Origin of the sequence: Lentzea sp. NPDC051213 (assembly GCF_044455585.1) — a bacterium.
Taxonomy (GTDB): Bacteria; Actinomycetota; Actinomycetes; order Mycobacteriales; family Pseudonocardiaceae; genus Lentzea.
On sequence record NZ_JBITEX010000005.1, the window covers coordinates 1 to 115343 of the forward strand.

The 115343-nt window shown below is 68.4% G+C and carries 104 protein-coding genes, 3 tRNA genes and 3 pseudogenes; 44 read left to right on the forward strand and 66 right to left on the reverse strand.

The window, feature by feature from the left end; genetic code table 11:
• Nucleotides 1-245: 245 nt before the first annotated feature.
• A complete protein-coding gene (locus tag ACIA8G_RS22290; RefSeq protein WP_396420570.1) occupies nucleotides 246-1427 on the reverse strand; it encodes an amino acid deaminase/aldolase in 1182 nt (393 codons plus the stop codon).
• A 72-nt stretch (nucleotides 1428-1499) separates the two neighbouring features.
• Here ACIA8G_RS22290 and ACIA8G_RS22295 point away from each other — a divergent pair, with 72 nt between their 5' ends.
• Complete coding sequence (locus tag ACIA8G_RS22295; protein ID WP_396420571.1) at nucleotides 1500-2792, forward strand: D-arabinono-1,4-lactone oxidase; 1293 nt, start codon at nucleotides 1500-1502, stop codon at nucleotides 2790-2792.
• On the opposite strand, the gene ACIA8G_RS22300 is transcribed toward ACIA8G_RS22295, so the two are convergent.
• The 4 genes from ACIA8G_RS22300 to ACIA8G_RS22315 form a co-directional block, all read right to left on the reverse strand.
• Nucleotides 2789-3445, reverse strand: coding sequence for an NAD(P)H-binding protein (locus tag ACIA8G_RS22300; RefSeq protein ID WP_396420572.1), 657 nt, complete (start codon nucleotides 3443-3445; stop codon nucleotides 2789-2791). The genes ACIA8G_RS22295 and ACIA8G_RS22300 overlap by 4 nt on opposite strands.
• A gap of 14 nt (nucleotides 3446-3459) precedes the next feature.
• A complete protein-coding gene (locus ACIA8G_RS22305; RefSeq protein ID WP_396420573.1) occupies nucleotides 3460-4077 on the reverse strand; it encodes a hypothetical protein in 618 nt (205 codons plus the stop codon).
• 315 nt (nucleotides 4078-4392) lie between these two features.
• Entirely contained in the window at nucleotides 4393-5205 is an 813-nt protein-coding gene (locus ACIA8G_RS22310) for an NADP-dependent oxidoreductase (RefSeq protein WP_396420574.1), read from the reverse strand.
• A gap of 89 nt (nucleotides 5206-5294) precedes the next feature.
• Nucleotides 5295-5377, reverse strand: a tRNA-Leu gene (locus ACIA8G_RS22315).
• Nucleotides 5378-5493: 116 nt separating this feature from the next.
• Here ACIA8G_RS22315 and ACIA8G_RS22320 point away from each other — a divergent pair.
• The 7 genes from ACIA8G_RS22320 to pknB are packed head-to-tail and all read left to right on the forward strand — an operon-like array spanning nucleotide 5494 to nucleotide 15123.
• Entirely contained in the window at nucleotides 5494-6762 is a 1269-nt protein-coding gene (locus tag ACIA8G_RS22320) for a DUF3662 and FHA domain-containing protein (RefSeq protein WP_396420575.1), read from the forward strand.
• Nucleotides 6763-6812: 50 nt separating this feature from the next.
• Nucleotides 6813-7274, forward strand: a complete 462-nt coding sequence (locus ACIA8G_RS22325; RefSeq protein ID WP_030465595.1) for an FHA domain-containing protein — start codon at nucleotides 6813-6815, stop codon at nucleotides 7272-7274.
• Complete coding sequence (locus tag ACIA8G_RS22330) at nucleotides 7271-8665, forward strand: PP2C family protein-serine/threonine phosphatase (protein ID WP_396420576.1); 1395 nt, start codon at nucleotides 7271-7273, stop codon at nucleotides 8663-8665. The genes ACIA8G_RS22325 and ACIA8G_RS22330 overlap by 4 nt, the downstream gene beginning before the upstream one ends.
• Before the next feature lie 3 nt (nucleotides 8666-8668).
• Entirely contained in the window at nucleotides 8669-10141 is a 1473-nt protein-coding gene (locus tag ACIA8G_RS22335; RefSeq protein WP_396420577.1) for an FtsW/RodA/SpoVE family cell cycle protein, read from the forward strand.
• A complete protein-coding gene (locus tag ACIA8G_RS22340; protein WP_396420578.1) occupies nucleotides 10138-11613 on the forward strand; it encodes a peptidoglycan D,D-transpeptidase FtsI family protein in 1476 nt (491 codons plus the stop codon). Before ACIA8G_RS22335 ends, ACIA8G_RS22340 begins: the two co-directional genes overlap by 4 nt.
• On the forward strand, nucleotides 11613-13067 hold the full coding sequence (locus tag ACIA8G_RS22345) for a serine/threonine-protein kinase (RefSeq protein ID WP_396420579.1): 1455 nt from the start codon (nucleotides 11613-11615) through the stop codon (nucleotides 13065-13067). The genes ACIA8G_RS22340 and ACIA8G_RS22345 overlap by 1 nt, the downstream gene beginning before the upstream one ends.
• Nucleotides 13068-13122: 55 nt before the next feature.
• The gene (gene pknB, locus ACIA8G_RS22350; RefSeq protein WP_396420580.1) at nucleotides 13123-15123 is read left to right on the forward strand and encodes a Stk1 family PASTA domain-containing Ser/Thr kinase; all 2001 of its coding nucleotides are present in this window, start codon (nucleotides 13123-13125) and stop codon (nucleotides 15121-15123) included.
• Between the two features lie 50 nt (nucleotides 15124-15173).
• On the opposite strand, the gene ACIA8G_RS22355 is transcribed toward pknB, so the two are convergent.
• Nucleotides 15174-15815, reverse strand: a complete 642-nt coding sequence (locus ACIA8G_RS22355) for an aminodeoxychorismate/anthranilate synthase component II (RefSeq protein WP_396420581.1) — start codon at nucleotides 15813-15815, stop codon at nucleotides 15174-15176.
• A 77-nt stretch (nucleotides 15816-15892) separates the two neighbouring features.
• On the opposite strand from ACIA8G_RS22355, the gene ACIA8G_RS22360 reads away from it, so the two are divergent.
• Nucleotides 15893-17239, forward strand: a complete 1347-nt coding sequence (locus tag ACIA8G_RS22360; protein ID WP_396420582.1) for an FAD-dependent oxidoreductase — start codon at nucleotides 15893-15895, stop codon at nucleotides 17237-17239.
• A gap of 504 nt (nucleotides 17240-17743) precedes the next feature.
• Here the strand turns inward: ACIA8G_RS22360 and ACIA8G_RS22365 are convergent.
• Both ACIA8G_RS22365 and ACIA8G_RS22370 read right to left on the reverse strand, forming a co-directional pair.
• Nucleotides 17744-17899: a hypothetical protein gene (locus tag ACIA8G_RS22365; protein ID WP_189157537.1), complete on the reverse strand. Its 156-nt coding sequence runs from the start codon at nucleotides 17897-17899 to the stop codon at nucleotides 17744-17746.
• Nucleotides 17899-18888 carry a class E sortase gene (locus tag ACIA8G_RS22370; RefSeq protein ID WP_396420583.1) on the reverse strand — a complete coding sequence of 330 codons (990 nt, stop codon included), beginning with the start codon at nucleotides 18886-18888 and terminating at the stop codon, nucleotides 17899-17901. Before ACIA8G_RS22370 ends, ACIA8G_RS22365 begins: the two co-directional genes overlap by 1 nt.
• A 464-nt stretch (nucleotides 18889-19352) precedes the next feature.
• Between ACIA8G_RS22370 and crgA the strand changes: the two genes are divergently transcribed.
• Together crgA and ACIA8G_RS22380 are read left to right on the forward strand one after the other, a co-directional pair.
• Nucleotides 19353-19619 (forward strand): cell division protein CrgA, encoded by a 267-nt coding sequence (gene crgA, locus ACIA8G_RS22375; RefSeq protein WP_030465604.1) that lies wholly within the window; start codon nucleotides 19353-19355, stop codon nucleotides 19617-19619.
• Nucleotides 19620-19863: 244 nt separating this feature from the next.
• Nucleotides 19864-20259: a PH domain-containing protein gene (locus ACIA8G_RS22380; protein ID WP_396420584.1), complete on the forward strand. Its 396-nt coding sequence runs from the start codon at nucleotides 19864-19866 to the stop codon at nucleotides 20257-20259.
• Here ACIA8G_RS22380 and ACIA8G_RS22385 read toward each other — a convergent pair whose 3' ends face one another.
• Nucleotides 20260-21183, reverse strand: a complete 924-nt coding sequence (locus ACIA8G_RS22385) for a rhomboid family intramembrane serine protease (protein WP_396420585.1) — start codon at nucleotides 21181-21183, stop codon at nucleotides 20260-20262.
• A complete protein-coding gene (locus ACIA8G_RS22390) occupies nucleotides 21180-21728 on the reverse strand; it encodes a peptidylprolyl isomerase (protein WP_396420586.1) in 549 nt (182 codons plus the stop codon). The genes ACIA8G_RS22385 and ACIA8G_RS22390 overlap by 4 nt, the downstream gene beginning before the upstream one ends.
• Nucleotides 21729-21822: 94 nt before the next feature.
• Between ACIA8G_RS22390 and ACIA8G_RS22395 the strand changes: the two genes are divergently transcribed.
• Nucleotides 21823-22389 carry a hypothetical protein gene (locus tag ACIA8G_RS22395; protein WP_396420587.1) on the forward strand — a complete coding sequence of 189 codons (567 nt, stop codon included), beginning with the start codon at nucleotides 21823-21825 and terminating at the stop codon, nucleotides 22387-22389.
• On the opposite strand, the gene ACIA8G_RS22400 is transcribed toward ACIA8G_RS22395, so the two are convergent.
• Nucleotides 22390-22923, reverse strand: a complete 534-nt coding sequence (locus ACIA8G_RS22400) for a DUF2020 domain-containing protein (RefSeq protein ID WP_396420588.1) — start codon at nucleotides 22921-22923, stop codon at nucleotides 22390-22392. It lies immediately after the preceding gene.
• A gap of 108 nt (nucleotides 22924-23031) precedes the next feature.
• On the opposite strand from ACIA8G_RS22400, the gene ACIA8G_RS22405 reads away from it, so the two are divergent.
• On the forward strand, nucleotides 23032-23424 hold the full coding sequence (locus tag ACIA8G_RS22405; protein WP_396420589.1) for a DoxX family protein: 393 nt from the start codon (nucleotides 23032-23034) through the stop codon (nucleotides 23422-23424).
• A 222-nt stretch (nucleotides 23425-23646) separates the two neighbouring features.
• On the opposite strand, the gene ACIA8G_RS22410 is transcribed toward ACIA8G_RS22405, so the two are convergent.
• The 11 genes and pseudogenes from ACIA8G_RS22410 to dnaA form a co-directional block, all read right to left on the reverse strand.
• Nucleotides 23647-23719, reverse strand: a tRNA-Ala gene (locus ACIA8G_RS22410).
• A gap of 35 nt (nucleotides 23720-23754) precedes the next feature.
• A pseudogene (locus ACIA8G_RS22415) lies at nucleotides 23755-23874 on the reverse strand (DLW-39 family protein); the annotation flags it as partial.
• Between the two features lie 191 nt (nucleotides 23875-24065).
• Nucleotides 24066-24139, reverse strand: a tRNA-Ile gene (locus ACIA8G_RS22420).
• 73 nt (nucleotides 24140-24212) lie between these two features.
• Entirely contained in the window at nucleotides 24213-24905 is a 693-nt protein-coding gene (locus tag ACIA8G_RS22425; RefSeq protein WP_396421249.1) for a DUF3566 domain-containing protein, read from the reverse strand.
• A 370-nt stretch (nucleotides 24906-25275) separates the two neighbouring features.
• Nucleotides 25276-27825 (reverse strand): DNA gyrase subunit A, encoded by a 2550-nt coding sequence (gene gyrA / locus ACIA8G_RS22430; RefSeq protein WP_396420590.1) that lies wholly within the window; start codon nucleotides 27823-27825, stop codon nucleotides 25276-25278.
• Nucleotides 27826-27874: 49 nt separating this feature from the next.
• Nucleotides 27875-29845: a DNA topoisomerase (ATP-hydrolyzing) subunit B gene (gene gyrB, locus ACIA8G_RS22435; RefSeq protein WP_396420591.1), complete on the reverse strand. Its 1971-nt coding sequence runs from the start codon at nucleotides 29843-29845 to the stop codon at nucleotides 27875-27877.
• 228 nt (nucleotides 29846-30073) lie between these two features.
• Complete coding sequence (locus ACIA8G_RS22440) at nucleotides 30074-30607, reverse strand: DciA family protein (protein WP_396420592.1); 534 nt, start codon at nucleotides 30605-30607, stop codon at nucleotides 30074-30076.
• Nucleotides 30608-30725: 118 nt separating this feature from the next.
• On the reverse strand, nucleotides 30726-31832 hold the full coding sequence (gene recF / locus ACIA8G_RS22445) for a DNA replication/repair protein RecF (RefSeq protein ID WP_396420593.1): 1107 nt from the start codon (nucleotides 31830-31832) through the stop codon (nucleotides 30726-30728).
• 5 nt (nucleotides 31833-31837) lie between these two features.
• A complete protein-coding gene (gene gnd, locus ACIA8G_RS22450) occupies nucleotides 31838-32719 on the reverse strand; it encodes a phosphogluconate dehydrogenase (NAD(+)-dependent, decarboxylating) (RefSeq protein WP_396420594.1) in 882 nt (293 codons plus the stop codon).
• Nucleotides 32720-32761: 42 nt separating this feature from the next.
• Nucleotides 32762-33886 (reverse strand): DNA polymerase III subunit beta, encoded by a 1125-nt coding sequence (dnaN, locus tag ACIA8G_RS22455; protein ID WP_396420595.1) that lies wholly within the window; start codon nucleotides 33884-33886, stop codon nucleotides 32762-32764.
• A gap of 687 nt (nucleotides 33887-34573) precedes the next feature.
• Nucleotides 34574-36121, reverse strand: coding sequence for a chromosomal replication initiator protein DnaA (gene dnaA / locus ACIA8G_RS22460; RefSeq protein WP_396421250.1), 1548 nt, complete (start codon nucleotides 36119-36121; stop codon nucleotides 34574-34576).
• Nucleotides 36122-36472: 351 nt separating this feature from the next.
• Between dnaA and rpmH the strand changes: the two genes are divergently transcribed.
• The 5 genes from rpmH (at nucleotide 36473) to ACIA8G_RS22485 (ending at nucleotide 38838) form a co-directional block, all read left to right on the forward strand.
• Nucleotides 36473-36616, forward strand: a complete 144-nt coding sequence (gene rpmH, locus ACIA8G_RS22465; RefSeq protein ID WP_030465619.1) for a 50S ribosomal protein L34 — start codon at nucleotides 36473-36475, stop codon at nucleotides 36614-36616.
• A 75-nt stretch (nucleotides 36617-36691) separates the two neighbouring features.
• A complete protein-coding gene (rnpA, locus tag ACIA8G_RS22470; RefSeq protein WP_396421251.1) occupies nucleotides 36692-36985 on the forward strand; it encodes a ribonuclease P protein component in 294 nt (97 codons plus the stop codon).
• On the forward strand, nucleotides 36982-37239 hold the full coding sequence (yidD, locus tag ACIA8G_RS22475; protein WP_030465621.1) for a membrane protein insertion efficiency factor YidD: 258 nt from the start codon (nucleotides 36982-36984) through the stop codon (nucleotides 37237-37239). Before rnpA ends, yidD begins: the two co-directional genes overlap by 4 nt.
• Nucleotides 37240-37244: 5 nt before the next feature.
• Complete coding sequence (yidC, locus tag ACIA8G_RS22480; protein ID WP_396420596.1) at nucleotides 37245-38264, forward strand: membrane protein insertase YidC; 1020 nt, start codon at nucleotides 37245-37247, stop codon at nucleotides 38262-38264.
• A 25-nt stretch (nucleotides 38265-38289) separates the two neighbouring features.
• Nucleotides 38290-38838 carry a protein jag gene (locus tag ACIA8G_RS22485; RefSeq protein ID WP_396420597.1) on the forward strand — a complete coding sequence of 183 codons (549 nt, stop codon included), beginning with the start codon at nucleotides 38290-38292 and terminating at the stop codon, nucleotides 38836-38838.
• Nucleotides 38839-38956: 118 nt separating this feature from the next.
• Here the strand turns inward: ACIA8G_RS22485 and ACIA8G_RS22490 are convergent, their stop codons facing one another.
• Entirely contained in the window at nucleotides 38957-39391 is a 435-nt protein-coding gene (locus tag ACIA8G_RS22490) for a hypothetical protein (protein ID WP_396420598.1), read from the reverse strand.
• Nucleotides 39392-39601: 210 nt separating this feature from the next.
• Here ACIA8G_RS22490 and rsmG point away from each other — a divergent pair, with 210 nt between their 5' ends.
• The 3 genes from rsmG to ACIA8G_RS22505 all read left to right on the forward strand — a co-directional run bounded on the left by rsmG (nucleotide 39602) and on the right by ACIA8G_RS22505 (nucleotide 42188).
• Nucleotides 39602-40249, forward strand: a complete 648-nt coding sequence (gene rsmG, locus ACIA8G_RS22495) for a 16S rRNA (guanine(527)-N(7))-methyltransferase RsmG (protein WP_396420599.1) — start codon at nucleotides 39602-39604, stop codon at nucleotides 40247-40249.
• Nucleotides 40250-40353: 104 nt separating this feature from the next.
• Complete coding sequence (locus ACIA8G_RS22500; RefSeq protein ID WP_396421252.1) at nucleotides 40354-41229, forward strand: ParA family protein; 876 nt, start codon at nucleotides 40354-40356, stop codon at nucleotides 41227-41229.
• Nucleotides 41226-42188 carry a ParB/RepB/Spo0J family partition protein gene (locus ACIA8G_RS22505; protein WP_396420600.1) on the forward strand — a complete coding sequence of 321 codons (963 nt, stop codon included), beginning with the start codon at nucleotides 41226-41228 and terminating at the stop codon, nucleotides 42186-42188. The genes ACIA8G_RS22500 and ACIA8G_RS22505 overlap by 4 nt, the downstream gene beginning before the upstream one ends.
• A gap of 91 nt (nucleotides 42189-42279) precedes the next feature.
• Here ACIA8G_RS22505 and ACIA8G_RS22510 read toward each other — a convergent pair whose 3' ends face one another.
• Nucleotides 42280-43224, reverse strand: a complete 945-nt coding sequence (locus tag ACIA8G_RS22510) for a D-alanine--D-alanine ligase (RefSeq protein ID WP_396420601.1) — start codon at nucleotides 43222-43224, stop codon at nucleotides 42280-42282.
• A gap of 15 nt (nucleotides 43225-43239) precedes the next feature.
• Nucleotides 43240-44556, reverse strand: a complete 1317-nt coding sequence (locus tag ACIA8G_RS22515) for a PLP-dependent aminotransferase family protein (protein ID WP_396420602.1) — start codon at nucleotides 44554-44556, stop codon at nucleotides 43240-43242.
• 134 nt (nucleotides 44557-44690) lie between these two features.
• Here ACIA8G_RS22515 and ACIA8G_RS22520 point away from each other — a divergent pair, with 134 nt between their 5' ends.
• The gene (locus tag ACIA8G_RS22520) at nucleotides 44691-45323 is read left to right on the forward strand and encodes a GNAT family N-acetyltransferase (protein ID WP_396420603.1); all 633 of its coding nucleotides are present in this window, start codon (nucleotides 44691-44693) and stop codon (nucleotides 45321-45323) included.
• A 50-nt stretch (nucleotides 45324-45373) separates the two neighbouring features.
• Here the strand turns inward: ACIA8G_RS22520 and ACIA8G_RS22525 are convergent, their stop codons facing one another.
• From ACIA8G_RS22525 to ACIA8G_RS22565, 9 genes are all read right to left on the reverse strand, one after another.
• Complete coding sequence (locus ACIA8G_RS22525) at nucleotides 45374-46513, reverse strand: N-acetylmuramoyl-L-alanine amidase (RefSeq protein WP_396420604.1); 1140 nt, start codon at nucleotides 46511-46513, stop codon at nucleotides 45374-45376.
• A gap of 194 nt (nucleotides 46514-46707) precedes the next feature.
• Nucleotides 46708-47037 carry a thioredoxin gene (trxA, locus tag ACIA8G_RS22530; RefSeq protein ID WP_396420605.1) on the reverse strand — a complete coding sequence of 110 codons (330 nt, stop codon included), beginning with the start codon at nucleotides 47035-47037 and terminating at the stop codon, nucleotides 46708-46710.
• A 25-nt stretch (nucleotides 47038-47062) separates the two neighbouring features.
• Entirely contained in the window at nucleotides 47063-48043 is a 981-nt protein-coding gene (gene trxB, locus ACIA8G_RS22535) for a thioredoxin-disulfide reductase (RefSeq protein WP_396420606.1), read from the reverse strand.
• Nucleotides 48044-48120: 77 nt separating this feature from the next.
• Entirely contained in the window at nucleotides 48121-48861 is a 741-nt protein-coding gene (locus ACIA8G_RS22540; RefSeq protein WP_396420607.1) for a hypothetical protein, read from the reverse strand.
• On the reverse strand, nucleotides 48858-49475 hold the full coding sequence (sigM, locus tag ACIA8G_RS22545) for an RNA polymerase sigma factor SigM (RefSeq protein ID WP_030465635.1): 618 nt from the start codon (nucleotides 49473-49475) through the stop codon (nucleotides 48858-48860). The genes ACIA8G_RS22540 and sigM overlap by 4 nt, the downstream gene beginning before the upstream one ends.
• Nucleotides 49476-49518: 43 nt before the next feature.
• On the reverse strand, nucleotides 49519-51036 hold the full coding sequence (locus tag ACIA8G_RS22550; RefSeq protein WP_396420608.1) for a protein kinase family protein: 1518 nt from the start codon (nucleotides 51034-51036) through the stop codon (nucleotides 49519-49521).
• Between the two features lie 36 nt (nucleotides 51037-51072).
• Entirely contained in the window at nucleotides 51073-52722 is a 1650-nt protein-coding gene (gene murJ / locus ACIA8G_RS22555; protein WP_396420609.1) for a murein biosynthesis integral membrane protein MurJ, read from the reverse strand.
• Nucleotides 52719-55019 carry a DUF6049 family protein gene (locus ACIA8G_RS22560; RefSeq protein ID WP_396420610.1) on the reverse strand — a complete coding sequence of 767 codons (2301 nt, stop codon included), beginning with the start codon at nucleotides 55017-55019 and terminating at the stop codon, nucleotides 52719-52721. The genes murJ and ACIA8G_RS22560 overlap by 4 nt, the downstream gene beginning before the upstream one ends.
• Nucleotides 55016-55531: an NUDIX hydrolase gene (locus ACIA8G_RS22565; protein WP_396420611.1), complete on the reverse strand. Its 516-nt coding sequence runs from the start codon at nucleotides 55529-55531 to the stop codon at nucleotides 55016-55018. Before ACIA8G_RS22565 ends, ACIA8G_RS22560 begins: the two co-directional genes overlap by 4 nt.
• 42 nt (nucleotides 55532-55573) lie before the next feature.
• Between ACIA8G_RS22565 and ACIA8G_RS22570 the strand changes: the two genes are divergently transcribed.
• Nucleotides 55574-57010, forward strand: coding sequence for a CCA tRNA nucleotidyltransferase (locus ACIA8G_RS22570; protein ID WP_396420612.1), 1437 nt, complete (start codon nucleotides 55574-55576; stop codon nucleotides 57008-57010).
• 96 nt (nucleotides 57011-57106) lie between these two features.
• Nucleotides 57107-57361, forward strand: a complete 255-nt coding sequence (locus ACIA8G_RS22575) for a LuxR C-terminal-related transcriptional regulator (RefSeq protein ID WP_396420613.1) — start codon at nucleotides 57107-57109, stop codon at nucleotides 57359-57361.
• Here ACIA8G_RS22575 and ACIA8G_RS22580 read toward each other — a convergent pair.
• The gene (locus tag ACIA8G_RS22580) at nucleotides 57290-58630 is read right to left on the reverse strand and encodes an MFS transporter (protein ID WP_396420614.1); all 1341 of its coding nucleotides are present in this window, start codon (nucleotides 58628-58630) and stop codon (nucleotides 57290-57292) included. The genes ACIA8G_RS22575 and ACIA8G_RS22580 overlap by 72 nt on opposite strands.
• A 237-nt stretch (nucleotides 58631-58867) precedes the next feature.
• Between ACIA8G_RS22580 and ACIA8G_RS22585 the strand changes: the two genes are divergently transcribed.
• Nucleotides 58868-59440, forward strand: a complete 573-nt coding sequence (locus ACIA8G_RS22585; RefSeq protein WP_396420615.1) for a YqgE/AlgH family protein — start codon at nucleotides 58868-58870, stop codon at nucleotides 59438-59440.
• A 29-nt stretch (nucleotides 59441-59469) separates the two neighbouring features.
• Here the strand turns inward: ACIA8G_RS22585 and ACIA8G_RS22590 are convergent, their stop codons facing one another.
• Entirely contained in the window at nucleotides 59470-59874 is a 405-nt protein-coding gene (locus ACIA8G_RS22590; RefSeq protein ID WP_396420616.1) for an SdpI family protein, read from the reverse strand.
• Between the two features lie 65 nt (nucleotides 59875-59939).
• Here ACIA8G_RS22590 and ACIA8G_RS22595 point away from each other — a divergent pair, with 65 nt between their 5' ends.
• Together ACIA8G_RS22595 and leuS are read left to right on the forward strand one after the other, a co-directional pair.
• A complete protein-coding gene (locus ACIA8G_RS22595) occupies nucleotides 59940-60905 on the forward strand; it encodes an esterase-like activity of phytase family protein (RefSeq protein ID WP_396420617.1) in 966 nt (321 codons plus the stop codon).
• Nucleotides 60906-61058: 153 nt separating this feature from the next.
• Entirely contained in the window at nucleotides 61059-63836 is a 2778-nt protein-coding gene (gene leuS, locus ACIA8G_RS22600; RefSeq protein ID WP_396420618.1) for a leucine--tRNA ligase, read from the forward strand.
• Between the two features lie 168 nt (nucleotides 63837-64004).
• On the opposite strand, the gene ACIA8G_RS22605 is transcribed toward leuS, so the two are convergent.
• A complete protein-coding gene (locus ACIA8G_RS22605; protein WP_396420619.1) occupies nucleotides 64005-64712 on the reverse strand; it encodes a TetR/AcrR family transcriptional regulator in 708 nt (235 codons plus the stop codon).
• Nucleotides 64713-64857: 145 nt separating this feature from the next.
• Here ACIA8G_RS22605 and ACIA8G_RS22610 point away from each other — a divergent pair, with 145 nt between their 5' ends.
• The gene (locus tag ACIA8G_RS22610) at nucleotides 64858-66981 is read left to right on the forward strand and encodes an MMPL family transporter (RefSeq protein ID WP_396420620.1); all 2124 of its coding nucleotides are present in this window, start codon (nucleotides 64858-64860) and stop codon (nucleotides 66979-66981) included.
• Here the strand turns inward: ACIA8G_RS22610 and ACIA8G_RS22615 are convergent.
• Both ACIA8G_RS22615 and ACIA8G_RS22620 read right to left on the reverse strand, forming a co-directional pair.
• Nucleotides 66912-68000 (reverse strand): YncE family protein, encoded by a 1089-nt coding sequence (locus tag ACIA8G_RS22615; protein WP_396420621.1) that lies wholly within the window; start codon nucleotides 67998-68000, stop codon nucleotides 66912-66914. The genes ACIA8G_RS22610 and ACIA8G_RS22615 overlap by 70 nt on opposite strands.
• 123 nt (nucleotides 68001-68123) lie before the next feature.
• Nucleotides 68124-70118 (reverse strand): DUF2339 domain-containing protein, encoded by a 1995-nt coding sequence (locus ACIA8G_RS22620; protein WP_396420622.1) that lies wholly within the window; start codon nucleotides 70116-70118, stop codon nucleotides 68124-68126.
• Nucleotides 70119-70220: 102 nt separating this feature from the next.
• Here ACIA8G_RS22620 and ACIA8G_RS22625 point away from each other — a divergent pair, with 102 nt between their 5' ends.
• Genes ACIA8G_RS22625 through ACIA8G_RS22645 form a run of 5 tightly spaced genes read left to right on the forward strand, consistent with a single transcriptional unit; the run spans nucleotide 70221 to nucleotide 75318 of the window.
• Entirely contained in the window at nucleotides 70221-71186 is a 966-nt protein-coding gene (locus ACIA8G_RS22625; protein WP_396421253.1) for a LacI family DNA-binding transcriptional regulator, read from the forward strand.
• On the forward strand, nucleotides 71183-72592 hold the full coding sequence (locus tag ACIA8G_RS22630) for a sugar ABC transporter ATP-binding protein (RefSeq protein ID WP_396420623.1): 1410 nt from the start codon (nucleotides 71183-71185) through the stop codon (nucleotides 72590-72592). Before ACIA8G_RS22625 ends, ACIA8G_RS22630 begins: the two co-directional genes overlap by 4 nt.
• Complete coding sequence (locus ACIA8G_RS22635) at nucleotides 72589-73494, forward strand: ABC transporter permease (protein WP_396420624.1); 906 nt, start codon at nucleotides 72589-72591, stop codon at nucleotides 73492-73494. The genes ACIA8G_RS22630 and ACIA8G_RS22635 overlap by 4 nt, the downstream gene beginning before the upstream one ends.
• 31 nt (nucleotides 73495-73525) lie before the next feature.
• Nucleotides 73526-74443, forward strand: a complete 918-nt coding sequence (locus ACIA8G_RS22640; RefSeq protein ID WP_396420625.1) for a substrate-binding domain-containing protein — start codon at nucleotides 73526-73528, stop codon at nucleotides 74441-74443.
• Nucleotides 74440-75318, forward strand: a complete 879-nt coding sequence (locus ACIA8G_RS22645) for a ribokinase (protein WP_396420626.1) — start codon at nucleotides 74440-74442, stop codon at nucleotides 75316-75318. The genes ACIA8G_RS22640 and ACIA8G_RS22645 overlap by 4 nt, the downstream gene beginning before the upstream one ends.
• On the opposite strand, the gene ACIA8G_RS22650 is transcribed toward ACIA8G_RS22645, so the two are convergent.
• Complete coding sequence (locus ACIA8G_RS22650; protein WP_396420627.1) at nucleotides 75296-75973, reverse strand: hypothetical protein; 678 nt, start codon at nucleotides 75971-75973, stop codon at nucleotides 75296-75298. The two genes, ACIA8G_RS22645 and ACIA8G_RS22650, sit on opposite strands and share 23 nt — an antisense overlap.
• A complete protein-coding gene (locus ACIA8G_RS22655) occupies nucleotides 75970-77184 on the reverse strand; it encodes a nitrous oxide reductase family maturation protein NosD (protein ID WP_396420628.1) in 1215 nt (404 codons plus the stop codon). The genes ACIA8G_RS22650 and ACIA8G_RS22655 overlap by 4 nt, the downstream gene beginning before the upstream one ends.
• 47 nt (nucleotides 77185-77231) lie before the next feature.
• Here ACIA8G_RS22655 and ACIA8G_RS22660 point away from each other — a divergent pair, with 47 nt between their 5' ends.
• Together ACIA8G_RS22660 and ptsP are read left to right on the forward strand one after the other, a co-directional pair.
• The gene (locus tag ACIA8G_RS22660; protein ID WP_396420629.1) at nucleotides 77232-78077 is read left to right on the forward strand and encodes a Dyp-type peroxidase; all 846 of its coding nucleotides are present in this window, start codon (nucleotides 77232-77234) and stop codon (nucleotides 78075-78077) included.
• 48 nt (nucleotides 78078-78125) lie between these two features.
• A complete protein-coding gene (gene ptsP / locus ACIA8G_RS22665; RefSeq protein WP_396420630.1) occupies nucleotides 78126-79757 on the forward strand; it encodes a phosphoenolpyruvate--protein phosphotransferase in 1632 nt (543 codons plus the stop codon).
• On the opposite strand, the gene ACIA8G_RS22670 is transcribed toward ptsP, so the two are convergent.
• The 10 genes and pseudogenes from ACIA8G_RS22670 to macS form a co-directional block, all read right to left on the reverse strand.
• Nucleotides 79754-80596, reverse strand: coding sequence for a LysR family transcriptional regulator (locus ACIA8G_RS22670; RefSeq protein WP_396420631.1), 843 nt, complete (start codon nucleotides 80594-80596; stop codon nucleotides 79754-79756). The genes ptsP and ACIA8G_RS22670 overlap by 4 nt on opposite strands.
• Entirely contained in the window at nucleotides 80593-81591 is a 999-nt protein-coding gene (locus tag ACIA8G_RS22675; RefSeq protein WP_396420632.1) for a hypothetical protein, read from the reverse strand. Before ACIA8G_RS22675 ends, ACIA8G_RS22670 begins: the two co-directional genes overlap by 4 nt.
• A 2-nt stretch (nucleotides 81592-81593) precedes the next feature.
• Nucleotides 81594-82049 carry an RNA polymerase sigma factor gene (locus ACIA8G_RS22680; RefSeq protein WP_396420633.1) on the reverse strand — a complete coding sequence of 152 codons (456 nt, stop codon included), beginning with the start codon at nucleotides 82047-82049 and terminating at the stop codon, nucleotides 81594-81596.
• A 76-nt stretch (nucleotides 82050-82125) separates the two neighbouring features.
• Entirely contained in the window at nucleotides 82126-82701 is a 576-nt protein-coding gene (locus ACIA8G_RS22685; RefSeq protein ID WP_396420634.1) for a hypothetical protein, read from the reverse strand.
• A gap of 57 nt (nucleotides 82702-82758) precedes the next feature.
• Nucleotides 82759-83937: a glycine C-acetyltransferase gene (locus tag ACIA8G_RS22690; protein WP_396420635.1), complete on the reverse strand. Its 1179-nt coding sequence runs from the start codon at nucleotides 83935-83937 to the stop codon at nucleotides 82759-82761.
• Nucleotides 83937-84968: an L-threonine 3-dehydrogenase gene (gene tdh, locus ACIA8G_RS22695; RefSeq protein WP_396420636.1), complete on the reverse strand. Its 1032-nt coding sequence runs from the start codon at nucleotides 84966-84968 to the stop codon at nucleotides 83937-83939. Before tdh ends, ACIA8G_RS22690 begins: the two co-directional genes overlap by 1 nt.
• A 36-nt stretch (nucleotides 84969-85004) precedes the next feature.
• Nucleotides 85005-86457 (reverse strand): annotated as a pseudogene (locus ACIA8G_RS22700) (SDR family oxidoreductase).
• A 113-nt stretch (nucleotides 86458-86570) separates the two neighbouring features.
• The gene (locus ACIA8G_RS22705; RefSeq protein WP_396420637.1) at nucleotides 86571-87101 is read right to left on the reverse strand and encodes a DUF1707 domain-containing protein; all 531 of its coding nucleotides are present in this window, start codon (nucleotides 87099-87101) and stop codon (nucleotides 86571-86573) included.
• Between the two features lie 20 nt (nucleotides 87102-87121).
• Nucleotides 87122-87769, reverse strand: coding sequence for a response regulator (locus ACIA8G_RS22710; protein ID WP_396421254.1), 648 nt, complete (start codon nucleotides 87767-87769; stop codon nucleotides 87122-87124).
• Nucleotides 87770-87780: 11 nt separating this feature from the next.
• On the reverse strand, nucleotides 87781-88941 hold the full coding sequence (gene macS, locus ACIA8G_RS22715; protein ID WP_396420639.1) for a MacS family sensor histidine kinase: 1161 nt from the start codon (nucleotides 88939-88941) through the stop codon (nucleotides 87781-87783).
• A gap of 121 nt (nucleotides 88942-89062) precedes the next feature.
• Here macS and ACIA8G_RS22720 point away from each other — a divergent pair, with 121 nt between their 5' ends.
• Nucleotides 89063-90259: a diguanylate cyclase gene (locus ACIA8G_RS22720; RefSeq protein WP_396420640.1), complete on the forward strand. Its 1197-nt coding sequence runs from the start codon at nucleotides 89063-89065 to the stop codon at nucleotides 90257-90259.
• Here ACIA8G_RS22720 and ACIA8G_RS22725 read toward each other — a convergent pair.
• Complete coding sequence (locus ACIA8G_RS22725; RefSeq protein ID WP_396420641.1) at nucleotides 90256-91407, reverse strand: AI-2E family transporter; 1152 nt, start codon at nucleotides 91405-91407, stop codon at nucleotides 90256-90258. The genes ACIA8G_RS22720 and ACIA8G_RS22725 overlap by 4 nt on opposite strands.
• Before the next feature lie 78 nt (nucleotides 91408-91485).
• On the opposite strand from ACIA8G_RS22725, the gene ACIA8G_RS22730 reads away from it, so the two are divergent.
• The 3 genes from ACIA8G_RS22730 to ACIA8G_RS22740 all read left to right on the forward strand — a co-directional run bounded on the left by ACIA8G_RS22730 (nucleotide 91486) and on the right by ACIA8G_RS22740 (nucleotide 97860).
• A complete protein-coding gene (locus tag ACIA8G_RS22730) occupies nucleotides 91486-93663 on the forward strand; it encodes a hypothetical protein (RefSeq protein WP_396420643.1) in 2178 nt (725 codons plus the stop codon).
• 217 nt (nucleotides 93664-93880) lie between these two features.
• Nucleotides 93881-94636: a hypothetical protein gene (locus ACIA8G_RS22735; RefSeq protein ID WP_396420644.1), complete on the forward strand. Its 756-nt coding sequence runs from the start codon at nucleotides 93881-93883 to the stop codon at nucleotides 94634-94636.
• A 188-nt stretch (nucleotides 94637-94824) separates the two neighbouring features.
• A complete protein-coding gene (locus ACIA8G_RS22740) occupies nucleotides 94825-97860 on the forward strand; it encodes a chaplin family protein (protein WP_396420645.1) in 3036 nt (1011 codons plus the stop codon).
• Between the two features lie 72 nt (nucleotides 97861-97932).
• Here the strand turns inward: ACIA8G_RS22740 and ACIA8G_RS22745 are convergent, their stop codons facing one another.
• From ACIA8G_RS22745 to ACIA8G_RS22770, 6 genes and pseudogenes are all read right to left on the reverse strand, one after another.
• Entirely contained in the window at nucleotides 97933-98298 is a 366-nt protein-coding gene (locus ACIA8G_RS22745; RefSeq protein WP_396420646.1) for a hypothetical protein, read from the reverse strand.
• Between the two features lie 9 nt (nucleotides 98299-98307).
• Nucleotides 98308-98897 (reverse strand): annotated as a pseudogene (locus ACIA8G_RS22750) (DUF998 domain-containing protein).
• Entirely contained in the window at nucleotides 98894-99346 is a 453-nt protein-coding gene (locus ACIA8G_RS22755) for a Clp protease N-terminal domain-containing protein (protein WP_396420647.1), read from the reverse strand. Before ACIA8G_RS22755 ends, ACIA8G_RS22750 begins: the two are co-directional and overlap by 4 nt.
• Nucleotides 99343-99555, reverse strand: a complete 213-nt coding sequence (locus tag ACIA8G_RS22760) for a hypothetical protein (RefSeq protein ID WP_396421255.1) — start codon at nucleotides 99553-99555, stop codon at nucleotides 99343-99345. The genes ACIA8G_RS22755 and ACIA8G_RS22760 overlap by 4 nt, the downstream gene beginning before the upstream one ends.
• 39 nt (nucleotides 99556-99594) lie before the next feature.
• Nucleotides 99595-100311, reverse strand: coding sequence for an MBL fold metallo-hydrolase (locus tag ACIA8G_RS22765; protein WP_396420648.1), 717 nt, complete (start codon nucleotides 100309-100311; stop codon nucleotides 99595-99597).
• A gap of 10 nt (nucleotides 100312-100321) precedes the next feature.
• Nucleotides 100322-101170: an SDR family oxidoreductase gene (locus ACIA8G_RS22770; protein ID WP_396420649.1), complete on the reverse strand. Its 849-nt coding sequence runs from the start codon at nucleotides 101168-101170 to the stop codon at nucleotides 100322-100324.
• 120 nt (nucleotides 101171-101290) lie between these two features.
• On the opposite strand from ACIA8G_RS22770, the gene ACIA8G_RS22775 reads away from it, so the two are divergent.
• Together ACIA8G_RS22775 and ACIA8G_RS22780 are read left to right on the forward strand one after the other, a co-directional pair.
• Complete coding sequence (locus tag ACIA8G_RS22775; protein WP_396420650.1) at nucleotides 101291-101887, forward strand: TetR/AcrR family transcriptional regulator; 597 nt, start codon at nucleotides 101291-101293, stop codon at nucleotides 101885-101887.
• Between the two features lie 157 nt (nucleotides 101888-102044).
• The gene (locus ACIA8G_RS22780; RefSeq protein WP_396420651.1) at nucleotides 102045-102419 is read left to right on the forward strand and encodes a hypothetical protein; all 375 of its coding nucleotides are present in this window, start codon (nucleotides 102045-102047) and stop codon (nucleotides 102417-102419) included.
• Nucleotides 102420-102583: 164 nt separating this feature from the next.
• Here ACIA8G_RS22780 and dnaB read toward each other — a convergent pair whose 3' ends face one another.
• The 6 genes from dnaB to ACIA8G_RS22810 form a co-directional block, all read right to left on the reverse strand.
• Nucleotides 102584-104611 (reverse strand): replicative DNA helicase, encoded by a 2028-nt coding sequence (gene dnaB, locus ACIA8G_RS22785; protein ID WP_396420652.1) that lies wholly within the window; start codon nucleotides 104609-104611, stop codon nucleotides 102584-102586.
• 537 nt (nucleotides 104612-105148) lie between these two features.
• Complete coding sequence (gene rplI / locus ACIA8G_RS22790; RefSeq protein WP_396420653.1) at nucleotides 105149-105601, reverse strand: 50S ribosomal protein L9; 453 nt, start codon at nucleotides 105599-105601, stop codon at nucleotides 105149-105151.
• A 19-nt stretch (nucleotides 105602-105620) separates the two neighbouring features.
• The gene (gene rpsR / locus ACIA8G_RS22795; RefSeq protein WP_030480165.1) at nucleotides 105621-105860 is read right to left on the reverse strand and encodes a 30S ribosomal protein S18; all 240 of its coding nucleotides are present in this window, start codon (nucleotides 105858-105860) and stop codon (nucleotides 105621-105623) included.
• A 58-nt stretch (nucleotides 105861-105918) separates the two neighbouring features.
• Nucleotides 105919-106428 carry a single-stranded DNA-binding protein gene (locus ACIA8G_RS22800; protein WP_089918350.1) on the reverse strand — a complete coding sequence of 170 codons (510 nt, stop codon included), beginning with the start codon at nucleotides 106426-106428 and terminating at the stop codon, nucleotides 105919-105921.
• Nucleotides 106429-106457: 29 nt separating this feature from the next.
• Nucleotides 106458-106766, reverse strand: a complete 309-nt coding sequence (gene rpsF / locus ACIA8G_RS22805) for a 30S ribosomal protein S6 (protein ID WP_396420654.1) — start codon at nucleotides 106764-106766, stop codon at nucleotides 106458-106460.
• Nucleotides 106767-106867: 101 nt separating this feature from the next.
• Entirely contained in the window at nucleotides 106868-107794 is a 927-nt protein-coding gene (locus tag ACIA8G_RS22810; protein WP_396420655.1) for a hypothetical protein, read from the reverse strand.
• Nucleotides 107795-107925: 131 nt separating this feature from the next.
• Between ACIA8G_RS22810 and ACIA8G_RS22815 the strand changes: the two genes are divergently transcribed.
• The 3 genes from ACIA8G_RS22815 to ACIA8G_RS22825 are packed head-to-tail and all read left to right on the forward strand — an operon-like array spanning nucleotide 107926 to nucleotide 111123.
• Nucleotides 107926-108696 carry a deoxyribonuclease IV gene (locus tag ACIA8G_RS22815; RefSeq protein WP_396420656.1) on the forward strand — a complete coding sequence of 257 codons (771 nt, stop codon included), beginning with the start codon at nucleotides 107926-107928 and terminating at the stop codon, nucleotides 108694-108696.
• Nucleotides 108697-108719: 23 nt separating this feature from the next.
• Nucleotides 108720-110096 (forward strand): glycosyltransferase family 87 protein, encoded by a 1377-nt coding sequence (locus tag ACIA8G_RS22820; RefSeq protein ID WP_396420657.1) that lies wholly within the window; start codon nucleotides 108720-108722, stop codon nucleotides 110094-110096.
• A gap of 19 nt (nucleotides 110097-110115) precedes the next feature.
• Nucleotides 110116-111123: a GDSL-type esterase/lipase family protein gene (locus ACIA8G_RS22825; protein WP_396420658.1), complete on the forward strand. Its 1008-nt coding sequence runs from the start codon at nucleotides 110116-110118 to the stop codon at nucleotides 111121-111123.
• Here the strand turns inward: ACIA8G_RS22825 and ACIA8G_RS22830 are convergent.
• Complete coding sequence (locus ACIA8G_RS22830) at nucleotides 111035-112627, reverse strand: glycosyltransferase family 87 protein (protein ID WP_396420659.1); 1593 nt, start codon at nucleotides 112625-112627, stop codon at nucleotides 111035-111037. The two genes, ACIA8G_RS22825 and ACIA8G_RS22830, sit on opposite strands and share 89 nt — an antisense overlap.
• Nucleotides 112628-112749: 122 nt before the next feature.
• Nucleotides 112750-115074, reverse strand: coding sequence for a transglycosylase domain-containing protein (locus tag ACIA8G_RS22835; protein WP_396420660.1), 2325 nt, complete (start codon nucleotides 115072-115074; stop codon nucleotides 112750-112752).
• Nucleotides 115075-115343: the final 269 nt, after the last annotated feature.

Sequence of the window (115343 nt, forward strand, 5' to 3'; positions counted from 1 at the left end):
CCTAGACAAGAAGAATGATCAACCAAGGGCTTCACTCATGATCAACTAGGGTGCTCACTCCGCGGCCATCGGTTAAAACTCAAGCTAGTGGCGTGGCTCAGAAGGTTGCCGGGGAATTCGCGGTCAGACGGGTGCATCGTGGTGCCGCCCCCACGTCCTCATACTGGACGTATGGGGGCGTGGGGGCGGTGCCGCGAGGCGCCCTGCTGAGCGTGAATTACCCGCCAACCTTCTGAGTCACGCCACTAACCGAAGTTGCGGCGCTCACCGCGGTAGGTCGGCACCGTGCGTTCGATGCGGTCACCGTGCACGAGATGGACCTCGTCGAACCGCTCGAACAGCTCGCCCGCCTTGGCGTGCCGCAGCCACACGCGGTCGCCGATCTTCAGGTGTTCCGCCGCCTTGCCGGTGACCGGCGTCTGCACCTCGCCGGCGCCTTCGAGGCCGAGCGTCTTCAGCCCCTCCGGCAGGTACGGCGACGGCTGGCGGTCGGGCGTCGGCGTGCCGGACGCGATGTAGCCGCCGGCGAAGAGGGTCGCCGTGCGCTTGGTCGGCTTGCGGACCACGGACAGCGCGAAGAGCGCCGCCGGTTCCGGCTGGAACGACTGGTAGCCGTCGAAGAGCGTCGGCCCGAACAAGCCAGAGCCCGCCGCGAGCTCGGTGACCGACGGGTCCGACCGCGTCAGCTCCAGGCTGCCGGTGCCGCCACCGTTCACGAACTCCAGGTCAGCGACCTGCCGGACCGCGTTGACGACGGCGGTCCTGCGTTCGACCAGCTCCGGTCCGGACTTGCCCTGGATGGCCCGGATGGCCAGTGCGCGCAGCGGCTGACCAGGTGGGTTGTCGCCCAGGCCGGCGATCTGGCCCTCGTACGCCATGACGGCGACGAGCTTGAAGCCGCGTCGCTGGTTGATCTTGCCGGCGAGCACCCTGGCCTGAAGAGGCGTGTGGATCGGCGAACGGCGCGGGCCGATGTGGATGCCGGGCAGCGGCTTCCACGACACGTCGAGCTCCAGGCAGACCCTGATGTCGCTGTGCGGGCCGATCGCCGCGTCCACGAAGTCGAGGTGCTCGGTCGAGTCGACCATGATCGTGACGCGCTGACGTGCGGTTTCGTTCGCGGCGAGCTTCTGCAGCGAGGCACGGTCTGCGGTCGGGTAGGCGACCAGCAGGTCCTCGCTCACGTTCTGCTCGGACAACCACAGCGCCTCAGCCAGCGAGTAACACATCACTCCGGCGAAGCCGGGCCGGTCGAGGGCCCGGCTCACCAGGTCACGCACACGGATCGACTTGCTCGCGACCCGGATCGGATGACCGGCAGCGCGGCGGGCGAGGTCCGCCGCGTTGTGGTCGAAGGCATCCAGGTCGACGATCGCGAACGGAGGATCCAAATCCTTCGTCGCGGCGTCGAGGCGTGTTCTGCGCATGCTCTGACCGTACGTCCTGAACCCTTGAAACGTGAAGAGCTTTCACCTACGTTGCTCGCAGGTCACACTCTCGTGGAGGTTCGCGTGTGGACGAACTGGGCTCGCACTGCGTCATGTGTGCCGACGCGTGTCGTCCACCCGGCGAGCACGGATGAGATCGCCGCGGCGGTCCTGTCCGGCGGCCGCGTCCGTGCGCGGGGCAGCGGTCACTCGTTCAACGACATCGCGGTCGCGCCCGAGGTGGCGCTCGACCTCGACCGCTGGACGGGGATCGTGCGCGCGGACGCGGAAACCGGGCTGGTCACGGTCCGTTCCGGCACACCGCTCTCCGCGCTGAACGCCGATCTGCACCGGCTCGGGCTGGCGATGCCGAACCTCGGTGACATCGATGCGCAGACCGTCGCCGGCGCGGTGTCGACGTCGACTCACGGCACGGGCGCGAAGCTCGGCGTGCTGGCCACGTCCATCGCGGCGCTGGAACTGGTGCTGGCCGACGGGTCTGTCGTCTCGTGCTCACGCTCGGAGCGACCGGACCTGTTCAACGCCGCCCGCGTCGGGCTCGGTGCGCTGGGCATCATCAGCACGATCACGCTGCAGTGCGTGCCGTCGTTCGTGCTTCGTGCCTCGGAGTCCCCTGGCCGGCTGGACGCGGTGCTGGAGCGGTTCGACGACCTGTGCGCGGTCGAGGACCACGTCGAGTTCCACTGGTTCACGCACTCCGACCGGGTGATCCTCAAGCGCAACAACCGGATTCCGGAGCCTGCCGAGCCGCTCTCGCGCCTGCGCCAGGTCTGGGAGTACGAGGTCATGGAGAACGCCGCGTTCGGCGCGGTGTGCAAGGTGGCCAAGACGTTCCCGCGCTACACCAGGAAGCTCAACGAGATCTGCGGCTCGCTGATCTCCGAGCGGTCGTACTCGGACTACTCGCACAACGTCTTCGTGACGCCCCGGCGCGTGCGGTTCGTGGAGACGGAGTTCTCGATCCCGCGCGAGACGTTGATGGACGTGATCGGCGAACTGCGAGCGGTCGCGAACAAGCTGGGCGACCGGGACGCGTTGATCGTGCCGTGCGAGGTGCGGATCGCGCAGGCCGACGACATCTGGCTGTCCACGGCCAGCGGCCGCGACACCGCGTACATCTCGATGCACCAAGCACTCGGCATGCCGTACAAGGCTTTCTTCGACGCCTACGCGAGCATCGCCGCGTCCGTCGGCGGGCGTCCGCACTGGGGCAAGATGCACGACCTGACGGCGACCGAGCTCCGCCCGCTGTACCCGCACTTCGACGACTTCCTGCGGGTGCGGGACGAGGTCGATCCAGGCAGGACGTTCAGCAACGCCTACCTGGACCGGGTGCTCGGTTAGAGAACGGCTTTGACCGCCTCGGCGACCGGCGTCTCGCCGTTCGTCAGCTCCAGCGTCTTGCCGATCGTCGCCGGGGCGTTCAACAGCTCGGCCAGAACCGCGGCCACGTCCGCGCGCGTCACCGACGCCCGCGGCAACTGAGGCTCGGCCAAGGTCACCAGGCCGGTCGGCGCATCGTTCACCAACGGCCCCGGACGCAGGATCGTCCAGTCCAGGTCGCGCGGCTTCAGGTCTTCCTCGGCCAGCCGCTTGGCCTTGAGGTAGATCGCGAACTCCGGATCGACGGAAGGCGAGTCGGCGACCTCGATGCCCACCGTGGAGACCTGGAGGAACCGCCGCACCCCCGCCGCGGCAGCGGCCGAAGCGAACAGGGCGGCGGCCCCGTAGTCCACGGTGTCCTTGCGGGCGACCCCTGAGGCGGCCCCGGCGCCGGCCGCGAAGACCGCGGCATCAGCGCCGTTCAAATACGCGGCGACCGAGTCGACTGTCTCCGACTCCAGGTCGCACAACACCGGAACGGCTCCGGCTTCTCGCACATCGGTGAAGTGGTCGGGATTGCGAACCAACGCTGTTGCCGCGTCTCCACGGGTGGTCAGCAGCTGCTCGAGAAGCAGCGCGATCTGCCCGTGTCCGCCGGCGATGACTACTCGCATCCCCCGACCGTAGATCAGGAAGCGGTGGCGAGCACCTGCTCGTAGACCAGCTCGTTGACCCAGCGGGTGATGGCGGTGTCCTCGGCGGGCACGGTCTCCTGGCGGCCGGTGACGTCCACCGACAGGTCCTTCTCGTCGTCGGCGAGCAGAACGGAGACGCCGTAGCGACGCACGCGCGGCAGGCAGTTCGTCAGGTAGTCGTTGGTGAACGCGACCGAGTCCGGGAGGACGACCGCGGCGTTGCCGTAGCGGGCGAAGGGGACGGCGGACGCGAGGGCGGTGCGCCAGTGGCGGGCCACGGCCAGGACGCCGACGATGCGGACGGCGGCCGGCGGGACGCGGCCTTCCATCTCCGGCCACACCCAGGTGGAAACAGTGGTCTTGTCGGCCTCAGGGCCCGCACCCACGCACACGCGCTCGGCGTGAGCATCGGCCATGAGCTCGGCCACGACGACGACCTTGCGGCCCATCAGAACCATCTCGGGGAGAACCACGCCGTGCCAGCCGAGGCGGATCGCCGCAGCGGCTGCCAACTCCTCGACGGACGCGGGCAGTTCCGGGACCGGGACCGCGGTCGTCGACAGTCCGTTTGAGCTGTCGAGTGCCGCGATCCTTGCTGGGGTGCTGCTCACGCCAGTGCCTCCTCGTCACCCGCGGCGGGAGATCCGCCGCGTTTCGACTCGTGCTCTGGATAAGAATTAGCAGCAAGCGCGCGGCCCGCCCCCAGGTCGCCGCACCCCCTGCGATCGACGGCGCAGACCGGTCGGTGACCGGTCGAAGAGCGGCCCCTGGAGTTCGGTCCAACGGTGCTGCCGTCTGGGTGACATTAATCCGGATGGACGCACCATAAAGGCTGCTCAGAGTGGGTCCGTCAGGCGTGAGGGCAAAATGCCGGTCAGCGACGCCGGTCACCGTCCGTCGACCGTTCACCGCGCCAGAACGACCACCTACATGATGATCACGGTTTTCCCAGGCCCGTGACCTGCGAAAACGTCGGCCGCAGCGCGCAACGGGACGCGCCGGGAGATCGGGACCTCCAGGTCTCCTGCCTGCACCATCGACGCGAGCCGCACAAGTGTTTCCCGCGACCCCGTCATGCCGAAGTTCTGCGCCGAATCGCTGGAGACGTAGTTGGTGTTGAAGGCCAACGGCGCGAAGCGCGCGTTCGCCTCGAACGACGAACGGTCGGCGCTCACGAGGTCGATGAGCGCGTCGGCCTCGACGAGGGAGTCGCCCCGGCCGATCGGGATGACCCGTTTGCCCGCCGCACGGGCGATCTGGACGGCGAACGAGCCCACCCCGCCGTTCGGCCCGACGATCAGCACGGATTCCGCGTCACCGAGCGACTCGACCAACTGCAGCGCCGTCATGCCGGCGGTCGGCAATGCGGCGGCAACGGCGGGATCGAGGTCTTCCGGCAACGGCGCCAACGCGTTCCCGGCCGGAACTGTGACGAACTCGGCGTATGTGCCGATGCCGACAGGACGGTGGAAGAAGGTGCCGAAAATCCTCTCTCCGGAACCGACGACCTCACCGGCCCCGTCAGTTCCCGGAACCAACGGGAACACGTGCTCTGCGGAACCCCGGAGCATCCCGCCGACGACTTTGCGGTCGAACGGGTTCACGCTCGCCGCGAACAACCGGACCTTGAGCTCGTTCGGGCCCGGTTCAGGCTCGGGAAGCTCGACGAGTTCGAGCTCCGCACCGAAATCCGCCGCCGCTATCGCCCACATGCCGACCCCCGAACGAGTGACAGACATCACCTGTTGGATCAAGGAATCCGATACTGCCGATCAACGAAAGAACCCCCCTCACGATTCCGCGAGGGGGGTTCTTTCCGTCTGTTCTATGGGCAAGGGGGGAGTTGAACCCCCACGTCCTTTCGGACACACGGACCTGAACCGTGCGCGTCTGCCATTCCGCCACTTGCCCCTGGAGACGTTTGGAACACTAGCACGCGATCAGAACGGGTTCCTAATCGCCCATGTAGGGCTGGTCGTACCCGGATACGATCGGTACAGGAGCCCGTCCGAGCGGAAGGAGTTGACGTGGGCCTGCAACGCTTCGAGCGCAAGCTGGAAGGTCTGGTCGGCAACACCTTCGCGCGCGTGTTCGGCGGCAACGTTGTGCCCCAAGAGGTGGCAACCGCGCTGCAACGGGAGGGTGACAGCAACATCCGCGAACTCGCGGGTGGCAGACTGCTAGCCCCCAACCACTACACCGTGTTGCTCGGAGCCCAGGACCACGAGCGTCTTGCGGGCGATGAGCAGGATGAACTACGCATCACCCAGCTTCTCGCAGAGGGCCTGCGAGAGCATCTGGCCGAGTCCGGATGGGATACCTATGGTGACGTCGTAGTCTCCCTGGAGCGCTCCGAGGCGCTGCACACCGGACAGTTCCGAACCAGCTCGTCCGTCGACCCCGACGTGAAAGCGGCCAGCCGACGGTCAGCACCACCTCGCACCGCAGGAGACCGATCCATGAGCCAGCCACCCGGCTACGGACAAGGACAGGGCCAGCCCGGCCAGGACCCTTATGGTCAGCAGGGCGGCTACGACCAGGGGTACGGCCAGCAACAGGGCTACGGCCAACAGGGCTACGACCAGCAGCAGCAAGGCGCTGCGGGCGCGGCCGGCTACGACCAGGGTTACGGCCAGCAGGGCTACGGCCAGCAGGGCTACGACCAGGGTTACGGCCAGCAGCAAGGCGGCGGCTACGACCAGGGTTACGCCGGCGGCCAGCAGCAGCAGGGCTACGACCAGGGCTATGGCGGTGGCCAGGCGCAGCCTGGTTACGACCAGGGCTACGGCGGCGGCCAGCAGCAGGGCTACGGCCAGCAGGGCTACGACCAGGGTTACGGCCAGCAGCAAGGCGGCGGCTACGACCAGGGTTACGGCGCCGGCCAACAGCAGGCCGGCTATGACCAGGGTTACGGCCAGCAGCAGGGTTACGGCCAGCAAGGCGGCTACGACCAGGGCTACAACCAGGGCGGATACGCCCCGCCGGCCACTCAGGGCGCCAACCGCCAGCTCAACGCGACATTGCATCTCGACGACGGTTCCAACCGCACGTACAACCTCAAGCAGGGTGGAAACGTCGTAGGTCGTGGGCAGGAAGCTGACTTCCGCCTCCCGGACACCGGAGTCTCCAGGCGCCACCTGGAAATTTCGTGGGACGGGCAGAATGCGATGCTCGCTGATCTCGGTTCGACGAACGGAACCACGGTGAACGGCACGCCAGTGCAGACTTGGCAGCTCGCGGAGGGCGACGTCGTCCGCATCGGCCACTCGTCACTGGTCTTCCGCACCGCGGGCTGAGGTCGATACGGGCGTCGGTAAGCAACTCAAGGCAGGAGCGGTTACAACCGGTGCCAGAGCTGGTGATGCAGCTGACCAGAGCGGGCTTTCTCGTGCTCCTCTGGCTGTTCGTGCTGGCCGCCCTACGTGTGGTCCGCTCTGATCTTTATGCTGCCTCGGGACTTCGGGCGTCAGGACTGCCCGGATTCCGGAGGTCTGAGAAGTCGGCGAGGGGAAGCAAGGCGCCGCGTCAGCTCGTGGTCACCCACGGGGCGCTGACCGGCACCCGCATCTCGCTCGACGGCAGGCCGATCCTGATCGGCCGTGCTGACGACTCCACTCTCGTCCTGGACGACGACTTCGCGTCGACCAGGCACGCGAGGCTGTCCATGCGCGGCACCGACTGGTACGTGGAAGACCTCGGCTCCACGAACGGCACCTACCTAGACCGAGCCAAGGTCACCGCACCCCTGCGCGTACCTCTCGGCACCCCGATCCGCATTGGCAAAACGGTGATCGAGCTGCGCTCATGACCTTGGTTCTTCGATACGCGGCCCGCAGCGACAGGGGCCTGGTTCGTGCCAACAACCAGGACTCCGTGTACGCGGGCCCCCGCCTGCTCGCAGTAGCCGACGGCATGGGTGGCCACGCCGCCGGTGAAGTCGCGAGCAAGGTGGTCATCGCCTCGCTGGCCCACGTCGACGACGACGAGCCCGGCGACGACCTCCTCGGCAAGCTCCGCGACGCGGTCGCGAGTGGCAACGGCGCCATCTCCGAGCTCGTGACGAGCGACCCGGACCTGGAAGGCATGGGCACCACGCTCACGGCCATCCTGTTCGCGGGCAACCGGCTCGGACTCGTGCACATCGGCGACTCCCGCGCGTACCTGTTGCGCGAGGGCATGTTCGCGCAGATCACGCACGACGACACGTTCGTCCAGTCGTTGATCGACGAGGGGCGGATCACGCCGGACGAGGCCGCGACGCACCCGCAGCGCTCACTGCTGCTGCGTGCACTCACCGGCCACGACTTCGAGCCCAGCCTCACGGTGCGCGAGGCGCGGTCCGGCGACCGGTTCCTGCTCTGCTCGGACGGTCTGTCCGGTGTCGTCACCCAGGAGACCCTGGACGAGGCGATCCGGATCCCGGACCCGCAGGCCTGCGCGGACCGCATGATCGAGCTCGCGCTCAAGGGCGGCGGCCCCGACAACGTCACGGTGATCGTGGCGGACGTCGAGGACGTCGACTTCGGCGACGACTACCCGATCGTCGGTGGCGCGGCAGGTGACGGCAGCGAGGACCACACGCCTCCGCCGGACTCCGCGGCCTCGCGGGCGAGCGCGATCACGCAGCAGCGCCCGCCGATGCCGCAGCGCGTCGAAGCACCGCCGCCACCGCCGATGGACCCCAAGCGCAAGAAGCGGACCGCCATCAAGGCGTTCCTGATCATCTTCCTGCTGGTCCTGCTCACCGGTGCGCTGGCGGTCGGCGGCAAGCTGTGGCTCAACACCCAGTTCTACGTCGGCTCCACCGAGGACGGCCAGGTCGCGATCTTCCGCGGTCTCAACGGCACCGTGCTCGGTTTCAAGCTGTCGTCGAAGATCGAGGACTCGTGCCCGCCCGGTTCGACGGGCTGCACCCCGATCTCGCTGAAGGACCTGCAGGAAGCCGGTCGCAAGACCATCACCGCGGGCATCAGGAGCGACAACGGCCTGGACGGCGCGCGCGCCGCGGTCAGGTTGCTGCGCACGGAGCACATGCTGCCGTTGTGCAAGGACACCTCGTCGACGTCGAGCACCTCCACGACGCCGACGCCGCCCGCGAACGGTTCGGCGACCACGCCGCCGCCGGACAGCGGCACCAACGAGCCTTCGCTCACCCCCTCCCAGCAAAAGCCGGGTGTGGAATGCCGGGAGGGTCCGTAGTTGATGGGCTCGCCCGTTCCCGTCGGGGAAGGCTCACCAGTCGCGTCCGTGGCGACCAGCACGTCGCCGGGACTGCGGCCGCCGACGCGGCGCGGCACCGAGCTGGTGATGCTGTCGTTCGCCGCGGGTCTCGTGACGCTGGCACTGATCCTGGTCGAACTGAACCAGGAACGGTCGCTCAGCCTGAGGATTCTCTACCTCGGTCTCGCGTACCTCGGCCTGTTCGCCTGTGCCCACCTCGCCGTGCGCAGGTGGGCGCCCTACGCCGACCCGGCGATCCTGCCGTGCGTCGCGCTGCTCAACGGCCTCGGCCTGGTGGTGATCCACCGGATCGACCTCGCCATGGAAGGCGTGCCCTTCGACGACGGTTCCACGTGGGACCCGGTCGCGTTCAAGCAGGTCATCTGGACCGGCATCGGGTTGGTGCTGTTCGCGGCCACGCTGAAGTTCCTCTCTGACCACCGCACGCTCGCGCGGTTCGGCTACACGTTCGGCCTCGTCGGACTGGTCGCGCTGATGCTGCCCGGTGTGCTGCCGGGCTTCATCGCACCGGAGATCAACGGCGCGAAGATCTGGCTGCGCATCGGCCCGCTGTCCATTCAGCCAGGTGAGTTCGCGAAGGTCCTGCTGATGGTCTTCTTCGCGGCGTTCCTCGTGTCGAAGCGCGACCTCTTCACCGTCGCCGGCCGCCGGTTCCTCGGCATGGACCTGCCGCGCGCGCGTGACCTCGGCCCGCTGTTCGCGGCCTGGGGTGTCACGGTCGCGGTCATGGTGCTGCAGAAGGACCTCGGCTCCTCGCTGCTGTTCTTCGGCATCGTGCTGGTGCTGCTCTACGTCGCCACCGAACGCGCGGCGTGGGTCGTGCTCGGTCTCGGCCTGTTCTCCGGTGGCGCGATCGTCGCGTGGAAGCTCTTCAACCACGTCCAGCAGCGCGTCGCGAACTGGCAGGACCCGGTCAGCCGCTACGACGTCCCCGGTGGCGGTTACCAGATCTCGCAGTCGCTGTTCGCTCTCGCGACCGGCGGCATCGGTGGCGCGGGCCTCGGCGCCGGCCGCCCGGAGATGATCCCCGAGCGGAACACCGACTTCATCGCCGCCGTGATCGGCGAGGAGCTCGGGTTCGTCGGCCTCGCCGCGGTGCTGCTGATCTACATGGTCATCGCGCTGCGCGGCCTGCGCGGCGCCATCTCGGTGCGCGACAGCTTCGGCAAGCTGCTCGGCGGCGGTCTGGCGTTCGCGCTCTGCTTCCAGGTGTTCATCATCGTCGGCGGTGTCACGAACCTGATCCCGATGACGGGTATCACCGCGCCGTTCCTGTCCTACGGCGGTTCGTCGCTGCTCGCGAACTACATCCTGATCGCGTTGCTACTGCGAATTTCTGCCGCGGCGAGGGCCCCGCAGAGGACTCCCAAGCCGAAACCGCAACAACCGGCTATCGCCGACCAGCACACTGTGATGGTGGAGCGTCCCAAATGAACACACCGCTCCGCCGCGTCGGCATGGCCATGATGGTGATGATCGTCCTGCTCCTGGGCAACGCGACCTGGGTCCAGGTGATCAACGCCGATGAGTGGCGCAAGAACCCGTACAACCGCCGCGTGCTGCTCGACGAGTACGCCCGCAAGCGCGGTCTGATCACGATCGCCGACGGCACCGTGATCGCGGACGTCAAGGAGACGGAGGACCGTCTCCGGTACCTGCGCGTCTACAACAACGGTCCGGCCTTCGCCCAGGTGACCGGGTACCTGTCGGTCACCTACGGCACGTCGGGCATGGAGCGCGCGGAGAACGACCTGCTGAACGGCTCTGACGACCGGCTGTTCGCGCGCCGCGTCTCCGCGCTGATCACCGGTCGCGACCCGGTCGGCGGCAACGTGCAGCTCACGCTCGACGCGAAGGTGCAGCAGGTCGCGTTCGACCAGCTGACCGCGAAGGGCTTCACCGGCTCGGTCGTCGCGATGAAGCCGGACACCGGCGAGATCCTCGCGATGGTGAGCACGCCGTCCTACGACCCGAACCGCCTCGCGAGCCACGACCCGGAGGAGCAGCAGGCGGCGTGGAAGGAACTCACCGCCAAGGACAACGGCAACCCGCTGATCAACCGCGCGACGCAGGGCCTCTACCCGCCCGGCTCGACGTACAAGGTGGTCGTCGCGGCCGCGGCGCTCGCCGACGGCAAGAACAAGGACGCGCAGTACACGGCCAAGGGCACGATCAACCTGCCCGGCACGTCGAACGCGCCTTTCCCGAACTTCAACGGCCAGCCCTGCGGCCCCGGTGAGACGGTGTCGATGGAGACCGCCCTCGCCAAGTCGTGCAACACCGCGTTCGGCGAGATGGCGGCGCAGGTCGGCAAGTCCAAGCTGACGGCGCAGTCGGACAAGTTCGGCTTCAACGACAACGACCTCAAGGTGCCGCTGGCGGTCGAGACGTCGTCTCTCGGCGCGATCCAGGACGAGGCCGCGCTCTACCAGAGCGGCATCGGCCAGCGCGACGTGCGCGTGACGCCGCTGCAGAACGCGATGGTCGCGGCGACGATCGCCAACGGCGGCAAGCGGATGCAGCCGTACCTGGTGTCGAAGGTGCTGGGTCCTGACCTCAAGTCGATCGACGAGACCGACCCCGACCAGCTCGACACCGCCATGACCACGGCGAACGCGAACGTGCTGCGCGACATGATGATCCAGTCGGAGATCAACACCGGCGGCGAGGGTCGTCTGTCGAACGTCCAGGTGGCGTCGAAGACCGGTACCGCCGAGCACGGCGAGAACGTCGCGCAGAACAAGCCGCACGCCTGGTACATCGCCTTCGCGCCGGCGCAGAAGCCGGAGATCGCGATCGCCGTGATCGTGGAGGACGGTGGCGACCGCGGTCTGGGCGCGACCGGCGGCAAGGTCGCCGCCCCGATCGGGCGCGCCGTGATGAACGCGTATCTGGCGGGTCGCTGATGCTGACCACGGGCCAGCTCCTCGCCGACCGCTACCGCCTCACCAGGCGGATCGCGGTCGGTGGCATGGGCGAGGTCTGGGAAGGCGCCGACCAGAGGCTCGACCGCCGGGTGGCCGTGAAGGTGCTCAAGGCGGAGCTCTCCGGCGATCCCGAGTTCCTGCACCGCTTCCGCGTCGAGGCGCGGATGACCGCGTCGCTCAACCACCCCGGCATCGCGTCGGTGCACGACTACGGCGAGACCGCGTCCGTCGCCGACGGACCGGAGGACACCGCGTACCTCGTGATGGAACTCGTCGAGGGCGAACCGCTGGCAACGATCATCTCGCGGGGCAGGCTGACCGCCGAGGTGACGATGGATCTGCTGGAGCAGACCGGCAACGCCCTGCAGGCGGCCCACGAACGCGGGCTCGTGCACCGGGATGTGAAGCCGGGCAACATCATGGTCACGCCGTCGGGCAAGGTGAAGATCACCGACTTCGGCATCGCGAAGGCCGTGGACGCGGCACCCGTGACGCGGTCCGGCATGGTCATGGGGACCGCGCACTACATCGCTCCCGAGCAGGCGCTCGGCGGCGAGGCCGAACCGGCGAGCGACGTTTACTCGTTGGCAGTGTGTGGCTACGAATGCCTGGCCGGGCACCGCCCGTTCCTGTCGGACAACGCCGTGACCGTCGCGATGATGCACATTCGCGACATCGCGCCGCCGTTGCCGCCGGACGTGCCACCGGGCGCGCGGGCGTTGATCGAGGCGACGCTGGTCAAGGATCCGCGGCAGCGCTACCGGACCGGTGGCGAGTTCGCCGCCGCGGTGGGCGCGGTGCGGATCGGCCAGCCACTGCCGACGCCGTCCGGGTTCACGATGCCGCAGGTACCGCCCCAGGTGCCGCTGCCTCCGCCGCCTCCGCAGGTCTCACAACCACTGCCGATTCCACCGCCGATGGCGCACCACCCGACTGGACCGGGGCGTCCCGGCACCCATCCGGCGATGCCACCGGCAATGCCACCGCCGCACCAGACCGGCACCTTCGCGCCCATGCCTGCACCACCCGGGAGAAACCGGCATGTGGTCTGGGTTATGGTCGCTCTCCTGGTGGCCGTGCTGTTGGTGCTCGGCGTGGTCGTCCTGTGGAAGTTGACCGTGAAGCCGAACGAGGGCAACGGGCAAGGTGGCCAGCAGACCACCTCCAGCTCGGCGAACCCGAACGGACAGGCGAAGCCCGACTCCGCCGACCGGATACCGGGTAATCCGCCGAAGCAACTCGACGAGGACGACTACATCGGTCGGTCCGGCGACGAGGTCAGGGCAGAGCTGACCGACCACGGCTTGGAGCCCAGGGTGCAAAGCCCGCAGGGAACCTCGCCTGGCGACCTGAAGAAGTGCCGGGTCACCGCCATCACGCCAACGGGCGTGGTTGCGGCTGGCTCGCAGGTGAAGGTGACGTGCGCGCCATGAGCAAGACCAGAACCGAGTTGGGAACACTGTCGACGAGGAGCGGGACGAAGCACCGATGAGCACTCCGCGACTGCTCTCCAACCGCTACGAACTGGGTGAGACCCTCGGATACGGCGGTATGTCCGAGGTCCACAAGGGGCGGGACGTCCGCCTCGGCAGAGACGTGGCGATCAAGGTGCTGCGCGCCGACCTGGCCCGCGACGCTCAGTTCCAGGAACGCTTCCGCCGCGAGGCGCAGAACTCCGCTGCTCTGAACCACCCGGCGATCGTCGCCGTCTACGACACCGGCGAGACGCAGACCGAGTACGGCCCGCTGCCGTACATCGTGATGGAGTTCGTCGACGGGCGAACGCTGCGCGACATCGTGAAGACGCAGGGCCCGCTGTCGGGCAAGCGCGCGATGGAGGTCATGGCCGACGTCTCGGCCGCACTCGACTTCAGCCACCGGCACGGCATCGTCCACCGCGACGTGAAGCCGGCGAACGTGATGATCACGAAGTCCGGCGCCGTGAAGGTGATGGACTTCGGCATCGCGCGTGCCGTGCACGACGGGCAGGCCGCGGTCACCCAGACCGCCGCGGTGATCGGCACCGCCCAGTACCTGTCACCGGAGCAGGCGCGCGGCGAGTCCGTCGACGGCCGTTCCGACGTCTACGCGGCCGGCTGCGTGCTGTTCGAGCTGCTGACCGGCGAGCCGCCGTTCACCGGTGACTCCCCCGTCGCGGTCGCGTACCAGCACGTGCGGGAAGACCCGAAGTCCCCGTCGGCGCTGAACCCGAAGGTCTCGCCGCAGCTCGACGCGATCGTGCTGAAGGCCATGGCGAAGGGCCCGGCCAACCGCTACCAGTCCGCCGCGGAGATGCGCGCGGACCTGGTGCGCGTGCTCTCGGGTCAGCGTCCGTCCGCGCCGGCCGTGATGACGGCCGAGGACCGGACCGCCGTGATGAACGAGCAGTCGCGCGCCCCGCGCACGCAGGTGATGTCCGGTGGGGGCCGGCACCGCCCGGCGGCGTTGAAGTCGGAGCCGGAGGACGACTACGACCCGGCCGCCGAGGAGGAAGAGGAGCGGCGCGCCAAGCGCAAGAAGGCCATCATGATCACGCTGGTGGTCATCCTGTGCATCGCCGTGCTCGGCCTCGCCGCGTGGATCACCAAGAACGTGATGAACACGGGCTCCGAGGGGTCCGAGAAGGCCACCGTGCCGTCGATCGTCGGCCTGGACCCGTTGAGCGCCAAGGAAAGGGTGACGAAGGCCGGCCTGACCCCCGTTCAGGAGCTGCTCGCCTGCGAGCCTGGCGCGAACGGCCAGGCCGCGCCGTGCACGTCCGACCAGATCTCCAAGGTCGTCAGGACGGACCCGCCGGACGGCAGCCAGGTCGCGAAGGGGTCGAACGTCACCATCTTCGTCGGCTCGCCTCCCGGTGAAGCCACCGTGCCGGACCTGAAGGGCAAGACCCCGCAGGAGGCACAGGCGCTCCTGGACAAGGATCCGAACGGCTTCAAGCTGCAGCAGAGCCCCGAGGGCATCGAGGTCGACGACACCAAGCTGGAGAACAAGGTCGCGGCGCAGAACCCCGAGGTCGGCCTGAAGCTGAAGAAGGGTGGCACGATCACCATCCAGCTCGGCAAGGCACCGGACAAGCAGAACGTGCCGAACGTGGTCAACAGCGACCTGAACGACGCCCGCCAGACGCTGGAGGGCTCCGGCTTCAAGGTCAACGTCGAGCAGGTCGACAGCGCGAAGCCGCAGAACCAGGTCATCTCGCAGACGCCGACCGGCAACACCAAGGCGGCCAAGGACACGACGGTCACGCTGCGGGTCTCGAAGGGCAACCAGATCGAGATGCCCGACCTGACCGGCCTGTCCGACAAGGACGCCGAGGCCAAGCTCAAGGCGGCGGGCTGGAACGGCAACTTCAACATCCAGGAGCAGGCGGTCGGCAACCCGTCTCAGGACAAGAAGGTGCTCTCGCAGCAGCCGACGAAGGGCACGGCGATCACGAAGGGTTCGACGGTCACGGTGACGGTCGGCAAGTTCGGGATCGGCACGACCTGACGCACTGAGGTTTCTGGGGCGGCTTCCCGTTGGGGAGCCGCCCCTTTTCGTTACTGGCGGGCCGCTGCGGCGAGCGTGCGCATGCCGTTCTCGAGCTGCGCGACCGTGGCCTCCGGCACCTCGTACCCGCAGACCTTCAACCAGTTGGCGAGCATGCGGTGGCCGCCGTCGGTCAGCACCGACTCGGGGTGGAACTGCACACCCTCGACCGGAAGTTCCTTGTGCCGCATGGCCATCACGATGCCGGTCTCGGTCTTGCCGGTGACCTCGAACTCAGCGGGGACCGTCTCGGGCAGCACCGTCAGCGAGTGGTACCTCGTCGCGATGAACGGCTTCGGCACGCCGGCGAGCACGCCCTGGCCCTCGTGGAAGACGATGCTCGTCTTGCCGTGCAACAGTTCGGGCGCGCGGTCGACCGTGCCGCCCCACACCACGCCGATCGCCTGGTGGCCGAGGCACACGCCGAAGACCGGCTTACCTGTGTCGGCACACTGCTTGATGACGTCGATGCTCGAGCCGGCCCGTTCCGGTGTACCCGGCCCAGGGCTGACGAGGACGCCGTCGACCTTGGCGATCTCATCGAGGTCCACCTCGTCGTTGCGCCGCACGACGCACTCCGCGCCCAACTGGGCGAGGTACTGGACCAGGTTGTAAACGAAGCTGTCGTAGTTGTCGACCACGAGCACGCGCATGCACAGAGCCTAGTCGGTCGCGTCGAGTGAGTTAGCTCTCGTCCAAGTTGAGGTTAGGCTACCCTAAAATAGGTGTCATGAGTCGCACCTTGCGCGTCGCGGTCGTCGGCGCTGGACCGGCCGGCGTCTACGCCGCCGACATCCTGACCAAGTCCGACGTCGACGTGCAGATCGACCTCTTCGAGAAGCTGCCAGCGCCCTACGGCCTGGTGCGCTACGGCGTCGCGCCCGACCACCCGCGCATCAAGGGCATCGTGGTCGCGTTGCAGAAGGTGCTGGACAAGCCGTCCGTCCGCTTCTTCGGCAACGTCGAGTACGGCGTCGACATCAAGCTCGACGACCTGCGTTCCTTCTACGACGCCGTGATCTTCTCGACCGGTGCCTCGACCGACCGCCCGCTCGACCTCCCCGGTATCGACCTGCCCGGCAGCTACGGCGCCGCGGACTTCGTGTCGTGGTTCGACGGCCACCCCGACGTGCCGCGCACCTGGCCCCTGACCGCAACGTCGGTCGCCGTCCTGGGCGTCGGCAACGTGGCACTCGACGTAGCCCGCATCCTGGCCAAGACCGCCGACGAGCTGCTGGTCACCGAGATCCCCGGCAACGTCTACGCCGGCCTGGCCGCGTCCCCGGTCACCGACGTGCACATCTTCGGCCGCCGCGGCCCGGCCCAGGCGAAGTTCACCCCGCTGGAACTGCGCGAACTCGACCACTCGCCGAACGTCGAGGTGATCGTCCACGCCGAGGGCATCGAGTTCGACGAGGCCTCGATGGCCGCGATCAGGACCAACAAGCAGGTCGAGATGATCGTGAAGACCCTCCAGGAGTGGGCGATCCGCGACGTCGGCTCCCGCCCGCGCCGCCTGCACCTGCACTTCCTGGAGGCACCAGTAGAGGTGCTCGGAGACGCCTGCGTGACGGGCCTGCGCACCGAAACCCAGGAACTGACCGGCGACGGCAACGTCCGCGGCACGGGCGTGTTCACCGACTGGGACGTCCAAGCCGTGTACCGCGCCGTCGGCTACCTCTCGACCCACCTGGCCGACATCCCGTTCGACCACGTCTCAGGCACGATCCCGCACCTCGCCGGCCGCGTGCTGGATCTCGACGAGGTGCCCATGCCCGGCGTCTACACCACCGGCTGGATCAAGCGCGGCCCGATCGGCCTCATCGGCCACACCAAGGGCGACGCGCTGGAGACCATCAACAGCCTGCTGGAAGACGCCGCTTCACTTCCCGCCGCGGCGGCGCCCTCGCCTGCCGCGATCGTGGAGTTCCTGGAGCAGCGCAACGTGCCGTTCGTGACCAACGAGGGCTGGCGACGGCTCGACGAGCACGAGATCGCGCTGGGTGCCGTGCAGGGGCGCGACCGGGTGAAGGTCGTGCCGCGTGAGGAGATGACCTCGATCTCGAACGGTCGCTGACGCTGCCGTTCTCCCCATGGGGCCGCCACCGCGGTGGGCGCGGTGGCGGCTTCAGCTACTTCCGCTCACTGCGGTGCGGGCTCCGCTGTTTCGCTCGCTGTGGCCGGTCGCCGTAGCCGATGGCCGGTCGCCGTAGCCGATGGCCGGTCGCCGTAGCCGATGGCCGGTCGCCGTAGCCGATGGCCGGTCGCCGTAGCCGGTGGCGGTCGCCGTAGCCCGTCGCCGATGGCCGGTCGTCGTCCTGAGTGGCCGATGACCCGGCGGCTGTCGACCGCCGAGATCGTGCCCGCTCCCCCCGCGCGCTTCCTCATGCGCAACGAGAACGGCGGCCTTCGGGTTCCCGCGGCTCCCGGAATCCTGTGGACAACTCGGTCGCCCACAGCTTGACCCTACCGCACCCAACCCGCTGAACTGCACAAACAGCGGTTCCAAGGTCGGCGAGCGCTCGCGAGCATCACCCGTCCAGGTGACCAATATCAGACGATCATCGAGCCGAGCTGAGGCTCACTGCGTGGTGACGTTGTTGAACGGCAGCTTCGGCTCCGCCCACGGGAACACGACGAACATCAGCAGCGCCACGATGCCGACGACGAGCACGACCGCCTCGACGACCCGCAGGTACAGCGGGCCCGGCAGGTGCCGCCAGATCCAGCTGTACATCAGCCCTCCGACATCTCTGGCGGCACGAAGCCGTCGGCCACTGGGTAGCTCTTGGTCTCGATGGCGTGCACGATCAGCCGCTGCTTGTCGGAGAAACGCGGGTGGCACGTCGTGAGGGTGAGCAGGCGGGCCTGCTGCTCGGGCGGCACCGTTGCGTTCACCTGGTGTGGGATCGGGGCGATGACCTCGCCCTGGGTGGGCACCACGATCTCCTGGCCGACGGTCTTCGCGTAGGCGTCGCCGAGGGTCGTGGACAGCGGGGCGACGCCCTTGCAGGCAGCTTCCTTCGACTTCGGGTTCGTGGCCCAGCCGGCGACCTCGCCGGTCGTCGGCAGCATGCGGTAGACGAACCACTGGGTCTGCGTCTGCACGACGATCGCGTTGCAGGACTGGAGCAGGTCGAGGTCGTTGAACGGAGCGCCCTTGCCCACGCGGTGGCCCGCGATGGCGAAGTTGCCGGCCTCGCCTGGCTGCGCGGTGTCCTTGTAGTGGCCGGGGCCGATCTCGAGGTGCTTGTCGGTCGTGCCCTCGACCACGGAGAACTTCCAGTCGGTGCCGAAGACCGGGATGTACATCTTCGCGAAGGCCTTGCCCTCGATGAGGTTCAGCTTCGACTGGCGGTTCGGGTCGGCCGGGGGCGGCGTCACCACGTTCGAGCTCCACTCGGAGTCGAGCGCGGCGGTGGCGTCCTTCTGCTTTCCCGCGGAGAGCAGGTCGGTCACGTAGACCTCGTAGACGACGAACAGCAGCACGACGAGGCCCATCGTGATGAGGGCCTCGCCTACGCCGCGAACGGTCTTGCGCGCGAGGCTGTCCGGCGGCGGGGCGGCTGCGGCCGGTTCCTCGTCGTCGTAGTACTCGTCATCGTCGTAGTAGTCGTCTTCGTAGTCGTCCTCGATGCGCGGGATCACCTCGGTGGGTGGATCGACCGGGCGGGGACGGGGCGGGCGCGGCGGCATTCCCCTCGGTGGCGCGCCCTGGAGCGGCATGCCTCCAGGAGGGGTGCCTTGCAGGGGCATTCCACCGGGCGGCGTGCCCTGGAGCGGCATACCTCCCGGCGGCGTGCCGTGCACGGGCACACCGCGCGCCGGAGTGCCCTGAGGTGGACCTTGAGGCGGGCCCTGGGGCGGGCCTGGGCGGCGCGGCGGGGCTCCGGGCGGAGGCAGGCTTCCGGAGAAAGCGCTGGTGAAGTGCGTCGCGTCGGGTGGCGGCACCGGACGTGGAGGGGGTGTGGACCGCACGTGCTGCAGGTCGTCACGACGGGGTGCAGGACGCCGTGGAGGCGGCTGCTGCGGTCCCGAGTTCACCTGAGAACCTCCGCGCGGACTGTGAACTGAAAACAACTGCGTTCTGCCAGGTGGTTCGCTGACCACCTTCGCTACGTTAACGTGTTCCCCGAGTAGTGCACGTAAACTTGCGTCACTCAGGGATATCCACGTCAGGCGAGGACAGCATGCCCAAGTCCAAGGTCCGGAAGAAGGCGGTCTACACCGCACCCACTGACCGCCGCACGCCGGTCAAGGTCAAGGCAGCGGGACCGTCTCACCCGGTCTACGTCGTTGTCATGCTCGGCTTCATGCTGCTGGGCCTCGCGTGGCTGGTCGTCAACTACATCGCGGCCGAGAAGATCCCGTTCATGCTCGAACTGGGGGCATGGAACTTCGCGATCGGGTTCGCGCTGATGATCATCGGCCTGCTGATGACGATGCGCTGGCGCTAGTCACGCTCGCAGCCTCGGCTGCTCACTGTTCGTCGAGGTCGGCCCGGACGTCACACGTCCGGGCCGACCTTTGTTATCACCACGTTCACCTGGTTCATCCCAGCGTCACCGAAGCACACGGCTGTAAGTCATCCCCATTGGGGACAAGTCCTGTGGACAACTTTGCGCGAAATTGCACAAGCGCCGGTTTCGCCTCATGCAGAGCCGTTCGGTTGTCCACATTTCATGCGGGACACTCGACGGTGTGACTCGCACCTGGTCCACGCCCGCCCCGCTCGTCGCGGTCGCGTGGGTACTCGCCGCCCTGCTCGCCGCCGCGACCTTCCTCGCCGACGACAACGCCGGCCGACTCCTCATCGGACTGGCAACGCTGCTGGTCAGCTACCTCGCGGCGTTCGCATCGCTCGCCAGGCCGCGGCTCACCGCGGACACCGACGGGCTCGCCGTGCGCGGGTTCGCCAACACCACGCGCCTGCCGTGGCACGAGGTGAAGATCAAGCTGCAGACCACCCGGCGGCTCGGGAGGGAACAGCAGACATTGGAACTCGACGCCGACGACCGTCTCGTGGTGCTCACGAAACTGGACCTCGGCGCCGACCCGGAAGAAGTCGCCGGAGTACTCCACGCCCTGCGCCCGTAATTAGTTCGAGCTACAGGTCCTGACGATCTCGGCGATGGTCTCGGCCGCCGTGTCGAGTTCGGTGGCGCGCAACCAGAGCATGCCGCCGATCAACACGGCCGCGGCCACGACCGCGGCGAGTTGGTAGAGGTTGCGGTTCTTCTGCGGCGCTCTGACCATCGCGAGCGTCAGCAGACCGCCGATGAGGAAACCGCCGAGGTGCCCGAGCAGCGAGGCGTTCGTGAAGAGGTTCGACACCAGGTTGATCGCGACGACCACGACGATCGTCGAGATGTCCCTCTTCTTGCGCTTCCACACGATGAGCAACGCGCCCATCACGCCGAACACCGCACCGGACGCGCCGGCGAGCTGCTGGCAGACCGTCCCGAAGTAGAACGCCGCCGCGCTGCCGCCGAGCAGCGACAGGAAGTACACGGCGGAGAAGCGCAGCCGGCCCAGCTCTGGCTCCATCTGGGTGCCCACGACGTAGAGCACGGCCATGTTGAGCGCCAGGTGCAGCAGGCCGAAGTGCATGAAGCCCGACGTGAGGACCCGCCACCACTCACCCTGAGCGGTGAGCTCCGGAATCATCGACGTCGCCGCGAACAGGTCTGACCGGTCGTTGTTGAACGGGCTGCCCGACTGGAAGACCGTCACGACGTACGCCAGCACGTTGAGCACGATCAGCACCGGTGTGATGATCACGCGGCCGTCCGACTGCTCGGCACCGACCAGCGTGCGCGGGCTGCGGACCGAGCGGCGACCTTCGTTGACGCAGTCGACGCACTGCTTGCCGACCGCGGCGTCGCGCAGACAGTCCGGGCACGCCGGACGGTCGCACCTGGTGCAGCGCAGCCGGGTGGGCCGATCGGAATGACGTGCGCAAACCGGGGTTTCCGGCTCCGCTCCGATCGGCCCGTCCGGTGGCACGAGTGCGTCGCTCACGCTCGTTCGATCGTGATCCGCTCGATCTTGATGTCGTTGACCGGACGGTCACCCGCGCCGGTCGTGGTGTTGCCGATCGCGTCGACGACGTCGCGCGACTCCTGGTCCGAGACCTCACCGAAGATCGTGTGCTTGAAGTTCAGCCACGTCGTCGGAGCCACGGTGACGAAGAACTGCGAGCCGTTGGTGTTGGGCCCGGCGTTCGCCATCGCGAGCAGGTAGGGGCGGTTGAACTGCAGTTCCGGGTGGAACTCGTCCGCGAAGCGGTAGCCGGGGCCACCGCGGCCGGTACCGGTCGGGTCACCGGTCTGGAGCATGAAGCCCGCGATGACGCGGTGGAACAGGGTGCCGTCGTAGAACGGACCGGAGCCCGTACCACCGGCGTTCGCCTCGGTGTAGTTCTTGGTGCCCTCGGCGAGCCCGACGAAGTTCGCCACCGTCTTGGGGGCGTGGTCGGGGAACAGGTTGATGCGGATGTCGCCCTGCGTGGTGTGCAGGGTCGCCGTCACCTTGGTCCCGACGAAGGATTCGTTGCTGTCAGCCACCACCCCATCGTGCCATCCACGGGCAGTGATGTTCAGAAAGGGGCACGATGGGTACCTGTAGGACATCACCGGACGACAACGTGTGGAGCACAGGATGGACGAGGTGGACGTCATGACCCGTGCCGGCGAGAACGTTGGCAAGGCTGTCGGCACCGGTCTGAAGGCCGCGCGTCAGGGTGTCGTTCGCGCTGGTCACGCCGCTGAGGTGAAGCTCGCGGAACGTGGCATCACGGCTGACCAGGTTCGCGGCGTGCTCGTCGAGCGGGCCGACACGCTCATGGGCAAGGCAGAGGACTGGGAGAAGCAGACGCGCCGCTCCCGCAAGCGCCTCGCCAAGAAGAGCGCGCAGACGCGCGCCGACCTCATGCGCAAGGCCGAAGAAGTTCGCAAGGAAGTGAAGAAGGCCGCCAAGCACGCGCGCAAGGACGCCAAGTCGCGCGCGAAGGAGATCCGCAAGGCAGCTGCGGGCCTCGGTGCCGACGCACCGAAGCACCGCAAGTGGCCGTGGGTCGTCGGTCTCCTGGTGGCGGGCGCGGTAGCCGGCTACATCGCGCTGACGCGCAGGCCGGAGGAGGTCCACCTGCACGACGAGGAGCAGGCCCCGATGCCGGAGCCCGTCCTCAACGGGCAGGTACCCGTCCAGAAGGAGCCGATCAAGTAGTCAGAGCTTGAGGCCCTTGATCGCCTCTTCGGCGATGCGACGGGCCTTGATCGACTGCTTCTGGTTGGTCGTCACCACCACAGCGGCGTCGCTCTTCGCCACGGCGTAGACGACGCCGTTGTCGTTGCTCACATACCCTCCGGACCACCCGGTGGGCGAGTTCGCGGGCTGTGAACCGTCCGGCGCCGCCTCGTTCACGATCAGCTTGGCCACCCGCTCCTCGCCCGCGTACACACGCACGGTCAACTGGATCTCAGTCGCGTTGGCGTAGAAGAAGCACGCAGGGTGGGGCTCGTCCGTTGACAGTTTCACTTTGGGAACGCGCTGCCCGTTGGCCTCCGCGACGAAGCCGGTCGCCAGATACGGGCAGGTGCCGTCCTTCGCGGGCTGGGGCGCGGGCGGCACTGTCGCAGCGACGCTGGTCGTGGAGGTGACCTGCTGGGGCTGGGTCGTGGGAACCGGCACGTTCTGGGCGAGATCGGTGCCGCACGCGGCGAGGACGCCGAGCAGGGGCAGCAACAGTGCTCGTTTCATAGGGGCAACAGTCAACCAGATACCAAAAGCGCCTCAAGCGGCACACTCTAAATTGGTCCATACCTTTTGTGCCCTGCCCCTGCCCCCGCGCCTTGGAAGGACCCCACCATGGAGTTCCTGGAGCAACGACGAGAGCACGCCCTTGCGCTCTTCCGCATCGTCATCGGACTGTTCTTCGTGATCCACGGCGTCCAGAAGATCTCCAAGGGAGCCGATCTGCTGTCGTGGCCGGGCGGCCCGATGAGCCTCATCGAGCTGATCGGTGGTGGCCTCATCCTGATCGGCCTGTGGACACGGTGGGCAGCGTTGCTCAGCTCCGGCGCCATGGCCTACGCCTACTTCGTGGTGCACCAGCCCAAGGGCCTGCTCCCGATCCAGAACGGCGGCGAGCTGGCGGCGGTCTACTCCTGGGCCTTCCTGCTGCTCGCCTTCACAGGCGCCGGCGCCTGGAGCATCGACAAACTCCGCAAGTCCTCAAAGAAGTCGCTAGCCACTGCATGAGTAGCAGCAACGCACTGAAGCCTGATGCCCTGTTCGCTGCGGCGCGAACAGGGCATCAGCAATAGGCAACGTCTGAGATATGGCCTGCCGACGCCGAAGGCGAGGCGGCCGGGGGTCCGGGGGCGCAGCCCCCGGCGTGGGGTCTGGGGGCTCGGCCCCCAGAAAACACAACGAGACGAGCAGGTTCGCGCTTTCCGCGAACACAGCTCGCCTCTCGTCGAGTGGAGACGAGGGGAATCGAACCCCTAACCCCCGCCTTGCAAAGGCGGTGCTCTGCCAATTGAGCTACGTCCCCAAGATCCTGGGGGCGGCAGGCCGCCCTTGGGATCAGTCGGTGGGAGCGGTGGCCTCGCGCCACAGGTCCGCGTCGGCCTTGGCCGAACGGCTGCGCTTGACGAAGAACAGGACCGCACCGGCGACTACGACGAGTGCGATGATCTTCTTAGCCACTTCGAATCCCTCCCAAGACCGTAAACCAGCTACCCCAACACGCTACAGGATGCGGAGCCTGCGCGACCGATGTGATGGGGGTCCGGGGGCTCGCCCCCGGCAGGGGGTCTGGGGGCTTGGCCCCCAGAAGAAAGACGATGATTCGAGATAGGTCGATGCTTTCCATCGACGTGGATAGCCCTCGAATCGAGTGGGCCTAGGAGGACTTGAACCTCCGACCTCTTCATTATCAGTGAAGCGCTCTAACCGCCTGAGCTATAGGCCCTCGATCAATATCGCCCCTCAGGGCGACGAGGAAGACCTTACAGGATCGTCCTCGTCGCTCCCAAATCCGGGGGTCACTCTCGCTCGGAGAGCGTCAACTCCAAGCCACCAGCCAGATCTGCCGACACGTTGTAGACGAACGCACCCACCGTGGCGAGTGCCGTGAACAGCACGATGTTGACCGCGCCGATGATCGCCGAGACGCCGAACACGCGGCCCGCACTGATCAACGGTTCGCCCGGCTCGTTGGCCTGGAGCAGGTCGTTCGCGGTGCTGTTGATCTTGTCCCAGACGCCCATTCCGTGCAGCACGCCGTAGAGCACGCCGACGGCCACGAGCCAGACGAAGAACAGCGCTACGCCGAGCACCAGGGCGAGCTTCAGCACCGACCACGGGTCGACGCGCTTCACCTGAAGTGACGCGCGGCGGGGGCCTCGGCCGGGGCGGCGGGCCGACGGGGTGGCCGCGGCGGGACGGGCGGTGCCGTTGCCGAGGTTCACCGACGTGCGGCTGCTGCCCAGGCCCACCGGCACGGCCGAGCCCGTGACCACGGGCTTCTGCACCTTGACGGTGTCCGGGTCGGTCGACGGGAAGGCGGGGGCCGGCTCGCTGGACGGGACGGGCGGCGCGGCCGGGGCCACGTACGCCTGGGTCGAGTCCTGCTGGGCGGCCTCCGTGTCGTTCGTCACGCGCTGCCAGGGCGGCGGTGCGGACACGACGACCGGCTCCTCGGCCGCGACCGGTGCAGCCGGAGCGGGCGTGCCGATCGAGACCGTCTTCTCGTCTGCCGGAGCAGCCGGAGCCTCCGCCGCTGCCGGAGCAGCGGCGGCGGGAGCAGGAGCGGGAGCCGGAGTGGCGGCCGGAGCCGGGGTGGCTCCGGCAGCCGGAGCAGCCGGAGCCGGGGTGGCAGGGGCCTCAGCAGCGGCGGGGGTGGCGGCTTCGGCCGCCTTCTCCGCCGTCACGGGCTTCGTCACGTCCCCACCCGAGGAACCGGAGGCCGCCGGCGCGGCCGCATCTGCCTTCTCCGCCTTCTGCGGAGTCGGCTTGGTGATCACCGCGGTCTTGTCCGCGTCCCGACCTTCGCGGTTCTCGGGTGGAGTCACGAGCTGTCCTTAGCCTCTCGCTAGCAAAAACCGACTACTCGGCCGAGTCGGTGGGGGCTGCTGCCTGGTCGGCGTCGGCGGCAGAGCCCTCCGCGGCAGACGTCTCACCGTTAACGACGTCGCTGGGCTCGTCCGCGTTGCGTGCGACGGCGATCAAAGTGGTGCCTTCGCCGAGGTTCATCAGTCGCACGCCCTTCGTCTGCCGTCCAGCCTTGCGCACCTGCTCGGCACTGGTCCGGATGACCCCGCCGCTCGAGGTGATGGCGTAGAGCTCGTCGTCGACGTCGACGATGAGCGCGCCCACCAGCCTGCCACGTCGGCGGTCGTGCTGAATGGTCAGCACGCCCTTGCCGCCGCGACCCTGGACCGGGTAGTCCTCGATCGGCGTGCGCTTCGAATACCCACCGTCGGTCGCGACCAAAACGAACAGGCCTTCTTGCACGACTCCGACCGAGAGCAGCTCGTCGTCGGTGTTGAAGCGCATGCCCTGCACGCCTGACGTGGCGCGACCCATCGGGCGCAGCACCTCGTCGGTCGCGTGGAAGCGGATCGACTGTCCGTCGCGCGAGACCATCAGCAGGTCGTCGTCTGCCGAGCAGAGCACGGCGCCGACCAGCTCGTCGTCATCGCGCAAGTTGATGCCGATAAGACCACCCGATCGGTTGGAATCGAAGTCGGAGAGCTTCGACTTCTTGACCAGGCCCTTGCGGGTGGCGAGCACCAGGTACGGCGCGACCTCGTAGTTCTTGATCTGGATGACCTGCGCGATCTCCTCCTCCGGCTGGAACGCGAGGAGGTTCGCGACGTGCTGGCCGCGGGCGTTGCGGTTCGCCTCGGGCAGCTCGTACGCCTTCGTGCGGTACACGCGGCCCTTGTTCGTGAAGAACAGGATCCAGTCGTGCGTCGAGCACACGAAGAAGTGCGCGACGATGTCGTCCTGCTTGAGCTGCGCGCCCTGCACGCCCTTGCCGCCGCGCTTCTGCGCCCGGTAGAGGTCGGTCTTGGTGCGCTTCGCGTAGCCGGTGCGGGTGATCGTGACGACCACGTCCTCGACCGCGATCAGGTCCTCCATGGACACGTCGCCGTCGAACGGGATGATCTGCGTCCGGCGGTCGTCGCCGTACTTGTCCACGATGGCCGTGAGCTCGTCGCGCACGATCGTGCGCTGCCGCTCCGGCTTCTCCAGGATGTCCTTGAGGTCGGCGATCTCGATCTCGATCTCGGCCAACTGGTCGATGATCTTCTGACGCTCGAGGGCGGCGAGGCGGCGGAGCTGCATCTCCAGGATCGCGTTCGCCTGGATCTCGTCGACGTCGAGGAGCTCCATCAGGCCCGTGCGCGCGATGTCCGGGGTCTGCGACCGGCGGATCAACGCGATCACCTCGTCGAGATGGTCGAGCGCCTTCACCAGACCGCGCAGGATGTGCGCGCGCTCTTCTGCCTTGCGCAGGCGGAACCTGGTCCGCCGGACGATGACGTCGACCTGGTGCTTCACGTAGTGGCGGATCATCTGGTCGATCCGCAGCGTGCGCGGCACGCCGTCGACCAGCGCCAGCATGTTCACGCCGAACGAGTACTGCAGCTGGGTGTGCTTGTAGAGGTTGTTCAGCACGACCTTCGCCACCGCGTCGCGCTTGAGCGTGATCACGATGCGCATGCCGCGCCGGCTGTTCGACTCGTCGGCGATGTTCGCGATGCCGGTGAGCTTCGCGTCGCGGACCAGCGCGGCGATGTTCTCGACCAGGTTGTCCGGGTTCACCTGGTACGGCAGTTCGGTGACGACCAGGATCGTGCGGCCCTTGGCGTCCTCGTCCACCTCGACGACGGCGCGCATCTTCACCGAGCCGCGGCCGGTGCGGTACGCGTCCTGGATGCCCGAGTTGCCGAGGATCTGGCCGTAGGTCGGGAAGTCCGGGCCCTTGATCCGCTCGATCATGGCCTCGAGGGTGTCCTCGTCGGAGGCCTCCCAGTTGTCCAGCGCCCACACCACACCCGACGCGACCTCGCGCAGGTTGTGCGGCGGGATGTTCGTCGCCATGCCGACCGCGATGCCGGCGCTGCCGTTGATCAGCAGGTTCGGGATGCGGGACGGGAGGACCTTCGGCTCTTCGATCCGGCCGTCGTAGTTCGGCCGGAAGTCGACGGTCTCTTCCTCGATGTCCGCCAGCATGTGCATGGCCAGCGGCGTGAGCCGGCACTCGGTGTACCGCATGGCGGCGGCCGGGTCGTTGCCCTGCGAGCCGAAGTTGCCCTGCCCGTCGATCAGCGGGTAGCGCAACGCCCACGGCTGGGCGAGCCGCACGAGCGCGTCGTAGATCGACGAGTCACCGTGCGGGTGGTAGTTGCCCATCACGTCGCCGACGACGCGGGCGCACTTGTTGTAGCCGCGGTCCGGCCGGAAACCGGAGTCGTACATCGAGTACAGGACTCGGATGTGCACCGGCTTGAGTCCGTCGCGCACGTCCGGCAGCGCTCGACCGACGATGACGCTCATGGCGTAGTCGATGTAGGAGCGCTGCATCTCCTGCTGGATGTCGACCGGCTCGGTGCGGTCGTGCTCCGGCGGAAGGGTCGTCTCAGTCACGGTTCTTCTTTCCTCTTCGCCAGCCGTGGATGTCTATGAAGGGACGGACTCACACGTCCAGGAAGCGCACGTCCTTGGCGTTGCGCGTGATGAACGAACGGCGTGCTTCGACGTCCTCGCCCATGAGCACGCTGAACAGCTCGTCGGCGGTGGCCGCGTCGTCCACGGTGACCTGACGGAGCACCCGGTTCGCCGGGTCCATCGTGGTCTCCCACAGCTCGTCGGCGTTCATCTCGCCGAGACCCTTGTAGCGCTGGATGTTGTCGTCGCGGCCGAGCTTCTTGCCCGCCGCGAGACCTTCCTTGATCAGGCCGTCCTTCTCGCGCTCGGAGTAGGCGTACTCCGGCTCGATGCGCTGCCACTTGATCTTGTAGAGCGGCGGCTGCGAGAGGTACACGTGGCCGTGCTCGATGAGCGGCTGCATGAAGCGGAACAGCAGCGTCAGCAGCAGCGTGGTGATGTGCTGGCCGTCGACGTCGGCGTCGGCCATCAGGATCACCTTGTGGTAGCGGAGCTTCGAGAGGTCGAACTCCTCGTGGATACCGGTGCCCAGAGCGGTGATCATGCTCTGGACCTCGTTGTTCTTCAGCACGCGGTCGATGCGCGCCTTCTCCACGTTGATGATCTTGCCGCGGATCGGCAGGATCGCCTGGTACATGGAGTCCCGGCCTTCTTTAGCCGAGCCACCCGCGGAGTCACCCTCTACGACGTAGAGCTCGCACTCCTCCGGGTTGGTGGAGCGGCAGTCCTTCAGCTTGCCCGGCAGGCCGCCGATGTCCAGAGCACCCTTGCGGCGCACCAGCTCGCGGGCCTTGCGGGCGGCGATGCGCGCCTGCGCCGACGACACCGCCTTGGTGACGATCGTCTTCGTCTCGTTCGGGTGGCGCTCGAACCAGTCGGCCAGGTGCTCGTTCGCCGACTTCTGCACGAACGACTTCGCCTCGCTGTTGCCCAGCTTGGTCTTCGTCTGGCCCTCGAACTGGGGCTCCTTCAGCTTCACCGAGATGATCGCCGCGAGGCCCTCGCGGATGTCGTCACCGGTGAGGTTGGTGTCCTTCTCCTTGAGCAGCTTCTTGTCGCGCGCGTACTCGTTGATGACACGCGTCAACGCGGCGCGGAAGCCCTCCTCGTGGGTGCCGCCCTCGTGCGTGTTGATCGTGTTCGCGAACGTGTACACCGACGCCGTGTAGCCCGTGTTCCACTGCATCGCGACCTCGACCTCGAGGTCCTCGCCCTTCGCCTCGAACGCGATCACCTTCTGGTGCACCGCTTCGCGCGTGTGGTTGATGTGGCGGACGAAGTCCTCCAGACCACCGGGGTAGTGGAAGACCCGCTCCTTCACCGCGGCCGTGTGGCCCTCGGCGTCGGCGACCTCGTCCTCCTCCGAGACGCGCTCGTCGCGCAGGATGATCGTGATCCCCTTGTTGAGGAACGCCATCTCCTGCAGGCGGCGCGAGATCGTCTCGACGTTGTACGTCGTGGTCTCGAAGATCTCCGGGTCGGCCCAGAACGTGGTGGTGGTGCCGGTCTCGTCCGTCGCCTCGCCCTGGCGCAGCTCGTGCGCGGGCTTGGAGGCCTCGTAGCGCTGGGTCCAGACGTGACCCTGACGCCTGATCTCCAGGTCGACGGCGGTGGACAGCGCGTTCACCACGGAGATGCCGACGCCGTGCAGACCGCCGGACACCGCGTAGGAGTCGCTGTCGAACTTGCCACCCGCGTGCAGCTTGGTCATGACGACCTCGACGGTCGGCACGTTCTCGACCGGGTGCATGTCGATCGGGATGCCACGACCGTCGTCGATCACCCGGACTCCGCCGTTGGCCAGCAGCGTGACGTCGACCTTCGTCGCGTAACCCGCCATCGCCTCGTCGACCGAGTTGTCCACAACCTCCTGGACCAGGTGGTGCAGACCGCGCTCGCCGGTCGAGCCGATGTACATGCCCGGCCTCTTGCGCACTGCCTCCAAGCCTTCGAGGACAGTGATCGAGGACGCGCCGTACTCATTCTTCTTTGCTGACACGGTGCTGGAGTCTCCTCGCTGATGCGGGCAGGGCCCGCACGTGGGTGGGTGACGCTCCCTGTGATTCTACCGGTGCACCCCGACAGAACGGGGCCAAGGACACCTTTGAATCGGTCACAGGCGCCCTCAAGAGGCAACGGATGGGTGCGGACCGCTGAAACGGGGGTTCAAATCCGCAGGTGAACGCTCATTGCGCCGTGTAACGGCCGCTGAGCCCTTGACAGACCCTCACCCGTAGGTGTCACGCGGACCGCGCCCCGGAGCGTGCCTGGGGCCGTGTCGCCAGCTGGGAGCGTCGGGACCCTTGATCTTGAGCCGTTTCACCACGCCGTGACCGACGCCCGCGGCGATTCGCTTGATCAGGTCGCGCTGCAGAAGGCGCAGCTGAGTGGCCCACGCCGTCGATGTCGCCTGGACCGTCAGTTCCCCGTCACTGAGAGCGATGGGTTTCGCGTGCTCGGCGACGTCCTCACCTACTAATTTTGCCCAACGACCGAAGACCTGGCCACCCTGAAGTTGCTCGACCCAGCCGCGGTCGGCGGCGATGCGGGAGGCGATCCTGCCGAGCGGCTGCGGGTCGCGGTCGTCCGGTCCCGGACCGGACCAGCGGCGGCGCCGGCGGTTGACCGGACGGCCCTTCGACTTGCTCCCCGGCACGCGTCCGCGGGCCTTCGCGCTCGCCTTGGCGGCCTCCAGCGCGGCCCGCGCCAGGTCAGAACCCTTCAGTGGCTCACCCTCAGGTGTGAATGAACCTGTGGACAAGTCCGGATTTGTGACGGAGTTATCCACACCATCCACAGAGTTGTCCCCAGATGTGTGGGCGGACACACCCGATCGAGCTACATGTTGGGGATCTGAACCCCCAGAGTCAGGCTCCGAGTCAGACACGCCGCACCTCCCCGCCATGTACCTCGAACCGCGCACCGGTCAGCTCGTCCGGGACGTCCTCCGCCACCGCCGCGGTGATCAGCACCTGCTCGGCGGCGGCCGCGACCTTGGCCAGCTGCTGCCGCCGGCCGCGGTCGAGTTCCGCGAACACATCGTCCAGCACGAGCACCGGTTCGATGCCGTCGACACGCATCAGTTCGTACCCGCCGAGTCGCAGGGCGAGCGCGAACGACCATGACTCTCCGTGACTGGCGTAGCCCTTCGCGGGCAGCTCTCCCAGTGTGAGTTCCAGGTCGTCACGGTGCGGGCCCACGAGGCACACCCCGCGTTCGATCTCCTGCCGCCTCACCCGGTCGAGCTCGGCGAGCAACAGATCCTCGATGCTCTCCCTGTCCTCCGGAAGTTCGCCGACGCTCGAGCGGTACGAGATGAGCGCCGGACGTGACTCCGGAGCGACCTCCGCGTACGCCGAGGTCACGTGATCCGCCATGTCGCGGATCAGCTTCAACCGCGCGGCCAGGAGCTCCGCGCCGTGCTTCGCGAGGTGCCCGTCCCAGACGTCGAGCGTCGACAGGTCCGCCGATCTGCTGTGCTTCACCGTCTTCAACAACGCGCTGCGCTGCTTGAGGACACGGTCGTAGTCACTGCGCACGCCGGCGAACCGCGGCGCGCGCAACACCAGCATCTCGTCGAGGAACCGCCGCCGGTCGCTCGGATCGCCTCGCACAAGAGAGAGGTCTTCCGGTGCGAACAACACGGTGCGCAGGATCCCGAGCACATCACGCGGACGCGGCACCGGACCGCGGTTGATCCGCGCCCGGTTCGACTTGCCGGCCGTGATCTCGATTTCCACGAGCAGCTCGCGGTCGTCGTTGACCACGGCCGTCCGCACCACGGCGCGCTGGGCGCCGTGCCGGATCAGCGGTGCATCGCTGGCGACGCGGTGCGAACCCAGCGTCGCCACGTACCCGATCGCCTCGACCAGGTTCGTCTTGCCCTGGCCGTTGCGGCCGACGAGCACAGAGGCACCGGGCTCGAGCTCCAGGTCGGCGAGCTCCCACGAGCGGAAGTCGCAGACCTGGAGGTGTCTGACGTGCACCTACCTCATGCCTTCTGGACCGAGTGGCCGCCGAACTGGTTGCGCAGTGCGGCCACCGCGCGCATGGCGGGCGAGTCGTCCTGCCGCGACTGGAACCTGGCGAAGAGCGCAGCGGAGATCACCGGGAGCGGCACCGCGTTGTTGATGCCCTCCTCGACGGTCCACCGGCCCTCGCCCGAGTCCTCGACGTAGCCGCGCAGGTCGTCGAGTTCGGGGTCCGACTCCAGCGCGCGCACCAGCAGGTCGAGAAGCCACGACCGCACAACGGTTCCGCGCTGCCAGGCCGAGATCACCGCGGGCACGTTGTCCACGACGTCGGTCTTGTCGAGCAGCTCGAAGCCCTCTGCGTACGCCTGCATCAGGCCGTACTCGATGCCGTTGTGCACCATCTTCGAGTAGTGGCCGGCGCCGACCTTGCCCGCGTGCGCGAAGCCTTCCTCGCGCGGACCCTCCGGACGCAGCGCGTCGAAGATCGGCATCGCCTGCTCGACGTGCGCGATGTCGCCGCCCACCATCAGCGCGTAGCCGTTGTCGAGACCCCACACACCACCGGACACACCGCAGTCGAGGTAGCCGATCTCCTTGCCCGCCAACAGATCCGCGTGCACGCGGTCGTCGGTGAACTTGGAGTTGCCGCCGTCGATCACCAGGTCGCCGGGCTGCAGCAGCTCGGACAGCTCGGTCACCGTGTTACGGGTGATCTCGCCTGCGGGCACCATGACCCACACCACGCGCGGCGCTTCGAGCTTGGACACCATGTCCGCCAACGACTCCGAGTCGCTGACCGCCGGGTTGCGGTCGTAGCCGATCACCTCGTGACCGGCCCGCCGCACCCTCTCGCGCATGTTGAAACCCATCTTGCCGAGGCCGACGAGTCCGAGCTGCACGGTGTTCTCCCCTAAACGTTTCTCGTTACCCGGTAAGGGTGTTTAGCCGGGCAGGCGCACGGGCATCAGGAGGTACAGGTACCCGGGCGCCACGTTCCCATCCTCGTCCACCGGCTTGAGCAACGCCGGGCGGCTCGGGGTCGTGAACGAAAGGTGCACTTTCTGGGTGCGCACCGCGCCGAGACCGTCGAGCAGGTACCCGGGGTTGAACGCGATCGTCACCGGGTCGCCGGTGTAGGAGACCGGGAGCTCTTCCTCGGCCGAACCCTCGTCGTCGCCACCGGCGGACAGGCGCAGACCGCCGTCGACGAACTCGAGGCGCACCTGCGTGCCGCGCTCGGCGACCAGCGACACGCGCTTGATCGCCTGGTTCAGCGCGTCGACGTCGATGATCGCCGCGGCCGAGTGCTCGCTGGGCAGCAACTGGCGGTACTTCGGGAAGTCCGCGTCGAGCAACCGGGTCGTGGTCCGCTTGCCGGAACCGGACAGGCCGAGCAGACCGTCGTTCGCCGCGAGGGACATCTCGACCTTGCCGCCGGACGAGCCGAGCGTCTTGGCCGCGTCGCCGAGCGTGCGGGCCGGGACGAGGACGGCGACCTCGCCCAGGGAAGCGTCCGGCTCCCACGGGAATTCGCGCATCGCGAGCCGGAACCGGTCGGTGGCCACGAGGGTCACCTTGCCCTCGCCGATCTCCACGCGGACACCGGTCAGCATCGGGAGCGTGTCGTCCTTGCCGGCCGCGACGGCGACCTGGCCGACCGCCTCGCCGAAGACCTCGCCGGGAAGCTCGCCGATCAACTGCGGCATCGACGGCAGCGCGGGGTAGTCCTCGACCGGCATCGTCGGGAGGCTGAACCTGGCACTACCACAGGTGATCATCATGCGCGCGCCGTCGACCGCGATCTCGACCGGGTGGTTCGGCAACGCCTTGGTGATGTCGGCCAGCAGACGGCCGGAGACGAGGGCTCGGCCGCCGTCGGCGATCGTGGCCGGGACGCCGACCTGAGCGGAGACCTCGTAGTCGAAGCCCGACACCGTCAGCGAGTCGTCGGACTCCGCGTCGAGCAGCACGCCGCCCAGCACGGGAACCGGCGGACGGGACGGAAGGCTGCGAGCGACCCAGGCGACGGCGTCGGCCAGGCCGTCGCGTTCGACGCGGATCTTCATGAGGCGTCCTTTCCTCGACAGTCGACAAGCCCAACCACGACAACGTGCCAGTGGGGGTTAGGGAGCCTCGACCCTCGGCTGACCCGAGGTGCGGAGCAACCACGTTAGAGCGTCCTGGCCCTTCCCGTCACTTCGGGGTTCGGGCACCGATCCCCGGGAGCTGTCCACGCTGTTTTGCTTTTGAGTTCTTCCAAGAAGAGATCAAACAGCAGTAACAGTAGGGGCTGTGGATTGTGTGGACTGGTGTTGAACACGCAGGTCAGGACACCATCTTCCATGTGGACTAAGGGGGGATGGCACCCGGGGACAGATCGGCGCACCCGGGGACAGCCGGTTGTGCACACCTCGCGATCCACAGATCGTCCACAGTTGTCCCCGGGTGCGTCCCCGGGTGCGGGGCAGTTGTACCCGGGTGTTCAACAGGCTTCTGTGGCCAGATCGTGGCCCGGGTCTCAAACTTTTCTGGTTGTCCCCACCCCTTCGGGTGCGGACCGCAATCAGAAGGCGCCTCCCACGGCCGAGCACCCCTCAGCTCACCCGGGTTTCCTGGCCACACGCGGGGCCCTCTCGTCCTCTCCAAGCGCACGCGGGGAGCCCGCGTGCCTTCCCGCGTGCGCGGAGATGTGGCGTGCGCAAGCAAAGGGGCCCTCCGCGTCGGAGGACCCCTTCGTTCATACCCGGGTTGGATCAGGGAGCGTGGCGGGCGCGCTGCTTGATCCGCGACGTCAGTTCCTGCACCTGGTCGTAGATCCGCCGGCGCTCGGCCATCTCCTTGCGGATCTTCTTGTCCGCGTGCATGACCGTCGTGTGGTCGCGGCCGCCGAACGTCTGGCCGATCTTCGGCAGCGACAGGTCGGTCAGCTCGCGGCACAGGTACATGGAGATCTGCCGCGCCTGCGCGAGCGCCTTCGTCTTACCCGGGCCGCACAGGTCGTCGATCGTCACGCCGAAGAACTCGGCGGTGACCGCCATGATCGTCGGCGCGGTGATCTCCGGCGCGTGCGAGTCCGGGATCAGGTCGCGCAGCACGATCTCGGCGAGCTGGACGTCGACCGGCTGGCGGTTGAGCGACGCGAACGCCGTGACGCGGATGAGCGCGCCTTCCAGTTCGCGGATGTTCCGCTCGATGCGGGCGGCGATGAACTCCAGCACCTCGGCCGGGGCCGCGAGCCGGTCCTGCGCCGCCTTCTTGCGGAGGATCGCGATGCGGGTCTCCAGCTCTGGCGGCTGGATGTCCGTGATCAGGCCCCACTCGAACCGCGTGCGCAGGCGGTCTTCGAGCGTCTCCAGCCGCTTGGGCGGCCGGTCGCTCGACACCACGATCTGCTTGTTCGTGTTGTGGAGCGTGTTGAACGTGTGGAAGAACTCCTCCTGCGTACCTTCCTTGCCCTCCAGGAACTGGATGTCGTCGACGAGAAGAACGTCGATGTCCCGGTAGCGGCGCTGGAAGGCGACCTTGCGGTCGTCACGCAGCGAGTTGATGAAGTCGTTGGTGAACTCCTCGGTCGACACGTACCGCACGCGCATGCCGGGGAACAGGCGCTGGGCGTAGTGCCCGACGGCGTGCAGCAGGTGTGTCTTGCCGAGGCCGCTCTCACCCCAGATGAAGAGCGGGTTGTACGCCCGGGCGGGAGCTTCCGCCACCGCGACGGCGGCGGCGTGCGCGAACCGGTTCGAGGCGCCGATGACGAACGTGTCGAAGTTGTACTTCTCGTTCAGCCGGGTCTGCGACGGCGACGGGTTGGCCGGCCGCGTGAACGGCATGCTCCCGTTGGGCGTCGCGCCCGCGGCCGTGTTGAACGTCGGCCAGATCTCGGTGACGGTGGCGAGCGCGTCGCCGGCTTCGTCGACCTCTTCCGAGTCCGAGCCTTCTGCCGCCGGGTCGGCTCCGGCGATCTCTTCGGTGAGTACGGGCGGCTCGCCGTTCGGGATGCCAGGCACCGGGATCGGCGTCGTGGGCGGGCTCGCCGGCTCCGGCGAGTCGACCTTCACCGCGAGGGAGACCGTGCGGCCGAGCCGGCGGGACAGCGCGGCGGTGATCGGGTCGCGCAGTGCGCGTTCGATCGCTTCTTTGGCGAAGTCGCTAGGCGCCGCGAGGAGCGCGGTCCCGTCCAGCAGACCGATCGGACGGGTGACCCTCATCCACGCGCGCTGCTGAGGAGACAGGTGGCTCGCGGCCAGTTCCTGCACCACCTCGGCCCACACGAGACCAAGATCAACCTGCTGGTTCGACACTTCCGCGATCCCCTCCCCTCCACCGGAGCCCATGACTCCACACGTGGACACGGAGAATAGAGGCATCCACAGAGTTATCCACAACTGTGCACTAAACGGTGCGTTGTGTTGCCGGTTACGGTGGCGGCTCCCACGCCAGCTCCGGCATGCGCGAGGGAAGAACGGTAACAAGGCCCGACACGCCTCACAAGACGTGGCATCGGCCACCCCGATTTGGTCGGCGCACCCGGGGGTGCGTACCCTCAGAGGAGTCTCCCGCTTGCGACGGGCGCCTTTGTCGCGCCTACGTCCACTGCTCGTTGGGGACGCCAACCAGGCTTTGTACGCAGTGAAGCACCGGGAGAACCAGCCGTGAGCAAGGGTAAGCGCACCTTCCAGCCCAACAACCGCCGCCGCGCGAAGACGCACGGCTTCCGGCTGCGCATGCGGACCCGCGCCGGCCGCGCCATTCTGGCCGCGCGCCGCAGCAAGGGCCGTGCCACTCTGTCCGCCTGATAAGCGGCTGGTAAGCGCAGCGTCGTCGTGCTTCCCACGGCCTCCCGGCTCACCCGCAGCCAGGACTTCGGCCTGGTGGTTCGCCGAGGCCGCCGCGCAGGACGGCCCCGGTTGGTCGTCCACGCCTTGACGCCTGACGTGCCCACCTTGGATTCGTCCAAGGTGGGCTTCGTCGTGAGCAAGACCGTTGGCAACTCGGTGGTCCGTCACCGGGTCGCCCGTCGTCTGCGGCACATCGCCGGTTCGCACCTGTCGTCCATGCCACCGGGAACTCTCGTGGTGGTCCGGGCGTTGGCTCCAGCAGCCGGGGCGTCGAGCTCCGAGCTCGACGCCGACTTCTCCTCTGCCCTGCGCAAGGTGCTGCGATGACCACGTTGCCCGCCAAGGTCGCGCTGCTGCCGGTGCACTTCTACCGGCGCTTCATCTCCCCGCTGCTGCCGCCCACCTGCCGGTTCTACCCGAGCTGCAGCGCGTACGCGGTGGAAGCCCTGACCGTCCACGGTGCGTTGCGCGGAACCTGGCTGACGATCCGCCGGTTGCTGCGCTGCGGACCCTGGCACCCTGGAGGCCTGGACCCCGTTCCGCCGAGGCGGCAGGTCCCCGACGTATCCACCGAGGAGTAGCTCCCGTGCTCAACTTCATCTACTACCCGGTGTCCTTCATCTTGTGGTGTTGGCACTGGGTGTTCGGCAAGGTCTTCGGTGAGTCGAGCGGCTTCGCCTGGGCGCTGGCCGTGATCTTCCTGGTCTTCACGCTTCGCGCCATCCTCTTCAAGCCGTTCGTCGGCCAGGTGCGCTCCATGCGAAAGATGCAGGAGTTCGCGCCGGAGATGCAGAAGATCAAGAAGAAGTACCCGAACGACAAGCAGCGCCAGGCGCAGGAGATGCAGAAGCTGCAGTCCGAGCACGGCGTCAACCCGCTCGGCGGCTGCCTGCCGATGCTGGTGCAGATCCCGGTGTTCATCGGTCTGTTCCACGTGCTGCGCTCGTTCAAGCCCGGCTGGGGCGAGGTCTACTTCTTCGACAAGGCGGGCGTCGACTCGTTCGTCAACGCCAAGCTCTTCGGCACGAACCTCTCGACGTTCATCACGATGCCGTCCGACCAGCTCGCGCAATACGGCACCGAGCGTCTGAACGTCATCCTGCTGTCCGTGCCGCTGATGATCGTGGCGTCCATCGCGACCCACTTCACGGCCCGCCACTCGGTCGCCCGCCAGAACCAGTCGGCGCTGGACAACCCGCAGACGGCGATCATGAACAAGCTGACGCTGTACATCTTCCCGATCGGCGTCCTCGTCGGTGGCTTCTTCTTCCCCGTCGCGATCCTGCTGTACTGGCTGTCCAACAACGCGTGGACGCTCGGCCAGCAGCACATCGTCTACAAGAGGATCGACGCGGAGGAAGAGGTCAAGAAGACCGCCGCCGTGGAGACCCGCCAGGCCCTCGCCCCGAAGCCGGGCGCGAAGCCGGTGAACCCGAAGAAGCCCGCGCCGGGTGCGAAGCCCGCCAACGGCGCCAAGCGTCAGCCGACCGCAGGGCCGGGCGGCCCCGGTTCGGACGCCACCAACGGCACGCCGAACACCGAGATTCCCGGCCTGGCACCAGGCCGATCCACCAGCAAGAAACCGGGCAGCAAAAAGCGCCGCTGAGCCGTTGCCCCGGAGAGGAGACATCGTGTCTGAGACCTTGCAGGCGACCGACGTCGAGGCGTCGTCGCCGGACGAGGCCGAGGCCGAGCCGCAGTCGCAGAGCAAGACCGAGGACCTGCTCGTCCAGGAAGGCGACATCGCGGGCGACTACCTCGAGCGCCTGCTCGACCTGCTGGACTACGACGGCGACATCGACCTGGATGTGGAAAGCGGTCGCGCCATCGTCAGCATCGACGGTGGCGAGGACCTGGCGAAGCTCGTTGGCCCCCGCGGCAACGTGCTCGAGTCGCTGCAGGAACTCACCCGTCTGGCTGTGCAGCAGGAGACGGGCGTTCGTTCCCGCCTCATGCTCGACATCGCCCAGTGGCGAGCCGGCCGCAGGGCCGAGCTGGCCGAGCTCGGTCGCTCGACCGCCGAGAAGGTGCTCGCCTCTGGCGAGCGCGCCCGCCTGCACCCGATGACGCCCTTCGAGCGGAAGGTCGTCCACGACTCCGTCGCGGCGGTCGCGGGTGTGCACAGTGAGAGCGAGGGTGAGGAGCCGCAGCGTCGGGTCATCATCTTCCCGAAGGACTGACGGTCCCTCAGCTAGATCAACGGCCCCTGGTTCCACTCGGAACCGGGGGCCGTTTGCTGTGCCGGGTCGATGGCGACAAGTCGACACGGCGTCGGCTGTTTCACGTGAAACGGAGGCGCTACCGGGACGCCCACCAGGAGGCCAGCCACTGCTGCTGCTCCCTCGTGTCCGGCACCGGGAACCCGCGAGTCGCCGAGATCAACCTCCACGCTGACTCGGGCTCCACCCCGTCCATCCCGAGGAGCAGAGCGGCGAGCAACGAAGACCGCCCGATCCCGGCCCAGCAGTGGAACACCACATGCGCCCCCTCCCGGTACAGGGAGTGCAGCGAGCGCACGGGGTCGACCACCGAGTCCCCCAGCGGTGCGGTCCGATCCTCGATCGGTACGCACACGAACTTCAGCCCGGCGCCGGCCACGACCGCCGCCTGCTCCACGAGTTCGCACTCGACCCGTTCGTCATCCGTCTGAGCGGACACCAAGACGTCAACACCAAGCCGACGCAGCCCGCGAGCGTAGGGCTCCAACAAGGCGCCGCCGGGCGGGTGAGCCATTGTGGAAACCAGTCCGGGACCCGGATGGGACACCGTGTAGATGGCTGGACGCAACTTTCCCCCAAGTTTCACGTGAAACGGCGCTCAGGATTTGGCGGAGCGCACGGTCGATCCGTCATGATGGTGCCCTGGCATTCGCCAGCTTTTCCACCGGCCGCCGGAACGCCGCCGCCGCGTGGTTTCACGTGAAACGCTCACGGACGGAGAACAGTGGCCGGGGAGTTGCCCGACAACGCGAAGCTCGTCTTCGGCGAGCACGTCGATCGTGCCGCCGAGTTCGTCAGGCTCCTGGAGGAGCACGGCGTCGAGCGCGGACTGATCGGTCCTCGCGAGGTCGACAAGATTTGGGATCGGCACGTGCTCAACTCGGCGGTGATCGAGGAGCTCATGCCCAAGGGTGTGCGGGTGGTCGACGTAGGCTCTGGGGCGGGCCTGCCGGGTGTGCCGCTCGCGATCGCCCGGCCTGACCTGAGGATCACGCTCCTGGAGCCGATGGCTCGCAGGATCGCGTGGCTCGAGGAAGTCAAAGAGCGGCTCGAGCTCGACAACGTGATCGTCCTCCGGGGACGAGCGGAAGAAGCGCCGATCCGCGCACAGGTGAAGAACTGCGAAGTGGTGACCGCGCGGGCCGTGGCTCCGTTGGAGAAGCTGGCCCGGTGGTGCCTCCCGCTCCTCAAGGGTGGCGGGCAGATGGTTGCGCTCAAGGGTGAGCGCGCGCAGGAAGAGCTCGATCGCGACGAGGCCGCAGTGCTGAAGGCCGGGGGCGCCAACGCCAGGGTCGTCGTCGTGGGAGCGGATGTACTTGAGGTGCCTACGACGGTGCTGATCGTCGAGCGCCAGACGAGGAGGGATCGGTGAGCGTGTACCCGGAGTTCCAATCAGCCGATGTTCCACGTGAAACCGAACCCAAGCCCCAGGCAAAGACGAAGCCGAAGCCGACCAACAACGGAGATGACAGCGCCGTGGTGTGGACCCCGATTGCAGAAGAGGCGGCACGTGCGGCAAGCGTGTTGCACCCCGACGAATCCCTGCTCCCCCGGCCTACGCATCGCCGGGTGATGACCGTCGCCAACCAGAAGGGTGGCGTTGGCAAGACGACGAGCACGGTGAACCTCGCCGCAGCGCTCGCGATCCACGGCCTCAAGGTGCTCGTGATCGACCTCGACCCGCAGGGCAACGCCAGCACCGCGCTCGCCGTCGAGCACCGGAGCGGCACCCCCAGCGTCTACGAGGTCCTCCTGGGCGAGATCTCCATCGCCGAAGCGGCTCAGGTCAGCCCGACCTCACCGAACCTCTTCTGCGTGCCCGCCACGATCGACCTCGCCGGCGCCGAGATCGAGCTCGTCTCGATGGTGGCCCGCGAGTCGCGGCTCAAGGAGGCGCTCAGCCCGGAGGCGCTCGACCAGCTGCAGCCGGACTACGTCTTCATCGACTGCCCGCCGAGCCTCGGCCTGCTGACCGTCAACGCGATGGTCGCGGCCCAGGAGGTGCTGATCCCGATCCAGTGCGAGTACTACGCGCTGGAGGGTCTGAGCCAGCTGCTGCGCAACATCGAGCTGGTGCAGCAGCACCTCAACCCGGACCTCGCCATCTCGACGATCCTCCTCACGATGTACGACGGCCGCACGAAGCTCGCCGACCAGGTGACCAGCGAGGTCCGCAGCCACTTCGGCGACACGGCCCTCAAGACGGTCATTCCGCGCAGCGTGAAGGTCTCGGAGGCACCAGGATTCGGGCAGACGGTGTTGACGTACGACCCGGGCTCACGCGGGTCGATGAGCTACCTCGACGCCGCCAAGGAGATCGCCGTGCGTGGGGCCACGAAGGAGGGCGCATGACGGAGCAGCGCAAGGGCGGACTTGGGCGCGGACTTGCCGCACTGATCCCCCAGGGACCTCCGCCCGGTGCGCCCAGCACCATCCGGCCGGCGGCCGCGGTGGGCAACGGTGCCAAGGCAGCGGCGCCCACCGGTGAGGTCGCGGGAGCGGTGTACCGCGAGGTCGCGGTCACCGCGATCCGGACCAACGCCAAGCAGCCCCGCCAGGTCTTCGACCAGGACGCCATCGACGAGCTCTCGTTCTCCATCAAGGAGTTCGGGCTCATGCAGCCGATCGTCGTCCGAGAGCTCGGCGCCGAGACCTACGAGCTCGTCATGGGCGAGCGCCGGTGGCGGGCCACCCAGCAGGCCGGACTCAAGACCATCCCGGCGATCGTGCGGCAGACCGCCGACGACGTGATGCTGCGCGACGCGTTGCTGGAGAACATCCACCGCGTCCAGCTCAACCCGCTCGAAGAGGCGTCGGCCTACCAGCAGCTGCTGGAGGAGTTCGGCGTCACCCACGAGGAACTCGCCGAGCGCATCGGCCGCAGCCGCCCGGTCGTCACCAACACCATCCGCCTGCTCAAGCTCCCCCTCCCCGTGCAGCGCCGGGTCGCGGCGGGCGTCCTGTCCGCCGGCCACGCCCGCGCACTGCTCGGTCTGGACGACGCCGGCATGCAGGAAGAGCTCGCGGCACGGATCATCGCCGAGGGGATGTCGGTCCGCGCGACCGAGGAAGTGGTGACGCTCGCCAAGAACGAGAAGCCGGCCAAGCCGAAGGCAGCCCCGCGCAAGCAGATGCACGCGCCCGGACTGCAGGAGCTCGCCGAGCGACTCTCGGACAACTTCGACACCCGCGTGAAGGTCGAACTCGGGCAGCGAAAAGGCCGGATCGTCGTCGAATTCGGGTCAGTTGACGATCTTGAACGGATCATCGGACTGATGAGCCCAGAAGCGACAATTCGGACATCGGAGTAGGCCCATAGGATCACCCACGGGCCTTATGTCACGGTGACGATGACGCCCCGCAACCGTTCGGTTGCGGGGCGTCATTACGTTTGGGGTCAGATCAACGGGCCACAGCGCGGTCGATCAGACCGGCGTAGATCTCGCCCAACGACTGCCCCGCCGCCTCGACGGCCATCGGCAGCAACGAGGTCTCGGTGAGTCCGGGCGACACGTTCACTTCGAGGAAGTAGACCGTGCCGTCCTCGGCCACCACCGCGTCGGTCCGCGAGACGTCCCGCAGTCCGAGCAACCGGTGCGCCGCGACCGCCAGCTCCCCCACCGCCTTGGCAGCGGAAGCCTCCAGCCGAGCCGGCGCGTGGAAGTCGGTCAGCCCGGCGGTGTACCGAGCGGTGTAGTCGTACACGCCGGTCTCCGCCACGATCTCGACCGCGGGCAGAGCCGTCGGCCCGTCCGGACCGTCGATCACCGTGACGGCGACCTCGACGCCGGCGATGAACTGCTCGGCCAGCACGGTGTCCCCGTACGCCAGGCAGCCGACCATCGCCGCGGGCAGATCGGCGGCGTCCCGGACGACCTGAGCGCCGAGCGCCGAGCCGCCCTGGTCCGGCTTCAGCATCAGCGGCAGGCCGAGGGTCGACACCATCGCGTCGAGCACCGGCTTGGCACCCAGCTCGCGGAACGTCGCGTGCGGCAGGACGACCCACTCCGGCGTCGTGAGCCCGGCACGGGCCAGCTCTGCCTTCGCGGTCGGCTTGTCCCACGCGCGACGGCACGCGCGCGAATCGGTGCCGACGTACGGCACGCCGAGCATCTCCAGGATCGTCTGCACCGAGCCGTTCTCGCCCTCGCCGCCGTGCAGGGCGACGACGACCGCGTCCGGGCGGTTCTCACCGAGGCGTGTCAGGAACGACGCGTCGGCGTCCCACTCCTCCACCGTCAGGCCCACCGACCGCAGGGCAGCCGACAGACGGCGGCCGGAGCGGAGCGAGACCTCGCGTTCGTGGGAGAGCCCACCGGACAGCACAGCGACCATGCGGTCAGCCACAGAAGTACTCCTGAATCAGGCGGTGTCGGGCGACGGGGTCTGCGGTCCGGACAGCTGACGGCCCGGCGTCGCACCGAACGTCGCGTGCAGTTGCATCTCTTCCTCGATGACGTTCGCCAGGCGGCGGACGCCCTCACGGATGCGCTCCGGGGTCGGGTAGCAGTACGAGATCCGCAACTGGCGAGAACCGAAGCCGTCGGCGTAGAAGCCGGTGCCGGATGCGTAGGCCACGCGGGCCGTCACGGCTCGGGGCAACATCGCCTTCGTGTCGATGCCCTCGGGCACCGTCACCCAGACGTAGAAGCCGCCGTCGGGAATGTTCCACGTGGAACCTTGCGGCATGTGCTGCTCCAGCGCCGAGATCGCCGCGTCCCGGCGCTCGCGGTAGGCCTCGCGGTACGTCTTGATCTGGCCCTTCCAGTCCTGGGTGGACAGGTAGCGGGACACGATCATCTGGTTGAGCGTCGGGGGGCACAGCGTGGCCGATTCGGCCGCCAGCACCAGTTTCTCGCGCACCGCGTGCGGCGCCAGCACCCAGCCGACCCGCAGCCCGGCGGCGAAGGTCTTCGAGAACGACCCCAGGTACACGACGTTGTCCGGGTCCATGGACCGCAGCGCCGGGTACGTCTGGCCGTCGAACCCGAGCAGCCCGTACGGGTTGTCCTCGACGACCAGCACGCCGTAGGAACGGCAGATCTCCAGGATCTCGGCCCGCCGGGACACCGCCAGCGTCACGCCGGCCGGGTTGTGGAAGTTCGGGATCGTGTAGAGGAACTTGACCCGCTGACCCGCCCGCTTGCAGGCCTCCAGTGCCTCTCTCAGCAACGACGGCACCAGCCCGTCCGCGTCCATCGCCACGTGCACGACGTGCGCCTGGTAGGCCGTGAACGACCCGAGAGCGCCAACGTAGGAGGGGCCCTCGGCGATCACCACGTCACCGGGGTCGCAGAAGATCCGGGTGACCATGTCCAGGCCCATCTGTGAGCCGACGGTCACCACCACGTCGTCCGGGTGGCCGTTGACGCCCTCGAGGGCCATCACGTCGCAGATCTGCTCGCGCAGCACCGGGATGCCGTGCGCCGAGCCGTACTGCAGCGCCACCAATCCGTCCGTGGCGACGAGCTGACCGATCTCCGCGGACAGCGACTCCAGCGGCAACGCGGCCAGGTGCGGCATGCCGCCGGCCAGCGAGACCACCTCGGGACGGGATGCGACTGCGAAAAGTGCCCGGATCTCCGATGCCGTCATCCCTGCCGTGCGCGCTGCGTAGCGGCGCATGTGGGGGTCAAGGCTTCTGGGGCCCTGCTTAGCGGGCTGTCCGGGCATCGTCATGTGGGACTCCTGAATGGGAAACGTCCCGAGCGAGTGTAACCGTCGTCCCGTTCAGGGCACTTGCCTTCCCGGTTCCGTCACATTCGCCTACCCTCGTATGGGTTCACTGTGCGTGCCAATGGGTGGAGGTCGGGGTGTCTCGACGCGTTGTGGGCGTCACGCTGGACAACCTGGAGCATCTCTCCAAGCACAGCCGGACGTGCGTCTTCTGGGAATTGGCCCCTCACCTGCGCGAACAGGCTGAGGAATACGGCGACACCGAGTTCGAGAAGGAAGCCTGGGTCTCCAGCGTCCTGCTGGAATGGGGCTCCTGCGGCCGGATCATCTACTGTGATGGGATTCCGGCTGGTTCGGCCTTTTACGCACCGCCTGCCGCCGTGCCGCGCAGTGCCGCGTTCCCCACGTCTCCGGTGAGCCCGGACGCCGTCCTCATGACGTCGCTGGAGGTTCTTCCCGAGTTTCGAGGGGGAGGACTCGCGCGAGTGCTCGTGCAGGCCGTAGCGAAGGATCTGACGCGTCGTGGCGTGAAGGCCATCGAGGCGTTCGGCGACATGCGGCCGGACGACGAAGAGCGCAGTTGCGTCACTCCGGCGGAGTTCCTCACGAGCGTCGGCTTCAAGACCGTGCGGCCGCACCCGCGCTGGCCCCGGTTGCGGCTGGAGCTGCGCAGCGCCATCACGTGGAAGGAAGACGTCGAGGCAGCGCTGGAAAGGCTCCTCAACAGCGTCACCGTCTCCACCGCCGAGCCGAGCTTCCGGCCGGTCTGAGACCACGAAAAAGGGCCCCTGCGAAGGGGCCCTTTTTCGTCAGCTGGGGACTAGCCCTTCGCCATCTCGTAGCGCAGCAGGTCGTTGAACGTGAAGGTGCCCGTCGGCTGGTCGTCCTTGCCGAGCAGGTAGAGGCGCTTCACGGCGACGAGGATGCCCTCGGCCACGATGTCGCGGAAACCGGGCGTCGCCAGGCGAGCGCGGTCTTCCGAGTTCGTCAGGTACCCGACCTCGACGCGGACGGCCGTGCAGCGGGTGAGCCGCAGCAGGTCCCACGTCTTCGGGTGCGAGCCGCAGTTCCGCATGGACGTGCGGGCGGTGACCTCGCGCTGGATGAACCCGGCCAGTGCCTCACCGACCGTGGACGAGGTGCCGTTGCCGGTGCCGTAGTGGAACGCCGCCACGCCCTGCGCGTGCGGCGACGAGTTGCCGTCCGCGTGCAGCGACAGGATCAGGTCGGCGCCGGCCTCGTTGGCGAACTTGGCGCGCTCCGCCTCGTCCGGGCAGTTCGCCGGACCACGCGTGAGCAGCGCCTCCATGCCGGTGGCGGCCATCTTGCCTTCCAGCCGGCGGGCGAGGTCGAGCATCAGATCGGCTTCGGACACGCCGTCCACGACCACGCCGCGGTCCTGGCCGCCGTGACCGGGGTCGATGACGATCCGCTTGCCGGACAGGCGCGAACCGGCCGTGCGCACCTGCTCCTGCTCACGCAGCAGCACGGGGCGGCCGCCGCGGACCTTCGGCTGGAGCTGACGCAACGCGCGCACGGTGTCGGGACCGCACATGCCGTCCACGATCAGGCCGTAGTCGCGCTGGAAGTTCTTCAGCGCCTGCTCGGTCTGCTGGCCGAACACGCCGTTCGCGCGGCCGGCGTCGTAGCCGAGCTCCAGCATGCGTTCCTGCAGCATCAGCACGTCGTCGCCGGTGGTCGGCTGCGACATCAGGAAGGCGAGCGGACGGTCGCCGAGTGAGAACGTCGCGTCGCGCAGCGCGCGGTAGGTAGCCGGGCCGACAATGCCGTCGATGATCAGCCCCCGCTGCTGCTGGAACGCGCGCACGGCGTGCTCGACCTGCTGGTCGAACACCGGCGGCGCCTGGGGGTCGGTCGGCGGAATCAGTCCGAGCCTGGTCAGGGTCGACCGGATCTCGGCAACATCAGTTCCGACGTCCCCGCGGCGGAGCAGCTGCATGCACCCTCGCTCGACTAGGGCGCCGATCGTCGTCGGCGCGGTAGGTGGGAAGCCCTTATTGTGCCCTGCCGCGCTTAGTGATCGATGCAGGGCTACTCACAGTGGCTTCTGGATCACGTTCGAGGTACGTAAAAACGCGACCCGCCCGTCTTATCGATAGACGGGCGGGTCACGTTGCGCGTTGCAAGGGAATATCAGCCGATTACGTCCTGCAGGTCGTTCAGGAGCGCTGCCTTGGGCTTCGCGCCGACGATCTGCTTCACCGGACGGCCGCCCTGGAACAGGATCAGCGTCGGCACGGACATGATGTTGTAGTCACGGGCGATGCCGGGGTTCGCGTCGATGTCGATCTTCGCGACGGTGAGCTTCTCACTGTGCTCGGAGGCGATCTCCTCGAGCACCGGCGCAACCATCTTGCACGGGCCGCACCAGGTCGCCCAGAAGTCCACCAGCACCGGCTTCTCGCTGGTCAGCACGTCGTCCGCGAACGACTTGTCGGTCACCGTGACGGTGGCGCCTGCCATGTTCTCTCCTCTAGCAGTGGGAACTTCAGTTGGCCTTGCCGTAGCCGCCGCCGACCGCTTCAGCGGCGATCTCGGCGTGCGCCTCGCCGTGCTCGGCGAGCCACCGTTCCGCGTCGATCGCGGCACTGCAACCGGAGCCGGCGGCGGTGATGGCCTGGCGGTATTCGTGGTCGACGAGGTCGCCTGCCGCGAACACGCCGTCCAAGTTCGTGTAGGACGACTTGTCCTTGGTGACGACGTAGCCATCGTCGTCGAGGTCGATCTGGCCGCGGACGAGTTCCGAACGCGGGTCGTGGCCGATCGCGAGGAAGAAGCCCGTGACGGGCATCTCCGACTCGGCGCCGGTCTGGGTGTCCTTGATCTTGATGCCCGACACCGTGCCGTCACCGAGCACGTCGGTGACCTGCGTGTTCAGCTGCCACTTGATCTTCTCGTTGTTCCGCGCGCGCTCCAGCATGACCTTGGAGGCGCGGAACTCCTCGCGGCGGTGGATGACCGTGACCGACTTGGCGAAGCGGGTGAGGAACGTCGCTTCCTCCATCGCGGTGTCGCCGCCGCCGACCACAGCGATGTCGTGGTCGCGGAAGAAGAACCCGTCGCAGGTGGCACAGGCCGACACACCGCGGCCGAGCAGCTCCTGCTCACCGGGGATGTTCAGGTAACGGGCAGCCGCGCCCATGGCCAGGATGACCGCGCGGGCCTCGTACTCGACGCCGTTCGCGACGACCTTCTTGATCTCACCCGTCAGCTCGACGGACTCGACGTCCTCGGCACGCAGCTCGGCACCGAAGCGCTGAGCCTGCTCGCGCATCTGCTCCATGAGCTCGGGGCCCATGATGCCGTCGCGGAAGCCGGGGTAGTTCTCGACCTCGGTCGTGGTCATCAGGGCTCCGCCGTACTGCGAACCCTCGAAGACCAGGGGCTCAAGCTGCGCGCGTGCGGCATAGACCGCTGCGGTGTAGCCCGCCGGCCCCGATCCAATGATGATCACGTTGCGCACGCTCACGGCTCTGCAACTCCTCGATCTCGTCGTCTGACTGGCTCAACGGATCGTAGGTGCAGCTAATTCCGTGACTTGAACGACTACCCCGGCTTGATGGTGGTGTCGGCGAGCACGCCCTCCGGCTTGTCCGGTCCGCAGGTCTTCGGGTCCAGCACGACCAGCCGGTACTGCCCCAGTCCGCTCGGCAGGATGGCCATCACCGCGGCCTTGCCGTCGAGGTCGATCGGGCTGATGCCGAGGGGCTTGGACGTGCTGTTGATGCCGCCGCCCTGCAGGCAGCCGACGAGCCGGTCCTGGGTCTCCAGCGGGCCGTAGTTCTGCGCCTTCAGCACGTCGCCCACCGCGGCGCCCAGTTCCGAGCCCTTCACGGCGAGTGGCGCGGAGACGTTCGAGTTCGACGGCGTCGGTGCGGGCGCGGCGTCCTGCGGGGTGTCGGCCTGCTTCCCACCAGGGGAAACGGCCAGCACGACGCCGAACGCGGCGGCGGCCGCGACCAGCACGCCGCCACCGAGGCCGAGCCTGCGGTTGCGACGCCTGCGGGCCTCGTCCAGCGACACCACGGGTGCCGCCGGGCGGGCCTCGGCCGCGAGCGCGGCGTCGATCCGTGCCGCCACGTGGTCGGGCATGGGGATCGGCGGCAACGCGTGCAGGTCCGCCAGCGTCGCGTCCAGGGCCCGGAGGATTTCCCTGGCCTCAGCGTCCGCCTCGACCCGTGGACGCAGCTGTGCGGCGACCTCAGGGGGCAGCACGCCCGCGTGCAGATCCGCGATGAGGTCGACAGACCACGGCGGACCCATCGGCACGCGCTCCATGCCGGTCATCGACCCTCCCACTGACGTTGCTCTTGCACATTCACACCGTCAGCTGGGACGTTCGCATCTGCGATTCGGTTCCTGAGGTGCCCGAGAACTTTGGCGAGCTTGGCGCGACCTCGCGCACACCGGCTCTTCACCGTGCCTTCCGCGATGCCGAGGAGCTGCGCCGTTTCCGCAACCGAGTAGCCCTCGACGTCGACCAGCACGATGGGTGCCCGCTGTTCCTCCGGCAGCTCCATCAACGCCTGCTGCACGATCAAACTGGTCTCGCGGTCGCTCATCGCGTCACGGGGCGCGACGGGCTCGCCGGGACCGGCCTCGGGCAGGGGCACCGTGGGTCTTGTTTGTCGCCGTCTCATCCGGTCGAGGCACGCGTTGACCACGATCCGGTGAAGCCAGGTGGTCACCTGTGACTCCGCGCGGAACGACGACGCGGCGCGGAAAGCCGAGATGAACGCCTCCTGGAGGGCGTCCGCGGCCTCCTCCGGATCCCGCAGCGTGCGCAGCGCGACGGCCCACATCCGGTCGCGGTGCCGTTTGACCAGCTCCGAGAACGCGTAGGGGTCACCTGCGGCGTGGGCCGAGATGAGATCGGCGTCCGAGCTGGCTGCGGCGGTCACGCTGGGAGGATAGCGAGAGTGATCACAGATCACCCGGACAGGTCTACTGGGCGCGGGTGTAGAGGATCTCTCGGATCTCCGTCTGGTTCTTGCCCGCGCCGGTGTTCGACAACTGGGTGATCCAGATCAGGACGTGCGAGGTCGGTTCGTGCTCGTTGAGCTGGATCTGCGTCTGCCCGTCGGACAGCTCCGCGACCCCGATGATCTTGGTCTCCTCCAGCGGCGCGTCCAGCGAGGACGCCACCCTGATCTCGACCTTGGTCCCCTTGCTCGGCGAGGTGATGGTGACCGACGCCAGCCGCACCGGTTCGGCGAACGAGCCCATCAGCCCGATGCCCGGCTTCAGGGCCGGGAACGGCTGGAAGTAGTTGTCGGTGCGCCAGAACGTGTTCGCGTTGTTGTCGGCAGCCCGGCTTGCCTGATTCTGGTTGTCCGGCTGGTTCGTGACGTCGTAGACGCCGATGGCCGCCGGCTGCACGGGCCCGGCCGGCGTGGGCGGAGGCGCGGTCTGGCCGTTCGACCCCGGCTGGTTGATCACCACGGTCGGGCCGCCGCCCTTGGACGGCTCGTCGCTGAAGAACCCGACGATCTGCACGCTCAGCCACACGATCACGGCGAGCGTGGCGGCGGCGAGCACGCCGACGCTGATCCACAGCTTCTTCTTCTGCTGCTTGTCGTTCACCGGGCGTTGCGTGGTCCACACGACCGCGTCGTCATCGTCCTCGCGCCGCGACACGGCGGGGATCAGCGAGGTCTCGGCCTCCTCGGCCGCGATCTGGTCGAGCACCTGAAGGATGGCCGCGGACGTGCGGATACCGCCCACCGACGTGTCTTCGAGCGAACGCACCGCGACCGACGACAGCTCGTGCGGCAGGTACGGGTGCAACGCGTTCGGCGCCACCACGGTCCCGTCGGGCCCGGTCGGGGCGGCCGGCACGCCGTCGGGGCCGCCCGGCAGCGCCCACCGGCCGGTGAGCAGCAGGTACAGGATCGCGCCGAGGCCCTTGACGTCGTCGCGTGCGATCGCGTCCGGCCGAGGACCGGGGAACGCGAGGCGCAGGCGGCCGTCCGAGGTGACGCGGATGCGCTGGGGGTGGTCGGCACCCAGCACCAGACCGGCGTGGTGCGCGCCCTCGATGGCGGCGCCCAGCGGTTCGAGCAGGCGGGTCGCGGCGCCCGCCGGCAGCGGGCCCTCCGCGATGAGGTCCATCAGGTCGGTGCCCTGGGTCCACTCGGCCACGACCATGCCGAGGATGCCCTCGTCCGGGCGGACGCCGGTACCCGGCGTGAGCACGTCGATCACCCTGGAGACACCGGGATGCGTGAACGACGCCGCGTGCATCGCGCGTTCGACCGTCCGGCGGGCACGGGCAGCGGCTGCGCCGTCCGCGAGATCGCCCAGCAGCACGGTCAGAGCCACGTCGCGGTTGAGCTGACCGTCCCTCGCCCGCCACAGCTCGGCGTTGGAACGATCATCAGCGCCTGATTTCGCGAGCAGGCGGTAGCGGCCGTTGCCGATGACGCCGCCGGGAACCAGGGCGGCGTGAACTCCGCTACTCACGGTACGAGACTACGGGACGGCGCTCACAGTCTGGAGTCACCGGCGCCGCACCAAACGGTTGATCTTGTCGATCGCCGGCTTCATCTCGGGTACTCGGAACGCGGCCAAAAGGCCGAACGCGATCGGCAAACCGATCAAAGTCACCAGAATGACCTCGACCCAACTGGCTACAACCACGTTCGAGATCCCGATCAAGTTCTGGACCAGCGCGTTCACGCCCTTCGCCACCGCGAACGCCAGAGAGGACGCCACCACGGTCAGGCAGACGGTCCAGATGGTGAAGCCGGTGCGCAGGCGCCCGAGGCGGATGCGCAGCCACACCTGACCGACCACCGCGCCGAACACGAAGCTCAGCGACATCGCCAGCGACACGCCGACGGCGAGCTGAGAGGCATCGCCCGGCGCGGACACCGCGAGGAACAGGTAGAGCAGCCCGATGCGGACCGCCACGATCAACGCCTGGATCAACGTCGGCGTGCGGGCGTCCTTCATCGCGTAGAAGACCCTCAGCTGCAGCAGCGTGATCGCGTACGGCACGAGTCCGAACGCCGAGAGCGCCAGCGCGAGACCGATCCTCGTGCCGCCTTCGACACCCGAGTTGCCCCAGGCGAACGCCGCGAGGCCGATCGCGAGGCCGGACACCGTCATCAGTGCGCTGAAGGGCATCAGCAGGATCGCCGACATGCGGTTGCCGAACAGCAGGTCGCGCACGATCGAGTCGTTGTCGCCGTGCGCTGCCGCGCGGCTCATCTTCGGCATCAGCGCGGTCAGCAGCGAGACACCGAGCACGCCGTAAGGCACCTGGGCGATCAACCACTGGTAGTTGAACGCCACCAGCGTGCCCGTGGCGCTCGTCGCCACGTTCGTCAGCACGGTCATGCTGGCCAGGCCGAGCCCGACGTAGAGCAGCACCCAGAACGCGAGGTTGCCGAACTCCGACAGGCGCGCGTCCCAGCCGAACCGCCACTTGAACCGGAAGCCGGTCTTCCGCAACGCCGGGACCAGCACGGACGCCTGCACGGCGACACCGAGTGCGGTGCCGAGACCGAGCACGAGAAGGTGCGTGTCCGTCATGCGGACCGGGTTGAGCGTGAGCTCGCCGGGCAGCATCGCGTAGACGGCCAGCACGACGATCACGACGAGGTTGTTCAGCACCGGCGCCCAGGTCGGCAGGCCGAACACGTGCCGGGCGTTCAGCACGGCGCTGAGCAGCGCGGTCAGGCCGTAGAAGATGATGCCCGGCAGCACCAGGTATGCGAACGCGGTGACCAGCGCCGGGTTCGCGTCCTTCGAGTCGGAGATGTAGACGTCGGTGAGCAACGGCGCGGCGGCCATGGCGATGACCGTGCCGACAGCGAGGATCAACGTGCCCATGGTGATCAGCCACTGGGCGTACGACTCACCGCCGTCGCTGTCCTCCTTCTCGGCTCGGACCAGCAGCGGGATCGCCACGCTGGTCAGGATGCCGCCGAGGAGCAACTCGTTGATCATCGTCGGCAGCGTCGACGCCGCCTGGTAGGAGTCGCCGAGTGTCTCGGCGCCGATCACCGCGAGCAGGAGCACCTTCGACAGCAGGCCTGTGACGCGGCTGACGATCGTCGCGATCGCCATCGAGCCGCTGGCCCTGGCTACCGAGGGTGCCTGCTTCTGCTGCTCTGGTTCGGTGGTCGTGGCTGTCTCGCTCACGCGCTCGATTTCTCCGGTGTCACGTTCTCGATGGACGGTGCGTCGCCACCCTCGCCGTTGCGGGCGCGGACCCGCTTGTAGATGCGCCGCCCGGAAAGCAGGACGAGCGCGATCGCGGCGATCACGGTGACGATCACCGTGATGGTGCCGTAAGCGGACGACGACACCTCCAGCTTGACAGTGTCACCGAGAGCGACGCCCTCGGGAGTGGTCAGCCGGACGTTGACCGGGAACCGGCCGGACCGCAGCACCTCGACGGGCACCCGCACGACCCGCTCACCACGGGCGGGAAGCACCTGGTCAGCGAGGTCGAGCTTGCGGACGCCAGGCGTGTCGGCCAGGACGATCCGGACGGTGACGCGGACGTCGAGCTTGTTCGTGATGGTGACCGGGATCGGGCTGTCACCGGAACCGAGCAGGATCGGGCTGGCCGGCGGCGTGACGCTGACCATGCCGGTCAGCGAGTTCAGCTCGCTCTGGCTGATGTCGGCCGCGGAGCGGGCACCCTGCTCGTTCGACCGCCACGCGCCGGACATCGCGCGGAGCAGGCCAAGCCACAGCGGGTCGGCCAGGTCACGCGGTGAGGCGTGCTCGCTGTCCTCCTGCTGCATGGCCGCGACCAGGCCGTTCAGCTCGGCGCTCTGCTTGGTCACCGACTCGGAGATGGGGACCGAGATCTCCCGCGCGCCGGCCTCCGGCGGGTAGGCGATCTTGGCGTTCGTCACCGACGGCGTCGCCTCGGTCAGCTCCTCGAGGCCGGTCTGCGCCGCGTAACCGGTGCTGAGCAGCTTCTGGGCGGCGCCCAGGAACTCGGTCATCTCCGACAGCGGCGCGTTCCACCGGCGCGGTGGCGCGACCAGCACGTTGCGGCCGTCGCCCTGCCAGCCCGCCCGGAAGACCAGGACGGACAGCGCGTTCTGCACGGACACCGGCTGGTTCTCGACCGGCGTGGTCACGCCGGAGAGCGTGCGCGGACGAGCGGCACTGCCCTGCAGCGCGTCGGAGACCATCGAGTCGATCTTCACCGCGGTCACCGGGTGCGGGCCGCCGATACCGGCCGGCGCGGTGCCCGGTGCGTCGACCAGGCCGGTCGGGTCGAGCAGGACCGACTTCATGCCCTGGTAGTTCTGCTCGGTCTGCGGGGTGACCAGCTCGTCGTACGTCGACTGGTCGAGCACGCCGTCCTCTGGCCACACCAGGTCGGGCAGCGGCCGGACGGAGAGGATCTCCTGGATGATCTTCGGGCCGTCGGTCAGCGCCAGCGAGCGCATGTTGCCGAGCTTCGCCCTGTTCAACGCCACGAGGTCGGCGTCGGCATAGGGCAGCGCGACGACGCACCGGCCGGCGACGGCGAGCTTGAGGCGGTCGAGCCACAGCTCCGCCTCGGCCTGGCCCTCACCCTCGGCGCCACCGCGCACCTTGTACCCGGTGCTCATCGCCTCGATGGTGCGCAGCAGGTCCGGGTCGATGGCGAGGCACATGGACGTGCTCATCGAACTGATCGCCTGCTCGTAGGCCTGCAGCAGGCCGTACAGCCGCCCGGTGGTCGAGAGCGACGTGGCGAGCTCGTCGTCGATCAGCTCCGACTCGCCCTCACCGCCGAGCCTGACGAGCCGCGGCTTGTCCGCGATCGGCCACAGCACGGTGAGCTTGGCCGGTGCACCCGGCTTGCCCTTCGTCTCGCCGCCGGGAACCCCGAGCACGGGCAGCAGCGTGGACAGCGCCGCGAGCCGTGCCTGGCCGCCGTAGTCCGGCTTGCCGTTGATGTTGGCGAGGATCGGGTAGATGCCCGGTTCCTCGATCGCGAGCGAGGTGGGCGCGGAACCGCGCAGCGGCACCTCGAGCGTGAAGTCCTTCTGCTGGCCGGGCTGCAGCTCGTCGGTGATCTCGGTGAACTTCGGCTGGATGAACTCGGCGGCCGCGGGTTCCCGCAGGGCCTTGCGCAGGTCGTCCTCGGAGCCGAGCGGTTCACCGCGTTCGAGGCGCAGCACGATGCCGGAGACCTTGCGGTCGCCGATGTTGACGATCTTGCCGCTGATCTTGACGGTGGCCGGGGAGTCACCTGTCACGAACCGCGGGGTCAGCTGGCCGATGTCGAGGCGCAGGAACTGCGGCTCCTGCAGGCCCGGCTGAGCGGAGATGGATCTGGTCGCCCACACCTGGGTGGCGGGCGCCGGCATGAACGGCAGCGCGTCGATCTCGTCCGGTTGCGACTGCTCGACGGCACCCGCCGGTGGTGTCGTCGTCACCATGAACGCGACGACGGCGGCTGTGCAGACGAGCTTCCTCAGGCTCACGCCGACTCCGCCCCGTTCCGGCAGCGGTCGGCGAGCAGTTCGGCTGCTCGGCGGACCAGACGGCGCTCATCGGCATATGCGAGTCGCTCGTCCAGCTCGCCGAGTGGCACCCACGCCACCTCGGTGACCTCCACGTCTTCGTCGGAAAGCTCTCCCCCCAGCGCTTCGAGGAGGAAGTGGTGAACCGTCTTGTGCACCCGGCGGTCGTCAGCGACGAACCAGTAGTCGATCGACCCCAACGGGCGGAGCACCCTGCTATGAATACCGGTCTCCTCGGCGACCTCGCGCACCGCGGTCTGTTCCGCGGTCTCGCCTGCCTCGATGTGACCCTTCGGCAAAGACCACAGCAACCGGCCGCGCCGGTCAAGTCTGCCGATCACCGCGGCCCGCTGCTCGTCGTCGAGCACCAGGCCACCCGCCGACGTCTCGGCGACCGTCTTCAGCCTCCGACCTCGGCGCCGCTTGCGGCGCCCCGGCTTCTGACCTCCGGAACGTGCGGCTGACGGGGGCATACGGCCGATCGTACTTACGAACGTTAAGTACGCTGGTTTCTCGTGTCTCGATCGCTCCAGCAGAATGCGGTGGTGGAACAGCCCGCCATCACGCCAGTCGTCGCCGAACTCGCCGCTCGGTTCGCAGCCGAGGGCAAGCGCCTCTACCTCGTAGGTGGCAGTGTGCGCGACGCTGTGCTGGGGCGCCCGACGAACGATTTCGACTTCACCACCGACGCGCGTCCGGCGGAGATCCAGAAGCTGCTCAGCGGCTGGGCGGACGCCCAGTGGGACACCGGGATCGCGTTCGGCACGGTCGGTGCCTCGAAGCAGGGCGAGATCATCGAGATCACGACCTTCCGCGCGGACGTCTACGACGGTGTCACCCGCAATCCTGAGGTCTCCTTCGGTGACGACATCGACGGTGACCTGGTCCGCCGCGACTTCACGGTCAACGCCATGGCGTTCGACGTGGTGGCCGGGGAGTTCGTCGACCCGACCGGCGGCCTGCAGGCGGCCCGCGACGGCGTGCTGGACACGCCGGCGACCCCGCAGGAGTCGTTCGGTGACGACCCGCTGCGGATGCTGCGGGCGGCGCGGTTCGTCTCCCAGCTCGGCTTCACCGCCGCGCCTCGGGTGATCGAGGCGATGCGGTCGATGGCAGGCGAGATCGCCCGCATCACGCCGGAGCGCGTGCAGGTCGAGCTCTCGAAGCTCCTGTGCGGCGCGCACCCGCGCCGCGGCATCGTGCTCATGGTCGAGACCGGACTGGCAGACATCGTGTTGCCAGAGCTCACGGCCATGAAGCTGGAAATCGACGAACACCATCAGCACAAGGACGTCTTCGACCACTCGCTGGTTGTGCTGGAACAGGCAATTGATCTTGAAGATGTTGATCAATCACCCGATCTGGTGTTGCGGATCGCCGCGCTCCTGCACGACATCGGCAAGCCGGCCACCCGCAAGTTCGAGCCGGGCGGCGGTGTCTCGTTCCACCACCACGAGGTCGTGGGCGCGAAGATGGTCCGCAAGCGCTTGCGGGCGTTGCGGTACTCGAAGGAGATCACCGAGGACGTCGCCAAGCTCGTCTACCTGCACCTCCGCTTCCACGGCTACGGCAACGGCGAGTGGACCGACTCGGCCGTGCGCCGCTACGTGACGGACGCCGGTCCCCTGCTGACGCGGCTGCACAAGCTCGTCCGTGCGGACTGCACGACCCGGAACAGGCGCAAGGCGAACCTGCTGCGGCGGACCTACGACTCTCTCGAGGAACGCATCGCGCGCATCGCGGCGGAGGAAGACCTGGCGCGCGTGCGGCCGGACCTCGACGGCAACGAGATCATGAAGCTGCTCGGCCTGCCGGCCGGTCCGCAGGTCGGTGCCGCGTGGAAGTTCCTCAAGGAGCTGCGGCTCGACCGCGGGCCGCTGGAGCGTGACGAGGCCGAGGCGGCGTTGCTCGACTGGGCGCGCGAGCAGGGGATCACGCCACCATCGGCGTGACGCATCGTGAGCGAATGAAATCCCCGCGTTAGCGATCTGACAGCGGGGGGCTGCACCATGGAACCTGCGCTAGGGGAGCGCACGGGGGTGGTGCAGATGTTTTCTTGGGGACTTTCCGCAGCTCCGCAGGTACACGACCTGTGCGAGCTGACCGACGATCAACGAGCCGTGCTGCGGTGTCTCGCACGCGGTCACGCCGACCACGAGATCGCTCGCGTGCTCGGCATCGGGCAGCAGCGGGTCGCCGACGAGGTGGCCGACATCCTGGTGCGCCTGGATCTACCCGATCGGGTGGCTGCCGTCGTTTTCGCGCACGAGGCCGGGATGCTGCATCTGCCGTTTCCGCGCTAGCAGGAACAGGTAGACGGCCAGACCGACCAGGTAGAGGCTGGCGGCGGTGAGGATGAGGCCGGGCGAACGCCCGTCCAGGGGGACCACCGCCGCTGTGATGGTCACCGCGGTGACCTGCGCGACGTTGAACAGGGTGTCGTAGAGGGCGAACACGCGGCCCCGCACCTCGTCACCGACGTCGTGCTGCACCGCGGTGTCCACGCAGAGCTTGACGATCTGACCGGCGAAGATGATCACGAAGCTGGCGATCAGGATGGTCGGCAGCGTCATCGGCAGTCCGAGCCCGATCTGCGCGGCGGCCGTGAGCAGCAACGCGCCGCAGATCGTGCGCTTGGTGCCGAACCTGTCGACGATCCGGTCGGTCAGGATTCCGGCGAGCAGCACGCCCGCGCCACCGGCGATCGCGACCTCGCCGAGCCCGCCGATGCCGGCCTTGAGGATGCCGACGTCCTCCAGGCTGTAGCGCATCAGCAGCAGGGTGATCATCAGGCTGATGCCGAACGCGGCCCGGTGCGCCAGCAGTGCCGCGAGCCCGGCGGTCACGCTCGGCGTGCGCCAGGTGGCCTTCGCTCCGTCGAGCAGACCGCGCGCGACCGCGGTGAACGCGTTGTGCGGCTCGTCGACCTCGTCCGGCCCGAGCACACCCGACTTGAACCTGCTGGCGATGAACGCACTGCCGAGCATGCCCGCGATCGCGATGCTGGTGGTCCACGCCGACCCGCCGTCACCGGCGCCGAGGATCGTGCGGAACCCGATCGCACAGGCCGCACCGAACACGGCGGTGATCGCGCCCGCAGTCGTGGCCAGCGCGTTCGCCTCGACCAGGTGATCTTCGTCGACCACGTGCGGCAGGGACGCGGAGAGTCCGGAGCCGACGAACCGGCCGATGCCCATGACGACGAGCGCGGAGATGTAGAGCGGCAGTCCGCTCAGCCCCGCACCGACGGCGAGCGCGGTGAGCAGCACGAAGGCGGCACGGCTGACGTTCGCGATGAGGATGACGCGCTTGCGGTCCCACCGGTCGAGCAGCGCGCCGGTGAACGGCCCGATGATCGAGTACGGGAGCAGGAGCACCGCGAACCCGGCCGCGATGGCCGCGGGATCCGCCTGGCGTTCCGGGTTGAAGAGCACTGCGCCGGCCAGCCCGGCCTGGAAGACACCGTCACCCCACTGCGAGGCGAGACGGGTGGCGAGAAGCCTGCGGTACTCGGGGATGCCGAGGAACCGGCGTGATCCCCAGTGGTGCTTCTCCACCGCAAGCGTTGTCACTGTTGCACTCTATGCGCGTTGTGGTGAAAACCACGAAAGCCGGACCTCGCGGTCCGGCTCCCCTGGATCGGATGCCAGGTCGCCTCTCGGCGCGGCGCACTACGCGGTTCCAGCCGAACGGTATTCCGCGAAGGCGGTTGTCTAGTGAGCCCGGGGGACACAAAGACATCCGACACTTGAGTCTAACGGGGCGCGGCCCTGAGTTGTTCCGGCGATCACGGGTGATTTCATGGTGACGTGCGTCCCGATGCCGAGGTCGAGGCTGGCTCCCTGTTGGTTGCCGCCCCGAGCCTGAACGACCCGAACTTCACACGCACCGTCGTCTACATCATCGATCAGCGCCCAGAAGGAACCCTCGGCGTCGTGCTGAACCGTCCCTCCGAGGTGGCGGTGCACGACGTGCTGCCGCCGTGGGGCCCGCACGTGACCAAGCCCCAGTGCATCTACATCGGCGGTCCGGTCGAGCAGAAGACGGCGCTGTGCCTGGCGGCCCTGACGAAAGGGACCGATCCGGACGAGGTGGAGGGCCTGGTCGGCGTGCAGGGCCCGGTGGCGTTGATCGACCTCGACGCCGAGCCGGACGACCTGATGCCGCTCGTGCGCGGCCTGCGGGTGTTCGCCGGATATGCGGGGTGGGGCGAGGGTCAGCTCGCCGGCGAGATCGAGCGCGGCGACTGGATCGTCGTGACCGGACTGGCCGACGACGTGCTGGCGGGCGCGAACGTCGACCTCTGGGGCCGGGTGTTGCGCCGGCAGGGCATGCCGCTGGCGCTGCTGTCGACCTATCCGACCGACGTCCGGCTCAACTGACGCGCGACTGATTCACGTGAAACGTCGGGTTACAGGCCGGCAAGCGGGGAGCAACCGCCGCCACCGCAGGCACAGCCACCGCAGCCCTTGGGCTTGACCGGCTCCGGCATCGCCTCGGCCGCCCGGTGCCCCATCAGCCCACCGGCCGCGGCGATCCCGAGCGCGCCGACCAGTCCGATGATCCCAGCGGTGACCGCCAGGTCGGCCATCACGAACGACATCGTCCCGGACACGATCGCGACCGCGCCGGCCGCGACGTTCGGCACCCCGGCGACCCGGTTGGCCAGCGCGAACGTCTCCTCGTCGCGCAGCGCCGCCGCCGTGCGCACGCCGGCGAACCGGTTGCGCCGCAGCTTGCCCTGCAGACCCAGCAGACCGACCGCGCCGAGAGCGACGCCGAGCACACCCAGGACGACAGACAGCACGATGTTCACCCCATGAGGGTAAGGCGGGAGCCGCGTTCACCTCGCGGTCACCCCGGTCAGGTGTGCTGTGCGCCATGCTCAGACGACTGCTGCTCGTCCCCGTGCTGATCGGTCTGTGCGCGACTCCCGCGCAGGCGCACAACCCAGAAGTCCGCTTCCTTGCCGAACACGTCGTGCCGAAAGGCCTGGTCGTGGGCGGTACGACCGTCGGTGGCATCTCCGGTCTCGACTACGACCGGCGCTCCGGCAAGTGGATCCTGATCAGCGACGACCGCGTGGCGCCCCGGTTCTACGAGGGCAAGCTCTCCCGCAAGGGCGTCGAGTTCACCGACGTGCACTCTCTCGTCGGACCCAACGGCCCATACCTGCCCGGCACGGTCGATCCCGAGGACGTCCGTGTCGACAAGTGGACAGGTGACCTGCTGTGGAGTCAGGAGGGTGACCGCACCCCGACCACGCTCATCGACCCGTCCGTGCAGTTCAGCCGCCAGGACGGCAGCTTCAAGCGGGCGCTGCCCACGCCGGAGTTCCTGAAGATGAAGCCGGAGTCCGGCCCGCGCCAGAACCAGGCGCTGGAAGGACTCACGTTCGCGCTCGGCGGCAGCCTCGTCGTGACCGCCGTCGAGGGTCCGCTGCTGCAGGACGGCCCGCCCGCAGACGACAAGACCGGCGCGGTCTCGCGGGTGATCGTCCAGACGCGGTCGGGCCAGGTCGTCGCCCAGTACCGCTACCAGCAGGAACCGGTGTTCGCGGCGGGCGGTTCGACCGGCGTCACGGCGATCCTGGAGAAGTCCCCCGGCGTCTACCTGGTGCTGGAACGGTCCTTCCACCCGGCGCTCGGCAACAAGGTCCGGCTGTTCGAGGCACGGCCGCACGGCACCACGCTCAAGAAACGGCTGCTGGCGGACATCGGTGAGTTCACGAAACCGGACAACCTCGAGGGCATGGCCTGGGGCCCGGACGGCACGTTGTGGCTGGTCTCGGACGACAACTTCAACCCGGCCCAGGTCACCCAGTTCATCGCGCTTGCGGTCCGCTGATACCGTTGACGACATGAGCACGGCCCGCCTGCTCCTTAGTTAGCCGCGACGACCTGATCGAAAGACGGTCGGCGCGGCAGCCCTCCATGCCCTGTCTGGGCTGGGGGGTTTCGTCATGTCAGGGGCAGGATCCGATGTGAGAGGGACGTTGAGATGAGCACGGACGCGGCGGAGATTCCCGCCTACCGCTACACCGCCGAGCTGGCGAACCAGATCGAGGAGCGGTGGCAGCAGTACTGGGAGAACCACGGCACCTACCACGCGCCGAACCCGGTCGGTGCGCTCAAGGGTGACGTGCCCGCGGACAAGCTGTTCGTCCAGGACATGTTCCCGTACCCGAGCGGCGCAGGCCTGCACGTCGGCCACCCGCTGGGCTTCATCGGCACGGACGTGTTCGCGCGGTACCACCGCATGAACGGCCGCAACGTGCTGCACACCATGGGCTTCGACGCGTTCGGCCTGCCCGCGGAGCAGTACGCGGTGCAGACCGGCCAGCACCCGCGCAAGACCACCGAAGACAACATCAACACGTACCTGCGCCAGATCCGCAGGCTGGGCCTGGGCCACGACGAGCGGCGTCGCATCTCGACGATCGACCCCGAGTACTACAAGTGGACTCAGTGGATCTTCCTGCAGATCTTCAACTCCTGGTACGACGCCGACGCCGGCAAGGCGCGCCCCATCGCCGAGCTGATCGCCCAGTTCGAATCCGGCGAGCGTGCGACGGCTGATGGTCAACAGTGGTCTGACCTGTCTTTTGCCGACCAGCAAAGGATCTTGGGCGAATTCCGGCTGGCCTACATGTCGGAGGCGCCCGTCAACTGGTGCCCCGGACTGGGTACTGTGCTGGCGAACGAGGAGGTCACCGCAGACGGTCGCAGTGAGCGTGGCAACTTCCCGGTGTTCAGGAAAAGCCTGCGCCAGTGGATGATGCGCATCACCGCGTACTCGGATCGGCTGATCGACGACTTGGACCGGCTGGACTGGCCGGACAAGGTGAAGGCCATGCAGCGCAACTGGATCGGGCGCTCGCATGGTGCCCGAGTCCGATTCGCGGTGGGAGACGAGAACATTGAGGTCTTCACGACCCGTCCGGACACGCTGTTCGGCGCGACCTACATGGTCCTGGCACCGGAACACGAGCTGGTGGACCAGATTGCGACGCCCGATCGCGTGGCAGACATCGCCGCGTACCGGCGCGCCGCGTCCCTGAAGTCCGAACTGGACCGTCAGGAGAACAAGGAGAAAACGGGCGTCTTCATCGGGGCGTATGCGACAAACCCGGTGAACGGCAAGGAAATTCCTGTTTACATCGCCGACTACGTGCTGATGGGCTACGGCACCGGCGCGATCATGGCCGTGCCCGGCCAGGACCAGCGCGACTGGGACTTCGCGACGAAGTTCGACCTGCCGATCATCCGCACCGTCCAGCCTCCGGAAGGTTTCGAGGGCGAGGCGTTCACCGGCGAGGGCCCGGCGATCAACTCGAGCTTCCTGGACGGGATGCTGATCGACGACGCCAAGAAGGCGACGATCGGCTGGCTGGAGGAGAACGGCCACGGTCACGGCACCGTCCAGTTCAAGCTGCGCGACTGGCTGTTCAGCCGCCAGCGCTACTGGGGCGAGCCGTTCCCGGTCGTCTACGACGAGGCCGGCACCGCGATCGCGTTGCCCGAGTCGATGCTGCCGATCGAGCTGCCCGAGGTCGACGACTACTCGCCGCGCACCTTCGACCCGGAGGACGCGAACACCGAGCCGTCGCCGCCGCTGTCGCGTGCCACCGAGTGGACGACCATCGAGCTGGATCTGGGCGACGGGCTGAAGACCTACCGCCGCGACACGAACACCATGCCGAACTGGGCGGGTTCGTGCTGGTACCAGCTGCGCTACGTCGACCCGGTCGAGACCGAGCGGTTCGTCAACCCGGAGAACGAGAAGTACTGGCTGGGCCCGCGCACGGCCGAGCACGGCGCGACCGACCCCGGCGGCGTCGACCTGTACATCGGCGGTGTCGAGCACGCGGTGCTGCACCTGCTGTACTCGCGCTTCTGGCAGAAGGTCCTGTTCGACCTGGGCCACCTGTCCGGCGACGAGCCGTACCGCCGCCTGTTCAACCAGGGCTACATCCAGGCGTACGCCTACCGGGATGACCGCGGCACGCCCGTGCCCGCGGACGAGGTCGTCGAGCAGGACGGCAAGTACGTCTACAACGGCGAAGAAGTCCGTCGTGAGTACGGAAAAATGGGCAAGAGCCTGAAGAACGTCGTCACGCCGGACGAGATGTGCGAGAAGTACGGCGCCGACACCTTCCGCTTCTACGAGATGTCCATGGGCCCGATGGACGTGTCCCGTCCGTGGGCGACCAAGGACGTCGTTGGCGCGCAACGGTTCCTGCAGCGCCTGTGGCGCAACCTGGTCGACGAGACCGACGGCTCGCTGCGCGTCACCGACGAGGAGCCGTCCGTCGAGGCGCTGCGGCTGCTGCACAAGACGATCGCCGGCGTGCACGACGACTACGCGAACCTGCGCTACAACACGGCAGGCGCGAAGCTGATCGAGCTGAACAACTACGTCACCAAGCACTACGCCGCCGGCACGCCCCGCGCGCTGGCCGAGCCCCTGGTGCTGATGCTGGCTCCGCAGGCCCCGCACGTGGCCGAGGAGCTGTGGGCGAAGCTGGGTGCCGAAGGCACGCTGGCGCACGGCCCGTTCCCCCAGGCCGACGAGCAGTACCTGGTCGAGGACACCATCGAGTACCCGATCCAGGTCAACGGCAAGGTCCGCTCGCGGGTCGTGGTCTCGGCGTCCGCGTCGCAGGACGAGATCAAGGCGGCGGCACTGGCCGAGGAGAAGATCGCCGAACTGGTCGCCGGTGGCGAGCCGCGCAAGGTGATCGTCGTTCCTGGGCGCCTGGTGAACGTCGTTCTGTAGCAGCGGGAAGGCCGGCGTGGCTACGGTCGCGCCGGCTCCAGCCTTGCCTCGGCCGACACCGGGCGCGGCTCCCGTTCCCGCCAGCGCGCTGACGTACATCTTCTCCAGGGTGCCGACGACCTCAGCCGGCGTCGCCTCCGGAGTTCTTGGCGTCGACCACGGGCAGTGCTACCGCGTGCGCGACTCGGCCGAGTCCGGGGAGTCGTCTCCAAAGCCGATGTCCGTCAACAGCTGACCGATCATGCTGTCGAACATCGGCTCGGGGTTGCTCACCGCGAACGGGAACCGCCCGAACACCTCCAGCGCGACGTGCCCGTAGAGCCGGACCCACGACTGCACGATGTGGTAGATCTTGCCCAGGTTCAGCACGTCGTCGCCGACGGTCACGCCGTGCTTCTGCACCGCGTCGATCAGCACCTGTTGGAACCTGACCAGGTCCTCGTGCAGGACGGCGGGCACGTGGTCGTCCGCGTGGTTGGCCACCAGGTTCGAGGCGATCAGCCGCCCGGCCAGCTCCAGGAACACCGACCCGAACTGGTCGGCGCCCAGCGGGTCCCGTGGCGAGGCGAAGACCAGCGCGAACTCCTGCGGGTGCGCCAGCGCCCAGCGGCGGAAGCCGTGGCATACGGCCCTCACCTGGCAGTTCACCTGGCCCGACGTGTCCGCCGCGATCTCCGCGTAGAGCGCCGCGGCCATGTCCGCGCAGATGTCGTCGCAAAGCTGCCGCAATAGCGCGTCGTGCGAATCGTAGTAGCGGTACAAGGCCGGCGCGGTGATGCCCAGTACGCGAGCGATCGCACGCAGGGTCACCGCGTCACGGCCGCGTTCCACCAAAAGGGCGCGAGCTGCTTGGCGGATCTCACGTTCTGTCTCCACGCGAAGACGTTCTCGACGAGTGGCCTCGGTCATATGTCACTCCATCGGGTTGTAGACCCCGTCCACGCCCCCGTACGGTTTCAGTGAACGGTGTTTACAAGAGTTCACAGGATTCACAGCACGGTAACCCAGGAGGCCGTCGTCGATGTTCGCGAAGTGGGGCTCAATCGCATATCGCCGCCGGTGGGTGGTGCTGGTCGCGACCGTACTGCTCACCGTCCTCGGAGGCGTGTGGGGCATGGGCGTGTTCGACAAGCTGAGTCAAGGTGGTTATGAAGCCCCGAGCAGTGAGGCGGCCAGAGCCGACAAGGTGGCCGAGGAGGCGTTCGGCCGGCAGAACGGCGACGTCATCGTCATCTACCGGGGCGACTTCGCGAATCCGCTGGAGCTCAAGAAGCTCGCGGACCACATCAGCGGCTTTCCCAAGGACGACGTGCTCAAGGCCGTCGGGCCGGTGCCGTCCGACAACCAGCAGCAGGCCCTCGTCGCGATCACGCTGACCAGCGGTGACTCGAACGAGCAGATCAAGCAGTTCGAGGACATCCAGTCCCAGCTGACGGTCGACGGCTTCAGCCAGCAGGTCGGTGGGCTCGTGCCCACCCAGAAGGCGATCAACGACATGTCCCAGGAGGACCTGACGCGCGCGGAGATGTTCTCGCTGCCGCTGGTCCTGCTGTTGCTCGTGATCATCTTCGGCGGTCTGGTCGCCGCGTCGCTCCCGGTCGTCGTCGGTGGTCTCGCGATCATGGGCTCGCTCGGCGTGCTGCACGCGATCTCGAACTTCACCGACGTCAACTCGTTCGCCGTCAACGTCGCCTCGTTGCTCGGCCTGGGCATGGCCATCGACTACGGCCTCTTCATGGTCGGCCGGTTCCGCGAGGAGCTTGCGGCGGGGCGCACCAGCGAACAGGCCGTGGGCCGCACGGTGGCGAGCGCCGGTCGCACGGTGGTGTTCAGCGCGACGTTGCTGGTCATCGCACTCGCGGGCCTGCTGCTCTTCCCGCACGGTTTCCTGAAGTCCCTCGCGTACGGCGGCATGTCCGCGGTCGCGATCTCCGCGCTGGTCTCGATCACGCTGCTGCCCGCGTTGCTCGGCGTCCTCGGCCACCGGGTCGACAAGCTCGCCATGCCGTGGCGCAAGAAGGAGCCGAGCGAACGCGGCTGGCGCAGGCTCAGCGGCAAGGTCATGAAGCGGCCCGTGCTGATCGCCGTGCCGATCGTCGGTGTGCTCCTCGCGCTCGGTGCGCCGTTCCTCGGCGTGCAGTTCGGCCAGGTCACCGAGAAGGTGCTGCCGGAGGGCAACGCCGTGCGCGTCGCCACGGAGAACATCAACCAGAACTTCTCGGCGCTCTCCAACACCGGCTTCAAGATCGTCATCAAGGGTGGCGACCAGGCGGCGATCCAGGCCTACCTGGGCAAGGTCAAGGACGTGCCCGGCATCGGCGAGGTCCAGCCGACGGGCGAGGGCAAGGGCGTCACGGCCGCGGCCGCCGGCCTGGAGCAGGACGCGCTGAGCGACGAGTCGAAGCAGGCGTTGAAGGACGTCCGCGCGATCGCCCCGCCCGCTGGTGCCGAGGTGCTGGTCGGCGGCAACACCGCCACGGTCAGCGACTCGCTCGACGCCATCGCGGACGGCCTGCCGTTGATGGTCGTGCTGCTCGTCGGCGCGACGCTCGTCCTGATGTTCCTGGCGTTCGGCTCGGTCGTGCTGCCGATCAAGGCCGTGGTCATGAGCGCGCTGTCGTTGTCCGCGACGTTCGGCGTGCTGGTGTGGATCTTCCAGGAGGGTCACGGCGCCGACCTGCTCGGTGTCACGCCGGGGCCGCTCGAGTCCGGCATCGTCGTGCTGATGGCGGCCATCGTGTTCGGCCTGTCGACGGACTACGAGGTCTTCCTGCTCTCCCGCATGGTCGAGGCCCGCAGCCAGGGCGCGACGACCGAGGAAGCGGTGACCACCGGTCTGGCCAAGACCGGCCGGGTGATCACCTCGGCCGCGCTCCTGCTGATCGTGGTGACCGGCGCGTTCGCGTTCTCGCAGGTCGCGATGATGCGGTTCGTCGGCGTCGGCATGATCCTCGCGCTCGCGCTGGACGCCACCATCGTCCGGATGCTGCTCGTGCCGGCCGTGCTCAAGCTGCTCGGCAACGCCGCGTGGTGGTCACCCGGTCCGCTCAAGCGGATCCAGGAACGCCTCGCGCTTCACGAGGAGCCGGTCGACTGGGACGACGACCTCGACGACGAGCTCCGCAAGCCCGTGGCGGTCGGCTGACCCGGCTGACCGGGAGGGAAGGCGATCATGGCCGCGTCGAACTGGCGCGGCCTCGCCTCCTCCAGTTCACCCGACCGCATCCGGTAGGTGGCGAGCACCGCGTTCGAACTGTCCAGCACCGTCGTCGTCGTGCCGGTCGCGAGGAAGACCCTCGGGTCGCCCGGCGCGATGGCGACGCTCGGTGCGTCGATGGGCAAGCGTTCGCGCAACGTCATGGTCGCCGCGTCGATGACCGCGACCGAGCGCTCCTTGGGCAGCGTGAGGTAGACGGTGGCACCGTCCGGCGTGACGGCGACGCTGCCCGCTCCCCTGCCGACGCTCATCGTGCCGACGACCCGGTTCGTGGTCGTGTCGATCACCGAGAGCGTGCCGGGCGTCTTCTCCCCCAGGCGCATGCTGCTCACGTAGAGGCGCTTGCCGTCCGGTGAGATCGCCAGGTACTGCGGCAGGCCGCCGACCTGCACCGTCGAGGTCTGGAACGCCGTCGCCGTGTCGACCACGCCGACCGTGCCGTCCTGGGCGTTGGCCACGTAGAGGACCTGGTTGTTCGGGTGGACGGCGAGACCCTGCGGCTGGCCGGGCACCTTGACCGCGGCGACCAGCCGGAAGTTGTGCGGGTCCACCACCGCCACGCTGCCGCTGGCCGAGACGTAGAGGCGCTGCCCGTCGGGGCGCATCGCCGCGTGCGACAGCTGGACCTGGGTGAAGAGCCGGTTGAGGACCGCGCCGGTGAACGGATCGACCTCGGTGATCACGCCGGTCCAGCCGTTGATCACGTAGACCCGCTGGCCGTCCGGTGACACGGCGACACCCGTCGCGCGGCCCGCCGTGTCCGCGTGGGCCAGCACCGAGCCGTTCGTCGTGTCGACGACCTGAACAAGTCCGGTTTTGCCGACCACGTACGCGCGAGGAGCTGCCGCTGCGGAAGTGGTGGTGATCTCGTGCCGTTGCTCGACACCCATCGCCGCGATGGCCGCTGAGAGCGCTAGAACCGCGGCCACGAGGCGTGGCTTTGCCATACGCCCGATGGGACCACTTCCGGGTGCTTTCGATCTACTTCCGTCACCCGGTAGAGGGAAATCTTTGCCTGGTCGTAGTACGACCGTCGCCCGCGACGGCGGGGCGGGCGACGGTCGGCCCGATCAGTAAGAGGGCGGTGCGACCGGTTTGGATTCATATGAATCCGGGTTTCGCGCACCTGCCACCAGTTTGGCGTAGCGGGCGCCGGCGGTCAGGAGAACCAGACCGGCACCGAGGAACGCCAGCACGCGGGCGACACCGTCGAGCGCGGCCAGGTCGAACGTCACCAGCTTCACCACCGCGGCACCGACCAGGATGAGGCCGGAGATCCGCAGCGCCTTGTTGTTGATTCCCTTGACCAGCAAGAACAACGCGGCGACCGTCCACGACACGGTGACGACGGAGTGTCCGAAGAGGAATCCGGTCTCGTCCGGCGACACCAGCAGCGCCGCGCAGAGCACCGCGCCCGCCGCGCCGTAGAGCACCACGAGTCCGGCGAGGATCCACGAGAGCGGGTGCTTCGCCGGTTCCTTCAAAACCTGCATCTTCAGCGCGGCCCACGGCACGACCGCCGCGAGAACACCCAGCACCAGTGCCGTGACGAGGCCCGCCGCGTAGTCGCCAGACGTGACGACCAGGTAGCGGGGCTCGTTGATCAGCCACACGAGCGGCACGGCCTGGGTGATCGTCATCAGGAAGCCGACGACGCCGAAGGCGATCGACCCGGCCAGCGCGCTCTTCTTGTTGAGCCGGGCCGCGAGGAACGCCAGCAGCACCGCCTCGGCCAGCACGATCGCCGTGCGCACGTTGCCGTCGAGCGCGATGACCGTGGTCTGGAACAACGCGAGCATGCCCGTCGCACCGGCCGCCGTGGTGAACGCGCGCGGCAGGTCAGGGACCATCCAGATCGCCAGCAGCACCGCGGCCACCGCACCGGCGAGCACCGAGTTGGCCGGGTCCTTCAGCAACGTGGTCGCGAACATCGCCGGCAGCGCAGACCCGGCGATCAGGGCGATCGCCACGATGTCCTCGGGCCGCTTGCGGATGGTGATCAGGGCGACCGCGATGCCGACGACGGTCGTGGCCCCCGCGACGCCGACCACGGTCCACTCGAAGCTGGCGGGGATGGCGCTCGCGGTGGCGAGCAGCGAGGCGATGATCGGCGGGAAGCCGCCCGCGATCGCGAGACCCGGCCAGTTGCGCTGGATCTGGACCGGCGTGCTGGCCATCTTCAGCACCAGCAGGAACGCGACCAGCATGACCGTGAAGCCGTCGGTCAAGATCGGCGAGCAGATGGCGCAAGCAGCGACAACGCCGACCGCGAGCGTTTGCGAGTCCCAGCGCAGCGCGAGCACGACACCGGTCGCCGCGACCCCGAGCCCGACGACGAGACCGACGCCGGGAGGCAGGTACTCGTAGAGGCTCGTGGCGGCGATGACGTCGAGGTAGAGGCCGGCGAAACCGGTGGCCGCGAGCGCGAACGCCCCGGTGCGGCCGGCCGGGTTGCGGTGCAGCCACATGCCGATGCCGATCAGCGCACCGCTGAAGACCGCGCCACCGATCACGCGCGGCATCGGGCCGAGCCAGCCGCGCTGGATGGCGAGGATCAGCAGCATCACGAAGCCGAGCACGGTGATCGCGCCACCGACCCAGGCGAGCACCTTGGAGCCGGCGCCGTCCTTGCCGAGCTTCTCGAACAACGTCTCACGCGGCGGCTGCGGCGGTGGGGGCCACGGCTGCTGCCACTGCGTTTGGGGCGGCGGATGCGGGAACTGTTGTGCCTGCTGGGGCCAGGGCTGGTGAGCCGAAGCCGCGGCCTGCTGCGACCACTGGTTCGGCGGCTGCGGGATGCCGAGCGGCGGCGTCGAGGTGCCGCGGGCGGCCTCGTCGGCCCACGCTTCCGAGGGCGGCGGCGGAGCCTGGGCGGGTACGGGTACCGAGACCGGCGCATCCGGCGCCGGCAGCGGAGCGATGACCTCGGCCACCGCGGTCGCGGCTGCCGTTGCCGATGCGGACCTGCCCCGCATCTCCGAGCTGATCGTCACCAGCCGTTGCCCGATGGCGGCGAGCTCGAGCGCAAGGCGCTGCTCGTCCCCGAGGCGATCCTGTCCGTCCATGTGATCAGAGTGAGGCAGACCACGCGTGGTGACATCCGTACACCTACTCATCCACTTGACTGGATAGGTGTGTAATCGATTAACTTCTGCCCCGTGACGACCATGAAGGACGTTGCGCAGCACGCCGGCGTCTCCACGGCCACCGTGTCGCGCGTGCTCAACGGCCATGCCGCGCCGACTCCCGAGACTCGCGAGCGGGTGCACGCCGCGATCGAGGAGCTCGGCTACCGCCCCAACGCATTGGCCCGGTCCCTGAGGACCACCAGCACCCAGACCCTCGGTCTGGTGATCAGCGATCTGCTGAACCCGTTCTTCGCCGAGATCGCCCGAGCGGTCGAGGACGAAGCCCGGTCACACGGCTACTGCGTCGTGATCGGGAACGCCGACGAGAGCGCCGAGCAGGAAGCGACCTACGTGCGCACCCTGCTCGACCGCCGGGTGGACGGCCTCCTGCTGTGCCCCGCGACCGATGACCCGAGCTTGGTTCGCGAAGTGAGCGCAGGCGGCGTTCCGCTCGTCCTGTTGGACCGGACGGTCAGGGGCGCAACATGCCCCGTCGTCCGGGCCGACGGCAGCGAGGCGTTGACCGCGCTCGCCCGGCGGCTCGTCGGCGCCGGCCACACCCGCATCGGCGTGATCGCGGGTCCGCCGAACACCTCCACTGGGAGAGAACGAACCGACGTGCTCACGGGAGCACTCGGTGGCGTCGCGCAGGTCGTGCACGGCGACTTCCGCCAGGAGAGCGGCAGCCAGGCCGCGGCCAAGCTGATCGACGACGGCGCCACCGCGCTGGTCGCGATGGACAACCTGATGGGCCTCGGCGCCCTGGGCGAGATCAGGGCCCGCGGTCTGCAGATCCCGCACGACATCGCGCTCGCGGTGTTCGACGACCAGCCGTGGTTCCCGCTGCTCGACCCGCCGATCACGGTCATCGCCCAGCCGACCGTGGAGATGGGCCGCGCGGCCGCCCGCAGCCTGCTCGCCCTCATCAACGGTCAGCAGCCCGACGACGTCCGCCTCACCGCGAAGCTCGTGCTGCGCGGTTCGTGCGGAGAGGCCGAGCTGTGAGCACCCTGATCACCGCCCGCGGCATCACGAAGAACTTCGGTGCCACCAAAGCACTGGACGGCGTCGACCTCGACATCAACGCGGGCGAGGTCCACGTCCTGCTCGGCGAGAACGGTGCCGGCAAGTCCACTTTGGTCAAGGTCCTCGCGGGCATCCACAGCCACGACGCGGGCACCATCGAGGGCAGGGCCAGCCTCGCCGTGATCCACCAGGAGCTCGCGCTCGTCCCCGAGCTGAGCGTGGCGGAGAACCTGTTCCTCAACCGGTTGCCCAAGAAGTTCGGCTTCGTCGACCGCGCCGAGATGCGCCGGCGGGCGCCCAGGCTGCTCGAACGCGTCGGGCTGAACGTCGACCCGGACGCCAAGGTCCGCGACCTCGGCATCGCCCAGCAGCAGATGATCGAGATCGCCCGCGCGCTCGACAAGAACTCAGGCGTCCTGATCCTCGACGAGCCGACCGCGGTCCTCACCGACACCGAGACCGACCGGCTGTTGCAGATCATGGCTCAGCTCAGGAAGAACGGCGTCGGGCTCGTCTTCATCACGCACCACCTCGACGAGATCCAGCGCATCGCCGACCGCATCACGGTCCTGCGCGACGGACGCAGCGTGGGCGTCCTCGGGCCTGGGGCAACGACTCAGCACATGATCGAGCTTATGGTCGGCCGCCCGATCGACGAGCAATATCCGCGCAAACAACAGGGTTCGGGCCAGCCGTTGCTGAGCATTTCGAACCTCACCAAGCGCGGCGTGTTCCGGGACATCTCCATCGAGGTCCGCGCGGGCGAGGTCGTCGGCGTCGCCGGTCTGGTCGGCGCCGGGCGCACCGAGGTCGCACGGGCGGCGTTCGGCGTGGACGACTACGACCACGGCACGGTCGAGGTCGACGGGAAACCGTTGCCGCGCCACAACGTCCAGGCCGCCATCAGGGCAGGCCTCGGCCTGGTCCCGGAAGACCGCAAGGGCCAGGGCCTGGTCCTCACCGCGACCGTCGGCCAGAACCTCGAGCTGGTGACGCTGGAGAACCGCGACCAGAAGCGCATCCACGACATCGCGGGCAGGCTCCGGATCAAGGGCCACGTCGAGCAGCCGGTCAAGGAACTCTCCGGTGGCAACCAGCAGAAGGTCGTCATCGGCAAATGGCTGCTGGCCGACCCGAGGGTGCTGATCCTCGACGAGCCCACGCGCGGCGTCGACGTCGGCGCCAAGGTCGAGATCTACGAGCTCATCAACCGCATGACCGCGCAGGGCCGGGCGGTGCTGCTCGTGTCGAGCGACCTGCCCGAGGTGATCGGGATGAGCGACCGCGTCGTCGTGATGGCGCACGGCCGGGTGGCCGGTGAGCTGCCCAAGGGCGCGACCCAGGACCAGGTGATGGCACTCGCCGTGCAGGAGATCTCCGCATGACCACGATCAGCATCCGCAAGTACGCCAGCGAGAACGGGGCTCTGGCAGGGCTTCTGCTGCTCGCCCTGGTCATCGCGATCATGCAGCCGGCGTTCCTCAACGCGCAGAACCTGCTCAACGTCGGCGTCCAGGCCGCGGTCATCGCGATCATGGCGTTCGGCATGACGTTCGTGGTCGTCGCCGGTGGCATCGACCTGTCGGTGGGCAGCATCGCCGCGCTGGCCGCGATGGTCGGCGCACTCACGGCGGGCCCGCTCGGTCTCGTCATCGGCGCCTTGTGCGGTCTCGTCAACGGCGCGTTGGTGAGCTACGGCAAGCTGCCGCCGTTCATCGCGACGCTGGCCATGCTCAGCGTCGCCCGCGGTCTCACGCTGGTGTTCTCGGAAGGCCAGCCGCACGAGACCGACGCGCTGGTCACGTTCCTCGGCTCGAACCTCGCGCCCAGCCTGCCGTTGCCACTGCTGCTGATGCTGCTGTTCTTCGGCGTCACCGGCCTGATCCTCACCCGCACCAACCTCGGCCGGCGCATGTACGCGATCGGCGGCAACGAAGAAGCCGCCAAGCTCAGCGGCATCGACGTCCGCAAGCAGAAGCTCTGGATCTACGCACTCTCTGGCCTCTTCGCCGCCGCCGCAGGCCTCGTGCTCGCGGGACGGCTCGGGTCCGCCGGTCCGCAGGCAGCGGTCGGCTACGAACTCGACGCCATCGCCGCTGTCGTCATCGGTGGTGCGTCGTTGTCCGGTGGCGTTGGCCGCGCCACCGGGACGTTGGTCGGCGCACTCGTGCTCGCCGTCCTGCGCAACGGCCTCAACCTGCTGCAAGTGCCGCCGTTCTGGCAGCAGGTCGTCATCGGCGCGGTGATCGCTCTCGCCGCGTTGCTCGACTCACTTCGCCGTCGCTGAGTACAACCCGCAACAGGTAAGGAAGACACCAATGAAGGTGACCCGACGGATCGCGCTGACCCTCGGTGCCGCGGCTCTGCTCGCGACCGGGTGCAGCGGTACAGGGGCGTCCGGAGGAAGCGGCCTCACGATCGGCCTCGCGGTGTCCACTTTGAACAACCCGTTCTTCGTGGAGCTGCAGCAGGGCGCGCAGGCGATGGCGGACCAGCTCGGCGCGAAGCTGACCGTGGTCGACGCCCAGAACGACGCGACGAACCAGGTCAACCAGGTGCAGACGATGGTGACCCAGGGCGTCAAGGCGATCATCCTGAACCCGGTCGACTCCAAGCAGTCCGCCCCGGCAGCCAAGGCAGCCGAGATGGCGAACATCCCGCTGATCTCGGTCGACCGCTCGGTCGAGGGCAAGGTCGCCGCCGAGGTCGCGTCGAACAACGTGTCGGGCGGCAGCCTCGCGGCCATCGAACTCGGCCGCGCCACGTCCGGTGAGGTCGCGCACCTCAAGGGCATCTCCGGCGCGTCGGCCTCTCGTGATCGCGGTCAGGGCTTCGAGCAGGGCCTGAACAGCGGCAACGTCAAGGTCGTCGCCACCGCCGTCGCGGACTTCGACCGTGCCAAGGGCCTCAACGAGACCACGAACCTGTTGCAGGGCCACCCGAACCTCAAGGGCATCTTCGCCGAGAACGACGAGATGGCGCTCGGCGCGATCAAGGCTCTCGGCGCTCGTGCCGGCAAGGACGTCGTGGTCGTCGGCTTCGACGGCACGCCGGACGGCCTGAAGGCGATCCAGGACGGCACGCTGGCCGCCACCATCGCGCAGCAGCCGAAGCTGCTCGGTTCGAAGGCCGTCGAGCAGGCGGTCAAGGCGACGAAGGGCGAGCCCGTTCAGCAGGTCGTGGACGTCGAGGTCAAGGTCATCACGAAGAAGAACGTGGCAGAGTTCATCAAGTGACGAACACTCTGCTTGTCCTCGGGTCCGCCAACGCCGACCTCGTGGTCGAGGTCGGCAGGCGGCCCGCCGGCGGTGAGACCGTGCTCGGCGGCGACACCGTCGTGCTGCCCGGCGGCAAGGGCGCGAACACCGCTGTTGCCGCTGCCCGCGTCGGTGCTTCCGTTGCACTCGTTGGTGCCGTTGGCGGTGACGGGTACGGCTCGCTGCTGCGCGAGTCGCTGGAGTCGTCCGGCGTCGACACGTTGCTGGTGAAGACCTCCTCACGCCCCACTGGGATCGCGTACATCACCGTGACGCCGGATGGGGAGAACTCCATCGTCGTGTCGCCGGGTGCCAACGCGGACGTGTCACCGTCCGATGTGGACGCGGTGTCGTTCGACGGCGCACGCGTGCTGACGTGCTCGCTGGAAGTGCCGCTGGAGACCGTGATCCACGCGGTGGACGTGGCGGCGGAGGCGGACGTGCGGACCGTGCTCAACCTGTCCCCGGTAGCGGAGCTGCCGGCGGAGACGCTCGCCCGGCTCACCGTGCTGATCGTCAACGAGCACGAGGCCGCCCAGCTCGCGCCGACCTGGCATGACCTGCTCGAACTCGGCCCGAAGGCCGCGATCGTCACGCTCGGCGCGCGCGGCGCTGCCGTGGTGGCGATGGCGGGAACCGTTGAGGTGCCGTCGATCCAGGTCGACGAGGTGGTCGACACGACCGGCGCCGGTGACGCGTTCGCCGGAGCCTTCTCCGCCCGGTTCGCCGAGGGCGACACGATCGTCAAGGCGGCGGAGTACGCGGTGAAGGTCGCCGCCCTGTCGGTCACGAAGGCCGGCGCGCAGCCGTCCTACCCGACCGCCGCCGAGGTCAGCTCGCTAGCGGCGGGATGACCTGCACCGGCTGCTTCGAGCTGGTGAAGTCGAAGACGGCGAGCTCCTCCTGGTTGCCGAGTTTGGCCTCCAGCCTGCGGAGTTTGCCGTCCTGATCGAGCCAGTAGCGCAGCCGGGCGCTGTCGTCGGACTTCTGCTTCGGGCCCTCGAAGACGTCGACGGCCGCCTCGCCGATCTTGTCCGAACGCAGCCAGCGCGCCGTGCTCTGCAACAGCAGCTGGGCGTTCTCCGGCCGGTCCGCGCCGAGGTTGACCAGCAGCCGCAGCGCACCGTCCAGTTCGGAACCGCGTTCCTGCAGTTCCCTGACCTGCCAGTCGACGACCGGCACCGGGTCGACCGCCTCTGCCGACGGCGTCATCGCGAACGCCATCCGCCCGAGGTTCCACTGCACGAGGCCCTTCGAGAACTCGTCGTCCCGGCCGTCCGTGCGCATGCCCGCGTAACCGAGGTGGTTCACGAAGTCGACCCGGCCGGCCAGCACGAGCTTGCCGCCGGGCGACGGCACAGACGCGGTGAACGCGCTCACCCCGGTCGTGTAGTTCGAGAACCGCACCAGCGCCAGGCGTTCCGCTTCGGGGATCGACAGCGGCCGCGGGTCCGGAGTGGAGCCGCACGCGGCGAGCGCCAATGCCAGCAACAGGATCGTCCGCTTCACGACCGGACCGCCGCGCGATCGAGGAACAGGTCCTCGGTCGGCACGCCGTACTTCTCGGCGTTCGGTGCCTTGTCCGGCAACGGGTCGCTGGGCATCTCCGGCTGGTTGGGCGGTGCGGCGACCTGGTTGAACGGGATTCCGCGTGGCGCGGCGGGTTTCTTCATCTGCTCGCCGACGCCGGAGTAGCAGCGGCCACCGTCGAAGCAGTTGTTCCTGCCTGGCGCGCGTTGCGTCGCCACGTACAGCACGTCCTGGCCGTTGTGCGTGATCACGTTGCCGTCGAAGCGGTTGTCCAGCGGCGCGAGGTCCTCGCTGGAACCCAGCGCGATGCCGGTGCCGGGGTTTCCGGTGATCAGGTTGCGGGTCAGCACGTTCCGGGTGCCGCCCGCGATGCCCACGCCGAGCCCGAACGCACCGTCGGCCTGTGCCGGTGAGAGCGCCTCGGCGTTGTCCGAGACGAGGTTGCCGGCGAACATCGCGTCCTCCTGCGGCACGAACGCCTCCTGGTAGTCGGAGTTCGAGGTCATGCCGACCCGGTTGCCGCTGAACCTGTTGCCCAGCACGTACATCTGGCCGGACGCGTTCGTGCCCTCGTAGCCGACGGCGTTGCGTTCGGCGACGTTGCCGCGCACGACGATGTCGCACGGCTTGCACTGGCCGACGTAGAAGCCGGAGTCCGCGCTGCCGGAGGCGTAGCTCTGCTCGATCACGCCGTGCTGGGCGTCGAACGCGTAGATGCCGTACAGCCCGTTGTTGCTGGCCGTCACGTACGAGACGCGGAAGCCCTGCAACGGCGGGAACTTCTGCGTGTCCAGTTTGGTGTAGCCGGTGCTGCCGCGGCCCATCCCGCCGTCCTGGCTGAGTCCGGTGACCAGCACGCCGTTCAGCGTGTGGTTGCGGACGGTCAGGTTCTGGATCGACACGTCCGGCGCGGTGACCACGAATCCGTTCGGGCGCTTGACCTCTCCGTCGATGATCACGCTGCCGCGCTGGGTGCCCCTGATCGTCAGGCCCTTGGTCCTGACCTGCACGGACTCCTGGTAGACGCCGGGAGACACGGTGATCGTCGTGCCTTCCGCAGCCGCGTCCACGGCGGCCTGGATGGTGTTGAGCTGCGCGGGCACGTTGATCTCGGGTCCGAGCTTCGGTTGCGCCGCCGATGAGCATCCGGCGACCAGCAGCAGTGCAACAAATGTGTACGGAGCGCGCACAGCCGGTCACCGTACTGCGCCGTTCGGCCTACTGTCACACTGCCCCTGTGAGCCCACTCTCACGCCGCCGTCTGCTGTACGGCGCTGCGGCGATCGGACTACTCAGCGGCTGCGGCTTCGACCGCAGGCAGCCGGGGATCGCCACGCCGCAGCAGCTGCACGCCGACATCTCCGTGTGGGACGCCGTCGCGGCACCGTCCGGGCAGGTCAGCTCGTCGGTCACGGTGACGTGCGGGCACGGGGTCGACGGGCTGCCGGAGTTCCCCGGCGATGCCGTGCGGCCGCAGGACCTGGGCGGGCGGCTCTTCCTGCAGATCTGCGGCGACGATCCGGACGCCGTGCGCGACGCGGCCTCCCGGCTGCGGCCGGACGGCCGGCTGAAGTGGCGTGAGCAGGGGTTCTGCAACTCCGAGCGCACCAACGTCCTCGGTTTCAAGGACGGCATCGTCGTGCCGAAGACGCCGCACGAGTTCGACCAGGAGGTCTGGCTGCCGGACGGTTCGACCATCGCCGTCGTGCGCCGGATGAAGCTGGACATGGCTGCTTTCGGGGCGTTGCCCGTCGCCGAGCAGGAACGTGTCTTCGGCCGTCGCAAGCACGACGCCGTGCCGCTGTCCGGCGGCGAGGAGGTCGACCTGTCGGCGAAGACCCCGGACGGCGAGTACGTCATCCCGGCCGACGCGCACGTCCGGCGGGCACACCCGCTGATGGCGGGTGCCGGCCTGATGCTCCGCCGTTCGTACAACTACGCCGAGGGCCTGCTGTTCATCTCGTACCAGCGCGAGCTGAAGACGTTTGTGAACACGATGTATCGGATGGCAGCCGGAGATGCCCTGTTGCGTTACGCCACGACCACCAGCTCGGCGGCTTTCCGCATCCCGCCGCTGAATTAGTCACACTGAGCTGTCCTCGGTTCCAGGTGGAAGGGTATGGTCTAGACCATGTCGAGCGCGCGGCTGAGCGGTGTCGGTGTCAGCAGCGGCCGGGCTTCCGGTCCAGTGGTGAGGGTCGCGGAGGCTCTGCCGGAACCTCCGCTGGGCCCACGACCTGCGGATCCGAAGGATGAGGCGTCCCGAATCCGCCCGGCGACCGAGGTCGTCGCGCAGCGGTTGATGGACCGCGCGAAGACTGTCGAGGGCGAGGCCCGCGCAGTGCTGGAAACCACGGCCGCGATGGCAGGCGACCCCTCCCTGATCAAGTCCGCCGAGAAGCTCGTCATCGACGAGTCCCTCCCCGCGGCCCGCGCGGTGCACCAGGCCGCCCAGAAGTTCGTCAACGCGCTGCAGGCGGCCGGTGGCTACATGGCCGAGCGCGCCCGTGACGTCCAGGACGTCCGCGACCGCGTGGTCGCCGAACTGCTCGGCCTGCCCGCTCCCGGCGTACCCGACCTGGCGTCGCCCTCTGTGCTGGTGGCGCGTGACCTCGCACCCGCGGACACCGCCGGTCTGGACCCGTCGAAGGTCCTCGCCCTGGTCACCGAAGAAGGTGGCCCGACCTCCCACACCGCGATCCTCGCGCGCTCCCTGGGCATCCCGGCCGTAGTCGCGTGCCGAGGCGTGCTGGCCCTGGACGTGGCCGCCCTCGAGGTCGATGGCGACACGGGCGTCGTACGCGTGTCGGACGGCAAGGTCCGCGCGGCGGGCACGGGCAAGAAAGCTGTGTGGAACGGCGTCGGCGTCCTGAAGGACGGCCACCGGGTGAAGGTCCTCGGCAACGTCGGCTCCCCGGCCGACGCGGCTGCCGCTGCCGCCGCGGGCGCGGAGGGCGTTGGCTTGTTCCGCACCGAGTTCTGCTTCCTCGACGCCGCGGAGGAGCCGAGTGTTGATGAGCAGACTGCTGCATATGCGGCTGTGCTGGCGCCGTTTAAGGGCAAGCCGGTTGTGGTGCGCACCCTCGACGCGGGCGCGGACAAGCCGCTGGCGTTTCTGAACCCGGACCCCGAGCCCAACCCGGCCCTGGGCGTGCGAGGCCTGCGCGTCGCCTTCGACCGCCCCGAAGTGCTGGACCGCCAGCTGGAAGCCATCGCCGCCGCGGCCGCCTCGTCCGGCGCCGACGTCTCCGTGATGGCCCCGATGGTCGCCACCGCTGCGGAAGCCTCGTGGTTCGTGGCCCGCGCCCGCCAGGCCGGCATCGCCCGCGCCGGCGTGATGGTCGAGGTGCCGTCCGCGGCCCTGTCCGCACGCGAGATCCTGCAGGTCGTCGACTTCATCTCCATCGGCACCAACGACCTGGCCCAGTACGTCTTCGCCGCCGACCGCCAACTCGGTGGCGTCGCCGCCCTGAACGACCCCTGGCAGCCTGCGCTGCTGCGCCTGATCGCTCAGGTCGGTGACGCGGCCACCGCGTCCGGCAAGTCCATCGGCGTCTGCGGCGAGGCGGCGGCCGACCCGTTGCTCGCCTGTGTGTTGATCGGCATGGGCGTGACGTCGTTGTCGATGAACCACACGGCTCTTGCCGATGTCGGTGCCAAGTTGGCCACTTCGAGCATGGACATCTGCCAGTTGGCTGCCCGTGGTGCGCTGGCTGCGGGGGATCCGGCGACGGCGAAGCTCGCGGCGCGAGCCCCGCACTAAGGCTGGAGCTCGTCGAGGACCGCCCTGATCAACGGGTAGTCCTCGGACCCCCTGCGCACCGCCGCCACCACCCGTCGCAACGGCGCCACCCCAGCCACCGGCACACCAGGCACCGCGTTCCGCGGCGCCAACGCCACCCCGGCCCCGGCCGCCACCAGCGCCTCGATCGCCCGGAAGTCGTCTGACGTGTGCCGAATCCGCGGCGCGAACCCGGCCTGCGCGCAGGCCATCTCCACGACGTCCCGCAGCGGGTTGCCGGGCAGCGTCACCACCCAGTCCTCGTCGGCGAGTGCCGCCAGGTCGACCGGCCCGTCCGCCAGCGGGTGTCCTGGCGGCAGCACGACGTCGAAAGGCTCGGTGTAGAGCGGAAACCGGCTGAACCGCTCGGTGGTCCGGTGCTCCTCTGTGATCGCCACGTCGATCTCGCCGTCGAGCAGGAGCCGCACGCTCTCGTGCCCCTCGGCGTCCCGAACGGACAGCTCGATCGAGCGGTTCTTCAGCGCCGCCAGCGCCGGTGCCACGACCTGCGTGATCGCGGAAGCGAACGCGGCGACTGCGACCCGGCCGGCGGTTCCGGAGGCCAACGCGTCCAAAGTGGCCTGTGCACGTTCCAGCTCCGCCGCGACCACGTGGGCGTGGGCGACGAGCAGTTCACCCGCCGGTGTCAGCGAAACCCGGCGGCCCTTGCGCAGCAGCAGCGGGTGGCCCGCCTCCGACTCCAACGCGGCGAGCTGCTGCGACACCGCTGACGGCGTTAGGTGCAGTGCAGCGGCAGCGGCCGTGACGGTGCCGTGGTCCGCCAACGCGCGCAGTACTCGAAGCCGTCGTGGGTCGATCACTTGTTCATGATGAACGGAGAGTCCACCTCACCGTTGATCGGCACATCGTCGGGCAGTCGAGGCGGGGGGCCGCTGAGGCCGATGAACTGGAAGTCCTGCGTTTCCACGGCCGTGCCCGCCGGCAGGCCGTGCTGTGCCGAGGTGATCACAGTTCGGATGGTGACGGCCTTGCCGGTCTGGATGTCCACGACCAGCTGGGTCTCCAGCCCGGCGTACTGGCTGCTCGGTGGTGAGGGGAGGGCGAGGCCGACGCCGTTGTCCCGCACTCCGGGCAAAGTCCTGAGCACCGCCAACGCCGCCTGCCGCTGTTCGGGGCGCAACGGTGAGGCGGTGATCTCCATGGCCAGCCGGCCAATGCGGTGGTTCAGCGTGCCGAGATCACTCGAGTCCCGCGCGAAGGCTTCCAGGACCTTCTTCAGCTCCGAGGTGTCGGTCGGCACGGCGGCCCATTCGGCGAAAGACACCTGGTTGGAGTACTTCCCGTCGAACGTCTCCCGAGCGGCCGGGCGGAACCGGCCGGGGCGCAACGCCCGGTCGTTCGACCCGACGATCGGCAGCTTCAGAGGCCATCCCGCTGCCTCCCACTTCTCGCCGTCGGCCGGTGTCCGCGGTCCGACACTGCCGTTCTGCTGGAAGAACACCAGCTCACGTTCCGGCGTTAGCCACCTGTCGGAGTCGGCGCGGGTTTCCATCACGTAGGGATTCGCGCTGTCACCCACCACCGTCAACGACGACACATGCGCTCGCACGTGCCACCACTCGCTCAAGGGGCCGGCGGGCTCCGGCCGGTCGGACGGCAGCAGCGCGATCACCAGCACCGCCACCACCCCGAACGCCACCGCGACCGGCGCGAGCCGTCGCCATGCCGCCTGACCTGACCAAACAGCAGGCCGGGGCATCGCGGTGATCTGGGCGAGGTCGCGTTCCATCCGGTCGTGGTCGACCTCAGGCGTGAGCGGCTTGGTCCGCGCGAGGTCCTTCAGCAGGTCACCCATGACTACCTCGCACGCTCGAAGGCCGGTGTCGAGAGAGCGGTGCGCAGTCGTCGTCGGGCGCGGTGAAGACGCACGAAGTACGTGGCCGCAGTGCATCCGAGCACTTGAGCGGCTTCGGCCGACGTCAGCCCGTGCCACGCGATGAGCGTGAGCACCTCCTGATCGATCTCCGACAGGCTCGCGAGCGCCTCCCGCAGCTCGACGACCCCGAAGTCGTCCACGGCCGGGGCGTCGACGAGCTCCTGGTGCAACGTCTGCCTGCGGGCCGCGCGCACGAGGTTGCGGGCGATGCCGAGCAGCCACGGCAACGCGTGCGCTGGCATCTCGTCGAGCTTGCGCCAGGCGATCGTGAAGGTCTCGCTGGTGATGTCCTCCGCGAGCCGCGCACCCGCGTGGCTCGCCGCGTAGGCGAGCACGCGCGGATAGCACTCGCGGTAGACCGCGCAGAAGTCCTCCACTGCCGCCCTCCCTCTTCACGAGGAAGTGTGCCGATCGTCGAGATTCTTACCGCGTGTGATGCGGATCACGCCAGATTCAGCCGGCCCTGGTGAGTGACAGGGTCTGGTCACCGTTGTCGCCGCTGACGGTGAGGTCGATCCGCTGACCGCTGACTTTCGCCGTCATCGCGCCGCACGGGCCCGAGGTGCTGCTCAGCGCGAGGTGGTCGCCGCTCGCCTCGACCGCGCCGCCGCAGCTGATGTCCATCTTCGGCATCTGCACGCCGCCGCCGACGTCGGGGAACTGGAACTGCGGCTTCATCGTCAGCCGGAACGTCCGATCCGACCCGATCACCAGCGTCGACGCCAGGTCGACGGTGTTGCCAGGTGCGGCCTTCTGTTCCCACGTGCCGATCGCGTCGCTGACGTTCGCGGACGGTTTCAGCACCTGGTAGCCGGCGAAGCCACCGCCGCCGATCACCGCGACGGCCAGGACGATGCCGCCGACGCCCTTCAGGTTGAAGGTGTTCCTGGTGTTCTTGCGGACGTTCTTGTTCCGGTTGCCCTGCTGGACGACGGCGTTGTCGCCGAATGTGCCGCCGCCGACGTTGTACGCAGGGCTGTCGTGGCCCTGCGTACGACTGCCGTAGTGCGGGTCTGGTTGCTTAGCCATGTAGGGGAAGTCCTGGTCGGCGACCTCCCCGATACACGTCTTCACCCGATCGTTTGACTACATTCGCCCGCGTGCAGCAACGAAGGCGTCGACCGCCCGGTTCACGTCCTCCGTGGTGTGCGCGGCCGACATCTGCGTGCGGATGCGCGCCTTGCCGTGCGGTACCACCGGGTACGAGAAGCCGATCACGTAGATGCCCTGCTCCAGCAGCAGGTCGGCCAGCCTGGACGCCTCGGCCGCGTCGCCGATCATCACCGGGATGATCGGGTGCTCGCCGGGCAGCAGGTCGAAGCCCTCCTCCGTCATGCGACGGCGGAAGAGCTCGGTGTTCGACCGCAGCTGGGTCAGCAGCTCCGAGGACGACGACAGCATGTCCAGCGTGGCGATCGCGGCGGCGGTGATCGAGGGCGCCAGCGAGTTCGAGAACAGGTACGGCCGTGAGCGCTGCCGCAGCATCTCGATGATCTCCGCGCGACCGGACGTGTAACCGCCGGACGCACCGCCCAGCGCCTTGCCGAGCGTGCCGGTCACGATGTCGACGCGGTCCTGCACGCCGAAGAGCTCCGGGGTGCCCCTGCCGGTCGGGCCGGTGAAGCCGACGGCGTGCGAGTCGTCGACCATGACCAGCGCGTTGTACCGCTCGGCCAGGTCGCAGATCTCGTCCAGCGGCGCGAGGTAGCCGTCCATCGAGAACACGCCGTCGGTCGCGATCAGCCGGTAGCGCGCGTCGGAGGAGTCCTTGAGCTGGCGCTCCAGGTCGTCCATGTCGCGGTTCTTGTAGCGGAAGCGACGAGCCTTCGACAGCCGCACACCGTCGATGATCGACGCGTGGTTCAGCTCGTCGGAGATGATCGCGTCCTCGGCGCCGAGCAGCGTCTCGAACAGGCCGCCGTTCGCGTCGAAGCACGAGCTGTAGAGGATCGTGTCCTCGGTGGCGAGGAACTCGGAGAGCTTGCGCTCCAGCTCCTTGTGCGGTTCCTGAGTGCCGCAGATGAACCGCACGGAGGCCATGCCGAAGCCCCACTCGTCGAGCGCGCTCTTGGCGGCCTCGATCAGGCGCGGGTGGTCGGCGAGCCCGAGGTAGTTGTTGGCGCAGAAGTTCAGCACCTGGTCGCCGGAACCGACGCGGACCGAGGCGTTCTGCGGTGTGCCGATCACGCGCTCGGCCTTGTAGAGCCCGGCGGCCCTGATCTCGTCGATGCTCTTGCGGAGATCGTTCTTCAGCTCGCCGTACATCAGGCTCCCGTCCAGTCGAGGATGACCTTGCCGCACTTGCCTTCGCGCGCGGTGGCGAACGCCTCCGCGTGCTGCGTGTGGTCGTACCGGTGCGTGATCACCGGCGCGAGGTCGAGGCCGCGCTGCAACAGCACGGTCATCGAGTACCAGGTCTCGAACATCTCGCGGCCGTAGATCCCCTTGATGTGCAGCATCTTCAGCACGACGCTGCTCCAGTCGACGGGGAACTCCTCCGCGGGCAGGCCCAGCATCGCGATGCGACCGCCGTGCGCCATGTTCGCGATCATGGTCTGGAGCGCGGACGGCTTGCCGGACATCTCCATGCCGACGTCGAAGCCCTCGGCCATGCCGAGTTCCGCCTGGGCCTGCTCGATCGTCTTCTCGGCGACGTTCACGGCCAGGTCGACGCCGACCTTGCGGGCCAGGTCCAGCCGGTGCTCGGAGACGTCGGTGATCACGACGTTGCGCGCGCCCGCGTGCTTCGCGACGGCGGCAGCCATGATGCCGATCGGCCCGGCGCCCGTGATGATCACGTCCTCACCGATGACGGGGAAGCTCAGCGCGGTGTGCACGGCGTTGCCGAACGGGTCGAAGATCGCGGCGACGTCCAGGTCGACGGCCGTGCGGTGCACCCACGCGTTCTGCTCGGGCAGCACGACGTACTGCGCGAAGGCGCCGTTGGAATGCACGCCAAGGCCGCGCGTGTTGGCGCACAGGTGCCGCCGGCCGGCCTTGCAGTTGCGGCACGTCCCGCACACGAGGTGGCCCTCGCCGCTGACCAGGTCGCCGACTTTGACGCCGGTGACGCTGTTGCCGATTTCGACGACCTCGCCGACGAACTCGTGGCCGAGGATCAAGGGCGCCTTGATGTTGGCGGCGGCCCAGTCGTCCCACGAGTCGATGTGCAGATCGGTGCCGCAGATGCCGGTGCGCAGCACCCTGACCAGCACGTCCGTCGGTCCCGGGGTGGGGTCCGGTACGTCAGTCAGTTCGAGGCCAGGCCCAGCGGCGACCTTGACGAGAGCCTTCATGCGGGAAGTCTCACCCTTTGCTGCTTGTGCAGTCCATCAGGACTTTCTGAAGTTCTTGTACAGCTCAGCTTCATTGGCGATGTTGCGCACCATGCCGCCGAACACCACGCCGTGGAACGGCCAGACCACCGCCCAATAGAGGTGCCCGGCGAGCCCCTTGGGCACGAACACGGCGCGTTGGCGGTAAGTGGACCCGCCGTGCTGGTTGCTCGCCACTCGAAGTTCCAGCCACGCCTTGCCGGGCACCTTCATCTCCGCGCGCAGCCGCAGCAGCCGCCCGCGTTCGATCTCCTCGACCCGCCACCAGTCGAGCGCTTCGCCGACGTACAACCGTTGCGGATCACGTCGCCCGCGCCGGAGACCAACGCCGCCGACCAGCCTGTCCAGCCACCCCCTGATGGACCAGGCCAGCGGAAACGAGTACCAGCCGCGTTCGCCGCCGATGCCTTCCACGACCTCCCACAGGCGTTTCGGGGTCGCGTCGGTGTGGCGCTCGCGCTCGTCGGTGTAGACGGAACCGCCGGACCAGCCGGGATCGCTGGGCAGCGGCTCACCCGGTGCACCCGGCACCGAGGCTCCCGACCAGCGGGTCTCCACGTCGGCGTCGCGGATCTTGGTCAGCGCGAGCTCGACCGCCTTGTCGTAGCCGACGTTCTCGCCGGGCAGCAGCTCGCGGATGTCGTTCTCGCGGCACACCACCTCGTGCACCAGCGACTCGATCAACGGTTTCGCGATCGACCCCGGGACGGGCGTGACCAGGTTGACCCAGTGCGAGGACAGCCCCGGCGTCAGAACGGGCACGGGCAGCACGCGGCGCCGGGGGCAGCCCAGCCACCCGCGCGTACCGGAGCATCATCTCCAGGTACGTCAGCACGTCCGGCCCGCCGATGTCGAACGTCCGGTTCGCGGCGAGCGTGGTGGCCTCGACCAGGTAGCGCAGCACGTCCCGGACGGCGATCGGCTGGATCCGGTTGTGGACCCAGCGCGGCGTGACCATCACCGGCAGCCGTTCGGTCAGGTACCGCAGCATCTCGAAGCTCGCCGACCCCGAGCCGATGATCACCGCGGCCTGCAGCACCACCGCGGGCACGGCGGAGCGCAGGAAGACCTCCCCGACCTCCTTGCGCGAGGCGAGGTGCGGCGACAGCTCGCCCTGCTCCGGGTGCAAGCCGCCCAGGTAGACGATCCGGCGCACGTCAGCGCGTTCGGCAGCGGCCGCCACGTTCTCCGCGGCCTTGCGGTCGGCGTCGGCGAAGTCCTTCGAAAGCAACGAGTGCACGAGGTAGTGCACGACCTCGACGTCCCGCATGGCCTCGTCGAGGTCGCCGAGCACGTCCCCGCGCACGATCTCGACGTCAGCGGCCCACGGGACGTCGCGCAGCTTCTCCGGCGATCGCACCAGGCAGCGGACCTCGTGCCCGTCGGCCAGCAGCCTGGGCACGAGCCGTCCGCCGAGGTATCCGGTCGCGCCGGTCACGAGACACCGCATGCCTCGATCCTGAGCGCTCGCGCGAGCACCCGCAGATCAGGTCAGGCTCGCGCAGGGGTACCCCCGGCCGGGGATCCCCTCGCATCCCAACGTACCCAGCGGGTCCGACAAGATCAGTGCCAGAGAGACTTCTTCTTGTGCTTGATCAGCACCGATCCACCCCGCACCGCCCCGCGCAGCACGAAGTGCGGCCGGCCGATCCCGTTGCGAACCTTGTCCTTGATCTCGCCCGCCGTCACCTCGACCGCGTCGATGTTCACCGAAGACCCCTCGGGCACGACGAGCTTCACCGAGCCGAGCGACACGTCCAGGTCGATCAGCACCGACGGCGGCACGGTGGCCTCGGTGAAGTCGAGGTCGGTCGAGCCCAGCGTGTTGCTCACCAGCAACTCCGGCGGCACCACCCAGACGCCCTTGCGCACCGTCGTGCCCATCGTGTTCTTCAGCTCGACGCGCTGCCCGGCGGAACCGAGGTCGTTGTTGACCATGCCGGGCAGGTCGATCAGCACCACGTTGAGATCGGCCCTGGTCACAGCGGCGAGTGCGATGTCCGTGCGCGTCGTGAACTCGTCGAGCGTGATCATGCCGCGGCCCACCGCCCTGTTCAGCAGGCTGACCACGTGCTCACGTTCCGCGTCGGACACGCGTAACTCTTTGGGGTCTGTCATTGTTCTGCCTCCGGTTCGCTGTCGAGACCGTGCTCGATGGCATAACGCGCCAGCTCCACCCGGTTGTGCAGTTGCAGTTTGCGCAGGGTCGATTGCACGTGGTTCTCGACCGTGCGGTGGGAGATCACGAGGCGGTTGGCGATCTGGCGTGCGGTCAGGCCCTTGGCCACCAGCCGCAGCACCTCGGTCTCCCGATCGGTGAGTTGCGGCTTCTCTTCCGAGTCGTCTGGCGCGGCGGCCATCCGCCGGTATTCGCCCAGCACCAGGCCGGCCAATCCTGCGGTGAACACGGCGTCGCCGGCCGCGGTGCGGGTCACGGCTTCGACCAGTTCGTCCGCGGACGCCGACTTCACCAGGTAACCGGACGCGCCCGCCTTCACGGCCTGCAGCACGTCGTCGTGCTCGCCGGACGCGGACAGCACCAGCACGCGCGTGTCCGGCAGCTCGCCGGTGATCATGAGGGTGGCGTCGACGCCGGACAGTTCGCCCAGGTTCAGGTCCATCAGCACCACGTTGGGCCGCACGGCCTTCGCGATGCGCACGGCCGAGGCGGCGTCGCCTGCCGTGGCCACGATTTCGAAGCCGCGCTCCTGCAGGTCCCGTGCGACGCCTTCGCGCCACATCGGGTGGTCGTCCACGACCATCACCGAGACCGTCACCTTGCCGCCCCCTTCCTGAACACCCGAACCTCCCACTCCGTGCCCTCCCCCGGCCCGGTCTGGAGCTCCAGGGTGCCGCCGAGCGACTCCACCCGGCCTTTGATCGACTTCTCGATGCCCATCCTGCCTTCCGCGGCGGCGACCGCGATGCGGCCTTCCGGGATGCCAGGACCGTCGTCACGGACACTCAACACGATCTCCGCCCCCAGATCCTCCAGCAACACCCAGGCCCGCGCGTCGTCACCGGCGTGCTTGTCCACGTTGGACAGTGCCTCGCGCACCAGTGACGTGAGCTCGCCGGCCGTCGCGGCGGTCAGCATCACCTGGGTCGCCGGGGTCGACACCTGGATCCTGGGCGTGGCGAGGAGCTGCAACCCCGGCCGCAGGTCGATCTCTCCGTCCACAGTGGAATCGGTTGGCGCGGCGGCGACCAGGTTCCGCAGCGCCACCTCCTGCTCGCCGGCGAGCTTCGCCAGTTCCGCGGCTTCTCCGCCGACTTCGAGCCCGCGTTTGCGCACGCGGGCGAGCACCTGCAGCACGCTGTCGTGGATCGAGCGCGCGAGCCGTTCGCGTTCGGCGGTCGCCGCTTCTGCCCGCAACGCCTGGGCCAGCCGCACCGCCGAACGCCGTGCCGTCGCCGAGGCCATGCCGACGACCATCCCGGCTCCTGCCAGCAGCACGACGTCACGCAGCAGGTCGAGGCTCGGCACGCCCTTGGACAGATAGGTGAAGAGGCCGACGGTCAGCCCGCCTGCGAACCCGGCGTACGACCCGCCGAGCGCGCCCAGCGCGACCGCGGGCACGCACGCCCAGATCGTCGTGATCAACGGCACGTTCAGGGTCAGCAGCTGGTGGTCGGACATGATCAGGGGCGACAGCGACATGAGTCCGCAGGTCAGGGCCAGGTCGAAGAGCACGAGCGGCCAACGCCTGCCCCACGAGGAGCTGTAGGCGCGGCTCGTGAAGACAGACCACAGCGCCATCACGCCGAGCGTCGTCCACGCGAGCCATGGCCGGATGTAACCGGATTGATTCGCGATCACGTTCGCCGCCGCGAAGAGGAATGTGACTATCCGTAGCGCAATCGTCCCGCGCCACAGCGGCGTGGCCGGGTCGTCGATCACCTTCGTCACACGTTCGGCAGGCAATTCAGGCACGCTGTGCTCCTTTCGAACCCCATCCTGCCGCGTGAACGTGCGCTGGCTAACCCCCAGGTGGCCGTCTTCTGCCGAACGGAGGAATGTGCGACGCTCTCCGGGTTCGGGGGAGGGCGATGCTGTGCGCGACTGGCCGATGTGGACTCTGCGGCGGCCCGCGCTCTGTTACTGGCTGCTCATCGACTTCGCCGGACTCGCCACCGTCGCCTACGTGATCGTTTCCACCCAGACGCCGTCACCCTCCGAAATCGGCAGGTTCGCCGCCATCGCCGGCACCGCGGGCGCGGTGATCATCGGCAGCTCCATCTACAGCCACCGGCTGGGCGAGACCGAGCGCAACCCGTGGGCCGCGCACCTCTCCTACCTCACCGCCGGCATCCTCGCGCTGCCGCCGAACCTGCTGGTGCTGCTGCTCTTCGGCCCCGCCCTGCACTGCCTGCTGGCGCAACGCCCGGAGACCCACCGCTGGCTGTTCACGCTGAGCGCGACGGCGCTGGCCGTCTTCGGCACCCGTTTCCTGCTCGGCTGGACGAACCCGCACGCGAGCCTGCTGGTGATGGTCGGCGGCGCCATCGCGCTGCTGGCCCTGCGCGCTGCCCTGATCGCGGTCGGCCTGAAACTCCGCCGCCCGTCCGCCACCTTCGAGGAGAACGTCGGTGAACCCATCGACGCGGTCCTCGGCATCGTGGCGGTGTCGATCGGCGGCCTCATGGGCTGTGTAGCCGAGTCCACGGCCATCCACGCTTTGATCGCCGGCCCGCCCCTGGCGCTGCTCGAACGCGCCGCCCAGCTTCCCCAGTGGCGCCGCTCGGCCCAGCGCGACGCCAAAACCGGCCTGGCCAACGCCGTGCACTGGGACAGCCGCGCCCGCTACGAGCTGACCAAGGGCGGCACCCGCACCCGCCCGATGGCCGTCATGCTGCTCGACCTCGACCACTTCAAGAAGGTCAACGACGAGGTGGGCCACCTGGCCGGCGACGCCGCGCTGGCCGCGATCTCCCTGCTGCTGCGCGGCACCGTGCGCCGGGGCGACCTCGTCGGGCGTTTCGGCGGTGAGGAGTTCGTCGTCCTGCTGCCCGAAGCCACTCCGGACGAAGCCGAGTTCGTCGCCGAACGCGTGCGCAAGGCCGTGGCTGCCCTGCGCGTGCCCACGATGGCCACCGACGGCAAGCCGCACGAGCTCAGCGGCCTGACCGTGTCGATCGGCGTGGCCACCACGACCAGGTTCGGGTACGAGCTGCCGGACCTGCTGGTGGCGGCCGATGCGGCACTGCTGGCGGCCAAGGCCTACGGCCGCAACCTGGTCTCGATGGCTTAGAGCTTCTTGACCCGTTCGCTGTTGTCGTCCTTGGGCGCGGTGTCCTGCGGATTCAGCACGTCGACCTGCTCCGGTTTCTCCACCGCGTCCGCGTCCGACACCAGCGACCGGATCCCGGAGTTCAGCACCGCCAGCAACGGCACCGCGAGCAGCGCCCCGGCGATGCCGCCCGTGACCAACCCGCCCGCGATCGCCAGCACCACGGCCAGCGGGTGCAGCTTCACCGCGCGGCCCAGCAACAGCGGCTGCAGCACGTGCGACTCCAACTGCATCACGCCGATGAGCACTGCCAGCACGACAAGCGCGGCGATCGGACCGTTCGTCACCAGCGCGATCAACACCGCCACCGCACCCGTGAACACCGCACCGATGATCGGGATGAACGCACCGAGGAACACCAACGCGGACAGCGGCACCACCAGCGGCACGCCGATGATCGCCAGGCCGATGCCGACACCGACGGCGTCGACGATCGCGACCACCGCCGTCGCGCGCACATAAGAAACGAGAGAGCCGAACCCGCGACGGCCGGCCACGTCGACACGCTGGCGCACGTCACTCGGCACCACACGGGTCACGAAACGCCAGATCCCGTCACCGTCGTGCAAGAAGAAGATGAGCGTGAACAGCGCGAGCAGCAGTCCCGTCAGCGCCTCGCCCAGCGTCGCGGCTGTGGTCAGCGCGCCGGACGTGATCGCGGCCTGGTTCTCCTTGATCGTCTTCACGATCTCGTTGACGTAGTTCTGCAGCTGCTGATCGGACAGGTGCGCGGGCCCGTCCTTCAGCCACTTCTGGATCGTGTCGAGCGACGCCGCCACCTGCGTCTGCAGTTCGGGCAGGCCGCGGGAGAACTCGCTGATCACGAACGTCAGCACGCCGCCGAGAACGCCAATGCCGATGATCATCATCAGGGTGGTCGCCACGCCGCGCGGGACCCGCCACTCGACGAGTTTCGCCACGCCGGGCGAGAGCAGTGCGGCGAGCAGGAGCGCGATTGCGACGGGGATCACGATCGAGGCGAGGAAGCCCAGCACGTACGCGACCACGTACAACGCGGCCACCACAACGACGAACCGCCAGCTCAGCGCGGCGCTCACCCGCAGCAGCAGGGGTACGCGGCCGCTGATCTCCGTCTCGTTTGTGCTCACGCGCCTCACGTTAACCGCTTGGACCCTGGCCAAGGCGGAACCGGATGGGGATGATCCGTTGGGCAGGGGAGGGCACAAGTGATCAAGCCGGAAGAGCTGACCGAGGTCGAACGCCAGGTCGCCGGGGCCTACGCGGCGGGCATCGAGATCGACCTGACCGGGCAGAGCGTTCGCGGCGAGGTGCTCACCGGCTTGCTGACCGGCATGTACCGCGTGCCCCGCAAGGGACTGCCGGCACTGCGGATGCGAAACGCCCGCGTCACCGGCAAGTTCGAGCTGGAGGGCACCCGCGTCACGCGGGTCATCGACCTCACCCACTGCACCTTCGAGGAGTCGCTCGACCTGCGCATGGCCCGGCTGATCGGCCTGCGGCTGCGCGGCACCCGCGTGCCCGGCCTGCAGGGCCGCAACCTCCGGGTGTTCAGCGACCTGGTCCTCGAGGCCGGCTTCACCTGCACGGGCACGGTCGACCTCACCGACGCCGCCGTCGACGGCACGCTCCGGCTGGCCGGCTCCGTCCTGCGCAGCAACACCGACCACGCACTCCTCGGCGCTCGGCTGCGCGTGAGCGGTTCCGTGCAGGGCATCGCGATGCGGGCCAACGGTGAGGTGCGGTTGAGGGGTGCGGCGATCGGCGGCAGCGTCCACCTCGGCGGCGCGCGCCTGATCAACACCGGCCGGGACGCGCTCGACGCGTCCGGCATCGTGGTGGCGGGCAACGTCTTCTGCAACTCCGAGGGCGGCCGCTTCACCGCGGAGGGCCGGGTGCTGTTCGACGGCGCGCGGGTCAACGGGAACCTCGAGTTCACCGGCGCGCGCCTGCACTCAACCCACCGCGTCGACAGCCAGGTGCTGGTCCTGCCGCACGGGTCGGCCGACGAGGCGGCGACGCTGGTGGCCGACCGCATCCGGGTCGAGGGCAACGTCGAGCTCGACGACGGCTTCACCAGCACCGGCACGGTCCGGCTGCCCAACGCGAGCATCGGCGGGTACTTCCGGCTCTCCGGCGCGGTGATCGGGCCCCGTGACGTCGCCGAGGAGCTCGCCGGTGACGTCACGAACCGCATCCCGGTCGCCCTGCACGCGGACGGCATGCAGGTCCGCGGCGACGTCGAGGCCCGCAGCGCGGTCAACGGCGCGGGCGTCCGCTCGCTCGCACTGCAGACCTACGGCCAGGTCAGGCTCTCGAACGCGACCATCCAGGGCAGCGCCAGCATGTCCGGGGTGTCGTTGCACGGGCCGGGCATCGACGTCCTGTTCGCCGACCGCCTCCAGATCGGCGGCACGCTCTTCCTGCGCGAGCTGAGGGCCAAGGGCTCGGTCCGGCTGCAGAACGCGAACATCGGTTCCACGCTGGACCTCTCCGGCGCCGAGCTCACGCTGCCGCGGCTGCGTGCGAACGGCACGCAGAAACCGTCACTCGACGCTCGCGCCATCACGATCGGCAAGGACCTCCTCTGCAGCCGCGGGTTCACCGCGGTCGGCGGCGTGCGGATCCGGCTGGGCGAGGTCGGCAAGATGGCGACGTTCAGCGACTCGCACCTCGGCTCGACCGCGGCGGACATCGCGCTCAACGCCTACGGCCTCACCGTGCACCAGTTCCGCCTGCACATCCCCGCGGGCCAGCAGCCCAAGGGAAAAATAGTGCTGAGCCGCCTCAAGGCGGTGTCGGTGACCGACGGGCCAGGGCTGTGGGACGCCGAGGGCGGGGTCGCCGTCGACGACTTCACGTTCGACGGCATCACCGCCGATCCCGAGGTGTCGGTGGAGACCCGGCTGAAGTGGTTGCTCAAGGTGCAACCGGACTTCGCGCCCGGACCGTACGAGCAGCTCGCCGCCGTCTACCAGCAGGGTGGCGAGGAGGAGCTCTCGCAGAAGGTCCAGCTGGAGAAACAGCGCCGCCGTTACTCCGAGCTCGGCCGGGCCGGACGGATCTGGGGTTACGTGCAGCGGTGGACGGTCGGCTACGGCTACCGGCCGTGGCTCGCGATCTGCTGGCTCGGCGTGTTCTGGCTGAGCGGTTCGCTCTGGTTCCAGTGGCACCCCATGGTCAAGCTCAACAAGGACGAGGACCCGGTGTGGAACGCCTGGCTCCTCTCGCTCGACCTGCTCATCCCGATCGTCGACTTCGGCCACGACGGGAAGTGGCAGTTCACCGGCGCTTCCCAGTTCGTCTCGTCGTTGCTCGTCGCCGTCGGCTGGGTGCTGGCATCGACCGCGGCCGCGGGCATGACGCGGGTGTTGAAGCGAGTTTGATCTTGCCAGGCCCGTTTTTGATCTTGTACGGCACGACGTGCGTCGATCACTGCGGGTGAGATCGACTTGCACACTGTGTTCGTCACACGATGTAGCTAACCGGGCGCGCTGAGCGTGCATTCGGGATGGCGCGACTGGCATTGTCGCCACGTCGACTTGATCAACCTTGATCGTCGGCGAAACCCCTTGGGTGTCACACAGAAGCGAGGTTCCCGCGTTGTCCTCTGCCGGTCTGCGAGCGAAGACGGGAGCGAACGGCATTCGCCGGTTCGCCACCCGAGCGCTGCTCGCCGTCGGTGGAGCTGTCGCGGGTACGGCCATCGCCTGGGCACTCACCACGTCGTCGGCCAGTGCGGCTGACGACGCTCAGCAGATCGACGTCGTCACCAAGATCGTCTCCGTTGACGAGAAGCTGCCGGTCGTCGTTCCCGCTGCCAAGGCCGTCGACAAGATCGACGAAACTCTCCGCGCCGAGCAGCAGAAGGCTCGCGCCGCTCTGCCGGAGGTGCAGGTCCACCAGGCGGTCGAAGAGATCGCCCACCGGGTCCTGCCCCGTGTCACCAAGGTCGTCACGCCCCAGACCCCCGCGACCTCGCGGGCGATGGACGTCGACTACTTCGGTGCGCCGGCACCCTCCGAGGCCGGACAGTCGCCGGTCGCGCAGGTCTCGCAGTTCACCGGCCCGTCCGGTGCCTCGTGGACGGATCTCGCGGAGACGCACCACTTCATGGTGCCCTCCGAGCAGCGTCCGTCCCTGCCCAGCAACCCGTTCCCGAAGCTGCCCGTGCCGGCCCCCGCGCCGGTCCAGTGCAGCTGCAGCTCGGGTGGTTCTGGTTCTGCCAGCGGCGACAGCTTCGCTGCTCTGGCTGCGTCCGGCAGCGTTCACGACACCGCGGTTGCGCGCGCTCTTGCGCCGTCGACCGACGAGGTGACCGTGAAGCCGGGCAAGCAGCCCGGTATCAACCCCGACTGATTTCAGCGCGCGGTTCGCGACAGCCACCTCCCCGGCCGTCCGAAAATCGACCGTCGCGCTTTTTTCTTGCGCTCCTTCCGGTCGATCACCGCGTGCGACTCCCCCGGTGATGACGCGCCCTCCCCTGCGCGTTCCGGCCCCACCCCCATGGACCCCCCTGATTACAGGGGATTTTGGAAGGAGACCCAATGCAGACCTGGGCGAAGCGCGGAATTCAGTCCGCGTTTGTCACTGGTGGTTTGCTGATGCTCGGTACGGGCATCGCTTCTGCCCAGGAGAACGTCAACCCCGACGCAGCACCGCCGGCCGTTGACGCGGGCGTTTCCGTTCCGGTGTTGGTGGACCAGAACAATCTGGGCACCCCTGTTCGGAACCTGAACGTTCCCAAGATCGACCGCACGATCAGCACGGACCGCGTCACCAGCGCGGTGCCGACCCGCACGGCCGCTCCGGTCGCGCACCCGTTGATCCGTCAGGCAGGCGAGCGCCTGCAGGGCACCGCCCTGCAGGGCCTGGTGCGCGGCAACACGGTTCAGGCACACGTCGACGTGCCGATCCACATCTGCGGCAACGCGATCGCCGTTCTCGGCGACGCCGCGGCTGCTGGTGACTGCGTGCAGGAGTCGCACCGCGACGGCAGCATCACCACCGACGGCACGGGCCAGGCGCTCGCCGGCAACATCGTGGCCGTCAACCACGTGCTCCCCGTCCAGCTCACCGGCAACGCGATCGCGGCGGGTGGCAACGCTGCCACCGACACGACCGCCTCGCAGGTGGCGACGACCGGCGGCGACCTGGCCACCAGCGGTGACAAGGGCGCCATCTCCGGCAACGTCGTGGCCGAGCAGGGCGCGACCCCGGTCCAGCTGACCGGCAACGGTGTCGGCGCGGCCGGCATCGCGGACGCGAAGTCCACCGCCGACACGTTCGCGTCGTCCAACGGCGACATCGACACCAGCGGCGACAACGGCTCGATCTCCGGCAACGCCGTGCCGATCCCGCTGGCCCCGCTGTTCGAGGTGAACGGCAACGCGGTCGCCGGTGCGGCCAACGCCACCACCGACTCGGTCCAGACCGGTGCCGCCTACGCCGGTGGCGCGACGCGCACCAGTGGCGACCCCGCCACGCTCTGCGGCAACATCGCCGAGCCCGCGCTCGCCGGTCCGATCACGGTCGACGACAACGCCGCCGCCGCTGGTGGCAACGCGACCGCGATCAGCGAGACGTCCAACGAGTCGACCGCCGGTGGTCAGAAGAACACCAACGGCACCGGCTCCACGGGCTCCGGCAACGTCGCCGGCGCGCCCATCTCGCTCCCCGTCGCCGCAGGCGGCAACGGTGCGTCCCTGGTCGGCAACGCGCTGACCGACCACGAGAACGAGGCGACCTCGGTCGCGGGTGGCGAGACCTACACCCTCGGCGACAAGTCGGTCCTCTCCGGCAACATCGTCGACGCCCCGCCGGCCACCGCCGTGGACGCGTGCGGCAACGGTGCCACCGTGGTCGGCCAGGCCACCGGTACCTGCGAGAACGACGTCACGTCGGTCACCAACGGCTACCAGGGCACGGTCGGCAACGACTCGGTCGGCTCCGGCAACCTGGTGCAGGCCCCCGTCGCCGCTCCGGCCGAGGTCTACGGCCTCGCCGGTGCAGCGGGTGGCCAGGCCACCGGCTCGGCGGACGAGACCAAGGAGGTTCGCTCCTCCGGTCAGCCGAACACGCAGGACGACAACGGCACGGTCTCGAGCAACGTCGTGACCGCGCCCACCGCGGTCGCCCCGCAGGTCTTCGGCGACACCGCCGGCCTGGTGGGCAACACGACGTCCGAGACGTCGAACGACACCTCGGTCATCGCGGGCGACGACCCGAAGGCCTACGGCAAGAAGAGCTCGGTCTCCGGCAACATCGTCCAGGTCCCGACCTCGACGCCGGCCCAGGTCTTCGGCGACGGTGCCACCCTGGTCGGCAACAACACGACCGACTCCGAGAACGCCACCGACATGCAGGCTGGCGGCGACGCTCTCACCACCGGTGAGAAGGGTTCGGTCGCCGGCAACGTCGTCTCGGCTCCGGTCGCGACCGGCACCCAGGTGCTGGGCTGGTCGGTCGGCGGTGCCGGCAACGTCGACTCCGAGGCCACCAACGACCTCGACTCGGTCGCCGGCGGCGACGTCACCAGCAACGGTGACAACGGCTCGGTCTCCGGCAACCTGATCGGCGCGCAGCCCGCTGTGCTCCCCGCGGTTCCGGGCAACACCGTCTCCGCGGCGGGCATCACCAACTCCGACGTGGTGTCCGACACCAACGTCGTGTCCGGTGGCGACAGCACCTCGCAGGCCGAGGACGCTTCGGTGTCCGGCAACCTGATCCACGTCCCCGCCAACGCCGTTGCCGGCGTGTACGCGGACGCGGTGGCGGCTGCGGGCAACGCCACGACGACCACCGACAAGGTCTCGCACACCGAGGCCGGCGGCGAGATGCTCACGGAGGGCAGCGGACCGCTGACCGCCCGCGAGATGACCGTCCCGGTCGAGGCTGCGGCCAAGGTCGCGCGCGTTCCCGTCGAGGTCGTCGGCCAGGCGACCACCCTGGGCACCAGCGACGACACGCAGCTCACCGGCGAGGACGAAGGCACCCTGCGTGCCGCGAAGCTCAAGGGCATCGAGCTCCCCAAGGGCGTCGACAGCCTGATGAAGGCCAACGAGGTCCCTGCGTTCCACGGCATCGACCAGCTGCCGGTGAGCAGCATCGACCAGCTGCCGGTGAACAGCCTGCCCAGCGTCGACGGCATCACCGCCCTCGCGGGCCAGCTGCCGACCCCGGCTCTGCCCGGTGTCGCGCAGGAGCGTTCCAACCTGCCGGTGAACGGTGGCACGGCCGGCATCACGCCGAACGTCCAGGGCCTGCCCCTGGCCGAGGTGCTGGCGACCGCGCAGAGCCTGCTCCCGACCGGTGCCGCCGCTGAGCGTTCGCTGCCGTCCCTCCCGGTGACGGCTCCGGCTCTGCCGCTGCTCCCGGCCCTGCCGGCCCTGCCGACCGAGCGCTCGCTGCCCGCGCTGCCGCTCGACGGCCCGGCCTCCATCTCGGGTCTGAACCTGAACCCGACCCAGGGCCTGGGCGACAAGGCTGCGGAGCGCTCGCTCCCGCAGCTGCCCGTGAGCGCTCCGGCGATGGCCCTGATCGACCCGGCCAACGTGTTCGAGCGCGTGACCGGCTCGCTGTAACACCCCGCTAGATGTAACACCCTCCCTCCGGTAAGAAGCTGAGCCCCGGCGACACGACGGTGTCGCCGGGGCTCAGTGCTGTGCGGGGTCTTCCGCGGTCGCGAGGATGTCGTCCGGATTCGATTCCCCGTCGCTCGTCACCCAGTGGATGTGCGGACTGGTGCCGACCAGCTGCCTGATCAGGGACGCGATGGGCGAGCCGTCACCGAAGTCGTGCTCCGCGAGGACGGCCAATGCGGAGTCTCGGTAGCGAGCCACCGTGAAGTCCGGGCGCAGGCCCGCGCGCAGGACGCGGGCCGCGTCCAGCACCGAGTCGGGCGCCGTGATCAGGACCAGCGTCACGAGGGTGCCGCGGGTGCGGGCGCGGATCAACGACTGCTCCAGGCGGTCGAGCAGCAGGGCGTGGCCGGGCAGGCCTGTGAGCGGGTCGTGCAGCACAAATCGGTTCTAGCCGAGCTGCGGCCGCTTGACCAGCATTGCCGCGCCGAAGACAGTCAGCCAGGTGAAGCCGATCGTGATCGTGAGGCGTTGCAGCAGCCCGCCGAACTCGACCAGGCCCGGCACCTGAGCGAACGCCGCGTTGGTCAGCACGAACATCACCGCGAACAGCACGCCCGACATGATCGAGAACCACGGGCGGAAGCGGCGCGCGAGGACGAAGCAGGCGATCGGCCAGCCCACGAAGGTCGGCACCGCGAACAGGTCGTGCACCCGTGCCACGAGTACTCGACCAGCGCGGGACTTCCCGGCGGGAAGCCGCTGACCGGGTCGGTCGTGAAGACACCGGAACCGACCAGGCCGAGGCCGACGGCGCCGATCAGCAGCGGTCCCCAGAAGCCCTGACGAAGTCCCGCCGCGAAAGCCATCACGAGGACGCCGGCCACGATGAAGTTCGCTGACTGGACCCACCCGGCGAGCTGCAGGCCGCTGACCGGATGGCGCAGCGGGGAGTAGCCGTCGACGAACGCGCCGTTGACCAGGAACGTCAGTACGAACAGCGGCCCCGCGACGACGCCGCAGAGCATCAGTCGGTTCATGACAGTCGAGCGCGCACGGCCTCGGTGTCGACGCCGAGGTGGGCCAGCAGATCGGCGGCCGGGTCCGGCCGGTCGTTGGCGAGCAGCGCGAGCACGAACTGTTCGGCGGTCGGGTGGCTGGCCTTGGCGCGGGGCGTCGGCTTGAGCGCGCGGAACACGGTGGCGCGTGCGGCCGTGGTCAGCGGCGGGCGTTTCGTCGCGGCCGGCACGACGGTCGGGTGGAAGTCGCCGGTGTTGATGCCGATCGCGGCGAGTGCGGCGCGATCCAGTGAATCCAGTCCGGCGCGCGCCGCGACCACGTCCACACCGAGCACCTCGACGGCGGCCGGTTCGTGCAGCAGGCCGAGCAGCAGATGTTCGGTCGACAGCCGACGGTCGCCACGTCGTTGAGCCTCTGCCTGCGCAGCGACGATCACGCGAGCCCGGACGTGCCTGGCTGGATGCTTCACGGAGTCCCCCTGTACTTGGCGTGCACCGACTGGCGGGACATGCCCAGCGCGTCGCCGATCTGCTCCCACGACCAGCCCTGCTCCCTGGCCCGCGCCACGGAGGTCGCCTCGACCTGCTCGGCGAGGCGTCGCAACGCCCCCACGGCACGCAGGCTGACGGCGGGTTCGACGGAGTTGATCTGACGCGTGAGCTCGTCCACATCTGTCAGGCTAGGCTGACAAACGGTGCTCGTCAACGTGGACTGACATCATCCAAGTGCGTAAACGTCACCTTCCTCGGCCGCGAACACCGAACCGCCGAACGATCCGCGCGCCGCGCTCACCGCCGCGAAACGGTCGTTGCCCGGCCAGAAATGAGTCAGCATCAGCCGCCGGGCACCGGCCTGCTGTGCCCACGAACCAGCCGCCGCGGACGTCATCAGCAAGCCCGAGGTGTCGCCGGGCCGGTCGGTCGCCTCGACGACGAACAGGTCCGCGTCGCGCCCCAACGCGGCCAAGGCAGGCGACGGACCGGTGTCGCCGGTGTAGGCGAGCACCCGAGAGGCCTCCAGGCGAATGCCCGCGTTAGGCACGAAGTGCGGCAGGTCGACGCCGGTCAGCTGGAACGGGCCGACCTCCCAGGTCCCCGGCAACTCGAAGACGTCGAAGACCTCCAGCAACGACACATCGGGTTCGAGGCCCTGCAGCCGGTCGAGCACACCCGGCGGGCAGTACAGGTTCAGCCGGCCGCGGCGCCCGTAGTGGTGCATGCGGAACAAAGCGTGCAGGTCAGCGCAGTGATCGGGGTGTTCGTGGGTGATCACCACCGCGTCCGGGCCGTCCGGCCACAGCTCCAGGAGCCTGGGCAACGTCCCGTAGCCCAGGTCCAGGACCAGCCGGAAACCGGACTCCTCCACGGCGAACCCGCTGCACGCCCGGCCCGGTTCCGGATAGGCGCCGCAGCTGCCCAGCACGGTGATTCTCATGGCGGAATTGTCAGACCGAGTTCGGTGCCGGGACGGCCTTTTCCGCGGCACGACTGGTCTTCTCCCATCCGGCCCAGGTGTCCATCCGCCGCCGGGAGATGTCGAACGCGAGGTCGTAGACCATGCTGCCGAGCAGGAGCCGCAGCGGCGGGTCGTCGCTCGCGACCAGCGTCATCACCGCTTCGGCAGCCAACCTCGGCTCGCTGTCGATCGACCCTTCCGCCCACTGCTTCTCGAGCTCCGCGCGAAGCGGGTCGTAAACGGGGTTCGGGCTGGTCGCCGTGATGCTGGTGTAGAGGTCGGTCCAGTAGCCGCCCGGCTGAACGATGGTGACCTTGACACCGAACGCGGCTGCCTCGGCGGCGAGCGCCTCGCTCATTCCTTCCAGCGCGAACTTGCTGGCGCTGTAAAGCCCGGTGCTGGAGAAGCCGCCGAGAGCGCCGATGCTGGAGATCTGCACGATGTGCCCGCTGCCGTTGGCCCGCATCGGCGCGAGCACGGCCTGACTGACCCACAGCGCGCCGAAGAAGTTGACCTCCAACTGCGCACGCGCCTCGGCTTCGCTGAACTCCTCGACCATGCCCGTGAACAGCGCACCGGCGTTGTTCACGACGATGTCGAGCCGGCCGAAGTGCTCGACCGCCTGAGCGACGACCTCGAAGACCGCCGACCGATCCGTGACGTCCAGGCGCAGCGCCAGCAGTCGATCAGGATGCTCGGCGACGAGTCCGTCGAGCGGCGAGACGTCCCGGGCCGCGCCGACGACCCGGTCGCCGGCGGCAAGCGCGGCCTCGGTGAAAGCGCGGCCGAGGCCACGGCTGGCGCCCGTGATGAACCAGACGCGAGATGAGGCTTCCATGGTGTTTTCCTCCCAGTTACGAGACGAACCGGACCGTCTCGTTGCTGCGCTAGCTTGCCTCCCTCCGACACGTCTGTCAAGACGGACCGTCTCGTCTCTCCGTTTGCTAGATTGACCCGCGTGTCCACGAAGGTCGCCCCGGATCCCAGCCGCCGCAGCGAGACCGCGCGGCGGTCCATCCTCGCCGCCGCCCTCGAACTGGTCGGCGAGGTCGGATACGCCAAGCTCAGCATTGAGGGCATCGCCCAGGCCGCCGGCGTCGGCAAGCAGACGATCTACCGGTGGTGGCCGTCGAAGGGCTCGCTGCTCTTCGACGCCTTCCTCACGCTCGCCGGCGAGGGCGAGGCCGCGGCGCTACCCGACACCGGTGACCTGGCGGCCGACCTGAAGCTGGTCCTGCGAGCCACGGTCGACGAACTCAAGGACCCGCGCTTCGACCACGCGATGCGCGCCATGCACATCGAGATCGTCAACGACCCGGCTCTGGCCGCCGACTACGCGAAGCGTCTGGACGATCCGATGCGGGAACTGAAGAAGGCTCGCCTGCTGGCTGCCCGCAGTGCTGGGCAACTTGCCGAGGACGTCGACCTCGACGTGGCCGTTGATCTGCTGTTTGGGCCGGTGCTCAATCGGTGGCTGCAGCGCGCTGACTTGCTGACCCACGAGTACGTGGATCAGGTGGTGGACACGGCGCTGCGCGGACTCGCGCCCCGGTAGGTGCGTGTCGTGCGCGGAACTGGACGACGTTCTCGGACCTCTTGTCAATGCAAGGGATTCCTTGTGGAATGGCAATTTCGTGACCGTAACGCTGGACCAACCCGACACGATTCCTAGCTGCGGCGGCGACCTTCTCCACTCGGTTAGAGAGGTGCATATGAGAAGGAAAGCTCTCGGCGCTCTGGTAGGTGCCTTCGTATTCCTGGCCAGCATGCTGGTGGCCGTTCCCGCTCAGGCGTCCACACAGGTAGTGGGATTTCGAGTCGGCGCATGGCATTGCCCGAAGGGTCTCGGCCTGGGAAGCCTGACCGGCGTGGACGTGTCCGGCACTGATGTTGCGACGCTCAACATGAGTGGACGTTGGCGTGGCAGTACGACGAGTGCCGCGCAGGTCAGGATCACCGGCGTGCCGCCCCAGGGCGGCAAGGCCTGGGTGGTCCTGACGTTCTGGTGCTGGGGCGGCACACCGAGTCCCGCGCAGGACTACCGCTGGATCTACGGCTCAGGACAGCAACCCACGTACACCATCTAGCTACGTGGGAACAGCCCGCGGGGCCGATGGACAGGTCAGCCTCGCGGGTACTCGGATGGCGTTAGCCATTTGCGCTGTGCGGAATCTCGCGAGAATGTCATAAATGACACTCGTACGAACGATTGATGAGATTACGACATCAATCGTGAGACCTACACGAGCGACTAGCCCTGGGCCAGGTCGGCGAACCGGCTGTAGTGCAGCTGGTGCGCCACGGTGATGGTGGCGGTCGGGCCGGCACGGTGCTTGGCGATGATCAGGTCGGCCTCACCGGCGCGCGGGTCGTCGCGTTCCCAGGCGTCCGGGCGGTTGATCAGGATGACCATGTCGGCGTCCTGCTCCAGCGAGCCGGACTCACGGAGGTCGGAGAGCATCGGGCGCTTGTCGGTTCGCTGTTCCGGACCGCGGTTCAGCTGGGAGATCGCGATGACCGGGACGTCGAGTTCCTTGGCGATCAGCTTCAGGTTTCGCGAGAACTCCGAGACTTCCTGCTGGCGGGACTCGGTCTTCTTGCCGGACGACATCAGCTGGAGGTAGTCGACGACCACGAGCTTGAGGTCGTGGCGCTGCTTCAGGCGGCGGGCCTTGGCGCGGATCTCCATCATCGTGAGGTTCGGGCTGTCGTCGACGAACAGCGGCGCCTCGCTGATCTCGCTCATCCGGCGGGCGAGGCGGGTCCAGTCGTCGTCGCTCATCTTGCCGCCGCGCATGTCGCCGAGGCGGATGCGCGCCTCGGCGGAGAGCATGCGCATCACGATCTCGGTGCGGCTCATCTCCAGGCTGAAGATGGCGCTGGTCATGCCGTGCTTCACCGAGCACGAGCGGGCGAAGTCCAGGCCCAGCGTCGAGTTGTGGGTCGGGATCATCGTCTCGCCCGCGAGGTACAGGTGGTCGTGGTTGTCGACCTGCACGCACCGCACCGGCACTGACGCGATCGGGCGGACCGCCACGATCTCGACCTGGTCGAGCTGGCCCAGGCCGGCGATCAGCTCGTCGATGTCACGGCGCAGGCGCGCGAAACGGCCGTCCACCTGCAGTGCCGCGAGCAGTTCTGCGCGCTGCTTGCGTGACGAGCGCAGGTACGCGGCTGGGATGTGCGGGTCGTCGGCCAGGTCGAGTTCCTTGGCGACGCGCAACTCGTCGTCCGTCAGCTCCAGGTCGCCCAGGCCCGACAGGAAGAGGCCCAGCGCACGAGGAGTCAGCGGCAGCTCGGCCGCCGGCAGCTCCCAGGCCGCGGACAGGCGGATGAACTGACGGCACAGGCCGGCGCGCTCGAACAGCTGTGCCGTCGTGCGGATCGCCCAGAAGCCGCCGGTCTCGCTGCACGACTCGGTCAGCCACTGGTGCTCGGCGTCGGCCACGATCACGGTGCCGTCGGAGAACGCGACCTCGAAGCACGTACGGCCGGTCATCACCTCGGTCGCGGCGACCACGCGCGTGGGGCGGCCGTCCGCGCCGATCAGGAAGTCGCCGGGTGCGACGGCACCCATCGTGGTCCAGCCGGACGGCGTGGGCAGCGGCGTGTCGAGCGCGAGCGCCTTGCCGACACCGGGACGTGCGGCGACGATGATCATCTGGCCGCCGTGCAGGCCGTTCGTCAGCTCGTCTAGGTCGGCGAAGCCGGTCGGGATGCCCAGCGAGACGCCGCCGCGGGAGGCGATGGCGTCGATCTCGTCCATGGTCGGCTGGAGCAGGTCTTCCAGCGCCACGTAGTCCTCGGACGTGCGGCGGTCGGTGACCTCGTAGATCGCGGCCTGCGCGCGGTCGACGACCTCGTCGACGTCGGCGCCCTCCGCCCCGTTGTAGCCGAGCTGCACGATGCGCGTGCCCGCCTCGACCAGGCGGCGCAGCACCGCCTTCTCGGCGACGATCTCCGCGTAGTACCCGGCGTTCGCGGCCGTCGGCACCGTCGCGATCAACGTGTGCAGGTACGGCGCGCCACCCACGCGCAGCAGCTCGCCGCGCCGCTCGAGCTCGGCCGAGATGGTGATCGGGTCGGCCGGTTCGCCGCGGCCGTAGAGGTCGAGGATGCAGTCGTAGATCGCCTGGTGCGCGGGGCGGTAGAAGTCGTTCGGCGCGAGCGCCTCGATGACGTCCGCGATGGCGTCCTTGGACAGCAGCATGCCGCCCAGCACCGACTGCTCAGCGGCGAGGTCCTGCGGCGGCTGGCGCTCGAAAGAGGGCTCCGCCATTCCCCGGTCATCGACCAGCGCCACTGCCAAATCACCCCTGCGAAGAAAGTCGAGAGCCGGTGTGTCACCCAGTTGTACCGCGCGGCACCGACAATTTCGGGCGGCCACGCTGTGCGATGGTCATCGCCCGAGTCGCGACGCTAGAGGGACCCGTCCGGAGCAAGCAAACCAGCGTGTGGATCGTCCTGTGGACAAGTGGGGGACAACCTGTGGATGGGTGCTCACAGGGGCCGAGGCGCTGGGGACAACCTGGGGACAACCGGTGGAGTGACAGAAATAGCCGCAGCTCAGGGGCTGTGCACAAGTTGTGGAAAAAGTCGTGCGCCACACCCTCGGCGTGTCGCGAAAAACCGCCTCTTCGGCGTGTCGCGGACAGGACACCGAGACAGGTTATCCACAGGACGTGGACAGGGCGGCGCTACGACAAACGAGCGAAAGCGCCACCCACCCGGAGCATTCCGGGTAGGCGGCGCTTCAGCAAACCGAACCGAAGGCGAACCCCACCAACGAGTGCTGGTGCCGCCTGGTTCGCTCGAACTACTCGCCTGCGGTGACGGTGACCGGCAGCGTGAGGGTGACCTCAGGGTGCAGGCGAACCGTGACCGAGTGCTTGCCGGTGGTCTTGATGTGACCCGGCAGCTCGATGGCGCGCTTGTCCAGGACCGGACCACCGGCGGACTTGACGGCAGCCGCCACGTCCGACGCGGTGACCGAGCCGAACAGCTTGGAGCTGCCGGCGGCGGCCTTGGCCTTGAGCGTCACGGAGAGACCCTCGAGCGCGGTCTTGATCTCCTTGGCGTGGTCCAGGTCGCGCACGCGGCGGGTGTCCTGCGCGCGGGTGATGACCTGGATCTGCTTCTGCGCACCGCGGGTCGCGACGATCGCGAGACCGCGCGGGAGCAGGTAGTTGCGGCCGTAGCCGTCCTTGACCTCGACGATGTCGCCGGGCGCGCCAAGGCCGGAAACGTCAGCGGTGAGGATGAGCTTCATCGCGAATGTCTCCTTTTCCTTAGCGGGCGGTCGAGGTGTAGGGCAGCAGGGCCATCTCACGGGCGTTCTTCACGGCAACAGCGACGTCGCGCTGGTGCTGCGAGCAGTTGCCCGTGACTCGGCGGGCACGGATCTTGCCGCGGTCGGAGATGAACTTCCGAAGCAGCGTCGTGTCCTTGTAGTCGATCAGGCTTGCGCTCTTGTCCTTGCAGAAGGCGCAGACCTTCTTCTTGGGCTTGCGCACAGGCGGCTTGGCCATGTGTCTCTAACTCCTGGATACGCGATGAATGAGGTACTGGATGACCGGTGCAGTCGGTCTAGAAGGGGGGCTCGTCGGCGAAGCCACCAGAGCCGGCCGGCGGGGCGGAACCCCACGGGTCGTCTGCCGGTGCGCCACCGCCACCGCCGCGAGACTGCTGACCGCCGCCGCCGCCGAAGCCGCCGCCACCGCCGCCGTCTCCACGGCTGACCTTGTTGACCTTCGCGGTCGCGTAGCGCAGCGAGGGGCCGATCTCGTCGACCTCCAGCTCCACGACAGTGCGCTTCTCGCCTTCCTTCGTTTCGAAGGAACGCTGGCGCAACCGTCCGGAGACGAGCACTCGCGAACCGCGGGTGAGCGACTCGGCCACGTTCTCGGCGACCTGCCGCCACACGTTGCACCGCAGGAACAGCGCTTCGCCGTCCTTCCACTCGCCGGACTGGCGGTCGAAGGTGCGGGGCGTGGAGGCGACCGTGAAGGACGCCACCGCGGCACCGCTCTGGGTGAAGCGGAGTTCTGGGTCGGCAGTCAGGTTCCCGACCACCGTGATCGTCGTCTCACCAGCCATGTCTTCGGAGCTCCCCTATCAGAGGTTCGTCAGGCCTTGACGGCCGACTTGGCGGGCTCGCGGCGCAGGACCTTGGTCCTGAGCACCGTCTCCTGCAGACCGAGCTGGCGGTCCAGTTCCTTCACCGCGTCGGGAGTCGAGGTCAGGTCGAGCACCGCGTAGATACCCTCGGTGTTCTTCTTGATCTCGAAGCTCAGCCGGCGCTTGCCCCAGACTTCGACCTTCTCGACGTTGCCACCAGTCGTCTTGATGACGTTGAGGAACGTGTCGAGAGACGGCGCGATCGTGCGCTCGTCAAGGCTGGGGTCGAGGATGACCATCACTTCGTAATGACGCATGAGGACCACTCACCTCCTGTGGACTCGCGGCCACGGGCTTTCCGTGGCAGGAGGGTCGTCGCGTCAGCAACTGTAAAAGGTTAACAGAGCGCGTTCGGCGACTACGCAGGGGTGCGGCGAAGCACCCAGGTTCGCACCAGCGCACCCGTCACGCAGGCCAGCATCAGCACCGCTACCAGCACCGGGAGGCCGACGCCGCCGGGGCCGCCCAGCCTCGGCAGGGCCGTCGCGCGGCCGGCCGCCAGCACCGGGTCGGTGTCGTAGTTGTTGCCGTTCGACGCGCGCGGCACCTGTGAGCCGTACCGAACGCCGGGCGACGGCGAGTACAGGCCGGGCATCGCGAACGGCAGCGAGCCGTAGCTGAACAGCGGCACGCGGCCGTAGTTCGTGCCGAGCGAGTACAGCGGGAAGTCGCGGGTGATCGGGGTACCCGCGCCGGGGCTGCCGGGGTTCGTCCCCGGCTGGCCGGGCGGCGTGCCGGGCTGAGGCTGGGGGTTCTGACCAGGCGGCTTCGGCTGGCCGGGGAGCTGCGGCGTCAGCTGCTGGGAGCCGTCCGCGATCGCCTTGGACCCGTCCTGGATCGGTGCCGCGACCTGGTTCACGCCCGTCACGACCACCTGGCAACCCTGCGTCAGCGTCGCGCGCACGGTCTGGTCGAGCGTCCCGAGGATCGGCCCGAGCAACGGGATCTTCTGCAGCTCGGCGGTCACCACGTTCGCGATCGTGGCACCGCTGATGGTCTGCGTACCTGCCTGCACCGTGCCGATCGGCATGGGCTTGAGCTTGGAGAACGACTGCTTGAACGGTTCCGCGAGCGGCGGCCCGAGCACCGGCACGGCGCGCACCAGGTCCGTCACGGGCTGGAGCACGGCGCTGGGACTGAGCGAGACCGGGGTGCCGGGCGTGCCCTGCACGCTCGTCGCACAACTGCCCACGACGATGGGGTCGGCCGCCGAGGCGGGAACCAGGCCGACCGAGGCGGAGACCAGCGCCAGAAGCGTCGCGGCGGTGACGCTCAGCAGTCGCATGTGAACCCCTTTCCTACTCTCTAGTAACGACCGTAGGTCCTGGTCGTGACGCAGACCATCCCCAGTTTTCGCAATTACTCCTATCGGCGGCGGCTGCGATGGCGTTATGGACGCCGACTACCCTCCTGCTCATGCGCATCGGGGCCCATGTTCGCGACGACGACCCGGTCGGCGCCGCGGCCGAACGCGGTGCCGAGGTCGTCCAGTTCTTCCTGTCGGATCCCCAGGGGTGGAAGAAGCCCAAACCTCATCCGCAGACGGAGGCACTGCTCGCCTCCGATCTCGAGGTGTTCATCCACGCCCCGTACATGATCAACATCGCGTCGCTGAACAACAAGATCCGGATTCCCTCGCGGAAGAACGTGATCCAGCACGCGGAGGCCGCCGCGACCGTCGGCGCGAAGGGCCTGATCGTGCACGGCGGGCACGTGACCAAGGGCGAGGACCCGGCGGAGGGGTTCGCGAACTGGCGCAAGTTCTTCGAGCGCCAGGTCGCCGACGGCGGCTTCGCCGTGCCGGTCCTGATCGAGAACACCGCGGGCGGCGACAACGCCATGGCGCGCTCGTTCGACAACCTCAAGCGGCTCTGGGACGCGGTCGGCGAGTTCGGCTCCGGCTTCTGCCTCGACACCTGCCACGCGTTCGCCGCCGGTGAGGACCTCGTCGGCATCGTCGATCGGGTGAAAGCGATCACCGGCCGGATCGACCTGGTGCACCTCAACAGCTCGCGTGACGAGTTCGGCTCGGCGCGCGATCGGCACGACAACATCAAGACTGGCACCATCGACGCCGATCAGCTGGTGGCCGTGGCCGCCAGTGCCGGATGCCCCGTCGTGGTGGAGACACCGGACGAGGGCCAGGCCGACGACATCGCGTACCTGCGCGACAACGCCGGTCGGTGAAGACCGTGCACGAGGTGGTGAGCGTGACGCCCGACCGAGGCGACGCGGGGCGTTTCGTGAACCGCTTCGGCAGGCCGGCCGCTGTCGTGCTCGTGCTGCTGTGCGGGTTCACGCTGCTGCTGGGCTTCATCAACAAGGACCGCTGCACCGGTCCGGCGTTCGACCAGTGGGGCCGCACGCAGCCCGACTACGACGAGCGCAACAAAGAAGAGGTCTGCTACTCCGACATCCAGCACCTCTGGATCGGGCGCGACATCGACCGGCACGTCTTCCCGTACGTCGACGGCGGCATCAGCGACAAGGGCATCCTCGTCGGCGGCTCGGTCGAGTACCCGGTGCTCACCGGCCTGATCATCTGGGCCGGCGCGATCTTCGCGCACAACGACGCGGAGTACCTGCTCTTCTCCTCGCTGCTGATGGCGCCGTTCGGCCTGCTCACGGGCTGGTTGCTGGGCAAACTCGCCCGCTGGCGCGCCCTGCTGTGGGCGATCGGGCCACCGCTCATCCTGTACGCGTTCCACAACTGGGACCTGCCGGTCGTGCTGTGCTCGGTGGCCGCGGTCTTCGTGGTGCACCGCTGGAACCGGCCACTGGTCGAACGGGCGACGGTCGCGTCCGTGTTGCTGGCGCTCGGTTTCGCCTTCAAGGTCTACCCGGCCGCCTTCGTGCTGCCGCTGATGCTCTTCGTCGCCACCGGTGGCTGGCGCGGGCAGGAACTGCCGGAGGGCAAGAGGTTCGACATCGCCGGTGCGGTCAAGGTCGCTCTGGCCTCGATCGTCACGGTCGTGCTGGTCAACCTGCCGTTCGCCTTCGCGGGCTACGACGGCTGGCTGGCCTCGTTCGAGTTCCAGCAGCTGCGCCGGGTCGACATCACCACGAACTCGATCTGGTACTGGGGCCTGCGGCCGTTCATCGGCGACGACGCGATGCAGTCGCTGGTCGGCGTCATCTCGCCGATCACGATCCTGATCTCGTTCGCGATCGCGGCCGGCTACGGCTGGGTGCGGTACCAGCGCGAGGGCAGCTACCCGTGGATCGCGGTGTCCGGCGCGATGCTGTGCGGCTTCATGCTGCTGCACAAGGTCCACTCGCCGCAGTACACGCTGTGGCTGGTGCCGTTCCTCGTGCTCCTGCGCGTGAAGCTGGTCTGGGCGTTCGCCTACTTCGTGGTCGACCTGGCGATGGGGATCGGGATCTTCCGCTGGTTCTGGGCGATCGAGTTCGGGCAGCCGGCCGGGATCTACGACAGCTTCTCCGCGCAGGCCGTGATGATCGGCGTGTGGGGCCGGGCTGCGCTGCTGGTCGCGCTGTTCGTGGTGTTCCTGAAGGCGCGCGACGTGACCGAGGACGACCACCTGGACAACAAGTTCATCCGCGGAGCCGTAGCAGCGAAGAGCTGATCCACCGCATGCTTCACCCGTGAGGGTGATCATCGTGCTGGCGTTGCTGCTCGCCTGCGGCGCTTCTGGTGTGCACGAGCGGTCGGCGGCGATCCGCTGGCTGCCCGTGTGGCAGGCCGTGCCGACAATCTCGGCCGCGGTGCCGGACCCGAGCGTGCGCACCACCGTCGATCTCACCGCCAGCGGCACCTCCGTGCGCGTGCGGCTGTCGAACCTGATGGGGATCAAGCCGGTCCGCGTCGAGCAGGTCACCGTCACGGCGAACGGCGAGACCCGCGAGCTGACGTTCAACAGGTCCCGCGGCGTCACGATCAAGGCGCGCGACGAGGTCTACAGCGACGCCGTGCTGCTGACCGTCACCACGGCGCTGGAGATCAGCACGTACACCCCGGCCGGCACTCCGTGTCAGGCGCGCGCACACCGCACGATCACGTCGACACGCAACTACATCTGCCTTGTCTCGGCGGTCGAGGTCGCGGGCTTCACCGCGCCGGGCGCCGCGGTGATGTTCGGCGACTCCATCACCGAGGGCGACGCCGAGGGCAACTGGCCGTCGATGGTCGAGAGCGACCACGCCGTGCTGAACGCGGGCGTCAGCGGCAACGGCGTGCTGTTCGGCGACGCGCCGATGATCACCCGGCTCTACCGCGATGTCCTCTACAGCGAGGAGGTGCGCAAGGTCGTGTTGCTGGGCGGCATCAACGACATCCAGAGCGGCATCAGCGCGGAGAACGTCATCGCGGGCATCCGCACCATCCTGCTGCGGTGCCGCAACGAGGGCGTCCAGGTCACCGTCGGCACCATCACGCCGTGGAAGGGCTGGGTGAACTGGACCGAGCAACGCGAGCAGCAGCGCCAGCAGGTGAACGCGTGGATCCGCACCACCTTCCCCGACGCCATCGACTTCGAAGCCGCCGTGCGGGACCCGGACGATCCGCTCAGACTGCGTCCGGCGTTCGACTCCGGTGATCACCTGCATCCGAACGCGGCCGCATTCGGTGCGATGGCTCGCCTCGTGCGGGTGTGATGATCCGCCGGTCCGGCGCATCGGCCAGGACGCCGGCCAACGGGTCCTGCTCGTCCTCCACGCGCACGCGGTCGCGTTCGGGGTGGTAGATCTCCTTCAGGATGATCACGCACAGCACCACGACTGCCGCGTCCCGCAGCAGCACGGCGCCGAGGAACCAGTCGATCGGCAGGCCCTTGTTCTCCGTGCCGAGGTAGAAGTACATCCGTGGCACCCACACGAGCGCGTCGACGGTCATCCACGCCAGCAACAACTTCCAGCGCGGCAACGCCAGCACCGCGAGCGGCACCAGCCACAGCGAGTACTGCGGGCTCCAGACCTTGTTCGTCAGCAGGAACGCCGCCACGACGAGGAACCCGAGCTGGGCGAGCCGCGGCCTGGTCGGCGCGGAGAGGGCCACGTACGCGATACCGGCGCAGCACGCGAGGAACAGCACCGAGCTGACGGTGTTGAGCACCGTCGGCGGCTGCCCCTGCTGCAGCCCGGGATCGAAGCCCTGCCAGCCGGTCCACTGCACCAGCACGTTGTAGATCGTGTCCGGGTCGGCGTTGCGCTCGGTGTTGAGGCGGAAGAACTCCTTCCACCCGGTGTTCGCCGCCGGGTTCAACGCGATGGGCGCGTTGACGAGCGCCCACGCCCCGAGGGCCGACACGGTGGTGGTGAGTCCGGCCTTGAGCCGATCTGACCGCCAGCACAGCAGAAGCACCGGTCCGAGCAGGAACAGCGGATACAGCTTCGCCGCGCCACCGATCCCGATCAGCGCACCGGCGAGCACGGGCTTCTTCCGCGCCCACGCCAGCAGTCCGGCCGTGGCCAACGCGGTCGCGATCGTGTCGAAGTTCGTGAACGCGTGGACGATGACCAGCGGCGACACCGCGACGAGCGCGGCGTCCCACATCCGCCTGCGCGCGATTCGGGCCACCGAGAACACGGTCACCAGCCACGCCACGGCAAGCCAGAACGCCGTGACGTTGAAGAACACGATCACCGTCATCGGCAGCCCGGGAACGAGTGCCACGAGCCCCTGCGCCACTCGCGCGTTGAGCCACATGAACACGCCGGTGACGACCGGGTACTCCATGTACCGGATGTGCTCGGTCGGCTTGCCCTCGTCGTCCTTCCAGGACGTGATGTACGGGAAGGCATCGCGCTGGTCGAGCCGTTCCGCGGTGTAGAGCGGCACGGTGTCCGAGTAGCAGAGCGCGGTGAACTGCTTGCTGCCCCGCCAGTCCAGCTGCACCTGGCCCTTGTCGTCGACGTACTGCTGGACGCACGGCGACTTCTGCACCCAGCCCGCCAGCAACGTCAGCACGCCGAGCAGCAGGAGCACCCGCAGCGCCGTCCAGAACCAGTGCCTGCCGACCTGCGCGTGCTCGCCGAGCGGACCGCCGAACGGTCTGCTCAGGCCGCGCGCCAGTGACTCGGTCAAGGTGGGAGCGACCCGCTCTTCGTGCGAGAGCGAGTCGGTGTCCTCGGCGGGGAGCTCGGCAGGGCTGCTGGCCACGAGGCGGGATGTTACGGCCAAGGTCGAACTGACGTTGTGAAACCACCCGGTGCGACGCATCGCCGTTGCGCCGGCCGAACGAAGAAGGGGCCTGGTGCGTGCGCACCAGGCCCCTTCTTCGTCTACGTGTCCCCTGGATCTCGGCCACCGTTGCCGGGATTTGGCCTGCCCGGCGTGCTCGACGCGGTCGGATTCGTCGGGCACAGCAGGACCTGGCACGGCTCTTCCGAAGGCTTCGTCGGCTTGGTGGGCTCCGTCGGAGGGGTGTTCGAGGGCGTGTTCGACGGCGTCACGGACGACGGCGGAGTGGACTTCTTCGGCGGGTTGAACTGGCCGAGGGGCTGCGGCTTCGCGAACTTCTCGACCGGCGTGCCCGAGAGCGCCGCGTCCATGAACTTCTTCCAGATCTGGCCGGGGAGACCGGATCCGAAGATGGGCTTGTTCTGCTTGTTCTTGATCGCGACGTTGCCCTGGTCCTTGCCCATCCAGACCGACGCGGACAGCTGCGGGCTGTAGCCCACCATCCACGCCTTCGAGTTCTGGTCGACGCTCTTGTCGAGTTCGTGGGTGCCGGTCTTGCCAGCGCACTCGCGGTTGCCGGCACACGGGATCTTCGAGAACCCCGGGATCTCCTTGAGCGCCTCGGTGACGTTGTCCGCGATGTCGCGGCTCTTCGTCTCCACCGGGTCGAACGCGGGGACACCCTTGTCGACGTGCTGGTAGAGGATGTCGCCGCTGGGGCCTTCGATCTTGGTGATGAAGAACGGCTGGCGGTAGACGCCGCGCGCGGCGAACGTCGCGTATGCCGACGCCATGTCGAACGGCCGCACCTGGGCGTTGTCCGCGCCGATGGAGATACCGGCGTTCGGTGGGCCACCGCCCTCGCCGACGAGCGTCTGGACCGTCTTGCCGTTGTAGTTGACGGTCTCCGGGATGCCCGCCTGGTGGGCGGCCTTCGCGACGGCCTTCGTGCCGGTGTCGTTCGCCACCATGTCGTAGAACACGGTGTTGAGCGACTCCTTCATCGCCTGCTTGATGGGGCATTCCTTGCCGCACGTGCTGTTGGACGCGTTGCGGATCGGGACACCGGCGATCGTGCGCGGAGACGTGCCGTCGTAGGTGTCGCCGATGCCCTTGCCCATCTGCAGTGCGGCGACCAGGTCGAACGGCTTGAACGACGAGCCGGCCTCCTGGATCGTGCCCTTGGCGTAGTCGATGCCCTTCAGGCCGTCCTTGCCCGGGTAGTACGCCTTCACCGCGCCCGTTGCCGGGTCGATCGCGCTGAGCGAGGTGCGCAATTCGGGGTCTTCGCCCTGCATCACCGAGTTCACCGCGTCGGTCGCAGCCTGCTGCATCTTCGGGTCGATGCTCGTGTGGACGGTGACGCCGACCTTCTGCGCCTTCTCCATCGTGAGGCCGACCATCTCGCTGTCGATCTCGTTCTGCACCTGCTGGCTCACGCGCGCCAGCGGCCCTTCAAGACCGGCGGGCTGGGTCTCCTCGAACGGCAACGGCTTCGGCCACTGCTGCGCGTCGTAGTAGGCCTGGTCGATCCAGTTCTTCTGGAGCATCTGGCCCATGACGTACTTCCACTGCTTCTGCGAGTGCTCCTCGTCCTCGGACCAGGAGGGCGTCTGGATCATCGCCGCGATCAGCGCCGCCTCGGAAGGAGTGAGGTCCTTCATGTCCTTCTTGTAGTAGACCTGCGACGCGGCCTTGAAGCCGTTCGCGCCACGACCGAAGTACACCGTGTTCAGGTACGCGGTGAGGATCGTGTTGTGGTCCGACTCGTTGCTCATCTTGTAGGCCTTGACGAGCTCGGTGAACTTACGAGTCAGCGTCGCTTCCTCGTTGCCCGTCGCCTTCTTGATGTACTGCTGGGTCAGGCCGGAACCACCCGAGCTACCACCGGTCGCCTGGATCCAGACGGCGCGCACGATGGCCTTCACGTCGAAGCCGGGGTTGTCGTAGAAGTCCTTGTCCTCGGCCGCCATCACGGCGTTCTTGACGTTCGGCGGAATCTCGTCGAACGTCAGCATCGACCGGTTCTGGCCGGGCGAGGTGATCTTGCCCATGTCGGAGCCGTCGGAGTACTTCAGCGTGATCGTCTTGTCCTGCGCGTCGGCGACCTCGTTCGGCTTCGGCCAGTCGACCAGCGGATACGCGATCGCGACAGCCAGCACCGGGCCGAGGATCATCAGGCCGAACGCGACGAAGGCGCCGATCCGGACGCGCTTCCAGATCTTCTTCTTACGCAGACGGCGCTCCTCCTCTTCGGTGAGCTCCGGCTCGTCGTCGTAGTAGTCGTCGTCATCGTCGACGCCGGCGAGCAGGAACTCGTCGTCCGGCTCGCGGTGCGTCAGCAGGTCCGGCTCGCGCTGCGCCGCCGGCCGGTTGACCGGGGGCAGCTGCGTGGTCGGCTCCTGGCCGGGGTTGCGCGGGGGCATGCCAGGACGGCCGGGGCCGGCCTGCGGGCCACCAGGGCCGCCGGGGCGACGGCCACCGGGAGGCGGGGCCATCGGCATGCCGCCGGGAGGCGTCGGGGGACGGTTACCGGGAGGACCGGGAGGACCGCCCTGAGGGCCGCCGGGACCGTTCATCGGGCCGGGTGGGCCCGGCGGACGGCCGGGACCGCCCTGAGGCCCACCGGGAGCACCCTGAACGCCGCCTGGTCCGTTCGGGCGGCGTGGGGGCTGCTGCTGTGGGAAACCACCGG

Excerpts from the sequence above, each read along its gene's own strand:
- ACIA8G_RS22675 (WP_396420632.1), bottom strand. The coding sequence starts at position 81,591 with ATGGGTGACCTGCTGAAGGACCTCGCGCGGACCAAGCCGCTCACGCCT.
- ptsP (WP_396420630.1), top strand. The coding sequence starts at position 78,126 with ATGTCGAGCGCGCGGCTGAGCGGTGTCGGTGTCAGCAGCGGCCGGGCT.
- ACIA8G_RS22620 (WP_396420622.1), bottom strand. The coding sequence starts at position 70,118 with ATGGACGGACAGGATCGCCTCGGGGACGAGCAGCGCCTTGCGCTCGAG.
- ACIA8G_RS22400 (WP_396420588.1), bottom strand. The coding sequence starts at position 22,923 with ATGAAACGAGCACTGTTGCTGCCCCTGCTCGGCGTCCTCGCCGCGTGC.
- ACIA8G_RS22640 (WP_396420625.1), top strand. The coding sequence starts at position 73,526 with ATGAAGGTGACCCGACGGATCGCGCTGACCCTCGGTGCCGCGGCTCTG.
- ACIA8G_RS22815 (WP_396420656.1), top strand. The coding sequence starts at position 107,926 with ATGCGCATCGGGGCCCATGTTCGCGACGACGACCCGGTCGGCGCCGCG.
- ACIA8G_RS22565 (WP_396420611.1), bottom strand. The coding sequence starts at position 55,531 with ATGCCCCCGTCAGCCGCACGTTCCGGAGGTCAGAAGCCGGGGCGCCGC.
- ACIA8G_RS22595 (WP_396420617.1), top strand. The coding sequence starts at position 59,940 with ATGCTCAGACGACTGCTGCTCGTCCCCGTGCTGATCGGTCTGTGCGCG.
- ACIA8G_RS22360 (WP_396420582.1), top strand. The coding sequence starts at position 15,893 with ATGAGTCGCACCTTGCGCGTCGCGGTCGTCGGCGCTGGACCGGCCGGC.
- ACIA8G_RS22345 (WP_396420579.1), top strand. The coding sequence starts at position 11,613 with ATGCTGACCACGGGCCAGCTCCTCGCCGACCGCTACCGCCTCACCAGG.
- ACIA8G_RS22575 (WP_396420613.1), top strand. The coding sequence starts at position 57,107 with ATGTTTTCTTGGGGACTTTCCGCAGCTCCGCAGGTACACGACCTGTGC.
- ACIA8G_RS22370 (WP_396420583.1), bottom strand. The coding sequence starts at position 18,888 with ATGCCGCTCCAGGGCGCGCCACCGAGGGGAATGCCGCCGCGCCCGCCC.
- ACIA8G_RS22610 (WP_396420620.1), top strand. The coding sequence starts at position 64,858 with ATGTTCGCGAAGTGGGGCTCAATCGCATATCGCCGCCGGTGGGTGGTG.
- rplI (WP_396420653.1), bottom strand. The coding sequence starts at position 105,601 with ATGAAGCTCATCCTCACCGCTGACGTTTCCGGCCTTGGCGCGCCCGGC.
- dnaB (WP_396420652.1), bottom strand. The coding sequence starts at position 104,611 with ATGGCGGAGCCCTCTTTCGAGCGCCAGCCGCCGCAGGACCTCGCCGCT.
- rpsF (WP_396420654.1), bottom strand. The coding sequence starts at position 106,766 with ATGCGTCATTACGAAGTGATGGTCATCCTCGACCCCAGCCTTGACGAG.
- pknB (WP_396420580.1), top strand. The coding sequence starts at position 13,123 with ATGAGCACTCCGCGACTGCTCTCCAACCGCTACGAACTGGGTGAGACC.
- ACIA8G_RS22490 (WP_396420598.1), bottom strand. The coding sequence starts at position 39,391 with ATGGCTCACCCGCCCGGCGGCGCCTTGTTGGAGCCCTACGCTCGCGGG.
- ACIA8G_RS22740 (WP_396420645.1), top strand. The coding sequence starts at position 94,825 with ATGCAGACCTGGGCGAAGCGCGGAATTCAGTCCGCGTTTGTCACTGGT.
- ACIA8G_RS22310 (WP_396420574.1), bottom strand. The coding sequence starts at position 5,205 with ATGTCTGTCACTCGTTCGGGGGTCGGCATGTGGGCGATAGCGGCGGCG.
- ACIA8G_RS22690 (WP_396420635.1), bottom strand. The coding sequence starts at position 83,937 with ATGTACGGCGAGCTGAAGAACGATCTCCGCAAGAGCATCGACGAGATC.
- ACIA8G_RS22300 (WP_396420572.1), bottom strand. The coding sequence starts at position 3,445 with ATGCGAGTAGTCATCGCCGGCGGACACGGGCAGATCGCGCTGCTTCTC.
- ACIA8G_RS22625 (WP_396421253.1), top strand. The coding sequence starts at position 70,221 with ATGAAGGACGTTGCGCAGCACGCCGGCGTCTCCACGGCCACCGTGTCG.
- ACIA8G_RS22355 (WP_396420581.1), bottom strand. The coding sequence starts at position 15,815 with ATGCGCGTGCTCGTGGTCGACAACTACGACAGCTTCGTTTACAACCTG.
- ACIA8G_RS22540 (WP_396420607.1), bottom strand. The coding sequence starts at position 48,861 with ATGACCGGCATGGAGCGCGTGCCGATGGGTCCGCCGTGGTCTGTCGAC.
- leuS (WP_396420618.1), top strand. The coding sequence starts at position 61,059 with ATGAGCACGGACGCGGCGGAGATTCCCGCCTACCGCTACACCGCCGAG.
- tdh (WP_396420636.1), bottom strand. The coding sequence starts at position 84,968 with ATGAAGGCTCTCGTCAAGGTCGCCGCTGGGCCTGGCCTCGAACTGACT.
- dnaN (WP_396420595.1), bottom strand. The coding sequence starts at position 33,886 with ATGAAGATCCGCGTCGAACGCGACGGCCTGGCCGACGCCGTCGCCTGG.
- trxA (WP_396420605.1), bottom strand. The coding sequence starts at position 47,037 with ATGGCAGGCGCCACCGTCACGGTGACCGACAAGTCGTTCGCGGACGAC.
- ACIA8G_RS22335 (WP_396420577.1), top strand. The coding sequence starts at position 8,669 with ATGGGCTCGCCCGTTCCCGTCGGGGAAGGCTCACCAGTCGCGTCCGTG.
- ACIA8G_RS22395 (WP_396420587.1), top strand. The coding sequence starts at position 21,823 with ATGGACGAGGTGGACGTCATGACCCGTGCCGGCGAGAACGTTGGCAAG.
- ACIA8G_RS22330 (WP_396420576.1), top strand. The coding sequence starts at position 7,271 with ATGACCTTGGTTCTTCGATACGCGGCCCGCAGCGACAGGGGCCTGGTT.
- ACIA8G_RS22525 (WP_396420604.1), bottom strand. The coding sequence starts at position 46,513 with ATGCAGCTGCTCCGCCGCGGGGACGTCGGAACTGATGTTGCCGAGATC.
- ACIA8G_RS22685 (WP_396420634.1), bottom strand. The coding sequence starts at position 82,701 with ATGGCTAAGCAACCAGACCCGCACTACGGCAGTCGTACGCAGGGCCAC.
- ACIA8G_RS22835 (WP_396420660.1), bottom strand. The coding sequence starts at position 115,074 with ATGCCCCCGCGCAACCCCGGCCAGGAGCCGACCACGCAGCTGCCCCCG.
- ACIA8G_RS22770 (WP_396420649.1), bottom strand. The coding sequence starts at position 101,170 with ATGGAAGCCTCATCTCGCGTCTGGTTCATCACGGGCGCCAGCCGTGGC.
- ACIA8G_RS22710 (WP_396421254.1), bottom strand. The coding sequence starts at position 87,769 with ATGGTCGTGGACGACCACCCGATGTGGCGCGAAGGCGTCGCACGGGAC.
- ACIA8G_RS22290 (WP_396420570.1), bottom strand. The coding sequence starts at position 1,427 with ATGCGCAGAACACGCCTCGACGCCGCGACGAAGGATTTGGATCCTCCG.
- ACIA8G_RS22340 (WP_396420578.1), top strand. The coding sequence starts at position 10,138 with ATGAACACACCGCTCCGCCGCGTCGGCATGGCCATGATGGTGATGATC.
- ACIA8G_RS22405 (WP_396420589.1), top strand. The coding sequence starts at position 23,032 with ATGGAGTTCCTGGAGCAACGACGAGAGCACGCCCTTGCGCTCTTCCGC.
- ACIA8G_RS22810 (WP_396420655.1), bottom strand. The coding sequence starts at position 107,794 with ATGCGACTGCTGAGCGTCACCGCCGCGACGCTTCTGGCGCTGGTCTCC.
- ACIA8G_RS22505 (WP_396420600.1), top strand. The coding sequence starts at position 41,226 with ATGACGGAGCAGCGCAAGGGCGGACTTGGGCGCGGACTTGCCGCACTG.
- ACIA8G_RS22765 (WP_396420648.1), bottom strand. The coding sequence starts at position 100,311 with ATGAGAATCACCGTGCTGGGCAGCTGCGGCGCCTATCCGGAACCGGGC.
- ACIA8G_RS22615 (WP_396420621.1), bottom strand. The coding sequence starts at position 68,000 with ATGGCAAAGCCACGCCTCGTGGCCGCGGTTCTAGCGCTCTCAGCGGCC.
- ACIA8G_RS22635 (WP_396420624.1), top strand. The coding sequence starts at position 72,589 with ATGACCACGATCAGCATCCGCAAGTACGCCAGCGAGAACGGGGCTCTG.
- ACIA8G_RS22515 (WP_396420602.1), bottom strand. The coding sequence starts at position 44,556 with ATGACGATGCCCGGACAGCCCGCTAAGCAGGGCCCCAGAAGCCTTGAC.
- yidD (WP_030465621.1), top strand. The coding sequence starts at position 36,982 with ATGACCACGTTGCCCGCCAAGGTCGCGCTGCTGCCGGTGCACTTCTAC.
- crgA (WP_030465604.1), top strand. The coding sequence starts at position 19,353 with ATGCCCAAGTCCAAGGTCCGGAAGAAGGCGGTCTACACCGCACCCACT.
- ACIA8G_RS22780 (WP_396420651.1), top strand. The coding sequence starts at position 102,045 with ATGAGAAGGAAAGCTCTCGGCGCTCTGGTAGGTGCCTTCGTATTCCTG.
- ACIA8G_RS22800 (WP_089918350.1), bottom strand. The coding sequence starts at position 106,428 with ATGGCTGGTGAGACGACGATCACGGTGGTCGGGAACCTGACTGCCGAC.
- ACIA8G_RS22365 (WP_189157537.1), bottom strand. The coding sequence starts at position 17,899 with ATGTACAGCTGGATCTGGCGGCACCTGCCGGGCCCGCTGTACCTGCGG.
- rpsR (WP_030480165.1), bottom strand. The coding sequence starts at position 105,860 with ATGGCCAAGCCGCCTGTGCGCAAGCCCAAGAAGAAGGTCTGCGCCTTC.